The organism is Pedobacter insulae (assembly GCF_900113525.1).
Lineage (GTDB): Bacteria > Bacteroidota > Bacteroidia > Sphingobacteriales > Sphingobacteriaceae > Pedobacter > Pedobacter insulae.
Genome location: NZ_FOPP01000002.1, coordinates 346,029 through 461,371, shown reverse-complemented (window position 1 = coordinate 461,371; position 115,343 = coordinate 346,029). Strand labels below are relative to the sequence as shown.

The window sequence follows — 115,343 nt, the reverse complement described above, 5'->3', positions numbered from 1 at the left end:
ATACTCTTCTACATCCGGATTTCTGATGTATCGTGGATCTTGTGCGCCACTTTGATTTAGGGCAAAATACGGGCCTTCTAAGTGCATACCAATGAATTGGGCACCGCGGGTATTTTTAACAGTTGCGCTTTTATAAAGCGCTATTGCTGTTAACAAATCTTCTTTCGAACAGGTAAGTGTGGTCGGTGCCATTGCAGTTGTACCATATTTGGCGTGGATTTCTGCAATCTTAAGGTATGCTTCCCCTGTTCCATCCATAAAATCATGGCCACCACCTCCATGAATATGTATGTCAATAAATCCGGGGGAAACATAGTTTCCCTTAACATCGATCACTTCATAACCTGCTACTTCAATATCGCCTTCACTTATCGCTTCTATTTTTTTGTCCTTAATTAATACGGTAGCATTTTTAACAATCCGATAGGGCGTTATGACTTGACCGTTCACTATTTTAATCTTCTTCATCTCTTTTTTATTGAACAATTTAATCAAACATTAATGCTCCAAAAAACTCTGGTAAATGGAAATCGGGGTCTTTTGCTTCAATTTTATTCCAACTATAGAAATGCGGCTGCGGTAGATCATCACCACATTTGAAGAAATTGCCTTGTGCAGTTAATTGATGAAAGCTAAGCAAGTTTGCCTCTTCAAAAATTTCGATCGGCAGTAGGGCCGTAATTTCCCATGTGTACTTAGTGCTGCTATTTACTGGCGTAGAAATGATCTTAATTTGCGTTTGAACCTGAGCGATGAGTTTTTCATCAAGTAAGATTCTGTTTAATCTTTTCTCACCAAAACCAACTAAACAGATGCCCGTACAATTGAACTCGATATTGTAGTATTTTTTTTGTGTACCAAAGGCAACAAAAAACTCGACACAATTATCTTTATGAACACGTCCATTTGTTTGGTAGGTACTTACTTTGATGACGTCTTCTTTTACGTAAAATTTCAAGCATATTGCATCACCCGCGTGTGCAATCACAAAGTTTGCTTCACAATTACTTGGATAGCCTTCCCATGATTGGTGTTTGATTGGAAATTGGGGAAGTGCGTCTAGCAATTGAGAGACTTTTTCGATCTCCGTATTATAACTAATAGACTCTATTAAGGGTATTCGCATTTTTATGGTAAACAGTGATTAAAGTCTTTTAGGAATGCAAGAAACATGTACTTTTCGGTTACATATTTCTTGCATCTTTTAGCATGATTATCTGATATAACCTGGGTTCTGAGTTAGAACAGCATCTTTATTCAAATCAATTTCACTTTGTGGTAAAGGCCAAAGTTGGTGGAAAAGCTGAACCGATGAAGTTTGGATGGGATTCAACCTCTTAGCTCTGGCTACAAGTGTTCCAGTACGTACTAAAGTCATTCTTCGGTTTTCTTCGCCAATTAACTCTCTAACACGCTCATCCAAAATAAAATCTAAGGTTATATCTGATGCCGAAACTTGAGCTGCATTGGCTCTTGTTCTTAAAACATTAATAGAAATAGCTGCCTCAGCTAGTTTAGATTGTTTAAACTGTGCTTCTGCTAATAAAAGGTAAGTTTCTCCAAAACGCATCATGGTAAGATCTTTGTAAGAGCTATTTCCAACTGGGTCTGCAGCAACAAAATGGTTCCATTTAGTAGTGTAAGGAACTATTTTAAATAAGGTATCTGCTGGTGCTGGAACTACTCTTTTTCCTACAGAAGCAGGAAAAGCAGGGTCATTATAGAAAAAATCGCGACGTATATTATACTTAGAGTTACGCATATCGTTAGTTGAGTATAAATTATTGATTACCCAATAGCTTAAGCGAAGACGTCCAATTCCACGCCCTCCTAAAGAATCAGTAATCAATAGGTTTCCAACTCTAGGTGAACCTACACTAGCAGAATAATGAGGTACCCAAACTCTTCTATGTTGATCAAAATTAGGAGTTCCTCCCCCAGGTGTAAGATATTCCATTTCTTCAACCCAAATAGATTCTGTATTACCTGATGAGCGACGTTGATTACCTGTTATAAACATATCCGAAAATGGATCACCAGGTAAATTTTTGTTCACACCAAACCTTGTTTTAACCAAAGTTAATTTCTGACTATTAATTACAGCCATACATTGTGCCTCAGCAAGGTCATTCTTACCTTGTCTTAAATAAGCTTCTGCTAATAATTGGTTTGCTGCTTGTTTATTTATTCTACTTGACTGTGATACTGCATCAATGTTAGGAAGGTTAGCTGCAGCAAAAATTAGGTCATCATTGATTAAAGTATTTAAACTTTCCAATGTAGCCCTTGTGTAGTCTGTTTTTGCTGAATTTACAGGTTTCTCTACCAAGGGAACTGCACCATACAAAGTAACTAAGAAATTATAAGCATACGCTCTATAAAATTTAGCCTCGGCTGTATACAAGTTTCTTTCAGCAGTAGTTAATACAGCACTTTCATCAGCTGCTCCTACTATAATTGCATTAGCATTTGCGATTACTTTATAAGCCCATGTCCAATAGTAAGAAACTGCCAGAGCTTCAGGATTAAGTAAAGAGTAATTTTCAAAAGGAACTGATTCTGGTCCATTTTGTCCATTTATGGCTACATCTGTACCTACTTGCATAACATTCAATAACGATTGACCGGGGTTCTGCGTTGTATACTGCTCACGAACAGATAACATTAGTCCAGCAATTCCTGCCTCTAAACCCGCTTTATTTTTATAAGTATTAAGAGGCGAAAAAGCAGAATCAGAATTTTCGTCCAAGAAAGCTTTCTTACATGAAAGAAAACCAAGTAAAACTGGAGAAATTAATAATAATAAAATTAATTTTTTCATAATATTTTATTTTAGATTTTAACGTAGTGTAACATTTAAACCAAATACAAAAGTTGAAACCAAAGGATATATACCATAGCTAAGCGGTGCATTTGCCAAACCTGATTGATTGTTATTTACACTTAATTCAGGATCAAGACCAACCCAATCAGTAAAAGTTGCGATGTTTCTACCACTTACAAAAGCAGTTACACTACCTAATTTTAATTTATCTAATGCTTTTTGAGTTAAAGTATAGCTCAGCGTAATATCCTTTATTCTAGTATAATTCTGATCAACAGGATAAGCATATTGCTTAGGATTAGTATAAGTTAAAGATGGCTGCGTATTGTTCTTATTAGCTGCGGTCCAATAACCTACTTCTTGCGGAAAACTAACACGACCTCCGTAATTTTGCAAGTTCAATAGCGGGTTGTTTATTTTTGCTCCCTGCGCGGTTTGTATGAAAATACTTAACCCAAATTCTTTGTACTTGAAGTTATTGATGATACCACCGGTCCATTTTGGCAAGCTAGTACCTTGAAAAACTCTATCAGCTTCGGTGATTTTTTTATCACCATTTATATCCACAAACTTTAAACTTCCTGGTGTAGCACTTGGATCTACTTGTGATGCGTCTTCGCCAACTTGCCAAACTCCAGCTAGCTGATAATCGTAAATAGCATAGAGTGGTTTACCAATAAACCATTTGTTACCAATATCATCTTTGCCATCTCCGTAAAGCGAAACGATCTCATTACGGTTAGTTGAGAAGTTGATATTAGATGACCAAGTAAAGTCTTTTTTCTTTATGTTAACTGTATTTAAAGTAAATTCAATACCTCTATTTTTAACACTACCTAAATTATCAAAAATGCTTCCGAAACCTGTAATTGTGGGTAATTGACGTCTCAACAACACATCATTGGTTTTTGTAAAGTAAGCTTCAACTGTACCACTTATTCTATTGTTTAAAATAGAGAAGTCGACAGCAAAATTACTTCCAGTTGTACTTTCCCAATTTAGCTCTGCATTACCTAATACACCACTTGTTAGTAAAGAACTTGAAACTAAACCAGTTGCAGTAATTCCATTAAAAATATATTTTGTAACACCTTGGGTACTAATTGTTTGATATACACCTACTGCTTGGTTACCAGAAGTGCCATAAGAAGCTCTTAACTTGATGTTATCAATTTGTTGTACATCCTTTAAAAAGTTCTCCTTAGAAATATTCCAACCCAAAGCTACAGATGGAAAAGTTCCGTATTTATTAGTAGCAGAACCAAATGCAGAATAACCATCACGTCTTGCTGTTACAGTAAATAAGTATTTACTATCATAAGAGTAGTTAAAACGAGCCATTTGAGAAACTAAAGCTTCTCTGCTGTAAAAAGAACTTGCCGTTACAACAGCTGCTGCACCTATATTATTATATGATACTTCGTCATTAATGAAGGTTTTTCCAGTTGTGCTGCTGATGAAATACTTTTTTTCTTGACCACTATATAATGCAGTAACATCTAAATGGTGTTTTCCCCAGTTTTTATCATAGGTCAATATGTTTTCAATAATCCAACTATTGGTCTCAGTATTACTGATTGCAGCAGTACCTTGATCAGTATCACCTGTATTAGCACCTCTATAAGATGCAGCACGAGAAGGCAAGAATGCGTAATTGGCATTTACTCTATATTTTAAACCTGGTATAAATGTTGGTTTAACTTCTGCATAAAATATACCGTTAAGATTTTTTTGTCTATTTAAAACATCCGCATTTAAACCAAGAAGTGGGTTTCTGGTATATGTTTCAGAAAGCATTGGAAAAATTGTATAATTGCCATTTGGATCACGTAAACGGCCATAAGGACTCATTTGCATAGCAGATGAATAACTCACTGTTCCTCCATCTGTATTATTATCTGCAAAAAACAAAGATGTTCCTGCAGTTAACCAATCCGTTATGGTGGCATCTAGGTTTGATCTAAAAGATGCTCTGCCAAACTGGTAACCTTTTAATACACCTTTTTGCTTTTGATAAGCACCTGAAACAAAATATTTGATTTTATCACCACCACCTGAAATACTCAAGTTATGATCTTGAATAAATCCTTGTTGAGAAATTTCATCTAACCAATTTGTAGTTTTACCAGCAGTATAATTTTCTTGCTCATAGGCATTAGGAACTGGAATAGCACCAGGTTTTTGGTTCTTTTGCGCTAAAAAATCAGTATACTGCTGCACATATTGTTCTGGAGTTAAAGGCGTTAAAGTCTTATTCTGATACTCTGGACCAGCAAAAGTACTATATCTAATAGTTGGCTTACCTGTTTTACCTCTTTTAGTAGTAATTAAGATAACACCACTAGATCCTCTAGTACCATATACGGCAACTGCCGATGCATCCTTTAAAATTTCTATCGACTCGATATCATTTGGATTGAGATCGTTCATAGACCCGCCCAAGTTACTGAACGGAACACCGTCAATTACAGTTAATGGCGCAGTACCTGCGTTAATAGAGTTAACTCCTCTAACTTGGACACCAGCAGAACTACCGGGTACGGAAGAAGATTGACTAATTCTAATACCTGCAACAGCTCCTTCCATTGCATGAAGTACGTTAGTTACTGGCAATTGCGATAATCTTTCTTTAGGTACAGAAGTTACCGATCCTGTAATATCTGAACGTTTTTGCGTACCGTACCCCACAATTACCACTTGGTTCATTTGAAATTGTTGAGAATCAACCAGCAACGTCACATTGATCAGTGATTTATTGCCGACATTGATTTCTTGCGAAACATAGCCTAAATAGGTAATAACCAAGGTGCCACCTTCGGGACTGTTAATCTGAAACTCGCCTTCTGCATTAGTTGCTACCCGGATATTGGTACCCTTCACAGTTACAGTAGCACCGGCTAACGCTTCTCCAGCATCGTTTTTTACCGTACCTTTTACGACTACATCTTTAATATAAAGAGTTTCTGTTGTTTTACTAACTTTTGTTTCCTTAACAAGATTCTCTACAGCTGCATGCAAGCTCGTAGAAAGCATTAGAACAGCAGCAAATAAAATTGTTTGCTTTGCCTTGAAAACCCGGTAAAAGTTAAGAAAAGAAGAATTGCTTAATAATAGTTGTTTTTTCATTCTTTTGAGTTAATTTTTTTGATGATTGCAGGAATTCGAATTCCTGATGTAACATTTAGTGATTAAATAGATTTGCCCTGGGCGAAATCATCTACGACTAATTTTAATTTGTTTCTGCATTCATTTCATGTTTTGATTATAGTTGGTTTATATTGGATTTGGTTAGTATGTTTTGTTTAATTTGAGATAGTTTTCTTTTTAAAGTTTGGCAACCAGCTTTTGATTAAGTGTCCGTAAAAAGCATAAAAAACTAGGTAGATGTAGCAGGGAAATAAAATCCAGTAAGCAGTTCTTACGTCTGAATGATCTGCTACGTACCCGTAGATGAGCGGAAATATTGCACTTCCACAAAGTGCCATAATGAGTGTAGAGGCGCCTACCTTTGTGAAGCGTCCAAGGTTTGTTAAGGCTAGTGGCCAGATACCTGCCCAAACCAATGAATTAGCCAAACCAAGCAAAACGATAAACCAAATGGATACATCGGTGGTATGGCCCAAGATGGTGGCGTTTCCACTAACATAAATAATCAACAGTGTTAATACAGTTCCCAAAAGCGTGCAAATTCGCAATATGTTTACTTGTGAGAGGTATTTTGGAATGAGAATGATTCCTAGTCCGTAGCCAATAATCGTTGTAAACAAGGTGTAGGAAGGAAATACTTTAGCTTCCATAATTGGCATTCCCATTGAATTTGCGTAGGGAATGATAGTGTCGATCGCTATCACTTGTGTACCTACGTGAAAGAATATGGCCAACACGCCTAATATTAAATAAGGGAAATCGAAAAGATTTTTTTTATCCGCATTTAAGGTTGACAATGTTTCATCTTCTTGCTCCGTATCAATTTCTGGAAGTGGCGAGAAACGTATCAATATACCAAGGGCGGCAAGTACTGTCCCTAAAACACTATAAGGAAGAATAACGCGCCGAATTAACTCGTCTAATGCCTCGTTTCTTTCGAAAACGCTCATCAAAGGGAGTTGCTTAAGCATTTCGTTGTCCGCAACCTTGAATATAACGGAAGCAAATATTAAGGGAGCCAGAATTCCAGCTGCCTTATTACATATCCCCATAAAGCTAATCCGCTTCGCAGCTTTTTCGCGGGGACCTAAAATGGTAATATAGGGATTTGCTGCAGTTTGTAGTACCGCCAAACCACAACCTATAGTAAATAAACCAAGTAGAAATATTTCGTAAGTTCTGCTCAACGCGGCAGGTATAAAAATAAAAACCCCTATCGCCATTACCCATAACCCATACATAATACCTTTTTTAAATCCTACCCTTTTTAAAAGGTATGACGAAGGGAGTGACATGATAAAATAGGAAATATAAAAAGCGAAAGCTACGAGATAGGATTGAAAATTACTTAGTTCGCAAGCTATTTTGAAATAAGGAATTAAGATGGCATTAATCCACGTAATAAAGCCGAACACGAAAAACAAACCTCCCAAAATAAACATAGAGATTAATGTTTCTCTTGAATTAAGGGAATTTACCTGAACTGCTCCAGTCACTGCATTTTGTTTTATATTTGGCATATTTTAAGTCCTTAATAAACAGTGTTTTTACAATACCGTTTACGTACCCGTAAATCAATTAAAAAAAATCGCCTTATGTATGCAATTAGCAAACCAACTGGCAAATTCCGTATAAAGGAGTTAAACTTTCTTAACGTTAACGTACACGAATATATAAACTTTTTAATTAAACAAAAATTTTTATTCAATTTTTATTTATTGCTATGAAAGGAAGAAAGCTAAAGGTTGATAGCGAAACCAACCTTTAGCAAAGCTACATGGGTTACTTTAGGGTTACATCCAAGTAAACAGAATGGCGTCCGTAAGTTTCATAAAAGGGCTTGTAAGTTACTCCATCAATCGTAAATTGCAGGCTTTTCGGATCGCCTTGTATCGATTTACCGATATCTTCTAGGTTCAATGTTACTTTACGCCAGTCGTTCCGTGGCGCTGGTTCTTGGGCGGCTAGTAGCACGGGACCATAAAATAGGCTAGCAATGTTCTGTTGATCCATTACAGGATCTAAATGAAACTGAAAAGGCATGCGTAAGTCAATCACATCTCCATCTTTCCATTTGCGGCTCAAAGTAAGGTAACTTCCGGGTTCTGCTTTTGTTTTTTCATCTTTACCGTTTATGGTGACGAAGAATCCTTTGGTTGCCCAGTGCGGCACGCGTACTTTAAGATCGAATTTACCATTGCCCTTAATGGTTAATTTAGTATGGTCTTCTGTTGGGAAGGCAGTTGTTTGTACTACAGTTATTTTCTTTTCGGTCCAATTCAATGTAGAAGGCACATAAAGATTAACATATAACGCATCATTTTCTGCACTTTTAAAATAAATTGAACTCTGCAATTTCGTGCTACTTTCTATTGCAGTACCATTACAGCAAGTAAAACCTGTCATGTTAGGGTTTCCAAACTGCTTAGTAGATCCTGGTCTTAATGGCACATGGTACGTGTTAGCAGGACTATTCTCGGCAACAGAGGCCAAGATATGATTATAAAGTGCTTGCTCATAATAATCCATTAACTCCGCGCGCTGATCATATAAAAACAGATTACCTGTTAATTTAAGCATGTTATAGGTTGCACAGGTTTCATTCTGTCCGCCTGAAGATAGGCCGTTTTCATAGATTGTTGCAGGCTGTCCGATAAAACACTCGGCATTGTTTGGCGTACGCGCTCCGGCTACCCCTCCTATACTATACATGTAATCATTTCTGGTTTTATGCCAAAAATTATCAGCTATTCGATAATAATCTGGAGTATCAGAGTCACGATACATTTCGAGCGCTCCCAAAATCTGAGGAATATGTTGATTGGCATGCAATCCACGGAAAGTATCTACATTTCTAGCTAAGCCGTGTGAATGTTCTGCATCACCATAAAACACTTTAATGTTATCGAACAACTGCGCAACTTTCAAATAACGAGGTTCTTTGGTAAGTCTGTATAGGCGAGCCATTACTTCATTCATACCCCCAAATTCACCTGCAATGTACCTGTTCCACATGCTGATTAATGTTTCGGTTGGTAAAAGACTTACCCGGGCATGCACCCAGCTTCCCATGCCTTTGGCAACTTCAAGTGCCTTTTTGTTACCTGTAACTTCATAAACATCTAACAATCCGGCAAGTATTTTATGTAAGGTATAATAAGGTGCCCAAATTTGGGTTTTCTGTCCCCCGTAATTTGCACCCTTTTCTAACATAATAAACTGATCGGGCGGATAGGCACTAATGAACCCTTTGCCCCAATTCCAATAATCTGTGCGAATCCCTTCTGGGCTAAGATCGGAATCAAAAGTTGATTTGCCGGGCCCCGGTGGTACTGCAGCAGGATCTGATACAAATGCGGTACCCGCAGTTTTAGGCTGACCAGACAGTTGAGACAATTGGTATAATGTATTAACCATATATTCCATTTTTTCTTTAAAGGTAGCCTGCAGTGCTTTGTCATAGCCAGTACTTGTGTATGCCTGGGCAATTGCGGTTAAATAGTGCCCTGTGGCGTGCCCTCGCAATTTGGTTTCTTGCGTGTCCCATACACCTAAAGCCTTGGCTCCTTCTGGTTGAGCCAGACCAAAGGCATTGCGGAACATATAGAGGAATGCATCGGGATTGGTTTTAGCAAGCCCATTGATAAACTTATCCCTATTCTCAATGAACTTTGTTTGATGACCGTGAAGGTCAGCGTTTAATGACACCTGATCTAAATCGAAAGCTTCCAACTTGCGATCTGGAGTACCTGCTTCCTTAGCGTCTTTTACCATTACGATCGCTTTTGGCTGCAAATCTGTGCCAGGAACTGTTCCTGTTATAGTATATTTACCTGCTTTAAGTACTTCACTATTATTGATTGGTGCTGGCCAAATCACCCGTACCTGCGGCCCTTTAATTCCATTGCGATAAACTCCGTTTACGTATACTGGTAACCGCGGAAGATAGCCAATCACCGTTTGCACTTCCACATCTGAAACACTACTTAGATATTCATTGTAAAGCTGGGGGGTTGTCTTGGAGAACACTGGTAAATTATCTTCTTTCTTTGGAGACTCACGCACAACAGCTGTATTACCTTTCCCTGAATTAGTATAAACTGTGGCAAGCTGGCCTTCAGTAAGGGGAATTCTATACAATCTGAAATCGTGTAATTTGGCATCCAAATAAGGATTTTCTGATAAGAATGATTTGCCTATATAGAGTTTATTTTCTTTGTTTGATTCATTGTCGAACAATTGTTTGAGTTCGAGTGTAATGTTTTTTGCTTCCCCAGCGAGTTTTCCATTCACATATGTACGCATGGATTTAGCTGGCACATTAATTACCACAGCTAAATGATACCACTTATTTGTTTCCACAGCTGGTGATCCCAAATTGTAGGCATTTGTTCCATTGATGAGCTCGGCCCGATATCCTGTAAAATCCTTTGTACCTACTGGAGCTACAAAAAAATGTGATTTATCACTTTTTCCAAAATCAAAGAATCGTTGACCGACTGCTGAGGAACGCAAGTAAATCCATCCCATAATCGTTAACGACTCCTCTCCCGCTACCGCCTCGCCTGTGATAGAAAGATAGGCCTTGTTGGCTGCATCTAAAGAGAGTACAGCCCCAAATTTATCGTCGGTTACGAAGGTAGCTTTAGCATTTTGTATGGTTGCTTCTAAATTATTACGGGACCAATCCTTAAGATTACCATTAAAAACATACCGGGCAATCAACCCAGTTTCACCAATTCCATCTAAAATCTGATTTCCGCTTTGCGCCTTCAGCGTATTTGTGCCCATAACCAAGAAACTTAGTATTGCACATGAGAGACAAGTATACAATTTCATGTTATAAAATTATCAATAATCTATAAACGCTAATCTGCTAATTTTAGCCAACAATCATATTATATTATCCATAATAATTGCTATCTTAAGGCATTATTTAGTTTAATATGTCTGATTATAACAATTCAAGAAGAAAATTTTTAACACAAGCTATTTTAGCTTCTGCAGCTGTTGCTACGCCCAACTTGCTGATGGCTAGTGGCAAACATTTTGCTAGTTTTGGTGCGAATGAAAAAGTAAATCTTGCCTGCGTAGGCATTGGAAATCGCGGTGGTGAAATTATTCGTGCATTACATGCCACAGGTTTAGCGAATATAGTTGCGTTATGCGATGTTGACATGGAAGCACCACATACACTTCCTATTTTAAAACTCTTCCCAGATGTGCCCCGCTTTAAAGATTTCAGGCAGATGTTCGATAAAATGGGAAACCAGATTGAAGCCGTTTCAATAGGTACACCTGATTTTTCGCACTTCCCTATTACCATGATGGCCATAGGGTTGGGTAAGCATGTATACGTAGAAAAACCAATGGCACGCACATTCAATGAAGTTGAACTTATGATGAAAGCGGCTGCGAAGCACAAAAAAGTAGTTACGCAAATGGGTAACCAGGGGCATTCGGAAGCTAACTATTTTCAGTTCAAAAAATTAGTTGAAACCGGTGTTATGAAAGACGTAACAGCCATTACAGCCCACATGAATGCTCCAAGACGATGGCATACATGGGATCCCAAAATAACTTCTTTTCCACCTGCCGAGCCAGTTCCCGCCACACTTGATTGGGATCTGTGGCAAATGCATACACAAGGTCATTCTTTTAACAAAGATTTTGTAAATGGACAGTGGCGTTGCTGGTTTGATTTCGGAATGGGCGCATTAGGCGATTGGGGTGCACACATTTTAGATACAGCCCATGAATTTCTAGACCTAGGGCTTCCCTACGAAGTAGATCCCTTGAAATTAGCTGGACATAATAACTTTTTCTACCCAATGTCTACTACATTATCCTTTAAGTTTCCAAAACGTGGTAGTAGGCCCCCAGTAGAGATAAAATGGTTTGATGGGGTTGATAATCTTCCACCCCTGCCAGCAAATTATGGTGTACAAGCGTTAGATCCAAATATCCCACCACCAAGTACCGGGGCGATTAAGCCTGCTGCCTTAAACCCAGGTAAAATTATCTATAGTAAAGAGCATACATTTAAAGGCGGCTCTCACGGTAGTATTTTATCGGTTATTCCTGATGGAAAGACAAACGTTTCCTTGCCAACATTTGAGCAAAGCCCTTCAAATCACTTTGCCAATTTCTTAAAAGCCTGTAAAGGTGAGGAAAAGACACGTTCACCATTTCACCTAGCAGGTCCTTTAAGTCAGGTATTTTGTTTAGGTGTAATGGCACAATGGACTGGCGAGAAAATTGTATTCGATAGAAAGAAGAAAGTCATTACTAGCAGTAAACTTGCAAATGATTTGTTAATTGGCCCACCACCGCGTAAAGGTTGGGAACAATATTATAAAGTATAATAAGTTAAGCTACCAGCCTACATAGGTTGGTGGCTTAATCCCTTTTAACCGTAGATAAACAATAAGCTGGCCCAAGTGATGTGTTTTGTGGTCATGCATTAGTAACAAAATCTGCCTACGCGTCATCGGGCCTGCGAAGAATTTAACCTTTTCATCTAACTGCTCGGCATTCATCTTGGTATGTGCTTTAAGTGCAAGATCGTAAGCATTTTCTACTATATTCAATACTTCGCTCTTTGATAATTTCTTTTTTTCGTCTCTCTTTACGGGAGCATCGACAAGAAGATAAGACGAGGACAACCATGTCATGTTATCTGTTATATGAAGCAATTGCTCACGGAAACTCATTTCGTCTGGAGAGGCTTTAAAGTCATAAAATTCTTCTGGCATTAGAGCTGCAAGTTTTAAGCTATATGTTTTGCTATTTGCCCATTTACGAGCCAGTTGCACCTGCAAGCTATCGGTAGATTGGGCTATAGCGGTTAATACGGCACCCACTAAGACCATTGTTAGTAAAAATCGTTTCATTTTGAAATGTGTGATTAGTTAATGGTTAATTCTTCTGTAAAGCTAAACAATTATTGAATTATTCCATTTAATACGGCGAAGCGTATGAGTGCAGCACTATTTTTTACTCCTGTTTTTTCAATTAAACTTTGCCTATGCCCCTCAATTGTTCTTTTACTAATAAACAACTTCTCGGCCATTTCACTATTTGTTAAGCCCTCTCCTAGTAAATTAAGAATTTCGATCTCTCTTAAAGAAAAATCGATATTATTTTGTGAAATGTTAATAGATTGGTTACTGATGATTACTTTATCAAGCATCATTAAGGAAAGTTCTGAGCATATGTATTTAGCCCCCATACTGATATGTTTTAAGGCGAACAGCAATTCGTCAGCATTTACATTTTTTAGTAAATAGCCTTTCGCTCCTGCAAGAAAAGCTTGTGCAATATACTTTTCGTTATCATGCATCGATAAGATCACCACATCAATCTGGGGATGAGCCTGCTTCAGTTCTTTTATAAGCGTAATACCGTCCATCTCTGGCATATTAATATCCGCTAATACGATATCCACTGCGTTTTCATTTGCTATAAAATCCAAAACTTCCTTGCCGTTTTCTAATTCGCCGGCAATCTTAATCTCCGCATCTTGTTCCAGCAGTAATTTAATTCCGTTTCTAACAATATTATGGTCCTCCGCTAATAAAACTTGTAGCATCTCAATTTGGATTAATGATAAAATTATTCGTCGCCCTTATTTAAATCTATTAATTCTTGCTTCAGTCGCTCGATGTGAAGGGTCATCCTATCTACCTTTTCATATTTAATGAGCAGGTCATGTGTTTTCATGGTCGACAGTAGATTTTTTCGTTCTTCCATCAGCCTGATGGCTACCCATATAGATTCTTCTACAGCCTTTACTTGTTCATTCTCTAAAATTTTTTCTGTAAAGGTATGTCCTGTATAACATCGGTACCGGGACACATCATCATTGGTTACTTGCACAAGCGTTCCACCACAATCTGGACACGTAAACGGTGTTAAGGGACCAAGCTCCAACAATTCGTTTACATTACTACTCATTCGCTTGGAGATACTTGCTTCCAGCTTAATATCGGCGGGCGCCTCTATCGGTTCGCACAATGTTCTAGAAAATAAGTCTGACAATATATAACCCATTTCGTTGACAGAAACGGTATAATCTACTTTCATATTTTGTAAAACATTTCTAGGCATATCCGGAAACTCAGCTTCCTTAGGATCTTGAACCATACAGAGTCCGCCACTTCTTTTAATAGCTGACATTCCCGAGGTACCATCATCTAAAAGGCCAGTTAAAATAATTCCAGTTACGCAGGAAGTATAGATAGCAGCGGCCGATCTAAAAAGTACATCTATTGATGGTCGCCAGTGATTTTCAAGGGCACCTTTTCTAACCATCACTATACCCTTTTCTAGCAAAGTATGATGATCTGCGGGCGCTAAATACACATTTCCATTCACAATTCCCTCTCCATCTACTGGAATACAGCAGGGAAGTGAAGTCTTTCTCTGAAGTTGTTTTAAGATGATTTCACTGGTTGAATTACGCGCCAGGTGCAGTACAATGAAAATAGCTGCATCAAATCCTCTTTTAAAACCTTCTAACAGCTTTGATACCGCAGCAATGCCCCCTGCAGATGCACCTATTGTGATGATATTTTTTACCACTTCTTTTCCCATTATGCTAGCTATCAGCAATGATCATCTCTTTATTAAATTGAACCCTAATCTCTGTCCCTCCCCGATCTGTATTTACCTCCATGGTGCCATTTAATAAAAATACCCTGTTTTTTATGCCTCTTAGTCCAGACCCTTTTTTTAGCGACTGCTCAAACGATTGATTAAACCCCTTGCCATTATCAGCAACAACTAGTGTGATGAAATCTCCTGCTGTAGTTACCTCAATTACTACTTCAGTAGCACAAGCATGTTTGATGCAATTGTTTATTAATTCCTGCATTATTCTAAAAACAAATAATTGCAAGTTTGGTTCAATATCATCTACTGAATTTTTTAATTTAGTCCTAATTTTAAAATTTACTGATGAAAATTTCTGAGCTATCTCCTTAACACCTGCAGTAAATCCAAAATCTCGTAAAACTGATGGAGTTAAATCATATGACAGCGAACGGGTTTCCGCAATAGCCTGATCTAATAGTTGGTTTACATTTTTAAGTTCCTCTTTAAAGTCAGCTGCAATTTGTATCCGTTGTAGATTTAAGCGCACCCCATATAAGAGTTGGCAAACACTATCATGTAAAGATGCACTAATTTTATGACGCTCTTTTTCTTGCGCATTAAATGCGGTGGATAAAATGAGCTTTTGCCGCTCTTCAAATTGGGTTTGTTTTTTCTTAGCTATTCTTTCTCTTTCGGTTATATCTCTTAATATACCTGCATAATATTTATCGTTTGCAGAATTTGCAACCTGATGACCTTGGGCGGCCATCACTTTTACGCGGCCATCCTTGGTAATAACCCTGAATTCTAAGATTAAATTTTTAAAATTACTGGCTGCTGTAATCAATTCCTGCTTTACCTTTTGCCTATCTTCTGGGTGAATCAATGCAATTAAACCCTTAACTGTACCATCATATTCCCAAAGATTGATTTCGAACAGCGAATAACAATATTCATCTATAAAAACTTTGTTAGTACTTAGGTCGATTGTCCATGTACCCGTTCCGGACGAACTTAAAGTCAATTTCAGACGCTGAGTAGTCTCTAATAACTTTTGTTGTGCCTGTCTACTTTCAGAAATATCGATGACGGTAATATAGTACTGCGGCGTATTTGTAAAAGCATTCGTAACCGCAATACCTTCCATACGGGTGTAAAAGCCCCCTCCATTGCTAAGCGCAATTCTGATTTCTTTAGTTTGTTTACCATCATTCAGTTGCATTTTGTGCAAGAAGGAATAGAAATTTTCCCAATCTTCTGGGCTCACAAAACTTTGAAATCTTTTACCAATAGAATCAAATTGGTTGATGGCCAGTAAATTCGCGCCTACTCTATTCGATTCTTCAATTATCCCTAAGCGATCTAAAATAAAATATCCCACTGGAGCAAGTTCAAAAAAGCCTTCAAATTTTGCGCGTTCTGACTCCAAAAGTTGTGAAGAAGCTAGTAGCTCATCACTTTGCATTTCGAGCTCTAGCTGTGCAATTTGAAGTTCACCTACTAAAACAGCGATTTTCTCATCTGTTATATTTTCCAGATTACTGTGCTCATCCAATAATCTATGATCAATTCTGTTTCGAATTGTCTCGATTAACGATGTTTTGTTTGAATTCTGTTTTTCCTTCACCTTTTTGGTCTTTAAAAGTGACAATCATGCCGCATGCTTTTCTGACAATTTATCTGTCGCATAACGAAAATTAACTGTTAGTTTAAGCAGCCCAGCATCCTGAAACTCATGTTCTATATAGGTTTCCGCATTCTTTAAACTATTAAATACGTGGTCCAGTTTCGTATTCTTCCACCTGTTGACAACAATCTCCATAAAGAATTGTTCTCTCACTTCTGCTTCGGTCAGCTTAAATAAAGCTAAAAAGGAGTCATTTACCACTAAAACCTTTTTATCTTTATCTAACAATACCGCTGCCGAATCTATTGCCTGATTAAGCTACCTCTTAAACTTGGTTAAATTATCCGTTTTTAAAGCATGGCACCACCGCTTCTCTCATCTCGATCAAAATCACTCTCTTTATCAGGATCCTTATCGAGATTTTCCCTATCTGAATTATAATTAGGTTCGTCTGCGTTAGCCGACGGATTGTCCTTATTTTCTGGACTTGAATTTTGTGTCCCCACTGCTGCATTAGCATGATCGGCATCACTTCCTTGACTCAAGGGGCCGTTACTAGGATTCGAATCTGAACCCAGTGGCATCTCACTATTGTTTGCCGGCTCATCTTTTTGACTCCACTCATTTTTACTTTGTGGTTGGTTGAAGTCGCTGTTTTGTTCATTTTGATTTTCCATGATATTTGTATTTAGGTTAATAATGATTAAGGTTTGTAATGGATGACCCTACCTCTTCTACGATCCCCATAATAACGTAGCGGATAGTTATAAAAAGTGAACCCGTTTTTCCAGATAAGGTTTCAGAAAATTTCAAAAAACAATGAGTATTTGCTTAAACCAATTTTAAATTGGGTTGTTACTTTAGAAAAAAGCAACATGGTTAATCAAGAAAAAAAGTTAAGAGATGGCGCATGCATTAGTCCTTGGCAGTTAGCAGGAAAAGACCTAGTTAGCCACTCAACAGATCAGAAAAAACATGAAACATTTGATACAATAATCATTGGCGGAGGTATAACAGGTTTAACCACCGCATTATTACTTCAACAATGTGGAAAAAAATGTATTGTAGTAGAAACAAAAACAATAGGGTTTGGTACAACCGGAGGAACAAGCGCACATTTGAACACTTTCTTTGATGCCACCTATGCTGATATTGAATCTGATTTCGGTAAAGAGGAGTCTAAACTCGTGGCGAAAGCGGGTAAAGAGGCCATGGCGATGATAAAAAAGCTGGCAACAGACCTGGCCATCGATTGCGATTTAGCAGTTAAAGATGGCTATCTTTTTGCGCAAGACGAAAAACAGGTTGAGGAGCTTTCAAAAATTTTAGCAGCCTCAAAAAGAGCAGGGATTGAGGTTACGGAAACAGCTGAGATTTGTGTGCCAATTCCCTTTCAATCGGCCATTATCTTTACAGGACAAGGCCAATTTCATCCTATTGAGTACATTCAAAAATTAGCCGTTGCATTTATTGACTTAGGCGGCGTTATTAGCGAAAATACATTTGTAAATGAGGTTGAGAAAAAAGGAGATCTTTATCATGCTACTACGCCTAATCAGGTGTTTACGGGGAGTAAATTAGTTTATGCCACCCATGCCGTACCGGGAGTTAATGCATTTAGCTTTAAGTGTGCGCCGTATCGAAGCTATGTCTTGGGTGTAACCTTAAAAGATGATCATTACCCTGAAGATTTGGCCTATGATATGATGGAACCCTATCACTATTTCAGGAGCCACGAAATTGATGGGCAGTCCTATTTAATTGTAGGGGGAGAAGACCACAAAACAGGTCAGGGCGATCCCACACAGGCATTTGAATCCTTAGAAACATATATAAAGCAATATTTCAACGTCAAAGAGGTAGCCTTTAAATGGTCATCTCAATATTATATACCGACAGACGGCCTGCCCTATATTGGTCCATCACCAGCCTTGGCCGATGCCTATGTTGCTACCGGCTTCAATGGGAATGGGATGATGTTTGGTACTTTATCTGCCATGATTATCAGTGATGACATCTTAAATAAGAAAAATGATTATGCTGCACTTTTTTCTCCGAGCAGGATAAAGCCTCTTGCGGGGCTGGGTGAGTTTATTCAAGAAAACGCAAATGTAGCATGGCATTTTATTTCCGACCGTTTTAAAACCGAAGAAATAGCGAAATTGAAAGATATTCCCAATGATACTGGACAAGTTGTGGAGTTTGAAGGCGAAAAACTAGCTGTTTATAAAGGACCTCGAGGAAAGGTTACCGCACTCAGCCCAGTTTGTACACATGCAGGATGCATTGTCAATTTTAATCCTGAAGAGAAAACCTGGGACTGTCCCTGCCACGGCGGCCGTTATGATATTGAGGGAAATGTAATTAGTGGTCCTCCTTTAAGAAAGTTAGCACGTTATAAATGATAAATTATGGATAATACTCCTTATATCCCAATTCAAAAAGAGGGACACTTTACCGATGCGATAGCATCGCAACTGCTTGACGACTTACCAGCAGCTCAATACCATTTCAAAATAGCCACAACACGTTTACTCGACATTAATAATTGGCATCAAATCTGTCCGATAAAGGCTAGTGTGTTTCGGCAAACTGATAGCCAAGGCAATCCCAAAGAGGGCCAGGCTAAAATAGGGAACCTCATTCGAATAGATATTCCTGGTCCCGGTAGCAACGTGGGAGATGGTTTTGACTGGGTAATGATTCAAAACATTGAAGAAATTACGGCGACAGGTATTGATAAGGAAGTACTCGTCATGAAGGTTAAGCCTTGTGCCAATCCACATGCGGAAAGCGTTGATACTGCTCATTTTTTAAACGATGCAGCGACTTCGACTTTTATTGTAGCCAGACAGGGTCGGCTCATTCAGGCTGAAGTACATGGCAGAAATGAGGTACCCAATTTAAAGATTGACGGAATTGCAGACAAAGCTCGCAATGCGATCATCGGGCTTGGAGCCATTTTAGGTATTTCTGTTCTTCAATGGAAATTATTGACAGAGGGTATAGTGAGTTTAAACAATGATCGTGGAATTTAAATCATATATCGGACTTGCAGCTGGTATATTAACGGCAATTTCCTCTCTTCCACAGATCATTAAAGTCGTAAAAGATAAAAAAGCCCAGGATGTGTCGCCCATCATGTTTATGATCTTATTAGCGGGTAATGGCGCTTGGTTGTACTATGGAATATTAATCAAAGATTTACCAATTCTAATTACCAATGCGTTTTCCTGCATACTGGATTTGCTGATGATTTACCTCAATTACCGCTTTAAAAATAAAAAATAGTCACTTATCCTTCAGTTAACTTTTCTATTTTATCAATCATCTCATTAAGATCAAAAGGTTTAGTAATAAAAGCATCACATCCATAATCCGACAATGATGTCATTGTGAGCGGATAAGCTGAATAAATAATAACAGGAATTTTTGAATATAGCCTATTCTCCTTTATGTGTTTACAAAGGGCACCTCCATTTATTGATGGAAGAAGGTAATCTAATACGATTAAATCTGGGCTTTCTTTTTTAATAAGTTCGTCTATATCCGAAACACCATGAGAAACAGCAACCACATAACCTAGAGAAACCAAGAGCTCCTGCAAAATATCACAAATACTATGGTCGTCATCTATAATTAAGATTCTTTGTGATTTAGCAGGAATTGGTTTTAACATAAGATGGAATATGCACAAACATACCAAGTTATATTTTGCAAAAAAGCGCGTGTTTATACGGTATTTAAATTGTATAAATACGGGCCCGGAGCTTGTAAAGATTGTAGCCAAAATTTGTAACCTAGCAAAGCCAGACCTGTGTAGATCTGGCTTTTAGGGATAGCTAATTCACACTCACAACTAGCGACGAAACACTGTCATTAAAACCAATATCAGTTAAGCAGTCTTCATCTGCAGTAAGTGTTATGACACTCCCTGTAAAATTATTGCTCTTATATAACGTTACTTTCAAGCCAGCTGGCACTTTCACTGCTGATGCCTCATCGTTAATTACCCCTAAAGCCTGCAATTGGGACATGGTATAAGAACCAACCCCAAGGCTACTATTCCAACCCCCATAACTACAATTCTGATAAAGCGTTACTTTCGGAGCCGGGGGTGGAGTTGCTGCAGCTTCTGCATAAGTACTTGCTATCCTAATGCGCTTCACAAAATGTGTTGCCTGAGACTCATCTCCACCATACACTCCCCATTTTGGATCGCAATAATCGCTATCTAAAGTTCGGCAATAATAACGTTGGCCACCCCCAATAAGTGTCTGTTTAACACCATTATACCACAATTCAACATAGCCAGTTGTTGCACTATAAGACGCATTGATACGCATGGTAAAATCAGTCCAAGCGTTGGTAACCAGTGGTGTCGACCATAATACAAAAGCGGTGTGATTAGCATCGAAATATTGCAATTCTATATTACCATTTTTGGTTCTCAGCATCAAAGGGTGGTTTGCTAATGAGCCAGCTGTCGGATAAGATTTCCATTGCCAAATTGCATCGGTCTGTAGCGATATAGGCATGTAGATTTTACTCCGCCAACCTACATAAAAGTTAGTCCCTTCGGGCGCAGCAAAGCCAACAGAGCCGTGCCCTTCAGCACGGTGACTCCCAGCGGGCTTAAGAAACTTCCATACAGGTGTACCTGTTTCATCATTTACAACGGTAACCGTTCCACTTTGCTCTACGTTAATCGCCTTCCAAACTGCCGCAATTCCAAGTGAAGCGTCACCATTATGGTAAATAGATTGGATAGTAGAACCGCCTGAACCCTTTTTCCACGAAGGATTATTGTTGGTGAATTCCGATTCTACGTTTTCTGCATTGGTGTTGCCTTTCTTGCAACTGCTTTGGAACAAAGCCAGTGCGATGCCTAACATTAGGATGTTGATTTTTTTCATGATACTTGGTTTTAATATTTGGTTAATAATTAATTGATATGTAGTCTGCCACTTCTCTATTATTGTGGTTCTGAGAAGCAATGAAACATGCAAGTTTATTCCCAATTATCTGTCCTAAAAGGTGAAGCAGGCAAATTGGCAAAGTTAAAAAGATTGGGCCTCGAAAAATTTTTCCAAGCAAAACGTACGGCAACTGGTTTGGTAATCGAGTTACATTGAATAACAACTGTATTACCTTCGATGATAGCCTTTGCCGGTACGAACTGCTTATCTGCACCTGCAATTTCGAATTCCCTTAAATCACCATCTTTTGCCAAAAGGCCTTCTCCAAAGTCAAACCAGATCCTGATTTTATTCCCTTCAACTTTTTTTGATTTGTACAATGGGCCAGAAAACGCTTTTTGCCGATGATACAATTTAGCCATTGGCCATAAGGCTAATCGCTTCCCAACCGTCTCTTTATTTCTTGGATGGATATCTAACGAATCCCCAACATCTGTAATCACCACCATACCAGTATTTCGTAGTTGCCGGTAGGTTATCAACTGCGCTTCTCTTATTTCTGGTTTCTTCTGATAATGCATTGCAATCTGCACAAAGTAAAAAGGCAGATCCTGCCCAAAATCTTTTCGCCAATGATTAATCAGTGTAGGGAAGAGTTTTTGATATTGGCTAGCACGATCAGAATTCGATTCACCTTGATACCAGATTACGCCTTTTAAAGTGTAAGGTAATAGCGGACTAATCATCGCGTTGAAGAGTACAGTTGGAGCCTTATAATCTGTACCTGGATTTACTGGCGCTTTCGGTATGGGTTTAGTTGATCCTTCGTTCTTTAATTTGGCCAAGTCCATTTCATAAGCCTGTTTTATCAAAGGGTAATCCTTCACCCTCTTTTGATATTCCTCCAAAATCTTGATCAACTCCGCATCATTTTCTAAAACCTCTTTTTTTGTCCATGATTCTGCCGGAGTTCCACCCCAAGATGAATGGATAAGCCCTACCGGAAATCCAGTTCCCTTTAAAATCTCCCTTCCAAAATAATAGGCCACTGCAGAAAATTTACCCGCCGTTTGCGGTGTACAAGTTTCCCATTTTCCTTCCACATCATGTTTAGGTGTGGAAGCAATAGTTTGCTTCACAGTAAACATTCTAAGTCTAGGGTAATCAGCAGCTGCAATTTCTTGTTCATAATTAAAAACGCCTGTCTGCCAGCTGGTGGCTTGCTTTCCCAGCGGAAAGGTCATATTAGATTGACCGGAGCACAACCAAACCTCGCCTAACAATACGTTGTTGATTACGATTTTATTTTTCCCAGTAATGGTCAAGGTGTAGGGTCCTCCAGCTTTTGGTGTATGAAGAGGAATAGTCCAGTTTCCATTTATATCGGCAATAGTTCGCAATATTTGGTGATCCCAACTTGCCAAAATAGATACACTTTCACCCGCAATTGCCCAACCCCATAAATTAACCTTCGTTTTTTGCTGCAACACCATCTCATCAGCGATAATAGCGGGGAGCTTAATTTGAGCCCATGAAAGGTTAACTAAAGCAAGTAAAAAGACAGTTAAGACCATCTCTTTTACAAAAATTTTAAAGTTTATCATAGCATTAGTTAATTATTGTAAAAATGCTGCAGCTGTCCATAATAAGGGTGCCTGACCATGCAAATCACCAGTTAAGCGTTTACGATCCAAATAATATTGGAAATCATTTTTCTTATTTGTCCCTTCACAAACGTCACTCACATCAGCATTGCTATCAATTTTGGATACCAAAGCCAGCCATGCTTTCCTAACGGCTGGAGCATACTCTTTTTGCGCTAGCCAACCTTTTTTTACACCAGTTACCAGGGCATACGTAAACATAGCTGTACCCGAACTCTCTTCCCAAGATGCCGGTACATCTACCAATTGACGCCACATCCCAGATTCGGCTTGGTATTTCAGCAAAGAGCGCATCATGATTTGATATCCATCCATAATCCTTGGTCTATTTGGATGAGTTACCGGAAGAGAAGTTAGAATTTCGGCCATCCCCGCTGCCATCCAACCGTTGCCCCTCCCCCAAAAGAAAGGCACATCTGGTGCATGGTAAAAAAGTCCATTTGGTTTTTGTAGTGAATCAAGGTAAACAACCATTTCCCTGGCGGCACGATCAAGATAAACCCGATTACCTGTTGCACGAAAAGCTTGCGCTTGCAAAGCATTGATCATAAACATATCGTCAATCCACATTCTAGTTTGCCAAGTAAGGCCTTTACTATAAAAAATATGTGATTCTGGTACTACCCTCTTCCCTTCAGGTGGCCCCCATTGCTTGTCTGCAATATTTTGTCCCATTACCAAGTACTTTTGCACTTTAGTTTGCCTGTAAAGCTCTAAGGGTACAGCACCAAAAACCCCGTAATCTACATGGTCAGGGATTGGAATAAGCGATGCTTCTTCTCCAAAAAATGGCTCAAAGCGCTTAACCAACTGTGTTAACAGTCTAGTATCCTTGCTTTCCTTGGCAAATTTTAAGGCACCATACCATGCGCAAGATTCTGGATAGGTAATCACCTTTGGTGGTGTAGGGCGACCAAAATTAGTGTGTGGTGTAGCCACAAAACGATCTGCAACTCGTTTTCCAATTTCTGCAGGTGATGTACCTGAAGGCCAATTTTTAAATTCTTTAACCGATTGTTTGGGCTGAGCGATGACTGTTGCGCTACTAAGTAGCACAATCAGTAAACATATATTTGTTTTCATTTCTGGGGGTTAGCTGATTTAGATTATAGGTTGAAACAGACTGCTAATAGCTATTTAGTACACTTTAAAGTTTCTTACTGACGACGGGAACACTATTTCGATAAATGAAATCGGCAATTAAAGTTGGTTGTTCAATCGGAAAGTGGTGGCCCTCCAAACTCTGTTTCCCTTTGGTCATTGGGATAATGGTGGCCGGACCGCCTTTTAGCACATAATTTTGAACCAATAAGAGCGTATTTTCTGCAATGGGAACAATCTTGTCATCGAGCCCAATTATGTGTAAAATTGGTACTTTTAAAGCTGCGAGGTTATCCAGATTATCTTTCGGTTGGTCGGTATATCGAAGCGCTTCCTCTTCCGTTAACCCATACAGGTCCAATAGCTTCTTCCAATCTGCATCTGATCCTTTGCTCAATCCTTTTCCACCCGGCCAGCTATTAAAATCGCAAACAGGAGCTTCTGCATAAATACAACTCACTTTAGCCGGATGTCGCTTTGCCCAACCATAAACATATAAACCACCACGACTTACACCTTCCAAGGCTACTTTTGTAGCAAGGCCGTTTTTCGCTACAAGGTATTCGTAAAATTGATCCCAAATCATTAATGCTTTTGCGTGTCCAAACAAATCATTAGCATTGATATAAGCCACATGAAAACCTCTTTCCAACAAGATGCTATCTGGCTGTGTATGCCAGTCAGGAAAATATGCTTTCCAAACCCAAGGTTTCCCAGGTAAAGGTTTCTCAGGTGCTATCATCCACGCTACGTGACCATTGAACTTAAATTCCTTTTTTTCAAAACGATGCCATTTCACTGTTTTCTCATTGCTGATGGAAGGCTGTGCCATTACCTGAAAGCTTAACCAACAAAACAATAGTGATACAAAAAAACATCTTAGCTCTTTCATTTGACTATATTTTTTCCGGTTAAACGTAAAGTCAATTGCGCTTCAAATAATGATTTTGGCAAAATTGCCTTGCCCTGAGCTTGGTTTAGGCCAACATGCTCAAAAGTCACTTTACGGTCGGATTGAAAACCAACGATAATGGGTTGGGCAATTGTGTAATTCCGGCGCTTACTAAGATCCCAAAAATTGTAATACTGTTCTTTTGCAGATTGATGCTGAAAATTCCATAATACCAAATGTTTTCCATGATGCGGATGTCCAGGTTCTGGCCCACCGAGATTATAGAAAACACCACCTTGAATATCGTCATATAAAGTTGCAAAAGGCTGTCCAGAATGAATATCTATATTTTGATCTGTCCCTAAGGTACATTGTGTAATTACTGTACCAACAGCACTGTAACCTGTACCCGCGCCATGATGTTGTGCATTGTTAAAATTACAATGCTTAATCAGTACACCATAACCAGTACGCGCATGAACCGAGGCATGCCCCTTTTTTCCCTTAAAGTTTACGTTCAAGATACTTACTTGATACCCTGCGCGGACAAATAAGCCTTCATTCCAATCACGAAATTCGCAGTTTCTTACCCAGCTATTTTTAACATATTCCATCCCAACTGCCTCCCATGCATAATCGTGAATTGCATTTTTATGATGTATAAAATCCTCATCGTAATTTTTCCAATTGCTCGTAAATAAAATATCCTCTATGCCACATTCTTCTATAAAACTATACGACGTCAATTCAAATGCAGCGTTTTTTACAATCCTTAAATCAAAATGTAAGGGATTTTTAAATTTCACGTTGTTTCCGTCAATTTTTTCAATGGTATGAATTTCGTTAATCAGCATACCACCATTTGCACCAAATAATCTCGACCATTCCTGTTTTAAGGATAAGGGTGCAAAATAAATCTTTGTAAATTCTTCACTGCGATGGCGAATCACCACATCTTGTCCAACTTTTAATGCTGCAACATCAGCCACTTCAACCCAAAAGCTCTCACGATCTGCATCCTTGGTAATAGTCGTTAATTTTTTAACGTTGGTATTGGCAGGCTTAAATAAAATTTGCCGACCATTAACACGCATTTTATCTTGGTAAATTTCAGTTCCTCCTGCACCGCTCCCACTTCCTTTTAGTATAATATTACTTTTAGAAATAAGAATTTGCTTAGTACTGTCACCATCAGCAGCAATCAAATATTTTCCAGGCGGGAAAAATACTATTCCACCATCATCGCCTTTCTCAGCAGCACTTATGGTCTTTTGAATAGCATCGTCATCATAACCCTCATCATTTGGCTTCGCTCCATAATCAACTACGTTAAATATCTTTTTACCTGACGATGCAGGGATTTTCTTTTCAGAAAAATGATAGCCTGCATAAGAAAAATCTGGTAGCAAGGGGGGGGTCCCAGCTTGCTTAGCACTCACAAAATCTATCCAAGATTGAGCTACCTTTTGTGCAGACAAAGTAGTTACAAATGCTAGCAATAGTAAGATTACGATAATTTTTTTCATAAGAATTAACTATATACTTGTGGTGTACTTTAATCTATTGCTCCTGTTTTCATTTTGGCGGCTGGCTTAAGGTTCTTTCCAATTACCGCACCTTCAACTTCTAATTTAATAACGGTAGCAACTTGGTCTACAGCTCTTAATGGAACCTGAACGGTTACTACATCATTATCTGAACTTGCTTTCAATTTTGCACTCGTAGATAATAATGTTGCTCCTAATATTTTGTTTGGAAGGCCACTTACTTTTAATTTTCCATCTTTTGGCCACTCGAACACAGAAAGGTATAAAACAGTATTTGTTTTGACATTTTTCTTAGTAATTCGCCCCCAAGGCACGGCTGGCAAAGGATTAGCTGAAGTTGCGTATATAGCCTCATGGTTTACTTTCATCCAAGCCCCAACATCTTTTAATCTGTCAATGCTCTCTTTCGGAAAAGACCCGTCTGGTTTGGGCCCTACATTAAGCAAGTAATTACCCCCTTTTGAAGCAATATCTATCAAATTTTGTATTAATATAGCTGAAGATTTCCATTTTTGATCAGATTTCCGATACCCCCAAGTGCCGTTCATCGTCATACATGTTTCCCAAAACTGTCCATCCAATTCGCTCAGATCAGGTATTTTCTGTTCCGGAGTTTTGGTATCTCCTAAAAAATTTGGACGTTTTAATCTATCATTGGTAATAATTTTCGGTTGCAGTTTCAATACTTCCTGAAGCTTTAAAGCAGCCTCATCTGTCATATTAGTTGGCGTATCCCACCATAACACAGCAATCTCACCATAATTAGTCATCAGTTCTTTCAGTTGTGGTACGGCTACATCATTAATATATTGATCAAATGTTTTTGTCTCTTGGACGGGATCCCATTTACCTTTGCGCGCAGCAGTATAAGCATCTACGCCTGTACTATCAGGGTTAGGCCACCCTTCACGCATTACTTTACGCGCCACCGCACCCCCAGCATTACCCCAATCTTGTGCTTGTGAGTAATAAAACCCCAATTTGATACCATATTTCTTACAGGCTTCCGCTAAAGGTTTTAATAAATCCTTGCCATAGGGCGTTGCATCTGTAATATCCCAATCGCTTGCTTTTGAATTAAACAAGGCAAACCCATCGTGGTGTTTTGCAGTAATCACTATGTATTTCATACCAGCATCCTTCGCAGTTTTCACCCAAGCATCAGCATCATACTTAACAGGATTAAATTGTCTCGCAATGTCTTTATACTCTGCAACTGGCACCTTCATCCGGTTCATAATCCATTCAGCACCTCCTCTTGCTTGTTCATGTCCTTTGTATTGACCAGCCATTTGCGCATATATACCAAAATGGATAAACATTCCAAATCGTGCTTCACTCCACCATTTCATTCGTTCTTCTTTTGGAATTGCTTGTTGTGCACTTACGCAAGTTGCTGCAAATACCCATAAAAGCAATAAGCTACCTAATTTTTTTCCCATGATTTATTGAATTTTAATTTCTTACAATTATTTTTTTATGGTTAACAAGCCACCTAAGCTTAACCGCGCAGGGCCAATATCTACACATTTCAACAAAGCCTTATGCAGTTCATCTAAAGCATTTGAACCCACATTAACGGATTGGAAAAAGTTATAGGATCCCTTAAAGCCACCTAAAGCAACACTGCCAGCAACAGGGAAATAGGTATTCAAATCTACTACTTCCAACTTAGCGTCCTCTTGCAGAAACCCCGTTGGTAGCGCAAGTGTTTGTCCACCCCCCATACCAAATGCTAGATTCCCTTCATAAAAAAAGTTTTGTGGCTGATCTGTGTAGGCAATTGCTATTCCTCCTTTTGCCTGAATCAGGTTGTTCGCAATGGTACAATCGGCTGGAGGAACAGTCCTACCGTTTCCACCTTTCCCGGCCCCAATGTCAAACGCTTGGGCACAATTCACGATAGTATTACCTACAATTTTCACATTTTTTACTTGGAAATAACCACTTGGCTCAGAGTGGGGCACACCATCTAAAATAGCAATTGCACAGGTTTGCCCCGTTGTAGCAATACCTTGAAGATAATTGTTATAGACCAAATGGTTCTCTCCGATAATGCGAATACCTCCAGCATCTTTTACATCATTCCCCACAAAATAATTTCCATAAACTTCAGTACCATTACCATGACGGAGCGACAAAGTGCCTCTGCTTTCAAAAAAGAAGTTATTGCGAATTACATTCTTGCTCATCTTATTAGAGATAATCTCCGTTTCACCATTGCAATGCTCAAAGATATTTTGTTCTATCAGTACCAAAGCCTCGCTGAGATAGTATTCTGAAGTACCAACACGGATTGTTTCGCCGCCATTATTACCCAAATCAGGCCTAGCGCCAAAATAGTTATGATCTATCCGGTGGCTTATAGCTGTGCTTGCACCCCATAACACCACCGTTGGACCTTGATGGGCTTTCCCCTTCAGATAGCAGTGATCCATTCTATTGTTCTTTCCATTCATAGACACCCATCTATAATCGATAGTTTGATTAGCTGGACTGTAATCAACAATGGAGGTATTTGTAAGTCTGCAATTTCGGGAAGCTGAACTAAAATCGACCACATTTAACTTTGAAACACCCAAATTTCCATTATTAAAATTAAGGCCGTCTACCACGAGCCACTGTCCATCAATTGCTAAAGAAGATGCTCCTTTAAGGTTAACTTCTCCAGCTTTTTCAGCGATCAAAACAATAGCAGCTTGGGCAGTACCATTGCCTTTAAAAATTAAACGCTGGTTGTTCCAATCTCCTGATTTCATCATCACCGTATCGCCAGCATTTAGAGTAAGAGCCGCGAGTTCAGCGGCGGAAGAAATCATCTTACAGGAAGTACAGCTAGGTTTAGGTTTTACCACGATAGGTGGATCTATTACCTTAACACTCTTCTCACAACCGGATAATAAACTCACGCTTGCAAGTACAATCAAGAAATATTTGATGCTCTTCATTGCCTACTTATTTGATATTGTTATTTTATTGGTGTTCATCCAGTTAGGACCAACATTTTTAGACTGTAAGATCGACAATTGTCCTTCGCTTAAGCTTGCCCCGACATCTTTTTGGTGGATAAAATCAAAGTTTCCAGTAAATGCGCCTTTTACAACACTTGTGGGCTCCGGTTGCCAAATTCCTTCATGCTTTTTAAGTTTAGCATCAACAAGTTTAAATCCTGCAGGAAGTGTGGTGATAGTACCTTTATCATCCACCATGTTTCCATTGAAAGTAACATCAGCGGCCTGATCAACCATGGTAACGGCTGTCGAAGTATTCCCAATCAAATTATTCGCAATCAGTACTCTTTGTGGTGGTAAAATCCTTTCGGTATTTTTTCCTGCACCTACAGAAAAAGCTTCTTTGCAATCAACAATTGTATTCGCAACAACCGTTGCATTTTTAACTTGCCAATGACTTACTAAAATGGGATTTGGCAGGCCATCCATTACCGAAACCGCAGCCCTCAATCCTGTTCCTGCTAGCCCCTGTAAATAGTTATTGTAAACATTGTGGTGTTCACCTATAATCCTAATACCACCGGTATCTTTGATACCATTTCCAATAAAGATATTTCCAAAAACAGCATTGTAATTCCCATGTCTTAAGGTTAAAGTGCCTACACTTTCATAAAATAAGTTGTTGGAGACAGTATTGCGGCAAGACTTTACAGAAATGATTTCCGTTTCTCCGTTACATTGGGCGAAAATATTTGCATTTACTGTTGTAAAAGAATCATACATCGACCAGGTACTGGTTCCGATACGAATACTTTCACCGCCATTTCCATTAATATCGGGTCTTGGCCCAAAATAGTTGTGATCTATTTGGTGGTAATTGGCAATAGCTGATAGCCATACTACAAGTGTCGGTCCGATATTAGTTTTCCCTTCAAAATAGCAGTGGTCAACGCGATGGCGATTACCATAAAGTGAAACATAGGTATACTCTTTGGCTTTATCGTTAGGATTAAAATTTACCACGCTAGAATTGGTCAAACGACAATTGGAGGAGTTTTCTGCAAACAATATAACGTCTTCCCCGCTCGTCGCACCTTCCTTAAAATTCAAACCATCTACAACTAACCAGGTTCCCGCTATTTTAAGGGATGAGTTACCTTTAAAATTTACCAGTAGTGCGTTTTCAGCTTTCAGTATAATGGGTTTCTGACTGGTACCATTTCCTTTAAAAAGCAAATTTTGATCTTCCCAATCGCCGTTTCTTAGAATTACTTGATCACCAGGTAGCAGTTTTAACGCAATCAGTTCGGAAGCTGAGCCTATTTTATATTCTTTTGTAAATCCAGAAAGGGTACAAGCTAATAGCAAGCTTGTGAAGTAGATTTTTAGGTTCATTGTATTGCGTTTTTAAATTCTTTATCTCTTTTTATTTGTTATGGGCGTCATTGCCAGGTACGAAGCTATTTTTATATCTTAATAAAGCTTCTAAATAATAATAATCGGCATAACTCAAGGGAACATCAATTTCTGAATTACCTGGTTTCGATCCAGTGCTATGCAATAAGATAAAACCAAAGGCAGATCCAACTGGAGCAATATATTTCGTAGCTAATGATTGGAGAATTTGTCCTGCTTTTTTATGGTAGGTTTTTCCTTCATTACTGTACTGTGCCAATTCATAAAGTGCAGAAGATATCACTGCAGCCGCTGATGCATCTCTCGGCTCATTAGGAATTCCAGGTGCATTAAAATCATAATAGGGTACCATATCTTTCGGTAAATTTGGATGGTTAAGGATAAACTTAGCCACGTTTTCTGCTTGCTTGAGATAAACCGGATCTTTTGTGTAACGATAAGCCATTGTATAACCATACAGCGCCCAAGCTTGTCCACGTGCCCAGGCAGATTCATGACTATAGCCTTGATGTGTATTCTTTTTTAAAACTACCCCAGTATTTGGATCATAGTCTATTACATGGTAAGAACTATAATCTGCACGGAAGTGATTTTTGATGGTGGTATTGGCATGACTTACGGCAATTTTATATAAAGAAGAATCACCAGTAAGCTTAGTGGTTTCAAATAAAAGCTCAAGGTTCATCATGTTATCAATAATAACCGGATTTACCCACTTGTCTCTACTATGATCCCAAGATAAAATCACCCCTGTTTTTGGGTTGAAACGTGTAGCTAATGTTTTTGCCGCTGTAATTAATATATCACGGTAATGCGAATCATTGGTCAAACGATAACCGTTTCCAATGCTACAATAAACTTTGAAGCCCATATCATGGGTTACTCCATTGTTTTTTTCAGCCTCAATAGCTGCCGAATACTCCCTTGCTTCTGGCAGCCATCCTTTATCTTGGCTAAATTCATATAGGTACCACAACACTCCAGGAAAAAAGCCACTGGTCCAATCTTTAGAGGCAACTAGCTTCAGCTTACCATTCTCTATTGTTCTTGGTGAAACGAGTTCTGGCTTGGCAGTGGTTTTATTCTTCTCAATTTCTTCCAAAAGAATCTTTGTTTGCTTAATAGCATGATCAAAAGCCTGATTCACCCTTACTTGTTGAGCAACACAACTCGTATGTAAAATGGTTAACAGTGTGGCAATATATATCGGTGTTTTGAGTTTCATTATTTCTTTCTGTATGCTAAAAATTGAAGGATAGTGTGCATGTAATATTAATTTAGCCAGATAAACGGATGGCGAATAGGTAAGTTCCTAATCACCTCTTCTACAGCTGGTTGGTGTTCTAGTTTTTTCCAAGTGACAAGCCACTCATTATTTTGGTAAGCATGAGCACCCATTACTAAAAAAGGTTGTGCGACCGGCCAATTCTCCCAGTGCATTACATCCTTTTTAAAAGGCCATTTATCTTTGTCAGCCACAAAAGGATAGAGGAATTCAATCCCTTTTTTAATCGATCTGCCGTCTTCCGTTTGGTAAGTCCATAAATTGTTCCCATCTACAGATAATATTTGGCAAATCATGGTCATTGCATCAAGGTTAAAAATTGAGTAACCGTAAGGCTTAGTACGAGCTAATTCCAATGGAAAACTTCCGTCCTTTGCCATTTGATCTGGCAAAAGCACATTTTTAAAGCGCTCTCGGCAAAAATCAAGCATTTTTTGATCTCCTGTCAAAGTAGCAAATGAGGCCACTTGCATCACCCAACAAGTACCATGGTTATTTTTAGCATTTAGTTCATCCTTACCATATTGATGGGTAGTAAGCCAGGTCAGATAGTCAGTGAACCACTGCTTAATAAGCTTTAAATCAGCAGGCTCAATAGCTTTTTCCATAACCAATATACCTTGCGCCACTTCCATCAATTGGATGGTGTCAATAATACCTATACCGCGTCCTGTAAATCTCCCTTGTATAGCTTGAGCAAATAAGAGGTTAGGATTCATCAGGGTGGCGGGATCACTGAACCAAGCTTTTAAATGAAGCAAGGCCGCAGACACGTATTTTGCCTCACCGGTTAGCTTGTATGCTGAAGCAAGTGCGCCAACAATTCGGCTAAATCTAATCATCGCCAAGCGGTGCGCTACAAAAATCTCGGGATTGGTAAGACCGTCCTTTTGGATATATGGCCCAGAGGGGTTCTGCGGATCAGGCCACCAATAATCGCCCTCAGAAAAAAAATCATGCTTATCTCCTGCACTTCTGCTCGAACTTTGCGCAGTAACCGTAATAGGTTGCTGCTTAATAGCCCATGCAGCTTCACTAAGAATTTGGCGACGTAATGTTCTTGCAACATCATCTCGATACGATTGCCCCAGAGCTTTATTGGAAGCATTAATTACAAGGAAAAATAAAATAAAAGTAAACCAGCGTCTCATCATTATTTAGTCATTAAAGTCCATGTAATTTTACCAATTGTATTTGGCTTATTTTTCTCCGGCGCTGAAATTGTTCCTTTTATTCCAGTTGCCGTGCGTTGAACCTTAATTTCACGCCAACTATACTGACCCTTCTCATAATTAAATGTCTCCCCATCATCATCATATAACCGATAGGTACCCATCTTTTCGCCGTAATAGCGAAACTCAAGGTCAGCCTTTTCACCAACTTTTGGGGCATGAAGCATAGGTGGCATCATTGGTATAATACCTCCATCTTTCACGTACACTGGAATTTTGTCCAAACCCGGGTTGACAATTAAGACCTCCCCATCACCTACAAATGCACCATTATAAAAATCATACCATCGGCCTTTAGGCAGCACCACTTTTCTTGTCAACTGTCCAGCAAACATAGGTGCTACTAAAAGATATTCTCCTGCCATATATTGATCCTTTATTTCTTTTGAAATTGCTTCCGCATAAGGGTTTTCTTCGAGGTTAATGGTGCCACTCATTTCTTTTTTCGGTTCCTGATTAAATCCAGCCTCTAAATTCATGGCTCTAAATGGAGGCGTACCTTCAAAATGGTATTTTGCAAATTCGGTATACCAGTATGGCATCATCTGCATCCGTAACAGCGCAAATGTTTTTACTTGCTTTTCTACTTCTGGATAACTCCAAGGCTTGGTACCACTAGACCATGCGTTAATCATAGCCATAGGCGAGAAAACGTTCGACTGAAATCGTCTTAACCATTCTTCGCCAGTTTTTGAAGCACGCACTTCGGGTGTCCACAATACACCTGCAAAGCCACTATTAATTAAAGCCGTAATAAAGTCTTCGTGATTATAGTAATCATTATATAATACATATGGGAAAGAGGTACCACCCCCATTGGACGCCCTTACTAAACCAAAAGTTCTTTGATTACGTTTTTTGAATAAATCTGCGCTATACCTTTGCATCAACAGCCCATAAGTTTGCCGCATTTGCTCAGCGCTCAATCCAGATGGAAAGGTGGCTACATCAGGCCAAAGGTAATGGTCATAGCCATCTACCTCATCTATTTTATAACCACTTATGCCTATTGCAACCTGATCTTGTTGAAGCTGAGAAAAAAATATTCCCCTTGCCTTTGCCAATGTTAAATCGGGTATTGCACCTAACCAAACAGTATGGGAGCTCGTAAGCGGGAGAATTTCTTTGTAAAACGGAGCATCAGGAGACACATATGGATTGAGCCACAAATTAAGTCTAATTCCTTTATTTAACATGTCGCTTACAAACCTTTGAGGGTTTGGAAAACGGTTATTGTCCCAGGTAAAAGTTCCAGGGTAGGCTTTGCTCTGCCATCCAGGTTCTAAGCCGACAAAATCAAGTGGGTAACCCTTTTCGGCAAATGTAGCTACTTCCTTCTCCACATCGGCCACTGTAGAACGGGTCATTACACGCTGCGTAAACCCAAGTCCCCATCTGGGAGGCAAATAACCACCCCCATTAAATAGGTTATACCTCTTAATAGCATCTAATGGCTTCGGACCAGCAAATACATAGATTTCTACACCAGCGGCTGGCACAAGAATTTCTACAGCATCAGCATACGGTCTTGAAGACCAAGTTTTATCCGTATTTCTATCTTTGGGCACAGGAAAATTTTCGCTATCTTTTCTCACACCCGTTCCCGCCCATACTTTAATGTACCTGGCACTGTTAATAAACACCCCATAACCGTTCGAAGAAATATAGAATGGAGTTGGCGCATGTGTCCGTCCATTATCTTTTCCGCCATAATGGTCTACATGGAGTTCAAGTATTTTACCGCGCTGATGAACCGTTTGAAAATTTAAACCAAAACCATAAAGTTGTTCGCCTTTCAACAGCGGGATACGTAGCTGAGTTTTACCATCATTTAAACTTGCGGCAATCAGTTGTTGTGGTAAAGGAAATTCAGCTTTTCCGAGTTTAGCTAAGCCATCCAAATTTGGGATAGCTCCAGCAGCTTTTAAAAGGTCGTAGGTTTCAGGTGTTCCCACTAAACCCTTCCATACACCAGGAGCAACTTCATACCAGCTGATGTTTTGAGAGTGAGCGCTCAAAAATGGGAAAAGCAATAGCATAATACACACTAGTATTCGAACAACCTTCATGATTTACTATATTTGGTTAGTAGTAGGAGTTAATCCTAATCTATGCAAATAAGGGATAAATACCGGGGTTTTATTCTGTCTTTTTACCTCATCATTCAGCAATATTTGCATCAACCATGTCAACTGAATTGGCATTTATTTATTGAATTTAAGCTACCCCTATTTTATGGGAACAATGGTATAAGATTTCCCTTTCTGTGTTTTGAAATTAATGGTATAACCGCTACTTGCTTTAACTTCTAGAAGCTTCGCTTTCGTTTTATTTTGATAAGTCACCACATCAAAGCTTGGCATAGGTGGGTTGGTAATGTACGGCACCTCTATCACCCTTACCGGAATAGGTGTTCTCAATCGGCAATTACCCCCAATCACGGCCGTAATAGTTGCTTTGGTTAATTTCCCATTTCCCCAGTCAATGGCTACTTCAAAATTGCCCCTTGCTTTAATTCCTTTGATTGAGCCGTTTGGCCAAGCATCGGGTAAAGCTGGTAACAGGCTAATTTCACCTTCATGGCTTTGCAATAGCATTTCTGTCATGCCAGCAGTCCCCCCAAAATTGCCATCAATTTGAAATGGAGGGTGTGCATCAAATAGATTCGGATAAGTACCCCCTCCACTCATTTGCGCACGGCTCTGAGTAGGGTCAATATAGTTGAAGGCTGTATTCAATATTTCATAAGCATGATTACCATCCTTCATTCTTGCCCACCAGTTTATTTTCCAGGCCATAGACCATCCTGTGCTAATATCACCTCGGTGAATAAGCGTTTGTTTGGCTGCGGCAGCTAATTCAGGTGTCTTGTGCACCGAAATCTGATTCCCAGGAAAAAGACCAAACAAATGTGAAATATGTCGATGGATGTCTTTGGGATCATCCCAATCATTATACCATTCTTGCAATTGTCCATATTGACCTATGTGGTAAGGATAGAGTTTACTTTTAGCAACTTGCAATTTTACACGGAAATCTGCATCAATATTTAGCACCTTTGATGCACTAATACAATCGGTAAATAGCTCTCTAATAATGGCCATGTCCATCGTACTAGCCATGCTCAACTGATATTCCCTCCCTTTAATTTTGACAGTATTTTCTGGAGAGGTAGATGGATTGGTGACTAAGTATCCTGTTTTAGAATCTATGATAAGCCATTTCAATAAAAATTGTGCAGCTCCTTTCATTAAGGGATAGCCATCTCTTACCAAAAATCCTTTGTCGCCAGTAAATAAATAATGTTCCCATAGGTGTGTACTAAGCCATCCACCGGCCATCGGCCATGCCGACCATCTAGGTAAACCTTTAGGATCCCAATCGTATCCCCCGGGAGGAGAGGTTTTAGCCCATAAGTCGGAATTGTGATGGGCGGTCCAACCCTCTTTAATATTGTAGTTTACCTTCGCAGTTTTTGCACCATTCACTGCCAGCTCTTTCATAAAATCAAACAAAGGCTGGTGGCACTCAGAAAGGTTAGTGTTTTCTGCCAGCCAATAATTCATTTCCGTATTAATATTGGTAGTGTAGTTGCTACCCCATGGCGGAATAACCTTATCATTCCAAATTCCTTGCAAATTGGTAGGTCTAGATCCTGGTCGCGAACTGGCAATCATCAGATAGCGACCAAATTGATAATAAAGGACTTGTAGCTGACGATCATTCTTATTTTCTTTAAACTTAAATAGGCGTTCGTTTGTTGGCTGTCTCAAAAACTCATTATTGCCTTTTAAATTAAAAGCGACACGATTAAATAGTTTTTGATAATCGCCAATGTGTGCCGCTTTAATTTCAGTATATGACTTTACAAGCGCATTTTGCAACTTGCTTTTGGCCTCAACAGCCGGATCTTTCCCTTCAAATCCTGGAGATTTATCAAAACCATTGAAACTCGTGGCTTCTGAAAGATATAACGTAACCGAATTTGCATTTTCCACCTTTAATTGCTCTCCACTGGCTTTTACGCTTCCACCATCTAGTTTCACCTTTACATGAATTTCAAAATTCATTCCCTCTCCTTTTGGGTCTTCATCATATACGATCTGAAAAGGTTCATAGTCACGATTTGCAACGTGTTTAGGTGCTTTCCCTTTTAATAGCAGATAATCATCTGCGGTTGCTGTACTTTTGTAACGTAGCTGACTAGAGAGACCTACATTGAAATTAAGCGCACCTTTTTGATCGGCCGTTAAATGCACAACCATCATCTTTTCAGGAAAACTAATCAATGTTTCGCGTGTATAAATAATCGCTCCAATTTTATAGCGTACTGTTGAAACAGCATTATGAAGATTTAAATCACGATAGTAAGTTGCTGCTATCGAATCTTTAAGATCATAATTAATCAGCAAATCTCCCAGTGGTAAATATCTAGCAGAGTACGGTCCTTGCATTTTGCGCCAAAGTGTTGTCGCCTTGGTATAATCACCTTCAAATATTGCTTTCCGCACCTGCGGAAGTATAGCCGGACCGTCTGGGTTATTCCCTGAAATTGGGTAGCCAGACCATAAGGTATTATCATTGAGCTGATATCTTTCTGTTTTAATTCCACCGAACACCATCGCCCCTGTTTTGCCATTCCCCAATGGCAAAGCCTCTTCCCAAACGCTAGCGGGACGGTTATACCAAAGTTTTAAATCATCGTTTTCTTGTGCACTCGCTTGAAGTGCGGTTAAAAATAAAAATAGCAGGAGTAAACGGTTCATGGTAGAGATAAAATGTAATTAATATGAGATTGCCTTGCGAAAAACTCGTGAAGACAAGCAGAATTCAAAAATCCTATTGATTGGCTAATGCCCGATCTAAATGTACATAACCACCGTCTACATAAATTAACTGACCTGTGGTGTGGCTTGACTTTTCGCTCAGTAAAAAAGCGGTCATATTTCCGATCTCTTCTGCGGTAGTCATTCTATTTTCGAATGGAATTTTACGCGTAATTTCTTTTAACATCGCATCAGGGTTATTCAAGGTGGTAATCCACTTAGCATATTGCGGCGTCCAACACTCTGCTACCACAACGGCATTTACCCGAATGCCATATTTTAAAAGTTCTACCGCCCACTCTCTTGTCAACGCATTCCTACCACCGTTTGCTGCTGCGTAAGCTGAGGTATTACCTTGACCAGTATCGGCAGTTTTTGAGGTAATATTAACAATAGCACCCTTACTTTTTTTCAGTTCCGGGAGTGCATAATGAACCATTAAATAGTAGTGCACCAAATTGCTATGAAGGCTTTGCATAAACCGTTCATAATTCCCATGTTCCAGTCCAACGCCATCATTTAAACCTGCATTATTTACAATACCATCTATTCTTCCATATTTGGAAATGACACTTTTTACAGCTATCTCAACAGCTGCAGGTTCACTTAGTTCTGCTTGAATAGCGAATGCATCAACCCCATAAGCGCAGAGTTGCGTTATTGCAATTTCGTTATCTTGTTTATTCCTACCAATGACAACTGGAATAGCACCTTCCCCCGCCAATACTTTGGCAATTCCTAGTCCAATACCTTTTGCCCCACCTGTTATTATAATTACTTTATCTTTTAATACTAAATTCATGTTCGTTGTTTTAAATCAAAAACCTTACTACAAGCTTACTCCTCTTTTCCAAGGAATAAAATCATCTTGTTCTAATTGTACCGCCTTAGGAATTTCTTCTCCACTAGCTACCGCAATAATGTAGTTTAAAATCCTTTCACCAGCCTCCTCGATGGTCTCTTTTCCTATAATAATGGTGCCACAATCAATATCAATGATATCTGGCATTCTTTGTGCTAAGGCTGAATTTGTTGCTATTTTAATCACCGGTGTAATTGGATTACCTGTTGGGGTTCCTAAACCAGTGGTAAATAACACAATACTGGCACCTGCAGCAACTTCTGCCGTGGTACTTTCTACGTCACTTCCAGGTGTACAAAGTAAGTTTAGACCGGAACTGGTTACTTTTTCTGGGTAATCTAGTACTGCAACAATTGGTGAATTGCCCCCTTTCTTGGCAGCACCAGCAGATTTTATTGCGTCAGTAATTAAGCCATCTCTAATATTACCTGGTGATGGGTTAGCATGAAAACCAGAACCATCTTGTAGAGCCTTCGCATTATAAGTGGTCATTAGATCCATAAACCGTTGCGCAACATCTTCATCGATACATCTATCGCTCAGTTCTTGCTCAACACCACACAGTTCCGGAAATTCAGCTAAAATTACAGAGCCGCCAAGTGATACTAAAAGATCAGAAACGTAGCCAAGCGCTGGATTTGCAGAAATCCCAGAAAAACCATCAGAGCCCCCACACTCCATTCCTATACAGAGTTTATGAAGTGGCGCGGGTGTACGATGTTGTTCATTAGCCTTAATCAGTCCCGCAAAGGTCTGCTTTAACGCATCTTTGAGCATTTGCTGCTCGGTACCAGAAACTTGTTGCTCCAGCACCACTAATGGTTTATCGAATTTTGCATCCCTTTTAAAAATCTCATTCATAAGAATGCTAGTTTGAGCATGTTGGCAGCCCAAGGAAAGGACTGTTGCACCCGCCACATTTGGATGTGTTATATAGCCCGCTAACAAACCGCATAATGCCTCAGAATCTAGTCGAATTCCGCCACAGCCTAAATCATGGGTTAAAAATTTAATTCCATCTACATTAGCGAATACTCTATCCGTGACTTTCGTCGAACTGTTTTGTTCAAACTCTGTTTCCAAAATATCACTCACAGATAGACCAGTTTTGTACAAGCCAATTAATTGATCTACTTCGGGTGCCCAACCCTTTGCTTTTTTATAACCTAATTTTTCAACTAATGCATCCTTTAATACTCCTACATTTCTATTCTCACAAAAAACCATAGGAATAACTAACCAATAGTTAGCAGTACCTACACTACCATCAGCACGCGCAAATCCATTAAAAGATAAAGCTTCAAACTTAGAAATATCGGGTTTTTGCCAGGTGAGTTTTCTTTCGCCCATACTAAAAGGAGCAGTTGCATGATGAATGTTTGCTGTAGTAAGAGCCGATCCAGCTGGAATAGCTTTAGTAGCTTCCCCTACTAACACTCCGTACATATAAAGCTCATCTCCTTCCTTTAAATCAGTAGTACTAAATTTGTGCTTACACTGAACGTGGTCTTTTAAGTATGTAATTTCATTCTGAAAATCTACTGCAAAACCTTTTTCAAGATCTTTCAGTGCCACTAATATGTTATCTTTTGGATGAATTTGCAGATAACTTACTTCCGTTTCGATCGTAAACATATTATAACTCAAATATTTTTTTCATTAAAACCCATTTTTCATCAGGTGCCGAGCCTGGTATTTTTTGCTGATAATTCCACATCAGCTCTTCCCATTCCTGAACCCTGTCATTGTTCTTGTCCATTGCTGATTTTTTATCGAAAGAAAAATCAGCATCTGCTGTGATAGTCATAAAAAGTCTTGTACCAAGTCTATAAATCTCCATTTCCCGAATCCCTGAATCCAAGATACTTTTTAAAACCTCAGGCCAAACATTCTTGTGAAATCTCTCATATTCCCCAATTAATTCAGGGTCGTCTTTAAGCGCTAGCGTTAATGCAAATTTTTTCATCTTTAAAATGGTTTCACTTTATAGGTTTTTACCGAATAATATAAAATAACCACAAAGCAACATAATGGAACAACATATGCCTTTTGAATACTTTCTGTCGCATCAGAGATTAAGCCCATTACTACAGGCGCCAATGCCCCGCCAATAATAGACATTACAATAAACGATGCAGCTATCTTGGTTTCCTCTCCAAGATCTTTAATACCTAGTGCAAAAATAGTAGGAAACATAATCGACATGAAAAATGGTACAGCTACTACGCAATATAAGGAAAGTTCTCCACTGGTGAACATTGCCAAAACCAATAATAATATATTAATTACAGCATAAAGTGCCAATAACTTTGGAGCTTTGATATAACGCATCATGAAGGTACCCATAAATCTGCCAGCCATAAAACCAACCATGGCAACAGATCCCCAAATTAATGCTGCATCTTTCTCATTAACATCATTTACAAATTTAGCATACCTGATGAAGAAACTACCAATACCTACTTGCGCACCAACGTAAAAAAATTGTGCAATAATTGCCCAACGAGTATGGGAATGTCTTAAAACTTTAGCCGAAAACTTTGTTGGACCATGAATATGGTCATCCTCACCTTTAATTTCTGGAATTTTGATAAACGCAAAAAGAATAATCAAAAGAATTACAACTACTGCTATAATTAGATATGGTACTTTAATTGAGTCTGCCTCGGTTTGCAAGTAGGCATTTAACTGACTTGCACTCATATTGTCTAGGGTATCTTTGCTGTATTCAATTCCTGAAAGAATAAACTGACCACCTAAAATCGGAGCTAAAAATGATCCCACCCCATTAAATGACTGTGCAAAATTTAAACGCTGTTCTGAGTTTTCTTTTGGCCCCAATACCGCGATGTACGGATTAGCTACGGTTTCTAAAAAGGTAGCTCCACTGGCAATGACAAAAAATGCACACAAGAAAAATAGGTAACTTCTTTCGGTAGCCGCCGCAATTACGAGCAATGCCCCCATTGCATAAAGGCAAAGTCCAAATATGATACCCTTTTTGTAACCATACTTATGCATGAACAACCCAGCTGGTAAAGCCACTAGGAAATAAGCTAAATATACAAAAAGGTCAATTAAGGAAGATTCTGTGTCTGTTAACCTACAGGCTTTTTTTAAATGCGGAATTAAAATTGGATTAATATTATGCAGCAATGCCCAAAGGAAAAATAAAGAGGTAACAAGGATAAATGCAAACAAGTATTTGTTTTTCGACATATAAATTTGGTTCTAGGTTTGCCCAAATTTTATGTTATAGGAATTGTCTATGCTTATTTAGCAAAAGGCGATTTGTTCCGTACAGATGATATCATTTGGTTAATACAAAGAAAGAAGTATTCCAATTTAAATATTTACCAAGATTACCCAAATAATAAACAATATTGGCATTGTAATGAAACATTATAATATTTTCCAGTATATTTATTTGACCATTTATAAAACTATATTGACATGAAACCGCAACTATTAAAAGTTTCAACTGGACCCGCCCACTCTTTCAGTGTAAGGCGAGATTTGGTTCCTTACATGAACAACAAGTGGCATTACCATCCTGAAGTTGAGCTTATACATCTAAAAAAAGGAGTGGGCACACAGTTTATCGGCGACAGCATCAGAAGTTTTAGATCGGGAGATATTATATTGGTAGGTGCGCATCTGGCACATTATTGGAGATTCGACGACGTATATTTCAATGAGCAATCTAAAGCTACGGCTGATGTACGTGTAGCCCACTTCAGCGAAAATTTCTGGGGTGAGCAATTCCTTGGTCTTCCAGAAAATAAAGCCATTAAAACACTACTCGAAAATAGTAGAAGAGGGCTACAGGTTAACGGAAAAATTAAACCTAAAGTTGCTGAGCTATTAGAACAAATGGTACCTGCTGATGGCACAAATCGAATTATCTTATTGTTGGAAGCACTAACACTAATTGCTAATTGCAACCAAATCGTAAAACTATCTTCCATCGGCTTTAAACAAGATTATGACGAATCAGAAAATATCAGAATTAACGCCATCTATGATTATACATTGAAAAATTTCAGGAGGAAAATACACTTAGAGGAAATTGCAGGTGTGGCTGTAATCAGTCCAAATTCATTCTGCAGATATTTTAAATCTAAAACCCGGAAAACATATTCAAGGTTTCTTACCGAGATTAAAGTCGGCCATGCCTGTAAGTTATTAATGGAAAATAAACTTAATATGAAACAGCTCTGTTACGAGAGCGGCTTTAATAATCTGGCAAGTTTTCACAAATATTTTAAGATTACTACTGGAAAAAGTCCGCTGAACTACCAGAAGGAGTTCATTTCAGGACATACCAATTAGTCTTAACTCTTTCATCACTGAGCAGTATTCCGCTTTAGTTAAATGGAAATTAAACGAACTTAGCGCAAAAAAAATGGCCTCCTGGCTAATGAGCTGAGAGACCATTTTTTAACTATTAAGAAACATTGTCTACATTATGGTGTTACGGATAATGCCGGCGCTAAAGATGCGCCAAAAACATGGATAATACCATTGGTAGCTACATACCCGGCACTTCTATCATTAGTTCTATTGTTGTGCACAATTGGCGCCAAATCGCTATTATTCAATAGTCTTAAATAGAAATTGCCACCCTCATCAAATCCTTTACCTTCATTAGCATAGCCCAGCATTGATGATTTTGACAAGATTGCACCGGTAGGTAAAAATGATTTCACTGTTTTATTAGTTGCATTTAAATTATCAAAATTATGTTTACCCTGCCCAATCAAGTATAAAAAATAGTTTCTTACATCTTCCTTAGGGTAATCGCTCCATTGGGTTGCAGGTTTGGTTATTGGCAGCCCGGTTGTAGGGTTAATACCTGTAACAATCGGAAAATCGAACCATAGTCCTGCTGTTGGGATATTAGGGTTTTTATTAGGTAATACTCTAATTGCGTCGTTGTGTAAAAAAAGAAAGGTACGATCTCCTTTTTCATACTCCGATAAATCAATACCTGCGTACTCAAGGCCTAATTTCATGTACTTAAAAACGGTGTCGTTTACGCCATTGGCCATTCCGGTACCTGTTGCTCTATCTTCCAGAAATTTTCTTGCAGAAACACCAATGTTCGGATCAAGCGTTTTCTTTTCATAATCGTAATCTTTTTGACGGTTTAAGCCAAACATCTTTTCGCAACCACTTTGGGTTATTGCAACCAGCAAGAGGATAATTGCTGGCAACATATTATTTTTAAAAATCTTCATTTTTCTTTTCTTTAAATTATTACTCACCATAACCTGGATTTTGCACCAATTTTTTATTGGCATTTAATACAGCTCTACTTATTGGCCAATATGCACGACGCACATCTACAAAACCATTTATATCATTGTTTCCTGCTCTAGTTTGGCGGTCTTTAAGTACAGGATCCATTACTTCTTTCACTTTATTGGTTCTTACCAAATCGAACCAGCGTTTACCTTCACCAATCAGCTCATACTGGCGCTCTTCGAGAATTGCATTTTCCATGGCTGCTTGCGTACTTACTTTAGGATCAGTCACTAAATATTCTTGCAGTGTTGCTCTTTTTCTGATATAGTTTAAATATCTCAGGGCATTTGACAAATCACCACTTCCGTTCAAAGCTTCTGCATAAAGCAGATACATATCAGACAACCGATACATGGTAAGGTAAACCGGTACCTGTTGGTTGTAAAATAGCGCAAGTGCTGCGGTTGAAGTCGTCGCCGTTGGATTGGTAGGACTTGCATAATATTTCAAGAAGCGATCTCTGTTGTTATTTGCAGGATTGGCAACCGTATATAAATCAAGCGTTTGCTTTGGTCTAATATCAGTATTGGGACGAACCGTTTGACTATGCGGGAAGAAATAATTAGTGTACAAAATTGGATCAACCTGAAACGTTTTATTGTTAGATGTCCACGAAGTTACGTTGCACGCACATCCATTCGCTACAAAGTCCCAGTGAAGCGACCAAATTGTTTCTGGGCTAGTACTAGGTGAAGTAAAGATGTTTTTCCAAGTTGCAGTAGGTTCTAAATTTACATCAGATACACCAGCATAAGCAGCGCCTTTCGGAGATCTGGCTTTAAAAAGATTTTTGATCCAGATAATGGCATTAGGATAATCCTTTTTCCACATATAAGCATCCGCCAATGCAGCACATATTGCACCCTCATTGATATTATATACTGCGGCAGTTTGGTTTTTTACAATCATCCCATAAGCCTTGGTTAAATCTTTAATGACTACTTCATCTAAAATTTTAGCCGCCGATTCTCGAGGACGTTGCGCATCCATGTTAACATCGTCATAGGGTTCTAACCAAATAGGCGCATCGCCCCAAACCCTTACAATGTAAAAATAACACATAGCACGCATGGCATAAGATTGTGCCAAATTCGCATCTACAACCACTGGCGTTACACTTAGATCTAAAGCCATTACCGGTGGTATATATTTAATATTGTTATTTGCCCTTGCAATAACCGTATAAAGCATACTCCAATCGGTATAGATATTATCTGGTGTGATGGCATTCAAGGCAATTTCTGAAACATGTGTTGTCGTGTAGTTTAAAAATCTATCGAAATTATCAGACCTATAGTCTCCCCAATAATGATAGCGATCTAAGTATTGTCCCTCGCCAACCATTGTTTGCTGAAATGCAGAATACATCCCTGCCATTGCTGCGTCTATATCATATTTCGATTTGTAAAATTTCTCTGCAGCCAACTGTGCAACTGGAGTTTCGGTAAGAAATTTTTTACAGCTGCCCATGGTTAAGAGCAACATCATCATGCAAGTATATTTTAATAATTTTATCATAACTCAATCTATAAACTAATGTTTAAACCTAAACCTAACTCTCTTCTCCTGGGATACTTTCCGGTATCATCTCCAGGTGTCAGCGGATTCGAAGTGCTAAATTCCGGATCATAGCCCCTATAGTTTGTCCATGTTAACAAATTAGTGCCATAAATAAATGCACTAACACCCCTTAGGTGAAGCTTTTTAGCAATCTCTCGATCCAAACCATAGGCTAGTCTCGTGCTTGCAAGTCTTATAAAAGTAGCATCTTCTAGGTACGCACTATTACCGTGTTGTTTTAAGCTACCTCGACTGTTACGAGTTGCATAATATGGATATTTAGCAATGTCACCTTGATTTTGCCAAGAGTTGTACAACACATCTGGGTGACCAGGACCTGTTGCTGATGGGTAGTTGGCATTGTACTGTAAGGTATTGTAGATTTGCCCACCTACAGAAGCATTAAATAAAATATTGAATGCAAATCTTTTATACGTAAAATTATTACCAAAGCCTACATTAAATTTGGGTTGTGCATTACCAATCACATGGCGATCACCATCATCAATTAAACTATCACGTTGTATATTTGCCCATTCTGTATCGCCCCCAATTAATTTACCTCCTGGATCATACATGTTGTGAACATTGCCACTATATGGCTGTCCATTAAAAGTGTACTGAGGTTTTCCGCCAACATACAATGGTTTGTTATCTGCACCCAAAACAACAGTTAGTTTATCCCAATTATCATTATAGGCATTTGATTCGTTCCATTGGTAAACACCTAAGTTCTTCCACCCGTAAAAATCTCCAATTCTACCGCCTTGTTGTACATACCATTTATTGCCGGCAATAAATGGTGCACCACCTGCAAGGTCTTTTATTTTCCCCCTTTCGAAATAAATGTTTGCATCTATACCCCATGAGAAATTCTTTTTAGCAATTGGAGTTCCTGAAACAGAAAGTTCAAGTCCTTTGTTTGCGATGGTACCAACGTTTACAATAACGTTAGTAAAACCAGTTTCTCTAACCAATTGTTGTGGATACAACAAATCTTTCGATTCTTTTTCATAAACCTCAGCAGTAAATGATAATCTTCCTTTAAGGAAAGTAAGGTCTATTCCCAAATTCTTTTGAACTCCGGTTTCCCATTTAATCAGATTATTACCTAATGTAGTACTATAAGCAGCTCCTCCAACACCATTATAACTCTCCCCAAAAAGTACCTTTGTAATTGAGCCATAATCGTCAATCTGGTCATTACCTACTCTACCATAGCTTGCCCGAAGTTTTGCGTCATCCAAAAACTTGTTAGACCAGGTCATGAAACTTTCAGCTGAAAAACGCCAAGCTAATGATCCCGAATAAAAAGACCCCCGTTTATTATCAACACCAAATCTTGATGACCCATCATTGCGATACACAGCACTTGCAATATATCTGCTCTTGTAATCGTAATTTACCCTAGCAAAAATTGCTTGATTTGTATTGGCCGTACCATTAGTAAACGTATTAGCTGCAATAATGTAAGCTGGTAGGGTTACTAAAAGCTCTTCGCTTACCGTATTCTGATACTCTGACCTAAATGTGTTTAATGTTCTACGAATAGCATTTGCTCCTAATGTTGCACTCACCGTATGATCTTTAAAGATTTGATTATAGTTGAAATAAGTTTGTGCCTCATACCTAAAACTTTTACGCATCTCATTTCTACCATTATTGACATTGCGAGCAGGGCCCCCTAAATATCTTGGTGAAAAGACAGTAATTTGTGGATTTTCAAAAGCTAAATTAAAAAGCGTAGTCCATTTGATATGTTTAGTAATATCATAGTCCACTTGATTATTAACCTGAGCCGAATGGGTTTCTGTTTTATTAATCTCATAAAGCGCATTAGCTAAAGGATTTCTTTTAGAGCCGATATAGCTCGTTAAGGTACCATCAGGATAATAAATTAATGAAAATGCAGGTCTGTCGAAAATAACGTTAATCGTTCTAGCAACCGGAACTTCATTTTTCATTTGATAATACAACGAAAGATTCGCAGTATACTTTAATTTAGGCATTGCCTGATAAGAGATATTTAATCTAGACTGCAATGATTTTGCATAACTATTCACAATAATAGATTTATCGTCGATATAATTTACGCTAGCATAAAAATTGAACGTTTTAGAAGCGCCTGATAAACTGGTATTTACCTGCTGCCTTTGTCCTGTATTACCCATCAATATATCTTGCAAATCATTATCGGCGTTAAAGGCTACATTTAGCGAATCTGTATTACCTCCGGCATTCGCATTGGCAGGGGTCTGCATTCTACGGAAAGCCCTTACTTCTGCAGAATTACTTTGTGGCAATTTATGAGCCAGCCTACCGAAAAGGCTCGTATATTGTACATCTAACTTTGCCTTACCCTCAGTACCCTTTTTGGTGGTAATTAAAATAACACCATTGGCTGCCTGTGCTCCGTAAATTGAAGCCGATGCTGCATCCTTTAAAACCTCGATGCTTGCCATATCTAAGGGGTTAATGTTTCTTCCATTGTCGGTAATTACCCCATCCACAACGTAAAGCGGTCCTGCCCCCCCATTTAGTGTAGTAACACCCCTAATTTGAATGGTACCTTCGGCCCCCGGAGCACCGTCAGTAGTAACTAATACTCCCGAAGCTTTTCCTTGCAACGCAGTAAGTAAATCCACTGGTTGCCTATCTTCAATGTCTTTTGCCGAAATTGAAGATACGGCTGATGCGAGGTCGCTTCTTTTCACTCTTCCGCCGAACCCTGTTACAACAACTTCATTTAAACTGCTTAAAGATTCAGTCATTACCACATTAATTATTGCAGTACTTACTGGCTTTTCTATGGTGGTAAAACCTATCAAACTAAACACCAAAATGGCACCTTTCGGCGCAGAAATGGTATATTTCCCTTCTCCATCAGTCACTACACCTCCAGTTTGGTTTTTTATTCGGATTGCAACGCCGGGTATAGCAACGTCGTTGGCATCTTTTACAGTTCCCGTAACCTTAGTTTGTGTTTGGCCCTGTGCAGACACATGAAGGTTGAGCACCGCGCATAGGATAGTGATTAATGCAAATCTGAACGCCATCACCTTCATAGGGAAAATCTTGGTAATTTTTCTTTTCATATTGGGTTAGCTTAAATTAATGGAAACTAAATCTGGATAGACAAGCTGAGTTGTAGGACGCCACACAAATAACAAGTTACCTGTTAACCGTCGATGACCATTTGGCCATGGATGAATTTCTGATTTCATACGCTGTAGTTTTATATTTGGTAGATGCAAGTAAATGATAAACCTAAAATTAATACGTATTAGAATTGGCGAATTATTCAACGATTTTGGCATCAGCGTTTTTAAAGTTCTGCTAGCAATACCAAAGGAAGTTTATACGACGATAGAAAACATTAAAGGGTGCCATAGCGGATATAGGCAAAAAACACACTTATCAAGCATGTTTTACCAATTTTAAGAGAAATAAATAATTAAACTTTTGGAGGGTCTATCAGAAAATTTCCCTGGAGCAAGTAATCGACTAATCTCTTGAGTGTCAAAATAGTTGAATTAATTGCATAATTTGATAGTGCAATATCTTAGTGTAAACAAGTACGGGTATGAATTTGCCAATGACAAAATTTCAAGAAATTCACGCTTCCAAATATTAAGGAGGGCTCGATTATAGAATTTAAGATTACCACCTCAATACAAGTTTATTTTATAAAAAACCATAGCAATTAATTATTGCTATGGTTTACTAACCAAATTCCTTATCCTAAACGCTTTTAATAATTAGGATTTTGAACAAGTTTTTTATTTGTTTGCACTTCTATAGCTGGGAAAGGCCATAAATAATCTCGATTTTTATTAAATACCTTTGTCTCAATGATACGCATATCGGCACGGTTGGTAACATTACTGTAATTCGGTGATCCGTTTGCATCAATTATTGGCGCATTTGCCAATAGACCTTTCGGTATTCTACCATAAGCTGGTCCTACTAAAACCTGTTCTGCAATTTTCCAACGGCGAATATCTGCCAAACGTAAGCCTTCCATGGCAAATTCATATTTACGCTCTTTGCGAACAATTGATCTTAATTGTGCCTGTGTTTTATTTGCGGTAATAGCTGGCATATTAACCGTGGCTCTTCTGCGTACTAAATTTATAGCATCATATACAGATTGATCGATCTGATCAAGTTCTATTTTAGCCTCGGCGTAAGTTAAAAGCACTTCCGCATAACGCATAAGAATAATGTTTATTTCAGAGTTCTGTAAATCAGTTCTATCAGTTTCATCACAATATTTCCTGAATACATATCCGGTAAATGTGGCAAATGCATGTGTTGCCTCCGTATTGGCTATTCTTACAGCTGGAGTAACATTGTAATTCCAAATCTGTAAACTATCTTTATGAGTTTCAAACTGATATCCAAATAATCGATCGCCTGGTACACCACAAGTATATGATAATCTGGGATCTCGGTTTGCAAACGGCTTTTGCGGATTGTACAAAGGAGAAGAATCGATTGACAATCCGTCTGTACACTCGTAAGAATCTATAAAACTCTGAAAAGGTACTTTATCACAAACCCCGCCCGGAAGCCTTGGAAGGAAGTACCTTGGCGTGGTATGCGTATTTACATTTTTGGCATATTGAAGTGAAAAGATAATTTCTTTCGACGTTTCACCTGAATACTTAAATAATTCGCCATAATTGGCATGAAGCGCATATTTGTTTAAATCCATTACTTGCTTAGCAGCTTGAGCAGCAACATCCCATTTTTCGTTATACAAAGCTGTCCTTGCTTTAATGGCGAGCGCTGCCCCTTTTGTTGCACGCCCATCATTTATTATGGCCTGATTAAGTGGTAAATCCTTTGCTGCTGCATCCATTTCATTGATTACAAAATCCGCAATTTCTGCTTTGGTACTTTTAGCAATCTGCGAATCATTGATTGTTAGTGTTGTAGTTACTAAAGGAACTCCGCCATACAAAGTGAGCAAATAACTATAATTCAGTGCTCTAATAAAGCGAGCTTCGGCAATAGACTGGTTGTAAACGGTTGATGGAATTTTATCCTTTAACTTAACAACATTATCCAAAAGAAAATTACATCGAGCTATTCCTTTGTAAGCTTCTCTAAATTTTACCAAAACAACTCCATTATTTGCATCTATAGTCCCTTTCCCAATGTCTTGAAGAGCGCCATTGGTTCGGTCCCAACAAATATCTGTGGTAGCGTCTATAAAAATATGCCATGGCACACGTAAATTCCCGAGGCCATAGTTCTGCTCCTGATAATTTAATTGGGAGTAACATCCCAACAAACCAATCTGTAATTCTTCTTGATTGGAATAAAATGATACAGACGATGGATTAAATGGTATTTTTTCTAGGTATTCGTCTTTACAGCCTCCAAATAGGGCCAAAAATAAACATCCAGCAACAGCTGAAATTAAATTTTTATTTATCATGATCTTAAAAATTAACATCTAAACCAAAATTATATACTTTAACTTGCGGATATATATTTCCTGTTCCTACAGGTGCCTCTACATCATATCCATCCCAAAATTTGTCGAACGTAAAAAGATTGCTTGCGTTTGCATAAATCCTAACACTTTTCAGTCCCATCTTTTTAATAACTTCGGGAGAAAATTTATAGCCAAGCTGAATATTTTTTAAACGCAGATAAGAAGCATCCTTAATCCAAAAGCTTGATGTCTTTTCATTATTAGATTCGCCAAAAGCTAAACGTGGAAATGCTGCATTTGTATTTTGAGGATTCCAATTGTCTTTATGCATCTCTTGAACAGTACCACCATTAAAGAACGGCATAACAGACTGCGCGTATAAATAACCATTGGCTTTGCCCACACCTTGCAAAAATATACCAAGATCTAGATTTTTGTAAGCTAAATTAATGTTTGCACTGTAGGTATATCTTGGTATGGTATTGCCAATAATAACATTATCTAAGTCGGTAATTTTATTATCGCCGTTTTGGTCTTTATATTTGATATCGCCAGCCTTTACTGCACCAAACTGAACCGGGCTTGCAGCAACTTCCGCATCAGAGGCAAAATAGCCTATCGCTTCAAAACCGTATAAAGAATTAATGGCATACCCCTCATTGCTTACCGTAATACCGGTACGGTTAACTCCTTTTAAGTCAGTAACTTTATTCTTCACATCAGAAAAGTTAATACCGATAGAGTATTTAAACTCCTTAACATTTCCCGCATAATTTAAACCTAGTTCCCATCCTTTGTTTTTTACAGTTCCTGCGTTTTGGAAAGGCGGTGCCTGGCCAGTAATAATTGGCACATCTAGTTTCAAAAGAATGTCTGTTGTGATACGCTCATAGTAATCAAATGTTATATTCAACTTCTTAAAAATTACCGCATCAAAACCAATATCTTTCATTTCTGTACTTTCCCAAGTTATATTACTGTTAGATGCATCATTAAGCGCCCCTACGGTATAAGTTTGGTTTCCAATAGAATAAGCTCCCAGCTGTATCAGTGAAATAGCTGGATAAGTCCCAATGTTTTGATTACCTAATTTACCCCACGATGCTCTAATCTTAAATTCTGGAATTCCAGATGATAAGGATTGAAAAAATTTCTCTTGAGACACTCGCCAACCTGCAGAAACAGACGGAAAGAATCCGTAACGTTTTCCTTGAGCAAATCTTGAAGAACCATCATATCTACCGTTAACTTCAAGAAGATAGCGTTCATCAAAATTATAATTAAACCTTCCAAAAACAGACTGAAGCGCCCATTCAGATTTAGATCCATTATTTAATTGTGTTGCAGAAGAACCTGTTCCTAATACCGGGTAATCTGGAAAGATAAAGGTTGTTCTAGATGCTGTAAGATTATTATTGGTATAATCTTCTCTAGAAGCTCCAGCTAATAGTTTAAAATTATGTTTACTAAGCGCTTTTGTTGCAGTTAAAGTTCCGCGAAAATTATTATAAAGGCTCCTGCTGTTTGTCACATCTAGAGATGCTAGTGCAGGAGAAGTGAAGGCAACTGTGCCGTCTGCCTTGTAAGTTTTGATGGCTGTTACAAAGACATCCTCATCTGCTTGGTCATAGCGTGGAGCAACTGTTATGTCTGCTTGCAACCAGTTAAACGGCTTGTAACTTAATGTAGCATTCAGCAACAGACCAGGATTACTTATTTTAGATAATCCACCATTTGGTCCGCTATAGGCTATTGGATTATTTCCATTTGAGCCCTCGCCGTAATTTCCATTTGAAAATACGCCAGCAAAAATAGGCGCAATTCTGTTCATCTGGTTAAAAACCGAATTGCTTCCACGACCAGGCTCTTTGGTAATTCTATTATTAATCTGCACATCAATGCTCATGTTCAGTTTATCAGAGAATTTCATATCTGCATTATTGCGGATTGTAAATCTTCTAAAATTAGAAGTTTCTAATAACCCCGCTTGATCGAAATATCCAAATGAAGTTAAAAATCTTACTTTTTCACCGCCCCCATTAATTGTTACAAAGTGGTTTTGCATAAAGCCAGAACCCGTAAGCACTTCCTTTTGCCAATCCGTATCAGGATACAAATCAGGATTAGTTCTGTTTCGGGTATTTTCTATTACAGCGTTACTAAACAGTGGTGCTCGATCTGTATTGGTATAAGCAAGGTTGGTCAAATTCATATGATCAACTGCATTAACAAGATCAGGCAAATTGGTTAGCTTCTGAACACCTGCATATGAATTGTAACTTACTGTTAGCTGTTTAGATTTTGCTCTTTTTGTTGTCACTAAAATCACCCCATTAGCAGCTCTAGAGCCATAAATAGACGCTGAGGCAGCATCTTTCAAAATTGATACTGATTCAATAATATTTGGATCGATATTATTTAATGAGCCTTCAACATTGTCGATAAGTACAAGTGGATTTGCATCATTTAGCGTGCCTATTCCACGTATTCTAATTGTTCCAGCATCACCACCAGGACGGCCTGAGTTTTGTGTAACCGTAACTCCAGGTGCTAAGCCCTGTAATGCTGCAGACGTTTGTCCCACAGGTCGCATGGTTAAATCCTTTGATGAAACAACTGATACTGCACCAGTTAAATTAACTTTCTTTTGTGTGCCATAACCTACAACAACAACTTCACCTAACACCTGATTATCGGCAACCAAAGATACATTTAGGTTAGTTCTGCCTTCCAATGGCACTTCCAATTGTTTATAGCCAATGTAGCTGAAAATTAGGGTGTCGGTTGGTTTACTAACCTGTATTTTATATTTTCCGTCGATATCCGACACAGTTGTGATAGTACTAGCTTTTAGCTTTACGCCAACACGGGGTAAAATTTCGCCTTTTTCATCTTTTACAGTTCCCGTAACAACCGTTTGGGCATAGCTAAAGCTACTGGTAAAAAGCAGGAGGAAGCACAAATAATGCCATTTGCCTTTTAAGAATTTTGGTAAAAATAGGTTCATAATAAGTGGTTTGATTTTAATCTTATTTATTCAGGATGGTAAATTCACAAATGAGGGGTGTGTATGGAGGCATTTTAAACTTGTCTCCAGTGGCGTTATAAGCTAAATGAGATGGAATGATGACTTTCGTCTTAATCCCTTTGGGAGCAAGAGTGAGCGCTTCTTTAAGTCCGATGAAGCGAGACTGGTCTGGCCTAATCTTCTCATATCGTGTAAGGTACGCTAAACCATCTAATGAGGTTACTGTATAACTTATGTACAATTCTTTTCCTGTATTATTTACAGTTTTTAAATCAGCTGGGTACAACAACCCTGTCGATGTAGCTTTATAATTCATCTTGTTAAAAGCTAAATACCTTTTGATTTTCTCAGGCTCATCTTTTTTCCGTTTTAGTTTTGCTTCATTTTCATAGGCTTGTACCCTCTGGAGATAACCGCTATCAGTTTTTCCATTTTGATTGATTACTTTATGGATACGCAATGTATACAGCATGTATTTTGAGGTATCTTTTGCAAGTAGTGGAGAGTTGTTAAATTTTTTAATAGAATCGAGGCTAACTTTAACTAGAGCACTATCACCTTCGCTTAGATACTTAAAAGCATCCTGAAGATCGCCTTGAAATTTGATATTTGTTGCGTAAACTGTTGTAAGTTGCGGATCGAATTTCCCAGTACCTGCAAGTAATTTACCATTCCCTGTAGCCTCACTGTAGGTAATATACACTGTTGCCAATTTCCCAATTACCGGACCACTAATGTCTTCCACAATTTGGTATTCCAATGCCCCATTGCCTTTTTTAAAACCAGGCTTTGAACACCCGGTTAAGCTCAAAACAATCAATACCAAAAAACAAGTAGGTATATTTTTCATACAAATAAGTTTGATGGCTGATTCAGAAACTAGTGAACCAGCCATTAAGTAATATTAGTTATACATGCTAACAGTAAACTTACTGTCTTTGTCAGTTTCTTCCACATTAGGACCTGGTAAAGGCTGGATGGTACGAACCTCTATTGTACCTGCTGTTTTGTTAAATTTCATGATGCGCATAAAACCATCACCGCCTTTTGTGGCAGTATTATTAGGCACATCAACACCATTGACATCAGCTACCTCTCTACCTTGGTAATCAGCTAAGAAAGTTTTCACAACATGACCAGAATATACATCTCTGCGATAGCCTTCTCCCGTTCTGTGACCAGAAAGCATCATAAATACTGTAGGATGTGCTTGGGCAAATGCTGAAATAATATTTCCCTGAGCAGTATATGGTGCCTGAGGGTTGTCTGTTGCCAAGCCAGCCTTTGCGCCATGCGTTCCATTTATCCCACCCGAAGGAGCTACTATGCTGTGACTAACAATAATCACTTTTGCATCTAGATTAGCTTGAATTACATTGTCTGCCCAAGCAAAAACATTACTTTCTATGGTTGAACTGTATGGCGATTGACCGGCGATCTCTATACATCCACCACTACCATTGGGCATAAAACCATTGTTTGGTTCATTAAACTCTATGTAAATGACTACATATTTTTGTCCAAACACAGTAAATTTATCCCAATGGTTATCGTTATTGTCTGACCCTACAGTAGTAAAGTTACCACCGTACCATGTTTTTCCGGTAAAACGGGTTTTACTATAATAGTAACCATAACCATTATTTGTAGCCCCAGACCCAGGATCACCATTACACCATTGATCATGGTTGCCAACAGCAAGGCCGTAAGGCAAGTCTGCATTATGCAATCTCTTAATTTGGCTATCTGCATTTTGCCATTCATAAAAATGACCAGGCTTGTCGCCATTATCGGTAATATCTCCTACATGAGCAACATACTGGATATTCAAACTTGCTCTATTAGCTAATATCCAATCTATTTGATTTGTAAACATGTTCATGGTACCGTTGTGTGAACCCCCAGGATCAGTATAATACTGCGTATCGGGAATAACAGCGATATAAAATGTTTCATCTACCGCTGTTGTTTCGTTTGCAGCTGTTGCAGCTAATAGATTGCTTTCAGAATCAGTTTTAATGAGGCCTTGACTATTTTTTTTACAGCTGAATGCGATTAGCAGCAACATTACAAATAACCCCTTTCTCGAAAGATGTGTATGGGATCCGTACCAAAACATGTTTTGGTCAATTCGTTCAAAAATTTTCATTTTAATTGGTTTAGTTTAATATTTATATTGATTATGGATTTAACCTCTATCCTTTAGTATTACACGAAACCAACCTTTTTACCCAAACTATTGCATCCTTAAGGTCGCTTTCATATTTTATTTTTAATCTTATAGAATCTCTATAGATTAATTTTTAATAAAGTAAAATAAATAAATAATAACTTTTTTACTTCATATCAAAACTAAATAAAATATTTTTAAAAGCAAATAAAATTAAAATAAACATTTTTTAAGTGGAGAAACATCACAAAAAGAAGCCAAAATGAACAAAAACAGCTTACAAAAGACTTTTGCAACCATATTTTCATATTAACACAATGTTAAACTTATGTAACGAAATTAAAGCTTTAAAAAAACAACGGAATAAAACTCAATATCAGTAATCTCTTAAGAGCTCAACATCTTGGCTTCATAGGTTCGAATTTATAACCCCACCTGTTTTAGGAGAAACCTCTAACGTAGTTAGAATAGATAATTCAAATCATGAAATTTTAAATTAAAACTAACCCAAATACATTTAAAAATATTTTATTTATTTTTTATTTGATTTAATTTTGTTTTAAAACATTTATTTTGTTGATTTGATAATACATATAATACATTAAGTTAATATGATATCCCTAGTTTAACCAAATATAAAACTCAATGACAAAAACACTAGCTCCAGAAAAAAGAAGATGGCTCATTATTGCAGTTATTTTTCTGGCAATCGTTTTTAATTATTTCGACAGGCAAATTGTATCCATTCTAAAACCAATCATTAAAAAAGAATACAACCTTGGTGATGACGGATACGCATTCATTCTAAACATTTTTACCATTTGTTATGCCCTTATGTATCCGGTAACCGGATGGCTAGTTGATAGATTTGGATCAAGATTGACCATGTTTTTTGGTATCATCGGCTGGTCATTAGCCTCTATAGGCGGAGGAATTTCGAAAACAGTAGGTCAATTTTCATTCTTCAGAGGCATGTTAGGCGCAGCCGAGCCTACTAATTTTCCAGCTCAATTAAGAGTTGTTACTATCTGGTTTCCTGGAAAATTAAGAGCAACCGCAAACAGTCTTTGTGTAGCAGGAAGTTCTATTGGTGCCATTATTGCACCGCCATTGGTGGCTTGGCTTGCCATCAAATATGATTGGCATACGGTATTTATTGTTGCTGGTGTTGTTGGCTTAATTATAGCCTTAATGTGGATTTTAATTTATATCGATCCGCCAGCAAATATTTTAGAAGAAGCAACCGGCAGATCTGCAGCTGTGGAAAGAGAAGGTTTTAGCTGGGGCCAGTTATGGAAAACCAAAAGTTTATGGGGTATCCTATTGATCCGATTTGTAACAGATCCAGTTTGGTACTTCTGCCTATTTTGGCTTCCAGGGTATTTGCAAGAACAATCTGGTTTATCATTAAAAGAAATGGGGCTATATGGATGGATACCGTTTTTAGTGGCAGATTTAGGCGCAATAGGCACTTCGGCATGGTCTGATTATATGGTAAGAAAAGGAAGACAACCCTTGAATGCCAGAAAAATAATGCTTAGTGCCGTTGCTGTACTTTCTCCTCTATGCATTTTAACCCCATATCTGCCTTCAGCATTTTCTACTTTATTGATTTTTAGTGTAGTTGCTATCGCATGTTTAAGCTGGCTATTTACAATTAGCGTGGTAGTTGCTGAAGCATTTCCGAGCAGAAACGTTGCCAGTGTATTAGGCATAGCAGGTGGTTTTGGAGCTGTTGGAGCTGTATGCTTCAATTATTTTGTAGGTCAATTTATGGGTAAGGTTGGTGCCGAACAAATTTTTACCGCCATGGCATTTTTACACCCAATAGGAGTTATCATTTTATGGACGATGATTAAACCGGAAAAACCTAAAACAACAAGTAATTAAAAATAAAAAAGACGTTATATCATTATAGTTATGAAACCATCATGATTTTGCTAAATAAATCATGAAAGCTTCATCACAATTAAAAACAAATCAATACAGATGAAAATTGAAATGCAAAAAATAACAGAAGCAGCTAAAGAATTACCAGTACGCGCCAATGTAGATGTACTGGTGGTAGGCGGAGGCCCTGCAGGCTTAATTGCAGCACAAGCGGCAGTGGAAGATGGATTAAGAGTGATGTTAATTGACAGCCGTAGTTTTGTGGGCGGCAACATGACTATCGGCTTGCCTATTTTAGGCTTTTTAGGGCAAAAAGGAAATCAGATTATTAAAGGTATTCCGCAGAAATTTATTGATAGACTTAAAGCAAAAAACGCAGCAAGTGAGCATCGCCCCTGCCCTTTACATATGAGCCTAACTTTGGTAGAACCTGAGGCCGTAAAAAATGTAGGATTAGAGATGCTGATTGAAAGCGGTGTTGAAGTAATGCTATATGTATTTTTTGCCGGTGTAATCAAAGAAGGCAATGCCGTTAAGGGGGTAATTATAGAAAGTAAATCTGGCAGAGAAGTTATATTAGCCAAAACAGTTATAGATTGTACAGGTGATGCAGATGTAGCTTATCGTGCAGGAGTAACTTGCGAACAAGGCAATGATATTGGCGGTGTACAGCCCCCAACTTTGATGTTTGCATTGGGTGGAGTTGATACCGAAAAATTACGCTTAAGCATTGCTGAAGAACCACGTACCTATTTGACAGATTTTATCCCTAACGAATATTTTGGACAAAACAATCAATTTATTGTAGTTGGCCTACGTTCATTGATTCAAAAAGCTACTGAAGATGGATTAAAACTACCTACAGAGCGAACCATTGTAATTACAGGATTAAGAGAGGGAGAAGTTTGGGTAAATATGACTAGGGTAAATGGATTAGACGGAACAGACCCTGCAGGTTTAACTTGGGGCGAGGCCGAAGGCAGAAGACAGATACATGATATACAAAAATATTTAATTGATTATGTGCCTGGTTTTGAAAATGCTTATTTTACCAAGATGGCACCTTTTATTGGCATCAGAGAAACTCGTAGAATTGTAGGTAAATATATAATGACTGCCGCCGATATTTTAGGTTGCCAAAGATTTGACGATGCAATTGCAGTTGCTAGTTACCCTTTAGATCTTCACCATCCTCAGGGTGGCGGTTGTACTTTAGAGTGGTGTGGAGATTGCTACGACATCCCGTATCGCTCATTAATCCCTGAAAACATAGAAAATTTAATTGTTGCTGGAAGATGTATTTCTACCACACACGAGGCCATGTCGGCAATACGTGTAATGGCGCCTTGTATGGCCATGGGGGAAGCCGCCGGTAGAGCAGCAAAATTAGCTATTCGTACTGGTGTAGCTCCTTCTCAGTTAGATATATCTAAACTTCGGGAAGAGCTGATAGAAAAAGGAGCCTTTTTAAATCCGGTTGCATTAGTAGAATCTTAAGTCAATTAAAATGTCTTTATCTAGAAGAAATTTTATTAAGGGATCAAGTTTAGCAATATCGGCTTCTTACCTCCCTAATTCGGGATTTACCGCTGTGGTTCCGAAAACTCCAACCCCTGTTAATCTAAACATCCATAAAGTGCTTAGTTGCAATATTAGGGTAGCATTACCAGAAGATGATGCTATTGGAAAAGGATGGGCAGCAAGAAAAACAGCTTGCATTAAACTCATTAAAGTTCAAAAAGCAGATCTAATAGGCTTTCAAGAGGTATTGAAGGTACAGGCAGAAGACCTTAAAAAAGAAATGCCAGCATATGGATGTTTTGGTTTTGAAGGCCCAGAAATGGATCTTAATCCAGAAACCTATAATGGCATTGCGAAAAACTTAATTATGTATGCTAAAAACAGGTATGAAATGATTTCTGCTGGCTGCTATTGGCTATCGGAAACACCAGAAATTGGAGGTAGCAAATCATGGAATACTGCCAGAGCAAGACATGTGAATTGGCTCAGATTAGCAGATAAAAACACAGGGAAGCAGTTTAGAATAATGGCTGTTCATTTAGACCATAAAGATCAGGAAGCTAGAAATAAACAGGGGCAACTGATTGTGAAGGAAAGCAACCAATATGCACCAGATTTTCCGCAATTATTAATAGGTGATTTTAATGTTGATTCTGCAAACCCAGTTTATAGCATTATAACCAACGGCGGCTGGAGAGATACTTACCGCACTATACATGGGGATTCGGAACCGGGAGCAACCTTCCATAATTTTCTAGGCAAAGCATATTCAAAATCTACCCAAAAGAATACCGGAAAAATCGATTTTATCTTTTCCAAAGGAAACATCAAAACTACCAATGCTAAAATTATTGATGAAATGGCAGATGGGATTTATCCAAGCGATCATTATTTTGTAAGCGCCGAGATTGCTTTTGTCTAGGTATAATTTAAAGATTTAAAAAACCACCTGCATCATACAGATGGTTTTTTATGCTTTAGTTAATTTAGTAACCTGGATTTTGAACTAGGTTTTTATTGATCAAGATTTCTTTAGAAGGGATAGGAAACAAATATTGTTTCGATTTATCAAAAGCTCTGTTCACTAATAACTTAACCGTTCCTTCCGCTTGCAAAGCGCTAAAGTCGGCAATTCCATCATCGTCTATTTGTGGGGTCTGAGAGAAGAAATATAAACCCTTATCTACCACCTTGGTTTTAAAAACAGCAGGATCAAGCACACCAAATATTGGCTTTTTCAATGCTTTTTCCGCTAAGCGCCATCTCAATAAATCATCAAATCTTCTATTTTCCCATACAAACTCTACGCGGCGCTCATTTCTTAATATTTTTCTTAACTGCGTTTGATCGGTTATGGTAACTGCAGGATACAAGGTAGTTGAAGTAACTGGAACGTCATAAGCCCTTGCCCTTACCATATTGATTGCCGTTAAGGTAGCAGCATCAATCTCATTCAATTCTATTTTGGCCTCGGCATACATCAACAGCACATCTGCATATCTCATTATCCTAATATCAAAATCTGTCTGTTTATCATCCGACCAATCTGCATCAACCCCTTTTTTTAAAGCTAAACCGTTATAGGCAGCAAAAGTATCTATTGCCCTATTGTCTTTATTAGCCACTTTATTACCTGTAGCTACATTTAGCACCGTTAACGCAGTTGGATTTGGATCGTAAATAAAGCCTAAATGCTCTTTACCAAACTCTGCAATGGTCGCTTTTAACCTTGGGTCACGGTTATTAAAAGGTAACCTTGGGTTAAACAATGGCGATTCATCAATAGGTAATCCATCAGTACAGGTATAAGCACAAAAAACTTCCCATGATGGTTGAGCAACGGCACTACCTCCCGCTGTTCGGGTATAAAAATTTGTAGCTGTCCACGAAACACCCAAAGTAAAAGACCGTGGGATTGCAAAAATGGTTTCTGTCGAATTTCTGGTTTTAGACAAAAAATAGTCGCCATAGTTTGCATGAAGCGTGTAGGTTTTTAAATCCATACAAGCCTTTGCAGCATCTCTGGCAAGAGCAAAATCGCCCATATACAAGGCAGTTCTTGCCTTAAAGGCCAAAGCCGCCCCTTTGGTAGCACGTTTAAGTTCAGAAGATGAGTATGTAACAGGTAAGCTTGCTATTGCTTTATCATAATCTTCGTAAACACTTGCTAAAATAGTAGCCTTATTGGTACGCCCAAGCTTAAATGCATCTTCAATACTAATGGTTTCTTTATAAAAAGGAACATCCCCATAGTAAAAAATTAGGCGCGAATAAAAAGCGGCACGCATAAAATAAGCCTCACCTGCAAATTGCTTAATTTTTGCCTCAGACACTTTACCCACAGCATTACCTAAACTACTTAAAATGGTATTTGCTCTGGTAATTCCTTTATAGGTATTTAACCATAGATCCGTACCTCTGCCCCATGTACTGGTAACCGATCCGGCCGGAAAAGCGTCAATAGCCTGTCGCTGTGTCCAGTTATCACTCATTCGCTCTGCGTTAAAATCACTCTCTAATTCCCATAAATAGGTTCTATACAAGTCGTTTAAAGATAATCCGATTTCTGTTTCATCTGAATACCAATTTTCAGAAGATCCCTCAGATAATGGATTGAGATCTAATTTTGCGCATCCCACAAATAGATTGATACACACTAATATTATTAATATTTTTTTCATCCTGTTTAAAATTTAACTGATAGTCCGAAATTGAATGTTTTGCTGATATAAGTGTTGTAGGCAACTTCTGGATCCCATCCTTTTGGGTAATTATCTATTGAAAATAAATCGGTAGCCGAAGCAAAAAGCCTAACACGATCTATTTTTATTTTCGATGTCCATGCCGTTGGAAAAGTATATCCTAACACTACGTTTTTAAGACGAAAATATGCACCATTGATCATCCAATAATCAGACATCACATAATTATTATTTTCTCCTGAGGTGTAGGATAATCGTGGATATTGAGCATTTAAATTTTGCTCCGGTGTGTTGTAAACACTCCAATATTTACCATCTATAATTGCTGGCGGATTAGTCCATGAAGAATTAAATGGCTTAACCACTTGCTCTGCTAACCTTGCATTTTGCTTACCCACACCTTGAAAAGCCAATGACAGATCCAAACCACTATAATCCATGTTGATAACACCACCAAAAACGTAACGCGGTAAAGAGCCACCCAACTGAACGCGGTCGTAATCTGGACTAATAATACCATCAGGTACTCCGTTAGGACCACTAATATCTACATACCTGATATCGCCAGGTTTTACACTATTGTATAATTTTGGAGACCCTGTAATTTCTGCTGTCGTTTGGTAAATACCATTTGATCGATAACCGTACCATTCCTTAAACTCACTTCCTTCTCTGGTAATTTGAGATCCTGTAAATACAGTACCGCCTAAATTACCCATTTTTGATTTAGAATCTGATAGGTTGACAGTTGCAGAATAGCCAAATTTTCCGATTTTATCTTTCCATGATAACTGAGCATCCCAGCCTTTGGTAGTCATTACACCGGTATTTTGATTAGGATTTTCGAAACCCATGTAATCAGGAATTTCTAATTCTAGCAGCATATCTTTGGTTTTCTTTTGAAAATAATCTGTTGTAAGCGATAAACGGTTATTTAAAAAAGTAGCATCGAAACCAATGTTAGCAGTTTCGGTGGTTTCCCAAGAAATATCTTTGATAGCATAAGCAAACTGAGCTGCTGTAGTAGCTGAAACTACTGTATTCCCTTGGTAAAACAAAGCATTAGAATAACCGATTGATGATTGGTATGGATAATTACCGATTCTTTCGTTACCCAATTGGCCCCAAGACCCCCTAAACTTTAAATAAGATAAGCCTTTAATTTTGGGCATAAATGCTTCTTCCGTTAACACCCAACCAACAGATGCTGAGCTAAATGCTCCCCAACGGTAATCTGGATGAAAACGAGATGAGCCATCATACCTGATATTAGCCTGAAGCAAATAACGCTTTTTATAATCGTAATTCACCCGGCCGAAATAAGAACGGTAAGCAGTTTCTACTGCATTACCTGTATTAGAGGTATAGTCTAACGGACCTAAATCCAGATAAGGGAAATTAATTAAAGTATAGTTATCTGCACGGGCACCTAGCGATTCGGCAAAAAAGGTATAATCTTCATAACCTGCCAATACACTAAAGCTATGACCTCCAATTTGCTTGTCGTAGTTAGCTAATAACTGCTTGGTAAACGTTTTACTGTCATCACGAGTTTCTGCTAAGAAAGTTGTAGCATAACCAGCAATATAGCCCAAACGCACAGCAGGGTCTTCATCAGAATAATAGGGGATTTGCTTGGTGAACTGTTTTCCTTTGGTGTTTGATAGATAAGGTGAAACTACCGCTGTAAAACTAAGGTCCTTAATAGGTTTATATTGTAATGAAATTCTGCCATTTAACCTACTAACAGTACTATTATTAAAACCACCATGTTCTAATGCGGCATAACCATTGCTCCCGTTTTGTCCACTTGCAATTCTTCCATCGGCCCAGGTGGCTGCAAATACCGCAGGGTATCGTTGTGCATCCCAGATAGGGTTCACAGAAGGATTTTTCCTTACTACGTAATTGTAAGAGAAATCTATATTTGCCGTAAACTTATCCGAAATATCAATGCTGTTGTTAACCCTGGCCATTGTTCTTTCGTAATTTCTATGTGCATACAATGCATCTACATTTTCATAATTTAAGGATGCAAAAGTTTTGATCTTACCAGAGCTTCCGGAAAATGAGATGTTCTGACTGAAACGTGGTGCTCTATCTCTTACAATTAAATCTAACCAATTTGTATTGGGATAACGGTTTGGGTTAGTTTGGTTTAATGTTAACCAATTTTCGACATCATTTTTAGGATACAAACTGTATTCCCCTCCGGCTACATTACCTGCATCATTCCATGAAAACTCATTAATCATTTGCATGTATCTTTGCACACCCACAGTTTCTGGAAAAGCTGTAGGAGAATCGAAACCAAAATTGGAGGTAAAATCGATATGCACCTGATTAGATTTGGCTCTTTTAGTGGTAATGATCACAACTCCAGCTGCCGCCCTTGCCCCATAAATAGAAGCAGAAGCAGCGTCTTTTAGAACCGAAATATCTTCAATATCATCCGGATTAACATCATCCATACTACTAACCGGCACACCATCAACAATTACCAAAGGGCTACTATCACCAATAGTAGTTACGCCCCTTACCCTAACCGTGGCAGTAGCACCCGGCTCGGTGTTTGATCGGGTTACGGTTACACCTGGCATGGCACCTTGCAATGCTTGAGAAACTTGTGTAGTGGCTCTTTTAGCTAAAGTTTCACCACTAACTGTAGCCACAGAGCCCGTAAGGTCTTTTTTCTTAGACACACCATAACCAATAGCTACAACTTCGTTTAAGCTAAAAGCTTCGCCATGTAAAGAGACATCAATTGTGTTGCGGTTGTCCACTGTAACTTCTTGTGGTTTCATTCCTAGCATAGAAAACACCAAGATTGCGTTACCTGAAACTTTTGGCAATACATATACCCCTCTTTCATTAGTAACAACAGCATTAGTTGTGCCTTTAATCATTATGGTAACTCCCGGAAGAACTCCTCCAAGATCATCAGTAACCTTTCCAGTTACCTGTATTTGTTGTGCTAACGCCGTTACAAACGACATTAGCAATAAAAGCAATACGTAAAAGTTTTTTTTTGTCATAAGGGTTATCTTCTGTTCGATAAAAAATTGGTAAAAGTAACTAGTTAAGAAATTGATTGAAAAATCTAAACACTCAAATTAGCAGAAGTTAAGTTTAATTTCATTTCAAGTTATTAACATAATTTTATGTAAATAAATAAAATAAAATTAAATAAAACAAAATATAAGTAAATAGTAAAGATATATTAACAATTAATTAACCTATCGCGTAGTAAAAAAATTGTTAAAAAAGTGGAAAATGGAAGAGCTCACACGAGTTTTAATCAAACGTAAGCTACAAATGATTGTAAATATTTAAGAGTTGACAATACCACTAGAATTAGACTATACTTACATTCAGGCAGACTTTACCAAACTTTTTAACCATCTTCACTGTTACAGCTAGTTAGATTTCTCTATGGAAAACCCATAAGGCAACGCCGATTTACCTTAAAATTAAAATGTAATACCCAATATTTTTAATTTCAAAAGCATTCCTGATAAATCAACTGAAAAAAATATATTTTAAGTAAAAGAAGATTAAATTAAAAACATCGGCATGACGACCTTAATTTTTTTAAGACAAAAATTTGATTATTTCGTTTAAAAATTGACGATTCAGCTAATCAGAGTTAATCAGCTTAAATGGAAAGATGAACATAAGCTTAAGAAACCTCAAACTACAATAACTTTTACACTTCTATCTTCCAATTGTCTAATATTCTTTTCAGAAACTTTATCATCAGTAATCACATACTGAACCTGATCGAAGCTACAGATTTTACCTAAACCTCTTTTGTTAAATTTAGTGCTATCCGCCATAATCACTACAGTTTGGGCAGTTTCAATCATTTTTTGGTTAAGTGTTGCTTCGGCGATGTTTGTGATAGAAAAACCAAAATCAAAATCAATACCATCCACCCCGAGGAATATAATTTCACAGGATAATTCTTGAAGTGTTCTTTCTGCGTAGGTACCCGCCACCGAAGATGAATTGGATCTTATCAGGCCACCAAGTTGCAAGACTTCAACATTTGGACGGTTACTTAATTCTAACCCAACCTTTAAAGCAGGAGTAATTACCGTTAAATGATTAGCAGGAAATAAGCACCTTGCAAGTTCGAAAACCGTAGTACCAGAACCAATGCTAATCGAATCGCTACTACCTATTAACGCCATAGCCGCCTTCGCGATCCTCTTTTTCTGATCAGAATTGATAAATTCCTTTTCGTTAATCGTTCTTTCAGAAGCATAGGGATTACTTACAGAAGCTCCACCCTTGGTACGGAATAGGAGATTTTTGTCTTCCAGGATTTTCAAATCCTTTCTAATTGTCACCCCAGTTACATTCATTAGCTCAGCAAGTTCTGCAATACTAACTTTTCCATTTTCTTTAAGTCTTTGCAGAATAAGCTCGTGTCTATCGGTAATGTTTTTCATAAGCGTTGCTTGGCTAAGAGGATTTAATTTTTGATTTCTAAAATACAAACTTAATTAAAATGTGATTAATTAAAGCTATAATTTACTTTTAAACGCAAAATTGTAATAAAAAACTAAAATTTTGTTTAAATTAATTTTAATTTTGTTTTTTTAAGTTTAATTATGTTAATTTGTTCATCAGCTAGCCATACCACCAATTAATCACAACTCCGTTCACAGTTAAATTGACGTGAATCACATTATTAAATAATTAACCAATACAAACAACAAAAATGAGGATATTAGTTACAGCACCTTATCATGCAAAAGGACAAGCAGAACTTTCAGCTGTGCTCGGAGAAGTTATATATAAGCCATGGAAAACTAATGGTAGGGCATTTAGCGAGGATGAGCTTATTAACCTACTGGATACATCGAAAGCAGATGCATTAATAACCGAACATGACCATGTAACTGCTAAAGTGATTAATTCTTTTCCACATTTAGAATTTATTGGCGTTTGCAGAGGCACACCTTCTAATGTTTGCTTAAAAACTGCAAAAGAGAAAAATATCCCTGTTTTCCATACCCCTGCCAGAAATTCTCAAGCGGTTGCTGAGTTATTTTTAGCTACTGTTATAGATATATTACGCAACACTGCAGCCAGTACCAAATGGTTAAAAGAAAAAAATTGGGATAATGGTGCCCACACCTCCTATCTTCAATTTAAGGGAAATGAATTGGCAAATAAAACAATAGGCATGGTTGGTTTTGGGGCAGTACCGCAACGCATTGCTAACATGGTAGAAAATTTTCCATGCACCATTCAATTTTATGATCCTTTTGTGGAACAAGCCAGTTCTAAATATAAGAAAACAAGTTTAGCAGAAGTGTTTAAAACTTCAGATATTGTATCTATTCATTTACCAGTTAATGAAACCACAATTGAAATGATTAACAATGATCTAATATCTACGATGCAAACTGGTGCCATATTTGTTAACACCGCAAGGGCTGCAGTAGTAAAACGTGATGATCTTTTATATGCCATAGAAAACAATTTAATTAGAGGTGCTGTATTGGATGTATTTGATCACGAACCACCAGATGAGAAAGATTATAGATTAATTCATCACCCAAATGTATTGGCAACTCCACATATTGCAGGCGCCACACATGAGGTTGAAGATCATCATGTGGCAATTATGAATGATAGAATTATCAAATGGTTTGCAAAGCAAATGAGCAAAATATAGATGGTATGAATAACCAGCAAGGATATTTAATTATAGATGTAGGTACAGGCAATGTACGTGTAGCCGTAGCAACAATTGATGGCGAAATTTTAGGAATAGCAAGAGCAGATTTACAAAATGTAAAGGATAGTGATTATCCTGATAGTTTGTATTTTGACCCTGGTGATTTATGGATTCAGATTCAACAATTAGCCAGACTAAGTCTAGCTCAGGCTCCAGAAATTCATATTGAAGGAATAACAGCTACTAGTCAAAGAGAAGGCATAGTGCTGATCGACAAAGAAGGAAAATCGCTCATAGGCCTACCTAATATTGACCATCGCGGAAGACAATGGGAAAATTTACTAGCGGATAAAAAAGAGGTCTATCAATTGACCGGACGTTTTCCTAATTCATTATTTTCTGCCTATAAATTAATCGGGATTGAGAAAAAAAAAACAGAAATATGGAATAAGGTTGCTACTTTTTTGAGCATTAGTGATTGGGTTGAATATAAAATGAGTGGTGTAATACATTATGAACATTCCCAAGCATCAGAAACTTTGCTTTACGATGTAGCTCAAAAAAACTGGTCAGATCGGCTTTGCAATTTATTTAATATTAACCCCAAACTTCTCCCAAAATTAACACCATCTGGAACTATACTTGGAAAGGTACTCAAAAGCGAGGCTGAAGCAATTCAGATTTCAGCTGATGCTAAAGTAGTAGTAGGTGGAGCAGATACACAATTAGCAGTAATTAGCACACAACCCTGTGCAAATGATATTGTAATAGTTTCTGGCACGACAACTCCTATTATAAAATTAACCGATAGTTATATTACAGATCATCTACAGCGCACCTGGACAAACAGACATACAGATGAAAACAGTTTTATTTTAGAAACAAATGCTGGTGTAACCGGATTAAACTATCAACGGTTAAAAGAAATTTTTTATCCAACTGAAGATTATGATATAATTGAGAAGGAACTGGCCGAACTTAAAGATTTTCAGTGTGTAGCTTCTTTAGGTTCGCTACTTGCAGACGAAGAAACTCCGCTAACTAAAGGGGGCTTTATATTCAATGTACCTGTATCGCATCAATTAACTAGAGCAAGTTTTGTTTGGGCTACTCTTTGGGACATAGCCTGTAGTATTAATGAAAACTACAAAAGTTTATGTGAAGTGACCACGCATGAAGCTGATTATATTTGGGCTTGCGGAGGGGGGGTGCAAAGCCCACTGTTACGACAGTTTTTAGCTAATCTAATAGGTAAAAAAATCAAAATCAATACCGATTATCGTCAAGCATCGGTAATTGGTGGAGTTTATATTTGCAATAAAGCATTAGGTTTTGCAGCATTAAATTCATCAATCTTAGCAGAAACCGTCCCCAAAAATATCGAACAATACCAGCAACGCTATGCCGAATGGAAGCAGACTAGAGCTGTATTTAAACAAACTTTTTGTTAATGGAAGCATATTTTTTAGGAATTGATATTGGAACACAAGGTGCACGTATGGTTATATTAGATTCTAATGGAGAAGTTGCCGCAAGCACTGAAAAAAACTTCGGCTTAGACGATCAATCAAGAGAAGAACAATCGCCAGTAATGTGGTGGAAAGCGTGTGAAGAATGTTTATTGAAATTAAGTGCTGCAAAATCAAATCAAAAAATAATCTCCAAAATCATCGCCATTGCAGTTACTTCTACCTCCGGAACAGTTATCCCCTTAGATCAATTCCATAATCCACTTCATAATGCGATTATGTACAGCGACAAGCGTTCTACACCCCAAGGCGAAAAATGCATCTCAATAGCCACTAAAAACAATGTACAAGGATTTACTGGTTTCAACTCTTCAAGTGGTTTAGCAAAGATGATTTGGTTTCAAGAAACATATCCCGAAAAAGTAAATCAAATAGCCAAATGGGTACACGCTGCAGATTACATTACCGGATTGTTAAGCGGAGTTTGGGGAGTGACAGATTATACCAATGCCTTTAAATCTGGTTACGACGTGAACAAACTAGAATGGCCAGCTTATCTCACAACTGATTTATTGATTAAGAAAAATTGGCTACCAAATGTATTGCCCTCTGGAAGTGTAATTGGAACAATTGAACCACAGTTAGCAAAAAAAATCAGTCTCCCAAAAAATATTAAAATCATTAATGGCATTACTGATGGATGCGCTTCGCAAATTGCATCAGGTGCTATCAGACTTGGAGATTGGAATACAACAATAGGCACAACAATGGTAATTAAGGGTGTAACTACCAAGCAATTACTTGATGATGAAGGAAGAATTTACAGTCACAGACACCCAGCAGGTTATTGGATGCCAGGTGGCGCAAGTAACACCGGAGCAGATTGGGTAACAAATGAATTTGGCAATAACATTGAATACCTTAGCGAAGCAGCAGCAAAACTAATTCCTTCAAACAATTTCTCTTATCCATTAAGACAAAAAGGTGAAAGATTTCCAATGCTGGCACCTCATGCTGTTGGTTTTGAGCCTGCCGGATTAAGTATGGAAGAAAAATTTACAGCCAACATGGAAGGTGTGGCTTATTTAGAACGATATGCTTTTGAGCTTATTAAACAGTTTACACAAGAAGATATTAACGCGGTTTACACTGCTGGGGGTGGCAGCAATAACGAGACGTGGTTAAAAATTAGAAGTAATGTGCTAAATCTTCCCATCTTTAAAATGAAACATATAAGCGGAGCTGTTGGTGCTGCAATTTTAGCCGCCTCTAACACCTATTTTAAATCACTAATTGAAGCTGTTGCGCAAATGACTTGCATAGAAAAAGAAGTTTACCCGGAAGCTATACTTTCAAATAATTACAACAATAACTATCATAAATTCATCGCTTTGTTAACCAGCAAAGGCTATATCAAAAATAAAATTCATGCTTAAAGTTTATTTATTGCGTCATGGAGAAACAGCTTATAACGCTAGCGGAAATAGGTATTGTGGCAGAACTGATATCGAGTTAACAGATAAAGGGATAGCTCAAGCAAACCTTGTTCATCAGCTATTAAAAGAGATTAAATTTGACGCTGTTTATTCCTCGCCCCTACAGCGTGCAAAAATTACTGCAGAAATTGCTTCCGGAACCGCTATTAATACCGACAACAGATTAACTGAAGTAGACTTTGGGATCTGGGAAGGGAAAACTCGGGTGGAATTTATTGCTGAGAATGAAATACTATGGAAAAACTGGAGTAATGATCCGCTATTGACGAAAGCTGGAGGCAATGGGGAGAGCGGCGAGCAGGTTGTTAAACGTGTTGATGAATTTTTCAGTGAAATGCTACACAAACACCTCAACGGAACAATCTTGGTTGTAGCCCATAATGGCATCAACAGACTGTATTTAGCTCATAAACTTGGTATGCCATTAAAAAACTATCGACAATTGGCTCAGGAAAATTCATCAATAACAACATTTGAAATTGATGAAGATAACATACTAACACTAACAAAGCTAAATGCAATAATTTCTTAACGATAGGTTTAATTAGAGTAGTTATGTTATCCATCCTTATAGAATTTTTATTTTAAACTCAATTTAATGGCAAGAAATATTCTCTTAGGGCTTTTGTTGATAGTAGCGTCTGCTAATCTAAACGCCCAAAATAACAAGAACGAAATGAAGTTCATCAGCTACAATGTTCTTCATGGATTTAACAACGATGTTTTGTTACAAAAACGCTATATCGATTGGATAACCAAGGAAAATCCGGATGTGATTGCCTATCAGGAACTCAACGGATTTACACAAGACAGCCTTGAAAATCTAGGAAAAAAGTATGGTCATCCATATGCTCTGCTAAATACTGGTGTAACTCATCCGATTGGTATTACCTCTCGATACCCCATTGTTATGGCACAACAGGTTACCACAAACATGTGGCACTCCTATCTTTACGGCAACATCAAGGGCATCCATTTCTTTATCATACACCTTTCGCCTTTTGAAGTGCAAATTAGACGGAATGATATTGATCGCATTTTAGCCCATGCAAAATTGATCCCTTCAAATGAAAAAATAATAATTGCTGGGGATTTTAATGCACTAGCAGCTGCAGATTCGGCTCAATACGGACAGCCGTTGCTTGATGCATTCCTGAAAACAGACGGCAAATTACAGCCCAAGAGCGGTACCGCAATTGTTAAATTTAAAACCATTTACTACAATAACCTTAACCAAGGGCGTTTAGATTATACAGTTACCAATCGAATGATACAAGCTGGTTTTAAAGATTCCTATTATTTAACCAATACTCAATTTAAATATAGTGCACCTACCAAGGCGCATGCGGCTGAACATGGCAAAAAGATCCGTATAGATTATATTTGGGTAAATAAACCGATCGCTGCTAAGGTTAAAGCTGCTGATGTGATCCAAGATGAACAAACCAATCAATTGTCTGACCATTACCCAGTATATATCATCTGGAAATAAATTTACAAAATGAAAAAGAACTTTCTTTATGTATTGCTTTTGGCTGGAAGTGTTTTATTCCATACTTCTATGGCACATGCACAATCTACCTACCAGAAGCCCACTCTTGAAAACAAAAAATCTTTTACGGTAATTATGCTACCTGACATACAGAACTATGTAAAATGGGGCGCTAACCAGCCAATCCTCGAGCTAATGTCGGCATGGATTGATAGCAATATCGATTCGCTGAATATCAAAATGGTGCTTTGTATGGGCGACTTGGTAAATAATAACGAGAAAATTACCAACGATTATGATGGAGATCAGACTACCTTACAACAATGGAAAGCAGCCGCCCATGCATTCGACCGTTTCAATGGAAAAATACCTTACATTGCCGCCACAGGAAATCATGATTACAGCATAGATAGAGAGGGCAACAGAACATCACTTTACAATCAATTTTTTAATATTGAAAAAAATTACCTGAACCAAAAATACCTGGTACAAAACTCAAGAGATGAGCAGGGACAGCAAACGCTAGCAAATTCGGCCTATGAACTTAAAAACTTGAACGGCAAAGATTATCTTTTCATGACCGTAGAATATGCTCCAAGAGATACCGTTTTAAACTGGGCAAAAAAAGTGGCTGCTATGCAAGAGTACAAAAACCATCGTATCGTAATGTCTACACACAGCTATGTTACAACTAAAGATAGCCTTGGAGGAGGAGATATAAGTTGGCTCTACTGGGAGCCCTATCGTGTGAACAACATGATTCAGAAATCAAAACGAATAACACTCCCATTTGCCAATAATGGTAAACAAATCTGGGAAAAATTTGTAAAACCTTCTTCTAATATTGAATTAGTGCTCAGCGGACACTATTCTGGAGAAGGATATTTAAAAAACAAGAACGACAAAGGTAAATCTGTCCACCAGATCATGTTTGATGCACAATCAATGGGCGGCGGCGGACGTACTGGAAATGGTGGAGATGGCTGGTTGAGAATTTTGGAATTTTTTCCAGATAACAAAACAGTTAAAGTACGTACATTTTCACCATTATTTGGCATTTCGCCCACCTCTCAGCCAAATGCATGGAAAAAGGACGGAAGAAATGAATATATCATCCGGTTCGAATAAAAAAATGGTTTAATATCTTTTTAATCAAATTATAATTTCATAAAATATAGACTTTTTCATTATTTGAAAAAATAGAATTTGCACGCTATTTCGTCGGGGTGGAAGGATTACCTTCGCCACGCTCGGTGATCCTGGGGAGGGAATTTGGCGCAAAATCAAGCCCCCGCTTCTCCTTCGTCGAAGCTTGCTTTGTTGCTTACAGTTCGTGCTTCAAGCGAGCTTGGCACTTCCTGAAAACAATAAAGCCCCGATAAATCGGGGCTTTCGTTTGTCGGGGTGGCAGGATTCGAACCTACGACCTCCTGCTCCCAAAGCAGGCGCGATACCGGGCTACGCTACACCCCGAACTGGTATCGATCTTTATAAATAATATAAATCAATTATTTATCCCTTCTAACTATCCGTGTTATTGGGGATTGCAAAGATATAAAAACAGAACTTATTTCGCAATATTATTTAACTTATTTTTCAACCAATTTACTAAGTCCCTGGCACCCTTATCGTTCTCAAATTCTACTTGCAAATTTCCATTCACATATTCATTATATAACCAGGGATCTCCGATTGCTATTACGAAACCCTTGCCGTAATCGTTACCTGCAATAATGATATCGTTCCGCTGTTTTAACAGAGGATAAGCCTTACCCTTTACGGAAATTGAACAAGCATCTTTCATATAAACCATTTTAGCAGTAGGAAACATTTTATTATTTCTTGTGTCAACACCTCCGCCCTCTCGTGTAACATCGTTGGTTACATGATTAATCATCTGATCGTTAAAGTTAATGCCGAATACATTAGCCAGTTTATTAAAATGTTTAAGCTCGGTGTTTGAACTATCATTTGCAAACAATACCAATGCTCCACCAGCTTTTACCCATTTAGTAATAGCCGAAATAGATTGAGCATCAACATAGTTTGGGGTCGGATTATCTTTGATGTGATCCGGGTCAACAATAATATAAACAGTATGATTCTTAAGATTCGCTGTAGTTGGAGCTTCCCTTAAAGTTGCCAGCGCAAATCCTTCTTTTTTAAAAGCATCTCCTAAAATAGAAAATCCTGTAGCCGCGGTTTCATCCCATTTGTAATGAAATGAAATTTTCTCACCATTCGCGCCCTTTTTAAATTCGTTGTTAAAGTACGAATCCAAAAGAACAGATTTCTGTGCAAAACCGGTACTGAAAATCAAACAGCCAATTATAAGCGATAGTATATTTTTCATAGAACTCGTAATTTAGCAATTTCTCTCCAATTTTCACGCATTTACTAAATACTCTGTCCAAATGAACATAATCCATATAAATTAACTGACCGGTTGTATGGTTCGATCACCAGGTGGGCTAAAGTCGTAATTTATTTTTCACATTGTGGTGTAAAACACTCCACTACTACTGCATTAACTGGTATTCTTCGCATAAGCCGATGTATTTCCCTGTCCTGTATTAGTAGTTTTAGAAATAATATTCACAATTGACCCTTTACTTTTAATCAACTCCGGTAAAGCATGATGAACTGATAAATAGTAATGCACCTGCATTATTTACAATCCCATTTATAAGACCAAATTTGGCTACCACTTCTTTGACTACCTTTTCTGAAGCCTTAGGAATATTTAATTCAGCCGTTACAGCCTAGCTATTAGCACCCAAAATCTTTTAACTGTTCTACGACCAAGTCATTGTCTGCAGTGCTTTTCCAACGATTACGGTAATTGCTTCTAATAATACCGCTTTGGGAGTCTTCACCCCACCTTAATCATTCCGCGGTAAATATCAATAGCATTACAAATGCTATGCTCGAATTGTCCAAATAATCAACAATTTTGGCATTAATATTAAAGATAAATGATTTTTACAGTATCTTTATTTGACTAGTACACCAAATTAAAATTTGTATGAAACCCCAATTATTAAAAGTCTCTACAGGCCCCACACAGTCTTTTAATGTGAGGAGAGATCTCGTCCCTTATATGAATAATAAGTGGCATTACCATCCCGAGGTGGAACTGATACATTTCAAAAAGGGCTATGGCACACAATTTATTGGGGATAGCATTAAAGGCTTTCGATCTGGCGATGTTATTTTAATCGGAGCTCATTTGCCACACTACTGGCGATTTGACGATAGTTATTTTGAGGAGGGTGCTAAAGTTTCGGCCGACCTTAGCGTTGCCCATTTTAATGAAAACTTCTGGGGCGATCAATTTCTAAATCTTCCTGAAAACAAGGCCATTAAAACCTTGCTTGAAAATAGTAAAAGAGGTTTGCAGATTAACGGTAAAGTAAAAATAAAAGTAGCTGATTTATTAGCACAAATGATTACAGCAGAAGGTACACTTAGAATTATGCTACTGCTAGAGGCACTTACGCTGATTGCAAACTGCAACAAAACCGTGAAGCTATCGTCAATTGGCTTTAAACAAGATTATGCAGAATCCGAAAACATCCGCATCAATGCCATTTATGATTATACCTTAAATAATTTCAGAAGAAAAATACATTTAGAAGAAATTGCGAGTGTAGCAGTAATTAGTCCCAACTCGTTTTGCCGGTATTTTAAATCGAAAACCCGCAAAACCTATTCTAAATTTTTAATGGAAATTAAAGTCGGACACGCTTGTAAACTATTAATAGAAAATAAATTAAACATCAAGCAATTATGTTATGAGAGTGGGTTTAACAACTTAGCGAGTTTTCACAAATATTTCAAGATCACCACCGGAAAAAGCCCGCTAAATTATCAAAAGGAATACATATCCCATCTCGATAACTAGCAAACAGTACAGTATGCATATTCATTTAATTATTTATAATTTCCCCGCTAGTTAATTTTACTTTTATGAAGGTAGCCCTCTTTATACCATGTTACATAGATCAGTTTTATCCCCAAGTAGCGATTGCATGCTTAGAACTGCTAGAACGCTTAGGCATTGACGTTAGTTACCCCCTCGGCCAAACTTGTTGTGGACAGCCTATGGCAAATTCTGGATTTGAACATTTGGCTGATGGTTGTAATACACTATTCGTTAAAAACTTTATCGGCTTCGACTATATCGTGGCACCTTCCGGAAGCTGCGTATTACATATTAAGGAACATCTTAAAAACGACAGTCAGTTAGATTTGGTTAAACATATTAAAGCCACCACTTATGAGCTAACTTCCTTTCTAGTGGATATTTTAAAAGTAGAGCATTTAACTAGTAGTTTCCCTTATCGGGTGGGTATGCATCAGAGTTGCCACGGACAAAGAGGATTAAAACTTTCGCAAATGAGCGAGTTAAATGCTCCCGAATTTTCTAAACCTGGCAAGCTTTTAAGTTTAGTGAAAGACATAGAATTAGTAGAATTAGATAGAAAAGATGAATGTTGTGGATTCGGAGGCACTTTTTGTGTAGCTGAGGAAGCTGTTTCAGTTAAGATGGGAAAAGATAGGATCAATGATCATACTAAACAAGATGTGGAGTATATTACGGGTGTTGATATGTCATGTTTAATGCATTTAGAAGGTATTTTAAACCGACAAAATAGCTCAATTAGCGTTAAACACATTGCAGAAATTTTAAATGGTGTAAAAGCATGAAGACATTAAACCATGCGCAGAACGCCGCAAATTTTAACAAAGATGAAAAACGCGTAGACTGGCACGATGAAACACTGTGGTGGATAAGGCAAAAAAGAGATAAATCTGCTTTTCAAATTCCCGAATGGGAAAGTTTAAGAGATGCTGCATCGGCAATTAAAGCAAATACTCTTTCTAATTTACATCAATATTTAATAGAATTTGAAAAAAACGCTCTTGCAAACGGCGTTAAGATCCATTGGGCCAGAGACGCAAAAGAACACAATGACATTGTTTATGGCTTGCTCAAAGAAAAAGGGATCGACAAAATGGTTAAAAGCAAATCGATGTTAACCGAGGAATGCCATTTAAATGAGTATTTGGAAAGAAAGGGAATTGAAGTCATCGACTCAGACCTAGGTGAACGAATTGTTCAACTGGCAAAAGAGCCACCTAGTCATATTGTTTTACCTTGTATTCACAAGAAAAAGGAGGAAATTGGAGAGTTATTTCACGAACATTTGGGCACTCCAGCAGGAAACGCCGATCCTCAGGTGTTAACTGAAGCTGCTCGTATTCACTTAAGAGAGACTTTTTTAACCCGAAAGGCTGCACTTACAGGGGTTAATTTCGCAGTTGCCGAAACCGGAGAAATAGTAATCTGTACAAATGAGGGCAATGCAGACATGGGAGCGCATTTGGCCGACCTCCATATTGCCTGTATGGGAATCGAAAAACTAGTTCCTAGCAGGGCGCACTTGGCGGTATTTCTTCGTTTATTGGCCAGAAGTGCAACCGGACAACCAATTACTACTTATTCAAGTCATTTTGCCAAACCCAGAGCGGGGAAAGAGTTGCACATCGTTTTAGTTGACAATGGCCGCACTCGTCAGTTAGGAAGAGCGGAATTTAGGAATTCACTTAAATGTATCCGCTGTGGCGCCTGTATGAACACCTGTCCGGTTTATCGTCGCAGTGGCGGTCACAGTTACCATAATGCTATTGCCGGACCGATTGGCGCTATTTTAGCGCCAAACCTAGCGATGAAAGAATATGCGGACTTGCCTTTTGCATCCACTTTATGTGGCTCATGTTCAAATGTTTGTCCGGTTAAAATTGATATTCACGATCAGCTTTATAAATGGCGGCAAGTACTGGTAAAAGAAGGACATACAACTACCGCAAAGCAACTTGCTATGCAAACCATGGCAACAACCCTCTCGTCGCCCACCCTATTTAAAATTGCTGGGAAGACAGCAAGGGTGACATTAAAATATGCGCCATTTATGGTAAACAATAAATTTAATGCATGGTACTTACAAAGGGATATGCCCAAAGTACCGAAAAGTTCCTTCAGTGAGTGGTATCAAACTAACAGAAAACAAAATGAGCAGTAGAGATCAGATTTTAACAGCGGTAAAAGCAAACCAGCCTCCATTAATGACTTTGCCAGCATTAGATTCCTTTTTTGAGTCGCCAAAAAACGAGTTGATTATAAAATTTACGCAGGTTTTATCATCCATAGGTGGTAGCGTGATCGAGGTGGAGGACGAAACGGAGATCGGCGCATTCATTAGAGAACACTATCCTTTGGCCAATATAAGAGCTATTTCTCCCCTTGCAAATATGCAAGGGATTGCAGACCGTTACGAAGCTGAAAATAACCCTCATAAGCTTGAAAATGTGGAGCTTGCTATCTTACCAGCACATTTTGCAGTTGCTGAAAATGGCGCATGCTGGTTAAGTGAAACTTTGTTGGCAGAACGAGTGCTACCTTTTATTACCCAGCATTTAATTTTAGTCGTTAACAAAAATGATATTTTACCGACTATGCACGAGGCTTATCAAAAGATAAGCGATGAAACATACGGCTATGGGACATTCATTGCCGGTCCGTCAAAAACTGCCGATATAGAACAGAGCTTGGTACTAGGCGCACACGGCGCAAGATCGTTGTTGGTATTCTTAGTTTAACTTAATGATCCTTCATGGAGGGGTTCCCGTCATTGCGAGGTAAGTTCCGTCATTGCGAGGTACATTCCGTCATTGCGAGGTACGAAGCAATCTCACGAATAGATTGCTTCGTACCTCGCAATGACGGGAAGGTGCTGCTTCGCTCCGCTCGCAATGACGCTTACTTTGCCGGGGTAATAACAATTTTTCTAAATTCAATCGGCATATGATCACCCTGTAGGTAAATTGGGCCGGATTCACCTTCGTTACTATCTAAAGCTCCGCCAGTAATACCAGGAATTTCCTGATTGCTGATAATAGTTATACCATTTGCCACCACCGTCACTAACCGGCCAACAAGTGTAATGTCGTATGTTTGCCATGTATCTGGTCCAAGTGTTACCATTTTATTGGCCGCTATAAAACCATAAATACCGCCAAATATTACGCTATTTGGATGCGCATCCTGCTGGCTGTCCTCAATCTGCGTTTCATAACGACCCCTTAAATATACGCCACTATTACCGCCCTTTGGATACTTAAATTCTACGTGTAACTTAAAATCATTGAATTTCTGAGTGGTAATTAAGTTCGAACCTGCTTTTGGACTTGTCAAAATTCCATTTTTAACCACCCATTGATTTTCGCCGCTTGCCTTCCATCCCGTCAAATCTTTCCCATTAAATAGATTGACTGGCTTACCCCACACCGGTGGCGTTGTTCTGGTTAAATAAGGTGCTTTTACACCTGTCCATTTATACTTTTTGCCCTCACAATCGGTCATTACACCTTGCATACCGGCAGCCGTTAACTCCCCCTCAATAACCATATTTTGCGTACCGCTCTCCCATTGTGGTGGAATTTCAAACCTGAATTTTCCATTATCAAATTTTACCTCTGCGATTGGGCGTGCACTGCCTGAAGTTGCTACGAAATGCCCTACCAGTGTTCTATAACCAGATAGTTTAACCTCCAACCAAGATGGCGCCGCTTTGCCGTTTATGTCAACAGTAATGTCCCAACGACCAATCAGTTCTTTAGGGTCAGCAAGCTGTCTTGTAACCACAGGTGAGCTATTTGTTGCCGCGAATATATTTTCCGCAGAGCCAGCAATTAATAAGCAGCTCATACCAACTAAAAGGAATCTTTTACGCATAAGTATGTTTTTCTAAAATCAACAGCTCCCAAGATAAGGCTTATTTATGTTGGTTACAAAATTTTTAATTAGCTAGCTTCTGCATCAGAATGGGCAAAATCTCTTTGAACCAAAATGTGTATTTATTTGGGCTAAGGATAATATCTCGCTGTAGTTCCGTAGGATTAATCCACTGATAATCCATTACTTCATTAAGATTGATGGTTGGATTTTTGTTTGTGGTACCTAAAAATACATGATCAAATTCGTGTTCAATCAGTTCATTCTCAACAGGAATTTTATAGGAGAATGAAAATTTATAGGATAAATCACAGGCGATCCCCATCTCATAGAATAACCTTTCTTGGGCTCCTCCCTTAACATCTTCATCCCACTGCGGATGAGAGCAGCAGGCATTCGTCCAAAGTCCAGAACCATGGTATTTATCTCTTGCCCGCTGATGAATTAACATCTCACCTTTTTCATTAAATATAAAAACTGAAAAAGCCCTATGCAGCATTCCCTTTTCATGGGCTTCCAATTTATTCATTACTCCAATAGCTTGGTCATTTTCATCAACTAAAACAACCTTACTCCTATCAATAACCATATTTCATCGCTTAAATAGTTTAAAAAAGTACATCACCAATAAGAATTGCGTATATCCATAAACAGCGTCCTCAATGGGAATAGTAAGAACCCGAATTCCCAAAAACTCTTTTGGGTTATAATTTACGATGGGTGATGCAAGCCCAGTTCCGGTGAGTATGCCGTTAACCGGAAGAAATCCCAACATTAATACAATAAATATCAAGGTGGCCCTTCCAATCCAATTTACACGGGCAATAAAATGCAGGTAAATTAATGTGATGGTTGTAGCAACGGCGGTAACAAGGGTATACATTTTGTCATAATGTAAAAGAGCAATAAGAATGCTGACAATTACCATTGCAAATACAATCATGTTACTGAAGGCATCGGCCCACTCCAATTTAAAAAACCTATCAAAACAGTAATAGGTAAATACACAAGAAAAAGGAATGCAGATAAAAAACAGGCATTCCTCGAGTGGCAGCCCCACAATGGTAATTCCAACAGTATAAGTTAAATCAAACCACCAAACTCCTTTAGCAGTAAACCACATATCCCAGGCAATAAATGGAATGGCCACAAGAATAGCCGCTTTTAAAAAAGCCCCAAAATGCTTATTAAATTGTAATCTTTTATCAAATGATGCAATAAAACAGATAACAACCGTAAAAAAAAGAATTAAGCAATAGGTGAATTCTTTCATAGCCTTTGGCTATTAAAATACATTTTAAAATACTTAAGAGGCACATAAAGAAAGCCAAAACATTCTCCTTCCTCTTTTCCAATGTGTTTATGATGCTGTTTATGAGCTCGACGCAACGCAAGAAAGTAAGGGTTTTTAGTTTTGCTAAAGAACTTCACTCTCTGATGAATAAAAATATCATGGACGAAAAAATAGGCCATCCCATATAGCATGATCCCCAACCCTATATAAAACAAATAATTAAAGTCACGGAGAGAACCAAAGTACATCAACACAATAGTTGGCAAAGCAAATATCACGAAGAAGTAATCATTCCGTTCAAAAAAACTGTCATTATTGTGATCGTGATGATCTTTATGTAGTATCCACAAAAAACCGTGCATTACATATTTATGAATTAACCAGGTTGCTAATTCCATCAATACAAAAACAGTGATCACAATCAGTACTTTCATTTTGGTTAACTTATTACTTTTTTAAAATGCTTTTAATCATATTTTTCAAATCCCTATCACTTACGCCGTCTACATGTTTCCTTAAATACGCCTCGTCTTCGCGTATATTTTTATAGTAACCCAAAAATCTTGGGCAGTTTTTTTGAATCGATAACCTTATAAAGCGGGTTTCAATGTTATTTTTATCGGTCAAAATGGCTTTATTAATATTTGCTTTTCCGCGGTTGAATGTGCTTAATTTAGTTATTGGATTGAAAGTATGATGTGCCCAAATAGCTTGAAAGCCTCCTAAATAGGCTAATCCGACATTGTTTAAATTATCTTTTTTCAGCTCCGTAATCATTCCTTCGCAGGCATCCTTATCTGATACAGCCACCTTGTAATTGCTTCGGATATAAGCGAGGTCGAGACTCGGATGATAAAACATAAGTAACCACACTAAAAGTGTAAATTTTATCATAACATAGCAACTTTATAACGGATATAGCTACGAACCATCACCGAAAATTTTTGCGTATTAGGTATTCGGATGCGGTTGTTCAATATTTTCTCCGCAGAGGTTGATTTAATTTTTTTAAATAAGGATAAGTAATATTTATAAGCCAAATATACACCGAATTTAGATGAACTAGGAAGCAGCTTTATTCCTTTCAGCGCTTCTTTAAATTCGTCTTCAATTTCGTCTTCAATCTCTCTTTTAGTAACACTATCAAACAAATGCATCTGAATATTGGGAAAATAAGTTCGTCCTAAAAGCTGATAATCATCTTTTAAATCCCGTAAAAAATTTACCTTTTGAAACGCTGAACCTAAGATCATAGCATAAGGTTTCAATATCTCGTATTCTTTTTTATCACCTGCAGTAAAAACCTGTAAACACATTAAGCCTACTACTTCTGCCGAGCCATTGATATACTCATTATAGAGATCGGAATTATAATCTATCTTATTCAAGTCCATTTCCATACTATGGATAAATTGCGCTATCAACGAACCATCAATGTCATATTGATGAACAGTTTCCTGAAAAGATTGTAAGATTGGATTAAGTGATATTCTTTCAGTTAATGCAGCGTGGGTTTCCTCTTTAAAGCGATTCAATAGTGTTTTCTTGTCATAATCGTGGAAACTGTCAACAATCTCATCAGCTAATCTTACGTAGCCATAGATTGCATAAATCGCATTCCGAATATGAGGACTTAAAGCCAATATCCCTAAAGAAAAACTAGTACTGTATTTCTTCGTCGTGCTTTTACTTACTTCATAAGACAATTCATCAAACAGTTTTTTCATAGGTATTATGTTTAATTTTGCTCAATTCATTTGCGGCAATTTTTCCGGAGATGATAGATGGTGGAACCCCCGGACCCGGTACAGTTAGTTGTCCTGTATATAATAAATTACTGATTTTCTTATTACTGATCTTCGGCTTTAATACCGCAGTTTGGGAAAGGGTATTTGCGAGTCCGTAAGCATTTCCCCCATAGGCATTATAATCTTGCCTAAAATCCGACACACAGTAACTTCGTTTGTACTCGATTTTTGAGAGCAGATTAGCGGTCTTTGTCAATTTTTCAATTCGGCCAATCATTTCCTTTAAATAGCGCTCGCGTAATTCCTCCTCATCATTAATTCCTATTGCTAAAGGCATTAAAAGAAACATATTCTCACAATTGGGAGGGGCTACGCTTTCATCCGTTTTAGATGGACAACACACATAAAACAAGGGATTTTCAGGCCATTTTTTATTTCCATAAATTGCCTCAATATGGATATCTAAATCATTCTCAAAAAATAATGTATGGTGTTTAAGGCCTGGAATTTTTTCATTTAGTCCCAGGTAATAAATCAGGCAAGAAGGGGCAAAAGTTTTGTCCTGCCAATATTTTTCTTGGTAATTTCTTAAATTTTCATCCAGCAAAGTCTCAGTATGGTGATAGTCGGACGAAGCGATAACGGCATCGAAATGATGTTGCGCCCCATTAACGGTTAGCGAAGTGATTCTGCCATCCTCTGTATTTATTTTCTCCACTGTTTTGTTGAAATGAAAAGTAGCTCCCTGCGATTCAGCTACTTTTTGCATAGCTAAAACCAGTTGGTAAAACCCGCCCATAGGATAATGAGTGCCCAGGGCATATCCTCCATAGTTCATCAGACTATACAATGCGGGAATATTTTTAGGGGAAGCGCCCAGAAAGATAACAGGAAACTCCATTAATGTTCTCAATTTGGGATGTGTAAAATACTTGGCAACGTAACTCCTAAAATCGGTCAATAAATCAAGTCTTAACGCACTAATTCCTATTTTCGGCGACAAAAACTCTACCCAACTGTGGCAAGGCTTGTTCACAAAATCTTGCATACCCACTTCATACTTAAATTGAGCAGCTTTCATAAACTCCTCTAATTTTGCTCCTGCTCCAGCTTCTAAAGATTCAAAAAGTGCTACTAAGTCCTTATACGACTGCGGCACACTAATATTACCATCTTCAAATATCATTTCAAATTGAGGATCAAGAGAAACCAAGTTGAAGAAATGCGAGGTTTTACAATCAAAATCTGCAAAAAAATTCTCTATGATATCGGGCATCCAATACCAACTTGGTCCCATATCGAATACATAGCCCGCTTGGGTTGTAAATTGCCTAGCTCTTCCACCTGGCTGATGATGCCTCTCGAAAACCTGTACCTCATAGCCTTGCTTAGCAGCATAAGCAGCGGCCGATAACCCTGAAAACCCTGAACCTATTATAGCAACCTTCTTTTTATAAGACATCATCATTAGGTTAATTTTGCAAATGCCAAATCTAATAAATTGGCGGAATCCATACTTTCATGATAAATAGGCTTGTGAAAATCATCCAGCTTCTGCAATAATTTTATCAGCTGCATTTTTTCAAAATGGTTTAGATTTCCGGTCACAATTGTACTGGCTTGTCGAATTTTCCCCATTTGTTCTTCAAGTTTTTGGAGTCCCTTTTCGGTGATGGACAAAATCTTACTTCTTTTGTCCGATTCGGAGACATGCTGGGCTACCCAGTCCTTTTCTAGTAAACGGTCAATTATTTTTATACCAGAAGGTTTATCGTGTACATTTTTTTTTATTAAAGCTGTTTTGGTCATTTCGCCAAAAGACTTTAATGTAATCAAATAGATAAAATCTTCCTGTCCGGAGAACTCAGAACCGTGGATAGCCGATTTTGAATAGGATTTTGCGTACCGGTTCATTTGAACGATCAGCGTATTGATTACACTCTCTGCTGTTCTGCCATTTTCCTTCCCTTCCCAGTTAAGTTCGCTTAAAGATGAATTATGATCAAAAGCAGTTCCAATCCATTCCTTAAAGCCCACTATATCATTGGTATAACTCTTAGAAAGGTTATTGAAGCTTTCAAAATCATCGGTTAAATCAATGACGTCTTTGATGAGGCTATACTTCATTTGCTATTTAATTTGTGTAAATATATACCAAAATATTAATTTATAAAACAAATTAATATAATTTTACACTAAACAGCTGGTCGCTACGGATGCACTACTACCCATCCATCAGCACTTCGGATAACAATTTCCCCGTTTCCACTTGGTACAAAATTGATGAAAGGAAATAATGTATTCTTATCGATTTTCCTTTCCCTTAAGGTATTTTCGCATTGTGCCAGGATAACCCCCTGCTTTTGCAGGTCAAGTAGTTGTGCTTCAAAGAGTCCGGTTTTATCAAACACTTTAAAGCCATCACCAAAAACAACCAATTCTAAAGTAAGTTTTCCTTTTAACCGAGGATCAGTAAGTACATTGCGCATGTTCCTTAGCGTACTATTCATGTGCTTTTCATCGCCGTTATTTAACACATAAAGGGCTTTATAGCTTTTTAAGTTAGCTTTTGCACCAGTAAACACATCTTTCTGTTGTTGCGCAAATAAGGGATGAACGCCGAATGCCAAGAATAAGCATAAAATAGGAATAAGTAATCTTTTCATTAATATATGTTTTAATAGCCTTTGCAATATAGCCGATTAATTTATCTCAGCATAAAAATTCATTCTTTTCACCGCTTCATTGTGGGTTAATTTTTGTGAGCCCTTGCAATTCCCTCAAAAGGACCGTATTTATGTTGTTCTTCTGAAAAATTATCTGCGTAGGGACCAAATGGAAAGTCGATAGGTTTTGTAGATAAATCTTTCCAATCCTCAGCTTGATCTTTATGAGGGCGAGGTTGTGAGTTTACAAACGCAGCTACATCCCAAGCTTCTTCGTCACTTAATACAATGTGCTGATAGCTTGCCCCAAAAGGCATATTGTTTTTCACGAAACCTGCAAAATTGCTAATCCTGTATAAACCTGCCCCATCATTATAGCTGTTTTCCCCCCACAAAGGAGGATAATTTTTTGTGTTACCGTGACAAGTTTTACATTTACCCAAATACACCACTTTACCTTTTAAAGGATCAGCAGCTCTGTCTAAAAAAGCCAATTTCATAATTCCCGCGTTTTTTGGTCTTATTCTATCTGGCACATCTTTTCCAAGCCATTTCATGTAGGCTATCATGGCAAGCATTTCTTTAGAATTAGTGTCTAATCCGCTTCCATTTAAACTTCTTTCTAAACAACCATTGATGCGATCGGCAATAGAAACTAAGGTACCAGATCTGGCTTTAAACTGTGGATAAGTAGATTTTACAGCCGCGTAATTCAATGCAAAATCTTTAGTGCCAGCTTCATGATGGCAGTTCTGACAATTCATTACATTAGCAATTTGGGCAACGCTGCCTTTTGGACCCAAATATTTAGCCGTGTTCGAAATCAGCTCTTTCCCATAACGAATTTCCTCGCCTACTTCTCCCATTGGAATCGTACTTTCATCTGGAGCTTTCCAAGTATAATCATCCGTAACAGGTAATGATTCGGAAACGTTTTGTTTTACTAAAACTGTGGTAAGAGCTGGGCGTTCGGAGCCCATCAACACACTAATTATCATAGCGGCTATTACTACAAAAAATATAGCTATTAACACCATAGAACGAGAAAAAATAACAGCTGCCTGTTCCCTTTCGCTTAAATTCTTCATTCTCTAATTAGCTGTGATATCAATTATTCCTCCTAGTCGGCTTTTCATACTATTTTTTAGCGGGGTTGACGATGAGCACCTCACTAATCGCTTTTCCAATGTTTCCATTAGGAGGTTGAATTCTTAATAAAGACGATACTGTCGGGGCTATATCGACCATATGCCGCTGTTCAAGTGACCGGCCCTTTTTGATACCCCACCCCATCCAAAGGAGGGGTATTTTCGCATCATCCGGGAGCCATTCACTATGTGAAGATCCTTTTGCGTTTAAAGAGCCAGTATTCCCAGTTAGAATGTAAAAAATGCCCCCAGATCTATCTGGATGATGTCCGTTTACAATTCTTTCTTTAATTTCTTGTGGCACGGCAGCCTCACCAACCTTGTTAAGATCGACCACAAAAAGGACATTTGGTTCTTTTCTTAAAAAATTAACACATACATCCCTAATTGCCTCCTCATTTAATTGATGCTCATTTAGAGCTTTGTAATTAAATCGTATCTGAGAATAACTAGTACCAGAAACTAAATTCTTCACAGTAAATTTTTTTTCTAAAAGCGTATTCAGTCTATTTTGTAAACCTGGCTGACTAGCAAAAACAGGAATCTTATGCTCTTCCAAAAACTTGGGATTATGTGTAGCACCATGATCAGCAGTAAGGAATACAGTATATTCTCCTTTTCCGACCTCAGCATCAAGATATTTAAAGAATTCGGCTAAATCACGGTCAAGACGTAAATAAGTATCTTCAATTTCAACCGAGTTCATCCCAATTAAATGACCGATCGCATCAGGTGAGGAAAGACTTACGGCTAAAAGATCGGTTTCCTTCCCTTTTCCCATTTTTTCATTGGCAATAACTGTTTTAGCAAAATCCAGCGTAATAGAATTTCCAAAGGGAGTGGTATAAATTACCTCATAACTATCTTTCGTAAAAAGCTTCGATGTCTCTATCGGGAAAACCGCTTCCTGCTGTCCTTTCATCAATCCCTCATGAACAGCCTTATCTGGCGAACTTTGAATATAGGTATCTATTGGATATAAAGTGTTCCAATTGCCAAGGAGGTATTTTTCTGCAAGGTTTTGATTGTTGAAGCCGTCTACCCATTGTGGTAATTTATCCATATAGTACGTGCTTGTAATCCATTTTCCACTTTTAGTGTCGAACCAATAGGCGGCATCTGCAGCATGGCCGGCAGGTAAAATTGCCCCTCGATCTTTGACAGCAAGCCCAATCACTTTTGACCTAAAGTTTGTAGCTAGTTTTAGCTCATCACCAATGGTAGTGACTAACAAATTCACGGGAGATTTTTTTCCACTTGAGGTGGCAATACCTACACTCTCAACATTGTCATCTGCTACGCAATTAACTGATTTGCCGGTGGCATTAAAAGTGATACTATTGCCCGTAATTCCATGTATGGCTGGAACTGATCCAGTATAAACAGTGCTATGGCCAATACCGGTCACGGTAGGGAGATGGTTGATATAAGTGTTCTCACAGTTGAACCCCTCATTTAACATCCTTTTAAAACCTTTATCACTGTAACGGTCGTAAAACCGATATAGATAGTCCCAACGCATTTGATCTACCATAATTCCTACAACTAATTTAGGTCTGGGAATAGTACTCGGATTCTTTTTTTGGGCCCAAGAAAGTTGACTTAATAACAATAATACCAGCAGTGGCAACGTTTTATTAATTCTCATTTATGTGTGTGTTTGAACCATAATAGTAAGTAATTTTAAACTTTCAGCCAAACTTAATTCTTAATTGGTGGAATTTAGAAATCACAATAACTTCTCCATCTCGATAAGCTTGATCGTCGGAACTTTCGGTTCGCCAAAGCGTCCTTCAATTTCTTCGAAGGCAATAGAACCGCCTGTAGCCATGTATCCATGTCTTTTGTACCAATCGATCAGTTCTGTACGGCTACTGATCACCGTTAAGATAATCCGATTGCAATTATTAGCTAAGGCATAGACTTCGGCTGCCGCTAGAAAGGCCTTACCAATGCCCTTTCCTTGCGAAATTGGTGAAACCGCAAACATGCCGAGATATAGTTGTTCAGGCTTTAGTTCTAAATATACCGTACCCACGATTTTTCCGTCTTCATTGGTATACTTCAATATGCTAACAGCTGCATTACTAAGCAAATCCGCCAGTGTTACCTCATTAATCCTGATCCCGTCAAGAATTTCCGCTTCGGTTGTCCATCCTTTTTTTGATTCATCACCACGATAGGCCGCGTTGATTAAGCTATTTAATTCCTTTATATCTTGCTGTACTGCTTTAGTTATGGCCATCTTATCTATTAAAGATGCGAAAATAACGAAGTAAATCTCTTTAAGAAATATTTCTTCCTAAAGCAAACAACCCCGTGGCGGCATCATTTCTTAACTAAAGTTAAGAAATTAGTTAAGGGTAATTTATAATTTTACTAAGTTATAATTTAAGATATGCTAAAAGTCAACCATTTTTTGTTTGAGAAAATACTGCCGATAGTTGTACTGATAGCACTTGGCGCTTCTGTGCTAACGTGTAAAAGAAACAGTCGCATTAAGCCAGATACCGGAATTAAAATCCCAAAAATTGAAGAGGTATTAAATAGTAACGACCCAAATTTAATTCAGTTGTTAAAGAATGTGAGAGGTAGCGTTGGGCGAAGAGGTGCTGGATCTAAAACAATCTGGAGTAGGAAAAACGATTATGAATTAGGGCTATATGTTAGTGCTAATCATGTTTACGGGCTATCCGGTTGGATTTCTAGAACTGCTCAGTTTTTTGACCCGAGTGTTGAAAATTTAGGTATTTTTGAAACCTCCCAGATACCACCTTCCACCGGAAGCATAAGCTTAGGAAATACACTTACGGCCGATTTCCCCCTTATGCATTTTGATATTTCAGCAAATGCAACAAATACATCTTTACTACCAGCAGAAGATTTTTATTTAGGTGTCCTTGATAATCAAAGAACTGAGCAAGGACCCTTGGTTAAGCATCCTAATCATGTTCAGATCTCAGATCCCTTACAAATGTACGATCCCAATTACCGCACAAAATCTGCCCGAACCTGGAACATTCCGATGGTAGGCGAGTATGCTATAGCGATTGGATATCCTCAAGATAGGGCTAACTATCCCAATGGTGCAGTGGCCTATGGCAAAATATTATCTGATACAGAATCAGTTAATAGGGTGCTTGCATTGAAAGCCGTTGGCGATACCGAAGGAGATATTCCTTATAACGCTAACGTCGAATTTTTTGTAGATGCGCAAGCAATACCCGGGATGAGTGGAGGTGGAGTTTTTAATGCTGATGGACAGTTATTAGGAATTATGGTGAGGGCAAGCGATAAAAAAGAAGCTCCAAAAATCATCAGGGTAGTGAAAATGTCTCACATCCTGCATACCATGTTAACCTTTTATAGCGGCTTATCTGAAGCAAATAAGCACAAAATCGTCCCATTTATTCGTGGCGAGCTGAATCCATAATAAATGTCGATATCCCTAAATTGAAAAAAGTGATTCTTGCATATTTTAAATATAGGGATCAAATTAAATTCGCCCTTAGGAAATTACCTTATCAAATAATCTATTCATGAAAACCATAAGCACTTTTAGCCTTTTACTTTTAACAACTACTTTCTTATTCGCACAACAAAATGGAAGCTATACCAAAAATGACAAATTATTAAATATAGGTATAGGTGTAAATTCCTTCTATGACGGTGGCATACCTTTTGGAGCCTCTTACGAGCAAGGTATTACCTCTACCATTAGTGTTGGAGTAAATGCAGACTATCTTTCAAACGACTACTTGTCTTTTAAATTTACCGCAATCTATTTAGGTGTAAGGGCTTCTTATCATTTTAATGATTTATTAAAAATAGAAAATAACAAGATTGATTTATATGGTGGTCCAACATTAGGCTACCGAAATTTTTCGTGGAAAGACACTAAGCAAAACTTAGGTGACGACTACGGAAGCGGACTATTTTTGGGTGCATACGTGGGTGGCAAGTACTACCTAAGCCAAAAGATAAGTCTTTTCACTGAGCTAGGTGCTATCGGTAGTACCAATGCTAGAATTGGCGTAGCATTTAAATTTTAATATACATCCTTATCAATAAACATCCTTATGAAAAAGTTAATTCTTACCATTCTTACCGGACTTCTTATCTGTACATCTTGTAAAAAAGATTCAGACAAAAAGCCAAATACATCGTCACGAGTAGTTCGTTATGAACTTACTGGGAATTTTACGGGAACGCTTTTCGTGGCCTACACCACCGCAAATGGGGGTACAAGTAATGACGAAGTTACTTCACTTCCTTGGACTAAGGAAGTCACCTATTCCAACACACTTACTGCGAGTAATTTCGTCATCGTTGGAAATGGCGGGGTACCGGGGCAAAAAGTTACCGTTTTAATAAAAAGAGGGGGTAATCAAGTTGGACCACCATTGGTGGTAACTGCGAATAGTTCTGGTGCATTTTCGGAAGGTGCGCCGCCCATCGTATTTTAATTCATATGAAGACTATCGCAAGCATACTGCTCATTTTCTGTAGTTCATTAACTGCAGTGGCCCAAATTTTACCAGAGTTTAACGAAAAGCCTGCGTATTTTGATTCTAAAACAAAGCAGTTAAGAGAGCTGGAAAAATCGCAATACAACACTATAGCAAAAGCTAAAGGCTTATTTAAAGCCGAAGGCGGTTTTATGTTAAATGGTATTTCATCCCCCATCAAACTAACTAAACAGGATGAACTAAAATTCGTTGTAAAGTTAACACCTGGAATGGATCCAACGTCTGTTTTCGATTTAGTGCAATTTGAAGTTCGGAAAGATCAACGGGTTTTTATAACTACACAAGCAAAAACCACGAGTACCACGACCTCATTTGAAAAAATAGTCTATGAGGTTAAAAAAATCAAAGATGGCTACTATTATTTAATTGTTAAGAATCTTGATCAAGGAGAATACTTTTTTGGCGCTAAAGACTTTATGTTTGCATTTGCTGTTGTTCTCTAAAACTAAAACTTTATTCAAATTAACAAGATGATAAAAAACTTACCCATATTACGCACTGGCCTAATCGTCATTTTTTTGGCGCATAGTCTCTCAGGAATGTTCAACAATGGCGTTAACGATTTTGGAAATCTATACCTAAATCAAATAGGTTTTGCTCCATTTGGTGTCATATTAGCATGGCTAATAAAGCTTTCGCATGTTGGGTTTGTATTTTCACTTGTGACAGATAGGTATCTGAAATTTACTTCCATCGTTACAATATTGGTGTTAGTTGCAGGTATTATGATGGTTCACTTAAAAGAAGGGTGGTTTGTTGTAGGTGGCGGTAGAAATGGTGTAGAATTCAATTTTTTACTCATCATTTGTATACTCACGATCCTTTATCCAAAAATTAGAAACAAGGCAATAGCCGACGTAACTAATCAATAAGTTGTTTTCTATTTTTAGCGGGGGTGCAATTATAGTAAGATCTGTACAACCTGATAAAGGAACTCGGGCATTCAAAACCCACTGTATTTACAATTTCATTAATAGAATAAGTTGATTTTTTGATCAGGTGATGCGCTCTTTTTAATCTAATCTTAGTTAGAAATTGATGAGGCGTTTCACCAAATGCTTGTTTGAAGGTTCTTAGCAAATGATTAACTGATAAGCAACTGTTTTCTGCAATTGATTTTAATTCAATCTGTTTATTGTAATTGCAATAGATAAAATCTCTGGCTAAGTTCAGTCTTTTAACAACTTCTGCTTTAGTATGCTGTTTTATGCAGTTTAAACGCTCTTCAGCTTGCAAGATATCCTGGTTAAAAATCTCTAAATAGTTTATAAAGGTATGATGTAAGTATTCCTCCAGTAAATGATCATCGTTCATGTTATTTTTAACAAAGTTTTTAATATGATGAAGATTGAAAAGCAAATTACTTTTTAATGGCAACAAGGTTTCTGGGAAATGAAAACTAGATGGATCTTCCTCCTTAAGATTTTCTAAAAGATAAGCAGCAGGTCTTTTCAAAGTTCTCTCCATATCCTGTAAAAATTTTGAATCGAAAGAAATGGACAAAGACTGTACATAATCATTAGACTCAATCTTACTTTCAAAATCAGTATTCTTATTGATAATGAGGAAACAATCTGGATGAACCACCAGCTCCTTTCTACTAAATTTATAGGTTCTCGTACCTGAAAAGACAAATTTTAGGGTTAAATCATTATTTTGATAATCTCCATGACTATACCTTTTAGTTTCTTGATATAGACTGTTATTATTTTTAAGGCGTTTGAAATAAGTTTCCATTTAAGTTTAAATTTCTAAGTCGTTGTATTTTCGCTCTTCTAATAGCATGATTTTATTGCCATTAGGGTCGTAGAAACTGAAACTTAACCCTAACGAAGAATATAATGGCGTAGAAAGTTCAGTAGCTCCTGCCTCCCTAAGCCTACAATATGCTAAAATGCAATCGTGCGTGTGTAGGATTAAAGTACTTTTAGAAAGAGCCTTCGTACTCAATTTGATTAAAATTATTCCTGTTTCTGCTCTTTCATCTTTTCTTAATATCCACCATTCTTCATCAACACCCAACTTAACATTTTCGCAAAAAGTAAATTTTAAATATTGAGTGTAAAATGAAATCGATTCCGTTTCATTCTGAATATAAACAGACGCATACCTAATCACATTGCTCATTTTAACAAAGTTAGCAACAGGTACTTTAGCGAAATAGTAAAAAACCGACAGGTCTACTTAACTTGTTCTTAATGCAATAAGAAAGTTAGGATGAAGATTTTTTTGAAATGAATGCAGAACTTTCTGATAAAAGAAAATTATTCCTTCGGAATTGAGCAGGAGTAATATTTGTAAACTGCTTAAAATCTTTAATAAAATGAGATTGGTCTGTATAATCGAGAAGATATCCTACATTCGCAGAATTGTTATAGTCGTGACTTTTAAGCAACGCTAATGTTTTTTCGAACCGAGCTAAGCGTTGGAACGTTTTTGGAGATACGCCTATCGCGCTTTTGAACAATCGCTCCATCGTTCGTTCCGTTACCTTATATTTTTTCTGTAGGTTAAAAAGATCGCGTTGCTCAACGAGTTCGTTATTTAATACAATTTGAATAACATCAGGATTTACAATTCTTTTATAAGTAGTTTGATCTTCTACAAACCTACACATTATCTCAATCCTGCGAGCGTGACACTTCGCATCAGCCAGTTTTGAGAGAAGATTTGTATAACCAAGATCATTTAAATCTACATTTTGATTAACCACCAGATTTGGAGCTACTTTAAATATTTCTGTTAGCGCAAAAGGATTAAAACTTACTCCAAAATGAGAAAAATTTGCCTGAACAGAGGTGAAAGATGGATAAGTCTCAATCCCACATATATAAGTTTTAGGGATATCCTTATTTTCATCACTTTTTAATTGAGGCCTGTCGTCTACCTGAAAAACCAAACGTGGATATTTATCTGCGTAATTATCAAAATAGATAATTTCTTCAGATCGGTAATCTGCCAGGTCACAACTCCAAAAATAACGGATATATTTTTTCAAATATATCGGTGGTTCATAGAAAATTATATTCATCCGGTAGCATTTCAGTTCTGCAATTTACAAAAAGTGAGCTTATAAATACACCTTTATTTAAAAGTGATTTTCGCACATTTCTGTAAAAGGGTACAGCCTAAATTTATTTTTTTATTAAAAACTGTAATCATTATGGAAAGAGCCCCGCCTCGCAATTTTAGTTTTTGAATCAATATCCATTTATCCATTTAATCTAAATTTCATGAAAATAAAAATACTAACTATACTCCTGTTTTTGATTACTGCCACATGCTTGGTTTCAAATGCACAAGAACGTACGGTAACAGGAACCGTAATATCAAGTGAAGATGGGTTGCCCATTCCAGGGGCAAACGTAACAGTAAAAGAAGTTCCCAGCGCTACTGTGGGAACAAGTGCCGACGGCAAATTCTCATTCAGAGTGGCTGCCGAAGGCAAAACATTATCAATTTCATACCTGGGTTTTAAAACGCAAGAAATTGCCATTCCTGCAAATGGAAACGTTGGGGTTATAAAATTAGGAATTGATCCTCAAAGCTTAAATGAAGTAGTGGTAACGGCTGGGGGTGTGAGCATTCAACGTCGCGAGCAAGGAAACCAATCTACTACCGTAAAGGCCCGGGATCTAACGCAAGGTAAGGCCATTAACGTCGCCGCTGCCCTTTCTGGTAAAGTGGCAGGATTACAGGTTAATGCCGTGAGTTCTGGCGTTAATCCAAGCGTACGTTTGGTTTTACGTGGCAATCGCTCTTTATTGGGTAATAATCAGGCCCTGGTAGTGGTAGACAATGTAATTGTACCCAGCAACATTCTGGGAAATCTAAATCCTGAGGACATTGAAGATATTCAGGTACTAAACGGTGCAGGTGCAGCGGCATTATATGGTTCTGACGCATCAAATGGAGCTTTGATCATTACTACTAAGACCGGGAAAAAAGGTGTAACCACATTAAAGGTGGGTCAGACTTCAACTATGGAGACCATCTCCTTTTTACCGCAATTACAAAAGCGATATGGTTCTGGTACCAGCCCTGATGATGTACCTACCTATACTCCTTATGAAAATCAACAATATGGTCCTGAGTTTGACGGTTCAATGAGAGTGATCGGCAAACCTCTCATCGATGGATCCATTCAAATGGTTCCCTATGCTTATAACGCTAAAGAAGGTAAACAACAGTTTTGGGACACAGGAATAAATAACCAAACGGATTTTAGCCTGTCTTCTGGAGATGATAATGGCTCCTACTATTTGTCATCCCAATATTTAGATCAAAAAGGCACTGTACCGGGTGATAAATATAATCGCTTTACAATCCGTTTAAATGGCGCGAAAAAATTGGGTGACAAATTTGAATTTAACTTTAACGCCAATTATGTTCAAAATAGATTTGACACTGGTGATGCCGGTACGGCGTATGTTAACGTCTTAATGTCTCCGGGACAAATTCCATTAACACGGTACAAAGATTGGAGAAATGATAAGTACTCAACACCTGATGGGTATTACAATGAGTATTTTGATAACCCTTATTTCACGCTTGGGAACGGCAGAACTTTAACCAGAAATGATTATTTAACAGGTAATGTTCAGTTAAAATTTAATCCCATTAAAGAATTAACCTTATTATTCCGCACCAGCATAGCCACTAGAAACGTTTCTACAAAATCTTGGTCAGATAAATATACTTTCTCTGCTTATAGATTAGGTATTACGTCAAACTTTTCTAACCGAGCGGGCAGTGTATCTGATGGATCCAATTATACTACTCAGTTAAACCCAGAATTTCAAGCGCAATACATTAAAAAACTAGGCAACGATTTTTCGTTAAACATAATCGCAGGTTCAAGTTTGCGCGATAACATTGCAAAAAATGTAAATGCATCTTCGTCCGCTATGGTAACACCGGGTTTATACAATGTATCAAACACCACAGGTAATACATCCGGTAGCGAATCTAACTCTCGCGAGCGCCAACTTGGCGTTTATTTAGATGGCCGTATTGGTTTTAAAGGGTTTTTATATTTTCATGTTACCGGAAGAAATGACTGGCGTTCTATTTTGGCAGTTAATAATAGATCATTATTCTACCCGGCCGCAGATATTTCATTCATAGCTTCAGATGCTTTATCTTTCTTGAAAGAATCTAAAACCATTTCTAGCTTAAAAATCAGAGCTGGTGTGTCTAAGGTAGGGCAAGTTTCTATTGGTGCGTATGCGTTGGATCCAACGTTTAGTCAAGCTTCTGGATACCCATACGCATCGGTACCTGGTTTTACCGTGGGTAACACTCAAGTATCCCAAAAAATTAATCCGGAGGTAACTACTTCTATGGAGGGCGGCTTTGACTTGGAAATGCTCAAATCAAGGCTCAATATGTCATTGACAGTTTATAAGTCAAACACCATTGATCAAACCGTTCCTGTGGGGATTCCTAGTTCAACAGGTTATACTCAATTTTTAACCAATACCGGCGAAGTTGAGAACACAGGCATTGAAACTTCTATGCGCTTAGTTCCTGTTCGTACGGAATCTGGCTTAGAAATAACTTTGGGAGGTAATTTTTCGTTTAACCAGAATAAAGTATTATCTATCAGCGCCGACCAAGATTTTATCAACTTAGGTACTTTTGGCTTTGCGAACATCGTAGCTGAAAAAGGTAAGGCTTTTCCGTTGCTGAAGGGAACAACTTATAACAAAGATGACCAAGGGCGTATTATTGTCGACCGGATTACGGGTTTTCCTAGTGCCACTACACTCACCTCCAATTTAGGCAGCACGGAACCAAAACATCGCTTAGGATTAGATATGACAGTTTCTTTTAAAGGAATTCGTCTTGCCACGGTATTTGAATATCGCGCTGGAAATGTAATATATAACGGTGCTAATACCGGTTTCGACTTTTCTGGAGCAGGTATTCGGACGACCTATTTCAATAGAGAACGCTTTGTTGTACCTAACTCTTCCTACTTAGATCCTGTTACCAATCAATATGTAGCAAATACAAGTATTACTACAAGAACTGGTGGTGTAGACTTTTGGACAAATGGACCAACCAATACCGGGGTTAATGCAAATTATACTCATTCAGCTGCATTTTGGAAAATGCGTGAGCTCTCTATCTCCTATTCACTACCTAAATCTTTGCTTGCAAATCTGAGGTTTATTAAAGGTGCAGAGATAAGCGCACAAGGACGGAATTTGTTTTTATGGACACCAAAAACCAACATCTATACCGATCCGGAATATAGCGCATTAGGAGCAAATAGCAACGCTATTGGTTTTGCCTCGTTAAATCAAACTCCTCCTGGTAGACTTTATGGTCTGAGTTTATCATTAACCTTATAAGAAATAAATAAAATGAAAAAATATTTTAAATATATCATGATTAGCTTGGCAGTTGTTTCACTTAGTTCTTGTGAAAAGTTTTTAGATATTAATAAAAACCCAAATAGCTTAACATCCGCTACTCCCGCTTTAATTTTACCTCAGGCAATTACTAATTCCGCTTTAATTGGCAATAACTCCAGTCAGAGCATGTCAGATTTTGGTGGATACCAAGCCAATGCAGGTGGTTTCGGGGGCTTCGGCTCTGTTGTTACCTATGATTTTGGTACGGGTAACTTCAACGGTCTCTGGGTAGGAACCTATGACAATGCGAACGATTTTGAGTACATTTTAACCAATACGTCAAGTAACCCGGTTTTAGCCTATTCTACGGCAATTGCACGTATCATGAAATCTATGGATTTTGAACGTCTGGTTAACCAATACAATGATGCTCCTTATTCTGATGCGTTAAAAGGCTCCGCTAGTTTACAACCAAAATACGATAAGGCGGAAGACATTTACAAGGCCTGTATTGCGGAATTAAACAAGGCAATTGCAGATATTACTACTGCGCAGGGAAATATTGCTACTGAAAAGATAACAGCCAGTTCAGATCCTTTATTTAGTGGAGATATGGACCTATGGAAAAAATATGCAAACACCATCAAGCTGCGTATGCTAATTAAAATGGCCGGTGTTCCAGCTCAGCAGGCTTATGCAACAGCAGGCTTTTCCGCAATTGATAGAACTTTAGGGTTCTTAACTACTGACGCCATTAATCAACCAACCTATGAAAAAACAACAAGGCCGAGCCCTGTTTACAGCTCATTAGGATTTACAGCGACAGGTACAAATGTTAATACAAGCAGAATTCCTACTAAATGGATTTTTAGCTTTTATAATGGAATTAAAATATCTGACCCTGCAAGAGGAGCAGCAATTTACAGAAACTTTCCAAGTACACCTACCAATCAATTAGGCGACGAGTCGGCAGGCGTTCCAGCAGCGCTAGCTGCAGGTTCTGCATGGTTTACAGGCACTAATACTACCACAAGTACCATTGGGGTGGTTAAAGGTCCGGGCCAAGGTGTACCTGTCATGCTAGCTGCAGAGAGTTATTTTTTACAGGCTGAAGCTTTTGCACGTAACTATCTAACAGGTGATGCGGCAGCCGCCTTTCAAAATGGTGTGTTACAATCTTTTACCTATTTGTATAAAAATGCCTCCAATGTGGTTGATCCTAGTAAAAATCCAGCAGCTGATGTTGCTACTTATATGACGGAAAATGCTGCAAGTCCATTAGTTAATTTCAATTTGGCAGTATCATTAGATCAGAAAATAGAAGCTATTATTACACAAAAATATATTGCTTTTAACATGATAAATAATGATGAGGGCTTTAATGAATTTCGACGTACCAGCTTCCCAAAAATTGAAAATGGATCGTTAAATCCGACTGCAACCTTCGCTTCTAGGCAATCCATTTCAACTCGAAGCGACAAATTACCCTCAAGAATACTTTACCCTCAACAAGAGTACAACTTGAATCCAAATAACGCGCCATCGGGTATCAATAAGTTTACTTCACGAATTTTTTGGGACTTAAACTAATCTAAACCATCTTAAATTTAAGAAAATGAAAAGAAATATAAATAAAGTTCTACTCTTGCTTCTTGCTACGGTTGTACTTACTTCGTGTTTAAAAGACGACACAACTGTGTTAGATCCTAATAAGGCTGGCCCTAACATCATAGAATTCAAAGATCCAACAGATATCGTAGTTCACGGCAGTACAACTCCTCTCTATAACTACAGTTTCCCCATTGTTACTACACCAACACCGATTACACTTACGGTAAGCTATTCTGGTGCAGAGATGGAAGCGCCTAATGATATCACTGTTAATATTGCGCTAGCTTCTCAGGCGGTAATAGACCAATACAATACAGAACAGTCCAAATCACTCGTAATGATGCCCAGTTCTTATTATACCTTGTCTACCACCTCTGTGATAATACCGAAAGGTAAAAAAACTGCCTCATTTACTGCGAATTTTAATACCACTGCGATAGATCTTACCAAATCTTACGTTTTGCCATTGAAATTATCATCGCCAAATGCAACGGTAAGCACGAACTTTGGCACTGCCCTATTTCAGGTAGGCGTTAAAAATAAATATGATGGCTTATATACAGTTACTGCAACGGCACCGATGGTTGACGTAACGGCAGGTACTTTGACTGGGTTTTATCCAATGAAACAAATGTCGTTGATTACTACCGGGGCTAATTCAGTCGCTATGTATGATGGACAATATGCCGCAAACAACTATGCTCATCCCATACTCAGCGGAACTTCTCTTTCGAGCTACGGTCAATTCAGTCCCGTTTTTACAATGGATCCAACCACCGGAGTGGTTTTAAGTGTGGTTAATTATTTTGGGCAGCCTTCTGGCAACGGTCGATCGGGACAATTAAATCCTGCCGGTGTTAACAAGTTTACTGTAAATAGCGATGGTAGTAAGACTCTAGAAGTTAGTTATCATATGCTTCAGCCAGGTTCTACCGTTAGAACATCCTTCCACGAAAAATGGACTTTTACCGGCACTAGGCCTTAAGTAAAAATTCATACCAAAAAAAGGGGGCCTGCTATTAAAAGCAGGCCCCCTTTTTTATATTTTATACATTTTAAAGCACATCGAAAATTAAAAAAGTAGCCGGTTAACTACTCCGGCTACCAATATTCGTAATAACTAATAACTAATTAAATTAGAATTTATCCAAATTCATTTTATTAATTAATCAAATTTAGCTTGCCCCCCCTTTATAAAATATGCAAAAATCACTTATTTAAAAGGTTGGCAGGGCTTTTTATTAAACCGTATTCATAGGCTCTGAAAACTCTTCCTTAATCTGTACCACATAATCTTTTACGTTGTCGATATATGCTGGTGTTCTGTCCATTAACTCATCCAGGAGAGATCTCCCTGTTAACACATCTTTTTTTGTAAGGTGTTGAACCACTGCATATGCCGCTATGCCAAACACCACTCCTCTTATAAATCCCATAATATTTCTTATTAGTTTATTTGCTAACAAATTGCCAATAAAAATGTTTTTAGCGAATGAATAATTTAATAATTGAGAGATAACCCTAAACCCAAGCCCATATCACTGTCATAGTGTGTACGAATACCCAAATTTTTATTGACAACATACTTTAGTTCTGTCATATATTCCTTGTCCGTATTGATCATAAAACCTGCTCGTAATCTTTTTGAAATTGGAATATCTTCACGCATTAAAGAAAGGCGCACTATACCATCATGATATACTTCAGCCTGAAAATTAACCAACATTGGCAAGGTGTACATAAAACCTAAACTGAAGGCATTTCGGGTATCCTTTTCATTTTTTTGCCCAAACAAATTTGTTCCATGCTCATCTATTCCCATTTTACGGTAACGCCAATCAAAGCCAACAAAGGGCATAAACCATTGCATCTTACCAAGGTATCTTCCGAAATGTGTTTCCACTTCATAACCATGCATATCACTATAGCCTAAACGCCACTCTGTACCTAATGACCATCTTGCATTTTGAAACATAGCTTCTCCATCGTTACCATTGGTCGCAAAGTCATTTTGGGCCATAAAGTGAGGCATATTGCTTTCCCTTTGCAGTGCTTTATAAGCTTGTTTTTTGTTGGGCAAGTTGGGATTATGGTAGTCACCAACAGCAAAAACCCTATTCATACCCGACATCATATGATAAAGTATATGGCAGTGGAAAAACCAATCTCCTTCTTCGTTTGCTAAAAACTCGATGGTATCCGTTTCCATTGGCATGATATCCAAAACATTTTTTAATGGAGATTTTTCACCTTTACCGTTAATTACCCTGAAATCGAAGCCATGTAAGTGCATCGGGTGACGCATCATAGAGTTATTATAGATGGTTATACGTAAGATTTCGCCCTTCTTAACAGGGATTTTATCCGTTTCAGCAAGCACCTTATTATCCATGCTCCAAACGTAGCGGTTCATATTTCCGGTAAGGGTAAATTTTAATTCTTTTACCGGAGCATCTTTGGGAAGTGAGGTGTTATATGGCGACTTCAGCATCGCATAGTTTAACGTAATAATATTGCCCAAAGCTTTTGTATTGTCCATATTCATGCTATGATCAGCATGGTTTGACTGTGGCTTATCTTCTCCGGTTATTTCAGGATACATCACTGCGTTCATATCCATTTTATTTAAGCTCATTTTCATACCCATATCGTCCAGGTCCCCATTCATCTTCATCATATCATTCATCATCTTCATTCCTTCAAAATATTTGAGGCGTGGAAGTGGAGAAATGAGTTGTTTGATGCCATTCCCAACGAAATAACTGGCAGATTGTGTCCTATCTTCTGTTGTCGCTAAAAACTCATAGGCTACCCCCTCATCGGGAATGGTTACAACAATATCATATGTTTCCGAAACTGCGATAATTAATCGATCTACCTCTACAGGCTCCACATCATTGCCATCATTCGCTACCACAGTAATCTTTCCACCTGCATACCGCAACCAAAAATAGGAAGAGGCACCACCATTTGAAATACGAAGTCTCACTTTATCGCCGGCCTTTAGTTTGCGCCCATCAACCTCCTTTAAATCTGTACTGTTACTTCCATTAATTAAAATCTTGTCATAATATACATCGCTTACGTCCATTGCCAACATCCGTTTCCACTCATTGGTTAATTTGGTTTTAAAATGTCCCTCTTTAATAGCCTCTACGTAAGACTGCGTTGCATTTTTTTTGATTGCTGCCCAATCATTTGCATTATGCAACATCCTGTGTATGTTATTTGGATTAAGGTTGGTCCATTCGCTTAAAATAATTGGTACAGTAGGTAAATCATCTATCCCTTTCCGAAAGGTTTTATCGCTATTTCTTTTGTTCATCACAAAATTGCCATACATACCAATCTGCTCCTGCAAGCCCGAATGGGAATGATACCAGTGCGTTCCATGTTGGATAATAGGAAAGCGATAAGTAAACGTAGTACCTGCTGCAATAGGCTTTTGGGTAAGCCAGGGCACCCCGTCTTCCTTATTTGGTAAAAACACTCCGTGCCAATGCAATGATGTGCTCTCTTTTAATTGATTATGTACCACAATCTCAGCAGTATCACCTTCTGTAAAAGTAAGCGTAGGCATTGGTATTTGCCCATTAACAGCAATGGCTCTTTTTTCTTTACCTCCATAGTGCACAAGTGTATCTTTTACATATAATTCGTAACGCACTATCTTTTGTGCGAAAATGGTTTGCGAACAAAATAGCACGAATACTGTTTGTAGCAATCTTATCGAAATATTTTTGGGTATAATCATTTTTATTGTTTTATGAAAATATTGATACTCTTTTAACCGACTGGCTCCTTTTCTTACTAGCTGTTTATCGGCTCAATTTTAAAACCCGCTTTCCTTACTTTGTCCATAACTTCCAGTTGCGTAATGCCATCAGATTTAACTGTAAGTATTTTGTCCTTATTGGCAGTATCCACTTCCCAATGGCAGATGCCTTCAGCATCATCTAAATGGGGTTTCACTGAGGCTATGCAACCTCCACAGTTAATATTTGTTTTGAACTGTAAACTTTGATTGTTATTTTTCATTTTGATTGCTTTTTATTAATTTTTATTATTTACTGTTTTACTTCTTCCATTTCAAAAGCAGGCTATTACTCACAACGCTTACACTACTTAATGCCATTGCCGCTCCGGCGATCATTGGGTTTAATAAGAAGCCGTTTACAGGGTAAAGAATCCCAGCTGCAATAGGAATACCGATAAGATTGTAGATAAACGCCCAGAAGAGATTCTGTTTAATGGTAGCTACAGTTTGCTTTGAGAGTTTTATCGCCTGGGGAATTTTAGTAAGGCCAGATGAAATAATGGTCATCTTCGCTACATCCATGGCAATATCGCTACCTTTACCCATGGCAATGCTAACATCAGCAGTGGCGAGCGCTGTACTGTCGTTAATTCCATCTCCAACCATAGCCACTACCTTACCTTTGCGCTGCAGCTCTTTTATAAAATCAGCTTTATGCTGTGGCAATACTTCAGCTTTATAGTGCGCTATTCCTGTTAGTTGAGCGATGGATTTGGCTGAGGCTTCATTATCTCCGGTAAGCATATATAGCTCAATTCCCATTTCGTGTAATTGCTTAATGGCTTCTACCGATGTTTCTTTTATTTTATCGGCAATAGCTAATACTGCCAAGGCTTTTTTTCCATCTGCAAACCAGATAACGGTTTTTGCCTGTTGAGTCCACTCATCGGCTTGTTTTACTAATTCATCTTCGATCGCAATTTGGTTTTCAACTAATAGCTTTTTGTTGCCCACAAAATAGTTTTCATTATGATAAGTAGCTTTTGCTCCCTGACCCGTAATACTTTCAAAAGAAGTAATAGCTATGCTTTCTACTTGATCTAAGTATTTTACTACCGCTTCCGCTAAAGGATGTTCGGATTGCTTTTCTATACTAAAGAGAATTTGTTTAAATTCATTATTTTCAAAGAGCCACTTTACGGTTAGAACTTCCGGCCTACCCTGTGTAATTGTTCCTGTTTTGTCTAATACAACGGCATCAACTTTTTTTGCCAATTCCAGGCTCTCAGCATCCTTAATGAGAATACCATTTTCTGCACCTTTGCCTACACCGACCATAATTGCCGTAGGGGTTGCTAAGCCTAATGCACAGGGACAAGCGATCACCAGTACGGTAACAGCGGCCAACAGTCCTTGAACCGTTCCATTTTCCCCTCCAAGAATAACCCATAAAATAAAGGCGAGCAAGGCAATACCCATTACAACGGGCACAAAAATCCCTGCAATCTTATCTACCAATTTTTGAACCGGGGCCTTACTACCTTGAGCATCCTGAACCATTTTAATGATTTGGGCAAGCATGGTATCTTTTCCTACTTTAACGGCTTTAAAGTGAAAGCTTCCTTTTTGATTGATGGTACCGGAAAAAACCTTATCATCTTCTTTTTTCAGTACAGGAACCGGTTCACCACTTAACATACTTTCATCCACATAAGAATTGCCCGAAAGTACTAGTCCGTCTACCGCAATTTTTTCTCCTGGCTTTACGATGATTATGTCATCAATCTTTACTTCTTCAATGGCTGTTTGCTTTTCGGTTCCATCTGGTTGTAGTACCAAAACTGTTTTTGGCTGTAATCCCATCAGTTTTTTAATAGCTGAGGAGGTATTTCCTTTGGCTTTTTCTTCTAATAACTTACCTAATAAAATGAAGGCTATTACTACTGCAGCGGCCTCGAAATATACATGTGCATGTAATCCCCTTTCATGCCAGAAATCGGAGAAAACCATATTAAAAACGCTAAATATATAAGCAATCCCCGTGCTTAAAGCTACCAATGTATCCATATTGGCGGAACGATGCTTTGCCTGCTTGAACGCATTCACGAAAAAGTCTTTACCAATCCATAGCACTACAGGAGTTGTAAACAGCCACATGATTTCGTTTGCATAGGGTATATCCATAAAGAACATTCCGATTACAACCACGGGAAGTGACAATACAATTGCCCAAATAGTTTTGTTCTTTAATGCGCTCCATTTCTTTTCGTGGAGAGCTTCAAGCGTTTCTTGTTGTGAAGCTTCATTTTCGATCAACAAATCGTAACCCACACCTTGTATCGCTTTTTGTAAAACAGAAGCGCTCGTTATATTGGGCAGGTATTCTACTGAAAGCGTAGCCGTGGCAAAATTCACGTTCGCACTTATAACACCTTGAACAGATTGCGCAGTGCTTTCGACACTTACGGCACAGGAGGCGCATGTCATATTCAAAACAGGGAATGACTGATTTACCGTTGTAACGCCATAACCTAATTCCTTAATTTTCCGAATAGCTTCAATCAGTGCTTTTTTATCATATACTGTTATAGCTGCTCTTTGGTTGTTCAGCTCAACTTTGTGGGTTTCAACCCCATTAACCTGTGCTAATCCTTTATCTACAATCATTGCACAGTGTTCGCTTTCAACATCTTCCAAAGGAAGATAAATGACTTCTTTATTTTCTGTTGCCATACTAGTTAATTTTATTAATCAAAGGTGGCAACTAAATAGAACTCGCTTATTGTAATTTTATGGAATTGATTTGTAATTTTTACACTTCATCCAATGGTTTCCTTTTATCATCCTTAATTTGCTTGAAGTGACTTGGTGTAAGTCCGGTGACTTTTTTAAACTGGTTACTTAAATAAGCAACGCTTGAGTAGTTAAGTTGAAAAGCAATTTCACTCAAAGAGAGTTCATCATAGACTAATAGTTCTTTTACTTTTTCTATTTTTTGCGCTATAAAATATTTTTCAATCGTAGTACCTTCGACTTCCGAAAATAAATTAGACAAATAATTGTAATCATGATGAAGGTTGCTAATTAATACCTCAGATAAGTTGACTTTTGCATCATCGTCGTGATAATGAACCTGCTCGATTATTACATTTTTAATTTGCTCTATAATCCTGCTCTTTTTATCGTCTATTATTTCGAAGCCCAATAGCGTTAATGACTTATCAATTGCCTTTTTCTTTTCAACAGACAATTCGTTTTCTAAAGTGACCTCCCCCAGCTTTATATCTTTTATTTGGATTCCGTTTTTATCCATTTCATGCTGTACCACCATAATACAGCGATTGCAGACCATGTTCTTTATAAATAAAGTTGCCATATAACTCATTAACTATTTTAACCCACTTAAAGACAAGTTTAACAAAACTACATTTTTATTTATCTGGAATAACATTTCGGCCAGAATTGTTTCGATATGAGTAGGCCGGAGAAGGACTCGAAATGATATTTTATTCTTTTAACTATTAGTTATATTTAGCTTGTTCATTTTGCTATGGGATTGCTTCGGGATTACTACTGGATTGCCATATCATTTCTATACCCATCCTATACCTATCCTATAGTTCCGCTATACCTTTTCTATAGTGATTGTATAGCTGTAGGTATAGAAAAGCTATGCAAAAAGTATAGAAACACTATGCCGGGTATTTCGCAATTTCGAAGAGAGTCAGTAGCGGTGTCATGCTCCAGCTGACATTTAGTGACAATCGATGACATTCGGTGCCAAAATGCTAATAATTCTCTTGATCTCGATAGATTTGTTAACAGGTACCCATCGATTGTTCTTTGAAAGTTGATTTAAAAATTTAAGGTTTACTGGCGTTGTAAGATTTAATAAATGCGATTAGATTAAGATCCGTAAACTCTTCGCTAGCTTTTATGCGTTCGGCAAGGTCTTTATTTCGTCCAAAAAATGGATCGACGCAAAACACCCACCAAAAAAAAGCTTTAAATATTTCTTTAAAGTTAATAATCACTAAAAAAGGTTTGATTCGGATCAAGTTCAAAAGTTGTGGAATCAGGAATATAATTAATTTATCGCTGTCGAAGGGAATTGGATGCATTATGTATTATCTTAGTAATATTTAATTAGCTTCATCATAATAAAAAGCAAAATATATACAGATGAAAAAAGCACTTTATACACTGTTAACACTATCAACAATCTTTTTTGTAGCCAATGCCCAGGAAGATTATATTGATGTTTCAAAAACGCAAACATTAAGGTTAGATCCAAGACAGACCAGGGGGCTAACAGTTTCACAACTTTTTGATGAGGTAAAATTTGTTCCCCTCCAAACTACCCCCGAAAGTCTTTTTGGTAGAATATCTCGATTGGAAGTTGCAAATAACTACTATATTATATCCGATCAGGATACCCATTGCATATTACTGTTCAACCTGGATGGAAGTTTTAAAACAAAAATCAAGCTGGAAAAGAAGCCCTATAACTTTGAATATAGATTGATAGACGAACCTTTTGAGACTAAACTTTTTGTACAGAACGGCCTTACGGAGCTAACCTATGATCTAACTGGAAAATTGTTAAAAAAAGAAGACATAAAGCAGAATGAGTTTGAAAAAATTTTATATTACTTCAAACCAGAGGAGATAGAAGTGAAATACGAATATATTTCTGATGACAGAATCTACGAAATTGCAGCGTTAAAAGATGATAAGGTACTCTATAAGGTATTTCCGCACGAAAAGGATTTTATTTCTAAGCAATTTGATTTGCGAACAATCTTAAAGTATGCCAACACGCCAAATGAACTGCTTTATACGAGACCTTATGAATACAATATCTACACAATTTCCCCAAAGGGAGTTAAATTGGATTACAAGCTTATCTTCCCCAGCGAATTTTCTTTACCGGAAGGTTTTACGACCAATTATGATAATTATATTAAACGGTCAGATTTTACGAATAAGAACAGGAAGATTTTTCAAGGGCTAAGCAGCCCTTTCAAATCGGGGAATTATTTATTTTTTGGTGCAAAAGGCTTGGTTTCAACAAGGGGTGAAAAGAGGGATTTTGCATACAATCTTAAGACGAACAGTTTAGTTGCATTGGTAGATATAGAGCCTGATGCGCTTTCCTATTACCTACCAGTAACATCGATTGCGCTAAATCCTGAGTTCAGCATGTCTGGCGGTTTCCATTTATTCAAGAATAACTATCTGTATACAAGCATATCTACCCTAGACATGAAAGCGCTAAAAGACCAAAACCCTAATAAAAATGTGAAATACGACAGCGCACTGGCCAAGTATTTCGAAAACTATAAAAGTACAAATAATCGAGTACTTGTGGTGCTTAAACCTAAAAAGGATTGATCGATGAGGGCTTGCGCATGCCTTCTATTTTTAACATTATTTGCTACGCAGGTTGCTCTTTCACAGCAAAAAACGGAAGCATTGGGCTCGGTAAAGGGAATAGTGCGCGATACAGCCAATAATTATGTACTTAAGTCGGCCACGGCATCTGTTTACAAGGTTAGTCCACAAGATAGTGTGCTGTTAAGCTATCAGATCACTAATACTTACGGTGAATTCAATTTTACCAATCTACCTTTAAATAGTCCGTTAAAACTGATCGTTAACAATGTGGGCTACCATGTGCTAATTAAAGAATTTTCAATTCCAGCAGACACAAAGGCAATAAATTTAAAAACATTAGTGATGATAGAAAGAACCACTTCCTTAAAAGAAGTTGTAATTTCTATTCCGCCCATTAGCATGAATGGAGATACATTGGAATTTAATGCGGCGGCATTTAAATTGGATAGTAATGCGGTAGTGGAGGACCTTTTGAGGAAAATACCCAATATTGTAGTATGGGGCGATAACACCATTACCGTAAACGGACGAGAAATAAAAAAGTTAACGGTTAATGGAAAAGATTTTTTTGGTGGCAACTTTAAGGTAGCCACGCAGAACCTTTCTAAGAATGTGGTTGATAAGGTGCAGGTTTTTAGGACCGCTATTTCGAATACGCTTGATTCGACTCTTAATATGAATATTAAGTTAAAAAAGGGACAGGAATTTGGGTACTTCGGCAAAATAGGGGCGGGAAGAGGTACGGATGGCCGGTACGAAACAGATATGAGCATAAACGCTTTTAGCCCCAAAATGCAATTAGGGATTGTAGCCGCTATAAATAACATCAATAAATTGGCAAATAATGTAAATACCATACTTACCAATAGTACCTTTAAGGGGGTTGGTACTGCTATCGAATATCGGCCTGATTTTAGCATGGGCGGAATTACCCGGTCAAAGGCGATAGGCACCACCTTTACCTATAATTTTGTTGAAAAGCCCACATATTATGAGCGGAATACGCTAAATGTTAATTACTTTTTTCGCGATAGGGATACAGAAAATGCTTCTACTGCCAAAACCATTACGGCTAGGGGAAATTTGGACAAGATTATTGACGACAATATAAACAACAATTTCTCCAATACCTTGGGGCATAAGGTCGATTCGAAATATGAATGGACTGAAAATAATCATGCATTAACTGTAAACCAGTCTTTTATTAACGATAAAAGCCAAAATAATATCCAGACACTAAGCCGCTCACGTAACGAGCAAGACCTGGCAATAAGCGAATACTCAGGCATCAATGCTATAGATGAAAATAGGAACAGCTATAATCTTTCGATCAACTACCTGATGGGCCAAAAGCAGGGGAAGAAATTTAAAGGATTATCGACCACTTACACCTTGGGTGTCGACAATAAGGAGGAAAAGCGATTAAACCAAACAGACTTCTTGTCGTTCATCAACCCCCTATCCACTCAACGTTTTAACAGAAAGTATAATACCGACTTAAAAGATGTAGATCAGGTATTGAATTTTGCGCTTAACGATTTGAAAACGGTATTTTTTGACTGGACCAAATTTTATGGCTTCGATTTTTCATTAAGTAATGATTTAAAATTAAACCATAAAAGGGAGGGAAATGTAATTGAAGACTTTAATCCTGCTACTTCCATGTATGAGCATAATCAATACTTGACGAATAACGTAAGGACCAACACTACGGAAGATGCACCGGCATTAATAGTAAGCAAATCGATTAAGTCTAGTTTGTCAGATCGGTTCAACAAAGATTGGACATTCAGGCTAGGGGCTAAGCATTTATTTATTTATCAGGAGAACAGATCGGATAAAGCCTTTCAAAATATCAATAGATCGTACAGCCAGTTTGCTCCTGAAGCATCAATTAATTATACAAACAGGCAGTGGGGCAAATATTTTAAATATTATCAACTGAGTTTTAACACCAGCATAAAGACCCCAACTTTGCAGCAGCTTGCGCCATTGATAGACAGTACATCAATAACTAATATTCAACAAGGAAATTTGGCGCTGCTCGCTTCTATAAATAGAAATATTCAAATTAGCTACAGGCACGAAGATCAGACTGGAAAAAACACCCTTAACTATAATTTTGCTTTCAATCTTAATTATCTACATAACAATATTATTGATAGTGTTTTAATAAGTGACGACAATAGGAGGAACATTTATCCGGTAAATGATTCGCATGCCAATAATTATCTTAGTTTTAATGCGAATATTCGCAAGGCATTGAAGTTAAAAACGTCCGAATTCCAGATTGGTTTAACCACAATGTTTGGTAAATCTAAAAACGGTGCCTACCTGAACGGAGCATACACTTTTTCAGATAACCTGAATGCCACCATCAAGCTAAATGCAAATTTTACGTATAAAGATAAGATTGCTCTTGAAGGTGCTCAATCGTATTCGATGTACAGCCTGAAACAGGCGGCATTTAACACAAAGTTTAACGGTGTCCTTTCAGCAACGACCCTCAGTTCTAGTTATAGGGTTACTAAGAAAATAACCCTGAATAGTGATATTACTTTTAACCGCAATACGTCTACAAATACAGATGCCATTAATTTTACATTATGGAATGCAAGTGCGAACTTTAGGTTTTTAAAAGGAAATAACCTTGAGCTAAAGTTTTCTGCTTTGGATCTTCTGCGTCAGAATAGCAGCATCATCAATGATGGAAGCTCGACCAATTTTACCGTTGGCACAAGAAATGTGCTGACACAATATTTTATGACTACGGTTTCCTATTACCCAAGGCACTTTGGAAAAAAAACGAAGCGTTAAAGCTGCGTTTTTCATGATTTTCTCTTTTTTGCGAATCCTTTTGAGGCCTTTTAATGTGTAGTTGAAACGGAGTTAAAATAGGCTAAAATGATTGTAAACAAATGAATACAACAATTTTATTACTTCGACAGCCCGTGTGTAGCCTCGTAATAAATGGCACAACATATTAGGGCGTAATTTGTGGAGAACCTGACCCATCGGACCCTTGTAATAAAGGAGGACGATGTTAGTTATACCTAACAGGCTTGGCATAGATTTATGCCGTGTGCCAAATTGAGTAGTTTATGTATATATTACCCAAGCGTTTCATGAGTTTTAATTTATGAAACGCTTTTTAATTAAGTTATGTTAAAAATAAGTTTTGTTAAAATATTTTTAGTCCTATTTTTCCAGTTGTGGCTCGAACAATAATTATGTTGAGTTACAAGCCAAAGTTAAAGATGTTTCCATTTCAATCGACTCATCCTTCTCTCATATTAAACTTAACGATAGACAGCTTAGAAGTTACAAGGTGGATCTTTTCTATCTAAACACTATATTTACCTTGTAATTCATCAACGCTGTCTACTTTTACACTATAGGCTTTTCCTAGAGGTTGACTTGAGGAAAGAGCCCAGCCAGTTGGAGCTTTAGTTAAAGTATTAATTTGTTCAAAGTCCCCGTTTATGTTGATTTGGGCATGAGCATTTTGAAATAGAAAAATAGCGATTGTTAAAATGTATTTACTCATGAAAGTCATAATCTATTTTAATCAAAACTAATATACAATTATTGACATTCAATAAGGAAGTCAACAAATGGTTGTTTCTCCCAACGAAAAATCTACCTGTATGGTTGAAGGCCTTCATTCTCTTATAGACAATACGCACGAGTAATAAAATCCATCAGTATTAAAAAAATAGATCTCTTTTCGGGTCTTTACGGTGGGCTTAGCTAACTCTAGTTCAGCTAAGGAAACTGCTTTTTATAATTTCAAACTTCCTGGCTGGTTAAATTCGAAAACCAGATAATGAAAATTACTGCAGTAAACTTAGATATACTCTTTGGCAATGTTGGACAATACCTAGTTTCAAATCCCTGTACACAGAACTTAGCAATTTTGCTACCAGATTATTCTCTACCAAAATGATTTTATAGATTTATCACTAAAATCCGCGAATATGTTTAAAAACTCATGGTTGATCCTATCCCTCTTGATTGCGGTTTGCTCTTGCAAACAAAAAGACATCAAATCATATGTCACAGAAAATCTTGTACCTATCCAAACCATCTCGCCAGATTCCACTGATTTTTCGGAGCTTGAAGAAATCGGTAAAGCTATTGGAGATTCTAGAATTGTCATGTTAGGTGAACAGGACCATGGAGATGCCCCAACTTTTATGGCAAAAACGAGATTGATCAAATACCTACATGAAAAAATGGGGTTCAATGTCTTGGCATTTGAAAGTGATTTCTTTGCTTTAAACCAAGGCTGGGATCAACTGGAAAAAAACAAGAATAAAATGGATCCATTCGTCTCAGAAAATATTTTTAATATTTGGACAAAATGCATAGAATGCGAACATCTTCTTTTCAATTATATTCCCAGTACTTTTTCAAGCAAAAAGCCTCTTGTCCTTTCAGGGTTTGACAATCAGGTCCATGGAAGTTATAGTTCCAAGAACTTGAGGCCTTTTCTGGATGATTATCTAAAAAGAAAAGAAATAAACTTCACAAAAACTGAGAAATATATAATAGATTTCCTTTCCTTCCTCGATTCCATTAGCTTTAATAGAAACATTGAAAAACAACGAAATTTCAAAAAAGCACTAGCACAAATTCACGTGGAATTGCCCCCCGGGGATTCTACAGCGTTCGAAAGTATTTTACTAAAAAGCTTAATGACTCTTACCGAAAAGGAAATTTCATTTTTAAGTAATGGCCCTGATCAACTGGAGATTAGAGACAGGCAGATGGCTGAAAATTTAAAATGGCTAGTAAAATTTAAATTTCCAAATGAGAAGGTTATTGTCTGGGCGCACAATTCCCACATCCTTAAACAACCGGGACTTGTTAAGATTAGAGGATTGCAAAGGAGTTGGAAAAATATGGGCGACTTTTTCACAGCTGATAAACAGTTCGACAAACAGTCTTATATCCTTGGTTTTACTTCTAGATCAGGCACTGCAGGTAGAGTACTCATTGAAAAAAAGTATACAGTACCGGCGCCAGAAGTTAATAGTTTTGAGTCTTGGATCCCTGTGACAGTTCCTTATGCCTTTGTAGATTTCAAAAGGTACCGGAAAGAGAATCCTGATATGAAAACTCCTTTTCTTATGAAAGGAAGGGGCCATGTCGCAGACCCTGCCCCTTGGTCAGACATTTTTGATGGCATTTTCTACATTCGGGATATGTATTTTTGTTCTTTAGGAACAGGCCGAAGGGAATCCAATTAAAATTCCAGGAAAGGCTCGCTGGCTATAATAAATGTTTATAAAACATAGCCCAGTGGATTAGGTTGAAAAAACTAGGCCTTTATCGTAATCGACGAACCAACACGAACGCTATTGTTTAAAATAATCGCCTAACCTTCTTCATCAAACAAAAATATAAAATCGGTGAAAACCTCCATGCTATCCTAATTGGATATAGGTTCGTCAGAGAGATCTGGTTCCCCACTTTTCTTACCTTAGATCGCAAAACGTAGCCGTCCTTGATCGACGCATCGGACCGAATGACGATGGCCGCATCACCCTTGTTGTTGTAGACTCTTATCCTGAACTTTGCGCATCAATGGTACAGATGGAATCCATCATCTCTGATTCCGAAAAATCATAACGCTTCTGCGGTAATCACCAAAAAAAGCGATTACCAATTATAGTGCGAGCGGATAGGTTTTGGAATGTCAAATCGCAATAAGCGCCAATCCACTTTTCAAGCTTAGCCTGCAATCCAGCTCTAGGCCAATCCCTCACGCCTTAACCAAGCTGAAAAGTATGGTATCCTGTTGGATTAAAAAATGAGATATTTAAAGCGGATATCCACTGTTACCCCACCATTTTAACTCTTGGATGCATTTTACTCTGCAACGCCAACATTTCGTTCGCCACCTTTTTCATTCTCACCTTCGCATAAATCTGCGTCGTACGAATACTCGCATGCCCCAGCATATGCGCTACGCTCTCTATAGAAATCCCATTCTCCAAAGTAATGGTCGTCGCAAACGTATGCCTAGCCGTATGAAAACTTACTTTCTTCTCAATCTTAGCGGCTTGCACAATTAACTTAATATAGCGATTAGTCACCTGATTGGAATAAAACGGAAATACCACGCCCCCTTGAAGAGACACTGGATGGTTCTGATACTTTTCAATCAACTCCAACGCCTCTGGCAAAAGCAGCACCTGAAACTTCTGCTCGGTGGTACTGAACGTTTTTTTCCTGGTCATTTCCAGCCACATATTCCCGTCTTTATCCCTTGACAAATGCGACAAGTTAAAACGGCAGACCTCCGCATAACCTAAGCCCGTATAACAACTAAAAAGAAACATATCCTGTACGATAAGATGCCCAGGG

91 protein-coding genes and 1 tRNA gene (2 of these 92 cut by a window edge) are annotated in these 115,343 nt (G+C 37.9%); 29 read left to right on the top strand and 63 right to left on the bottom strand.

Annotation, left to right across the window (positions count from 1 at the left end):
• The 6 genes from nagA to BM207_RS04915 all read right to left on the bottom strand — a co-directional run.
• Window positions 1-468, bottom strand: partial view of an N-acetylglucosamine-6-phosphate deacetylase gene (nagA, locus tag BM207_RS04940; protein WP_090992526.1) — the start only. Its footprint begins 732 nt before the window's first position; 468 of the gene's 1,200 nt are visible here — the first part of the coding sequence; it begins with the start codon at window positions 466-468; its stop codon lies beyond the left edge, outside the window.
• Between the two features lie 19 nt (window positions 469-487).
• On the bottom strand, window positions 488-1,126 hold the full coding sequence (locus BM207_RS04935) for a carbohydrate-binding family 9-like protein (protein ID WP_090992445.1): 639 nt from the start codon (window positions 1,124-1,126) through the stop codon (window positions 488-490).
• A gap of 87 nt (window positions 1,127-1,213) precedes the next feature.
• Window positions 1,214-2,821 carry a RagB/SusD family nutrient uptake outer membrane protein gene (locus BM207_RS04930; RefSeq protein WP_090992444.1) on the bottom strand — a complete coding sequence of 536 codons (1,608 nt, stop codon included), beginning with the start codon at window positions 2,819-2,821 and terminating at the stop codon, window positions 1,214-1,216.
• An 18-nt stretch (window positions 2,822-2,839) separates the two neighbouring features.
• The gene (locus tag BM207_RS04925) at window positions 2,840-5,950 is read right to left on the bottom strand and encodes a SusC/RagA family TonB-linked outer membrane protein (protein WP_218155020.1); all 3,111 of its coding nucleotides are present in this window, start codon (window positions 5,948-5,950) and stop codon (window positions 2,840-2,842) included.
• 176 nt (window positions 5,951-6,126) lie between these two features.
• Window positions 6,127-7,491 (bottom strand): sugar MFS transporter, encoded by a 1,365-nt coding sequence (locus BM207_RS04920; RefSeq protein ID WP_090992443.1) that lies wholly within the window; start codon window positions 7,489-7,491, stop codon window positions 6,127-6,129.
• Window positions 7,492-7,753: 262 nt separating this feature from the next.
• Window positions 7,754-10,762 (bottom strand): beta-L-arabinofuranosidase domain-containing protein, encoded by a 3,009-nt coding sequence (locus tag BM207_RS04915; RefSeq protein ID WP_245768025.1) that lies wholly within the window; start codon window positions 10,760-10,762, stop codon window positions 7,754-7,756.
• Window positions 10,763-10,917: 155 nt separating this feature from the next.
• Here BM207_RS04915 and BM207_RS04910 point away from each other — a divergent pair, with 155 nt between their 5' ends.
• On the top strand, window positions 10,918-12,336 hold the full coding sequence (locus BM207_RS04910; protein WP_090992441.1) for a Gfo/Idh/MocA family protein: 1,419 nt from the start codon (window positions 10,918-10,920) through the stop codon (window positions 12,334-12,336).
• A gap of 9 nt (window positions 12,337-12,345) precedes the next feature.
• Here the strand turns inward: BM207_RS04910 and BM207_RS04905 are convergent, their stop codons facing one another.
• From BM207_RS04905 to BM207_RS04880, 6 genes are all read right to left on the bottom strand, one after another.
• On the bottom strand, window positions 12,346-12,864 hold the full coding sequence (locus tag BM207_RS04905; RefSeq protein WP_090992440.1) for a DinB family protein: 519 nt from the start codon (window positions 12,862-12,864) through the stop codon (window positions 12,346-12,348).
• A 50-nt stretch (window positions 12,865-12,914) separates the two neighbouring features.
• Window positions 12,915-13,562, bottom strand: coding sequence for a response regulator transcription factor (locus BM207_RS04900; RefSeq protein ID WP_090992439.1), 648 nt, complete (start codon window positions 13,560-13,562; stop codon window positions 12,915-12,917).
• Window positions 13,563-13,585: 23 nt separating this feature from the next.
• Entirely contained in the window at window positions 13,586-14,566 is a 981-nt protein-coding gene (locus BM207_RS04895) for a chemotaxis protein CheB (RefSeq protein ID WP_090992438.1), read from the bottom strand.
• A gap of 4 nt (window positions 14,567-14,570) precedes the next feature.
• A complete protein-coding gene (locus tag BM207_RS04890; RefSeq protein WP_143095917.1) occupies window positions 14,571-16,193 on the bottom strand; it encodes a PAS domain-containing sensor histidine kinase in 1,623 nt (540 codons plus the stop codon).
• Between the two features lie 24 nt (window positions 16,194-16,217).
• Window positions 16,218-16,481, bottom strand: coding sequence for a hypothetical protein (locus tag BM207_RS04885; protein ID WP_090992436.1), 264 nt, complete (start codon window positions 16,479-16,481; stop codon window positions 16,218-16,220).
• A 62-nt stretch (window positions 16,482-16,543) separates the two neighbouring features.
• Window positions 16,544-16,870 carry a hypothetical protein gene (locus BM207_RS04880; protein WP_090992435.1) on the bottom strand — a complete coding sequence of 109 codons (327 nt, stop codon included), beginning with the start codon at window positions 16,868-16,870 and terminating at the stop codon, window positions 16,544-16,546.
• A gap of 198 nt (window positions 16,871-17,068) precedes the next feature.
• Between BM207_RS04880 and BM207_RS04875 the strand changes: the two genes are divergently transcribed.
• From BM207_RS04875 to BM207_RS04865, 3 genes are read left to right on the top strand one after another with little or no spacing between them, the layout of a single operon-like run.
• Window positions 17,069-18,598 (top strand): FAD-dependent oxidoreductase, encoded by a 1,530-nt coding sequence (locus tag BM207_RS04875; RefSeq protein ID WP_090992524.1) that lies wholly within the window; start codon window positions 17,069-17,071, stop codon window positions 18,596-18,598.
• A 6-nt stretch (window positions 18,599-18,604) separates the two neighbouring features.
• Complete coding sequence (locus BM207_RS04870; protein ID WP_090992434.1) at window positions 18,605-19,231, top strand: hypothetical protein; 627 nt, start codon at window positions 18,605-18,607, stop codon at window positions 19,229-19,231.
• The gene (locus tag BM207_RS04865) at window positions 19,221-19,484 is read left to right on the top strand and encodes a SemiSWEET family sugar transporter (protein ID WP_090992523.1); all 264 of its coding nucleotides are present in this window, start codon (window positions 19,221-19,223) and stop codon (window positions 19,482-19,484) included. Before BM207_RS04870 ends, BM207_RS04865 begins: the two co-directional genes overlap by 11 nt.
• A 4-nt stretch (window positions 19,485-19,488) precedes the next feature.
• Here the strand turns inward: BM207_RS04865 and BM207_RS04860 are convergent, their stop codons facing one another.
• The 17 genes from BM207_RS04860 to fucP all read right to left on the bottom strand — a co-directional run bounded on the left by BM207_RS04860 (window position 19,489) and on the right by fucP (window position 42,107).
• Window positions 19,489-19,872, bottom strand: coding sequence for a response regulator (locus BM207_RS04860; protein ID WP_090992433.1), 384 nt, complete (start codon window positions 19,870-19,872; stop codon window positions 19,489-19,491).
• A gap of 163 nt (window positions 19,873-20,035) precedes the next feature.
• Window positions 20,036-21,109 (bottom strand): heparin lyase I family protein, encoded by a 1,074-nt coding sequence (locus BM207_RS04855; RefSeq protein ID WP_090992432.1) that lies wholly within the window; start codon window positions 21,107-21,109, stop codon window positions 20,036-20,038.
• A gap of 95 nt (window positions 21,110-21,204) precedes the next feature.
• Window positions 21,205-22,716: a sialate O-acetylesterase gene (locus tag BM207_RS04850; RefSeq protein WP_218155019.1), complete on the bottom strand. Its 1,512-nt coding sequence runs from the start codon at window positions 22,714-22,716 to the stop codon at window positions 21,205-21,207.
• A 12-nt stretch (window positions 22,717-22,728) separates the two neighbouring features.
• Window positions 22,729-23,859 (bottom strand): glycoside hydrolase family 88/105 protein, encoded by a 1,131-nt coding sequence (locus BM207_RS04845; RefSeq protein WP_090992431.1) that lies wholly within the window; start codon window positions 23,857-23,859, stop codon window positions 22,729-22,731.
• 64 nt (window positions 23,860-23,923) lie between these two features.
• Window positions 23,924-24,769, bottom strand: a complete 846-nt coding sequence (locus BM207_RS04840; RefSeq protein ID WP_090992430.1) for an alpha/beta hydrolase family protein — start codon at window positions 24,767-24,769, stop codon at window positions 23,924-23,926.
• On the bottom strand, window positions 24,766-26,295 hold the full coding sequence (locus tag BM207_RS04835) for a DUF4955 domain-containing protein (RefSeq protein ID WP_090992429.1): 1,530 nt from the start codon (window positions 26,293-26,295) through the stop codon (window positions 24,766-24,768). The genes BM207_RS04840 and BM207_RS04835 overlap by 4 nt, the downstream gene beginning before the upstream one ends.
• A 29-nt stretch (window positions 26,296-26,324) precedes the next feature.
• A complete protein-coding gene (locus BM207_RS04830) occupies window positions 26,325-27,758 on the bottom strand; it encodes an alpha-L-fucosidase (RefSeq protein WP_090992428.1) in 1,434 nt (477 codons plus the stop codon).
• A 27-nt stretch (window positions 27,759-27,785) separates the two neighbouring features.
• Window positions 27,786-29,264: a polysaccharide lyase 6 family protein gene (locus BM207_RS04825; RefSeq protein WP_090992427.1), complete on the bottom strand. Its 1,479-nt coding sequence runs from the start codon at window positions 29,262-29,264 to the stop codon at window positions 27,786-27,788.
• A 3-nt stretch (window positions 29,265-29,267) separates the two neighbouring features.
• A complete protein-coding gene (locus BM207_RS04820; protein WP_090992426.1) occupies window positions 29,268-30,662 on the bottom strand; it encodes a polysaccharide lyase 6 family protein in 1,395 nt (464 codons plus the stop codon).
• A gap of 31 nt (window positions 30,663-30,693) precedes the next feature.
• Complete coding sequence (locus BM207_RS04815) at window positions 30,694-31,908, bottom strand: glycoside hydrolase family 88 protein (RefSeq protein ID WP_090992425.1); 1,215 nt, start codon at window positions 31,906-31,908, stop codon at window positions 30,694-30,696.
• Between the two features lie 47 nt (window positions 31,909-31,955).
• The gene (locus tag BM207_RS04810) at window positions 31,956-33,122 is read right to left on the bottom strand and encodes an alginate lyase family protein (protein WP_317040274.1); all 1,167 of its coding nucleotides are present in this window, start codon (window positions 33,120-33,122) and stop codon (window positions 31,956-31,958) included.
• Complete coding sequence (locus BM207_RS04805) at window positions 33,122-35,269, bottom strand: glycoside hydrolase family 31 protein (RefSeq protein WP_090992424.1); 2,148 nt, start codon at window positions 35,267-35,269, stop codon at window positions 33,122-33,124. Before BM207_RS04805 ends, BM207_RS04810 begins: the two co-directional genes overlap by 1 nt.
• Window positions 35,270-35,428: 159 nt before the next feature.
• Complete coding sequence (locus BM207_RS04800; protein WP_090992423.1) at window positions 35,429-37,966, bottom strand: glycoside hydrolase family 95 protein; 2,538 nt, start codon at window positions 37,964-37,966, stop codon at window positions 35,429-35,431.
• A 73-nt stretch (window positions 37,967-38,039) separates the two neighbouring features.
• Window positions 38,040-38,828, bottom strand: coding sequence for an SDR family oxidoreductase (locus BM207_RS04795; protein WP_090992422.1), 789 nt, complete (start codon window positions 38,826-38,828; stop codon window positions 38,040-38,042).
• Between the two features lie 27 nt (window positions 38,829-38,855).
• Entirely contained in the window at window positions 38,856-40,523 is a 1,668-nt protein-coding gene (locus tag BM207_RS04790; RefSeq protein ID WP_177217053.1) for a UxaA family hydrolase, read from the bottom strand.
• 1 nt (window position 40,524) lies between these two features.
• Window positions 40,525-40,854: an L-rhamnose mutarotase gene (locus BM207_RS04785; protein ID WP_090992421.1), complete on the bottom strand. Its 330-nt coding sequence runs from the start codon at window positions 40,852-40,854 to the stop codon at window positions 40,525-40,527.
• 2 nt (window positions 40,855-40,856) lie between these two features.
• Window positions 40,857-42,107, bottom strand: a complete 1,251-nt coding sequence (fucP, locus tag BM207_RS04780; protein WP_090992420.1) for an L-fucose:H+ symporter permease — start codon at window positions 42,105-42,107, stop codon at window positions 40,857-40,859.
• Between the two features lie 234 nt (window positions 42,108-42,341).
• On the opposite strand from fucP, the gene BM207_RS04770 reads away from it, so the two are divergent.
• Window positions 42,342-43,220, top strand: a complete 879-nt coding sequence (locus tag BM207_RS04770) for an AraC family transcriptional regulator (RefSeq protein ID WP_090992418.1) — start codon at window positions 42,342-42,344, stop codon at window positions 43,218-43,220.
• A 134-nt stretch (window positions 43,221-43,354) separates the two neighbouring features.
• Here the strand turns inward: BM207_RS04770 and BM207_RS04765 are convergent, their stop codons facing one another.
• The 7 genes from BM207_RS04765 to BM207_RS04735 all read right to left on the bottom strand — a co-directional run bounded on the left by BM207_RS04765 (window position 43,355) and on the right by BM207_RS04735 (window position 56,378).
• Entirely contained in the window at window positions 43,355-44,128 is a 774-nt protein-coding gene (locus tag BM207_RS04765; protein WP_143095916.1) for a hypothetical protein, read from the bottom strand.
• Between the two features lie 19 nt (window positions 44,129-44,147).
• Window positions 44,148-45,713: a RagB/SusD family nutrient uptake outer membrane protein gene (locus tag BM207_RS04760; protein WP_090992416.1), complete on the bottom strand. Its 1,566-nt coding sequence runs from the start codon at window positions 45,711-45,713 to the stop codon at window positions 44,148-44,150.
• 8 nt (window positions 45,714-45,721) lie between these two features.
• Entirely contained in the window at window positions 45,722-48,850 is a 3,129-nt protein-coding gene (locus BM207_RS04755) for a SusC/RagA family TonB-linked outer membrane protein (protein ID WP_090992415.1), read from the bottom strand.
• Window positions 48,851-49,506: 656 nt separating this feature from the next.
• The gene (locus tag BM207_RS04750) at window positions 49,507-51,201 is read right to left on the bottom strand and encodes a RagB/SusD family nutrient uptake outer membrane protein (protein WP_177217052.1); all 1,695 of its coding nucleotides are present in this window, start codon (window positions 51,199-51,201) and stop codon (window positions 49,507-49,509) included.
• Between the two features lie 4 nt (window positions 51,202-51,205).
• Window positions 51,206-54,208, bottom strand: coding sequence for a SusC/RagA family TonB-linked outer membrane protein (locus tag BM207_RS04745; RefSeq protein WP_090992413.1), 3,003 nt, complete (start codon window positions 54,206-54,208; stop codon window positions 51,206-51,208).
• Between the two features lie 22 nt (window positions 54,209-54,230).
• Window positions 54,231-55,079: an FKBP-type peptidyl-prolyl cis-trans isomerase gene (locus tag BM207_RS04740; protein WP_143095915.1), complete on the bottom strand. Its 849-nt coding sequence runs from the start codon at window positions 55,077-55,079 to the stop codon at window positions 54,231-54,233.
• Window positions 55,080-55,133: 54 nt separating this feature from the next.
• Window positions 55,134-56,378, bottom strand: a complete 1,245-nt coding sequence (locus BM207_RS04735) for a metallophosphoesterase (protein WP_090992411.1) — start codon at window positions 56,376-56,378, stop codon at window positions 55,134-55,136.
• A 666-nt stretch (window positions 56,379-57,044) separates the two neighbouring features.
• On the opposite strand from BM207_RS04735, the gene BM207_RS04730 reads away from it, so the two are divergent.
• The 3 genes from BM207_RS04730 (at window position 57,045) to BM207_RS04720 (ending at window position 60,732) form a co-directional block, all read left to right on the top strand.
• The gene (locus BM207_RS04730) at window positions 57,045-58,289 is read left to right on the top strand and encodes an MFS transporter (protein WP_090992410.1); all 1,245 of its coding nucleotides are present in this window, start codon (window positions 57,045-57,047) and stop codon (window positions 58,287-58,289) included.
• Between the two features lie 99 nt (window positions 58,290-58,388).
• Window positions 58,389-59,786: an FAD-dependent oxidoreductase gene (locus tag BM207_RS04725; RefSeq protein WP_245768024.1), complete on the top strand. Its 1,398-nt coding sequence runs from the start codon at window positions 58,389-58,391 to the stop codon at window positions 59,784-59,786.
• Between the two features lie 10 nt (window positions 59,787-59,796).
• A complete protein-coding gene (locus BM207_RS04720; RefSeq protein WP_090992409.1) occupies window positions 59,797-60,732 on the top strand; it encodes an endonuclease/exonuclease/phosphatase family protein in 936 nt (311 codons plus the stop codon).
• 64 nt (window positions 60,733-60,796) lie between these two features.
• On the opposite strand, the gene BM207_RS04715 is transcribed toward BM207_RS04720, so the two are convergent.
• From BM207_RS04715 to BM207_RS04705, 3 genes are all read right to left on the bottom strand, one after another.
• The gene (locus tag BM207_RS04715; protein ID WP_090992408.1) at window positions 60,797-62,491 is read right to left on the bottom strand and encodes a RagB/SusD family nutrient uptake outer membrane protein; all 1,695 of its coding nucleotides are present in this window, start codon (window positions 62,489-62,491) and stop codon (window positions 60,797-60,799) included.
• Window positions 62,492-62,496: 5 nt separating this feature from the next.
• Window positions 62,497-65,547: a SusC/RagA family TonB-linked outer membrane protein gene (locus BM207_RS04710; RefSeq protein ID WP_090992407.1), complete on the bottom strand. Its 3,051-nt coding sequence runs from the start codon at window positions 65,545-65,547 to the stop codon at window positions 62,497-62,499.
• A gap of 654 nt (window positions 65,548-66,201) precedes the next feature.
• Window positions 66,202-66,966 (bottom strand): DeoR/GlpR family DNA-binding transcription regulator, encoded by a 765-nt coding sequence (locus BM207_RS04705; protein ID WP_090992406.1) that lies wholly within the window; start codon window positions 66,964-66,966, stop codon window positions 66,202-66,204.
• A gap of 272 nt (window positions 66,967-67,238) precedes the next feature.
• Between BM207_RS04705 and BM207_RS04700 the strand changes: the two genes are divergently transcribed.
• The 6 genes from BM207_RS04700 to BM207_RS04675 all read left to right on the top strand — a co-directional run bounded on the left by BM207_RS04700 (window position 67,239) and on the right by BM207_RS04675 (window position 73,789).
• Entirely contained in the window at window positions 67,239-68,201 is a 963-nt protein-coding gene (locus tag BM207_RS04700; protein ID WP_090992405.1) for an NAD(P)-dependent oxidoreductase, read from the top strand.
• 5 nt (window positions 68,202-68,206) lie between these two features.
• Window positions 68,207-69,655 carry an FGGY-family carbohydrate kinase gene (locus tag BM207_RS04695; protein WP_090992518.1) on the top strand — a complete coding sequence of 483 codons (1,449 nt, stop codon included), beginning with the start codon at window positions 68,207-68,209 and terminating at the stop codon, window positions 69,653-69,655.
• Window positions 69,655-71,109 (top strand): FGGY-family carbohydrate kinase, encoded by a 1,455-nt coding sequence (locus BM207_RS04690; protein ID WP_090992404.1) that lies wholly within the window; start codon window positions 69,655-69,657, stop codon window positions 71,107-71,109. The genes BM207_RS04695 and BM207_RS04690 overlap by 1 nt, the downstream gene beginning before the upstream one ends.
• Entirely contained in the window at window positions 71,102-71,701 is a 600-nt protein-coding gene (locus BM207_RS04685) for a histidine phosphatase family protein (RefSeq protein ID WP_090992403.1), read from the top strand. Before BM207_RS04690 ends, BM207_RS04685 begins: the two co-directional genes overlap by 8 nt.
• Before the next feature lie 66 nt (window positions 71,702-71,767).
• On the top strand, window positions 71,768-72,661 hold the full coding sequence (locus tag BM207_RS04680) for an endonuclease/exonuclease/phosphatase family protein (RefSeq protein ID WP_090992402.1): 894 nt from the start codon (window positions 71,768-71,770) through the stop codon (window positions 72,659-72,661).
• Window positions 72,662-72,670: 9 nt separating this feature from the next.
• Window positions 72,671-73,789, top strand: coding sequence for a metallophosphoesterase (locus BM207_RS04675; RefSeq protein WP_090992401.1), 1,119 nt, complete (start codon window positions 72,671-72,673; stop codon window positions 73,787-73,789).
• 271 nt (window positions 73,790-74,060) lie between these two features.
• On the opposite strand, the gene BM207_RS04670 is transcribed toward BM207_RS04675, so the two are convergent.
• Window positions 74,061-74,134, bottom strand: a tRNA-Pro gene (locus BM207_RS04670).
• Between the two features lie 94 nt (window positions 74,135-74,228).
• On the bottom strand, window positions 74,229-75,014 hold the full coding sequence (locus BM207_RS04665; protein WP_090992400.1) for a DUF4350 domain-containing protein: 786 nt from the start codon (window positions 75,012-75,014) through the stop codon (window positions 74,229-74,231).
• Window positions 75,015-75,686: 672 nt separating this feature from the next.
• Here BM207_RS04665 and BM207_RS04655 point away from each other — a divergent pair.
• The 4 genes from BM207_RS04655 to BM207_RS04640 all read left to right on the top strand — a co-directional run bounded on the left by BM207_RS04655 (window position 75,687) and on the right by BM207_RS04640 (window position 79,324).
• Window positions 75,687-76,565, top strand: coding sequence for an AraC family transcriptional regulator (locus BM207_RS04655; protein ID WP_090992399.1), 879 nt, complete (start codon window positions 75,687-75,689; stop codon window positions 76,563-76,565).
• Window positions 76,566-76,630: 65 nt separating this feature from the next.
• Window positions 76,631-77,371 carry a (Fe-S)-binding protein gene (locus BM207_RS04650; RefSeq protein WP_090992398.1) on the top strand — a complete coding sequence of 247 codons (741 nt, stop codon included), beginning with the start codon at window positions 76,631-76,633 and terminating at the stop codon, window positions 77,369-77,371.
• Window positions 77,368-78,747, top strand: coding sequence for a lactate utilization protein B (locus BM207_RS04645; protein ID WP_090992397.1), 1,380 nt, complete (start codon window positions 77,368-77,370; stop codon window positions 78,745-78,747). The genes BM207_RS04650 and BM207_RS04645 overlap by 4 nt, the downstream gene beginning before the upstream one ends.
• Window positions 78,737-79,324, top strand: a complete 588-nt coding sequence (locus BM207_RS04640; protein ID WP_090992396.1) for a LutC/YkgG family protein — start codon at window positions 78,737-78,739, stop codon at window positions 79,322-79,324. The genes BM207_RS04645 and BM207_RS04640 overlap by 11 nt, the downstream gene beginning before the upstream one ends.
• Before the next feature lie 160 nt (window positions 79,325-79,484).
• Here the strand turns inward: BM207_RS04640 and BM207_RS04635 are convergent, their stop codons facing one another.
• The 12 genes from BM207_RS04635 to BM207_RS04580 form a co-directional block, all read right to left on the bottom strand.
• Complete coding sequence (locus BM207_RS04635; protein WP_090992395.1) at window positions 79,485-80,459, bottom strand: 3-keto-disaccharide hydrolase; 975 nt, start codon at window positions 80,457-80,459, stop codon at window positions 79,485-79,487.
• Between the two features lie 64 nt (window positions 80,460-80,523).
• Window positions 80,524-81,048, bottom strand: a complete 525-nt coding sequence (gene idi, locus BM207_RS04630; protein WP_090992394.1) for an isopentenyl-diphosphate Delta-isomerase — start codon at window positions 81,046-81,048, stop codon at window positions 80,524-80,526.
• 3 nt (window positions 81,049-81,051) lie between these two features.
• Window positions 81,052-81,732 carry a lycopene cyclase domain-containing protein gene (locus tag BM207_RS04625; protein WP_090992393.1) on the bottom strand — a complete coding sequence of 227 codons (681 nt, stop codon included), beginning with the start codon at window positions 81,730-81,732 and terminating at the stop codon, window positions 81,052-81,054.
• On the bottom strand, window positions 81,729-82,187 hold the full coding sequence (locus BM207_RS04620; RefSeq protein WP_090992392.1) for a sterol desaturase family protein: 459 nt from the start codon (window positions 82,185-82,187) through the stop codon (window positions 81,729-81,731). Before BM207_RS04620 ends, BM207_RS04625 begins: the two co-directional genes overlap by 4 nt.
• Before the next feature lie 13 nt (window positions 82,188-82,200).
• A complete protein-coding gene (locus BM207_RS04615) occupies window positions 82,201-82,647 on the bottom strand; it encodes a hypothetical protein (protein ID WP_143095914.1) in 447 nt (148 codons plus the stop codon).
• Window positions 82,644-83,480, bottom strand: a complete 837-nt coding sequence (locus BM207_RS04610; protein ID WP_090992390.1) for a phytoene/squalene synthase family protein — start codon at window positions 83,478-83,480, stop codon at window positions 82,644-82,646. The genes BM207_RS04615 and BM207_RS04610 overlap by 4 nt, the downstream gene beginning before the upstream one ends.
• Complete coding sequence (locus BM207_RS04605) at window positions 83,464-84,969, bottom strand: phytoene desaturase family protein (protein WP_317040272.1); 1,506 nt, start codon at window positions 84,967-84,969, stop codon at window positions 83,464-83,466. Before BM207_RS04605 ends, BM207_RS04610 begins: the two co-directional genes overlap by 17 nt.
• Window positions 84,969-85,628, bottom strand: a complete 660-nt coding sequence (locus tag BM207_RS04600) for a MarR family winged helix-turn-helix transcriptional regulator (protein WP_090992389.1) — start codon at window positions 85,626-85,628, stop codon at window positions 84,969-84,971. The genes BM207_RS04605 and BM207_RS04600 overlap by 1 nt, the downstream gene beginning before the upstream one ends.
• Before the next feature lie 83 nt (window positions 85,629-85,711).
• A complete protein-coding gene (locus BM207_RS04595; protein WP_090992388.1) occupies window positions 85,712-86,167 on the bottom strand; it encodes a DsrE family protein in 456 nt (151 codons plus the stop codon).
• Between the two features lie 86 nt (window positions 86,168-86,253).
• On the bottom strand, window positions 86,254-87,255 hold the full coding sequence (locus BM207_RS04590) for a c-type cytochrome (RefSeq protein ID WP_218155018.1): 1,002 nt from the start codon (window positions 87,253-87,255) through the stop codon (window positions 86,254-86,256).
• A 49-nt stretch (window positions 87,256-87,304) separates the two neighbouring features.
• Window positions 87,305-88,963, bottom strand: a complete 1,659-nt coding sequence (gene pafA / locus BM207_RS04585; protein WP_090992387.1) for an alkaline phosphatase PafA — start codon at window positions 88,961-88,963, stop codon at window positions 87,305-87,307.
• A gap of 81 nt (window positions 88,964-89,044) precedes the next feature.
• Window positions 89,045-89,560 carry a GNAT family N-acetyltransferase gene (locus tag BM207_RS04580; protein WP_090992386.1) on the bottom strand — a complete coding sequence of 172 codons (516 nt, stop codon included), beginning with the start codon at window positions 89,558-89,560 and terminating at the stop codon, window positions 89,045-89,047.
• A gap of 153 nt (window positions 89,561-89,713) precedes the next feature.
• On the opposite strand from BM207_RS04580, the gene BM207_RS04575 reads away from it, so the two are divergent.
• The 5 genes from BM207_RS04575 to BM207_RS04555 all read left to right on the top strand — a co-directional run bounded on the left by BM207_RS04575 (window position 89,714) and on the right by BM207_RS04555 (window position 92,716).
• Window positions 89,714-90,748, top strand: coding sequence for a S1 family peptidase (locus BM207_RS04575; protein ID WP_090992385.1), 1,035 nt, complete (start codon window positions 89,714-89,716; stop codon window positions 90,746-90,748).
• A 106-nt stretch (window positions 90,749-90,854) separates the two neighbouring features.
• Window positions 90,855-91,367 carry a hypothetical protein gene (locus tag BM207_RS04570; RefSeq protein WP_090992384.1) on the top strand — a complete coding sequence of 171 codons (513 nt, stop codon included), beginning with the start codon at window positions 90,855-90,857 and terminating at the stop codon, window positions 91,365-91,367.
• 27 nt (window positions 91,368-91,394) lie between these two features.
• On the top strand, window positions 91,395-91,781 hold the full coding sequence (locus BM207_RS04565; RefSeq protein ID WP_090992383.1) for an MmpS family transport accessory protein: 387 nt from the start codon (window positions 91,395-91,397) through the stop codon (window positions 91,779-91,781).
• 5 nt (window positions 91,782-91,786) lie between these two features.
• Window positions 91,787-92,287, top strand: a complete 501-nt coding sequence (locus tag BM207_RS04560; RefSeq protein WP_090992382.1) for a hypothetical protein — start codon at window positions 91,787-91,789, stop codon at window positions 92,285-92,287.
• 27 nt (window positions 92,288-92,314) lie between these two features.
• Complete coding sequence (locus tag BM207_RS04555) at window positions 92,315-92,716, top strand: DoxX family protein (protein ID WP_177217051.1); 402 nt, start codon at window positions 92,315-92,317, stop codon at window positions 92,714-92,716.
• On the opposite strand, the gene BM207_RS04550 is transcribed toward BM207_RS04555, so the two are convergent.
• The 3 genes from BM207_RS04550 to BM207_RS04540 form a co-directional block, all read right to left on the bottom strand.
• Window positions 92,706-93,581 carry a helix-turn-helix transcriptional regulator gene (locus tag BM207_RS04550; protein WP_090992381.1) on the bottom strand — a complete coding sequence of 292 codons (876 nt, stop codon included), beginning with the start codon at window positions 93,579-93,581 and terminating at the stop codon, window positions 92,706-92,708. The genes BM207_RS04555 and BM207_RS04550 overlap by 11 nt on opposite strands.
• Before the next feature lie 6 nt (window positions 93,582-93,587).
• On the bottom strand, window positions 93,588-93,971 hold the full coding sequence (locus BM207_RS04545) for a VOC family protein (RefSeq protein ID WP_090992380.1): 384 nt from the start codon (window positions 93,969-93,971) through the stop codon (window positions 93,588-93,590).
• Between the two features lie 85 nt (window positions 93,972-94,056).
• Window positions 94,057-94,875: a helix-turn-helix domain-containing protein gene (locus tag BM207_RS04540; RefSeq protein WP_090992379.1), complete on the bottom strand. Its 819-nt coding sequence runs from the start codon at window positions 94,873-94,875 to the stop codon at window positions 94,057-94,059.
• 202 nt (window positions 94,876-95,077) lie between these two features.
• Here BM207_RS04540 and BM207_RS04535 point away from each other — a divergent pair, with 202 nt between their 5' ends.
• From BM207_RS04535 to BM207_RS04525, 3 genes are read left to right on the top strand one after another with little or no spacing between them, the layout of a single operon-like run.
• On the top strand, window positions 95,078-98,203 hold the full coding sequence (locus BM207_RS04535; protein WP_090992378.1) for a SusC/RagA family TonB-linked outer membrane protein: 3,126 nt from the start codon (window positions 95,078-95,080) through the stop codon (window positions 98,201-98,203).
• Window positions 98,204-98,215: 12 nt separating this feature from the next.
• Complete coding sequence (locus BM207_RS04530; protein ID WP_090992377.1) at window positions 98,216-99,796, top strand: SusD/RagB family nutrient-binding outer membrane lipoprotein; 1,581 nt, start codon at window positions 98,216-98,218, stop codon at window positions 99,794-99,796.
• Window positions 99,797-99,821: 25 nt separating this feature from the next.
• A complete protein-coding gene (locus tag BM207_RS04525) occupies window positions 99,822-100,802 on the top strand; it encodes a DUF1735 domain-containing protein (RefSeq protein ID WP_090992376.1) in 981 nt (326 codons plus the stop codon).
• Window positions 100,803-101,058: 256 nt separating this feature from the next.
• Here BM207_RS04525 and BM207_RS04520 read toward each other — a convergent pair whose 3' ends face one another.
• From BM207_RS04520 to BM207_RS04500, 5 genes are all read right to left on the bottom strand, one after another.
• Window positions 101,059-101,253, bottom strand: coding sequence for a hypothetical protein (locus tag BM207_RS04520; RefSeq protein ID WP_090992375.1), 195 nt, complete (start codon window positions 101,251-101,253; stop codon window positions 101,059-101,061).
• A gap of 65 nt (window positions 101,254-101,318) precedes the next feature.
• Window positions 101,319-103,571 carry a multicopper oxidase family protein gene (locus BM207_RS04515; RefSeq protein ID WP_090992374.1) on the bottom strand — a complete coding sequence of 751 codons (2,253 nt, stop codon included), beginning with the start codon at window positions 103,569-103,571 and terminating at the stop codon, window positions 101,319-101,321.
• A 56-nt stretch (window positions 103,572-103,627) separates the two neighbouring features.
• Entirely contained in the window at window positions 103,628-103,855 is a 228-nt protein-coding gene (locus tag BM207_RS04510; protein ID WP_090992373.1) for a heavy-metal-associated domain-containing protein, read from the bottom strand.
• Window positions 103,856-103,892: 37 nt separating this feature from the next.
• Window positions 103,893-106,307 (bottom strand): heavy metal translocating P-type ATPase, encoded by a 2,415-nt coding sequence (locus tag BM207_RS04505; RefSeq protein ID WP_090992372.1) that lies wholly within the window; start codon window positions 106,305-106,307, stop codon window positions 103,893-103,895.
• A gap of 79 nt (window positions 106,308-106,386) precedes the next feature.
• Complete coding sequence (locus BM207_RS04500) at window positions 106,387-106,950, bottom strand: helix-turn-helix domain-containing protein (protein ID WP_090992514.1); 564 nt, start codon at window positions 106,948-106,950, stop codon at window positions 106,387-106,389.
• Between the two features lie 806 nt (window positions 106,951-107,756).
• Between BM207_RS04500 and BM207_RS04490 the strand changes: the two genes are divergently transcribed.
• Both BM207_RS04490 and BM207_RS04485 read left to right on the top strand, forming a co-directional pair.
• On the top strand, window positions 107,757-108,968 hold the full coding sequence (locus BM207_RS04490) for a 6-bladed beta-propeller (RefSeq protein ID WP_090992370.1): 1,212 nt from the start codon (window positions 107,757-107,759) through the stop codon (window positions 108,966-108,968).
• A 3-nt stretch (window positions 108,969-108,971) separates the two neighbouring features.
• Complete coding sequence (locus BM207_RS04485) at window positions 108,972-111,788, top strand: porin family protein (RefSeq protein WP_090992369.1); 2,817 nt, start codon at window positions 108,972-108,974, stop codon at window positions 111,786-111,788.
• Between the two features lie 526 nt (window positions 111,789-112,314).
• Here the strand turns inward: BM207_RS04485 and BM207_RS04480 are convergent.
• Entirely contained in the window at window positions 112,315-112,518 is a 204-nt protein-coding gene (locus BM207_RS04480; protein ID WP_090992368.1) for a hypothetical protein, read from the bottom strand.
• A gap of 430 nt (window positions 112,519-112,948) precedes the next feature.
• Here BM207_RS04480 and BM207_RS04475 point away from each other — a divergent pair, with 430 nt between their 5' ends.
• On the top strand, window positions 112,949-114,223 hold the full coding sequence (locus tag BM207_RS04475) for an erythromycin esterase family protein (protein WP_090992367.1): 1,275 nt from the start codon (window positions 112,949-112,951) through the stop codon (window positions 114,221-114,223).
• A 591-nt stretch (window positions 114,224-114,814) separates the two neighbouring features.
• Here BM207_RS04475 and BM207_RS04470 read toward each other — a convergent pair.
• A protein-coding gene (locus BM207_RS04470; protein ID WP_090992513.1) for a site-specific integrase crosses the window boundary here: on the bottom strand, window positions 114,815-115,343 show its final stretch. Its footprint extends 725 nt past the window's final position; 529 of the gene's 1,254 nt are visible here — the last part of the coding sequence; its start codon lies beyond the right edge, outside the window; the stop codon is at window positions 114,815-114,817.

Excerpts from the sequence above, each read along its gene's own strand:
- BM207_RS04935 (WP_090992445.1), bottom strand. The coding sequence starts at position 1,126 with ATGCGAATACCCTTAATAGAGTCTATTAGTTATAATACGGAGATCGAA.
- BM207_RS04930 (WP_090992444.1), bottom strand. The coding sequence starts at position 2,821 with ATGAAAAAATTAATTTTATTATTATTAATTTCTCCAGTTTTACTTGGT.
- BM207_RS04925 (WP_218155020.1), bottom strand. The coding sequence starts at position 5,950 with ATGAAAAAACAACTATTATTAAGCAATTCTTCTTTTCTTAACTTTTAC.
- BM207_RS04920 (WP_090992443.1), bottom strand. The coding sequence starts at position 7,491 with ATGCCAAATATAAAACAAAATGCAGTGACTGGAGCAGTTCAGGTAAAT.
- BM207_RS04915 (WP_245768025.1), bottom strand. The coding sequence starts at position 10,762 with ATGGGCACAAATACGCTGAAGGCGCAAAGCGGAAATCAGATTTTAGAT.
- BM207_RS04910 (WP_090992441.1), top strand. The coding sequence starts at position 10,918 with ATGTCTGATTATAACAATTCAAGAAGAAAATTTTTAACACAAGCTATT.
- BM207_RS04905 (WP_090992440.1), bottom strand. The coding sequence starts at position 12,864 with ATGAAACGATTTTTACTAACAATGGTCTTAGTGGGTGCCGTATTAACC.
- BM207_RS04900 (WP_090992439.1), bottom strand. The coding sequence starts at position 13,562 with ATGCTACAAGTTTTATTAGCGGAGGACCATAATATTGTTAGAAACGGA.
- BM207_RS04895 (WP_090992438.1), bottom strand. The coding sequence starts at position 14,566 with ATGGGAAAAGAAGTGGTAAAAAATATCATCACAATAGGTGCATCTGCA.
- BM207_RS04880 (WP_090992435.1), bottom strand. The coding sequence starts at position 16,870 with ATGGAAAATCAAAATGAACAAAACAGCGACTTCAACCAACCACAAAGT.
- BM207_RS04875 (WP_090992524.1), top strand. The coding sequence starts at position 17,069 with ATGGTTAATCAAGAAAAAAAGTTAAGAGATGGCGCATGCATTAGTCCT.
- BM207_RS04870 (WP_090992434.1), top strand. The coding sequence starts at position 18,605 with ATGGATAATACTCCTTATATCCCAATTCAAAAAGAGGGACACTTTACC.
- BM207_RS04860 (WP_090992433.1), bottom strand. The coding sequence starts at position 19,872 with ATGTTAAAACCAATTCCTGCTAAATCACAAAGAATCTTAATTATAGAT.
- BM207_RS04855 (WP_090992432.1), bottom strand. The coding sequence starts at position 21,109 with ATGAAAAAAATCAACATCCTAATGTTAGGCATCGCACTGGCTTTGTTC.
- BM207_RS04850 (WP_218155019.1), bottom strand. The coding sequence starts at position 22,716 with ATGATAAACTTTAAAATTTTTGTAAAAGAGATGGTCTTAACTGTCTTT.
- BM207_RS04845 (WP_090992431.1), bottom strand. The coding sequence starts at position 23,859 with ATGAAAACAAATATATGTTTACTGATTGTGCTACTTAGTAGCGCAACA.
- BM207_RS04840 (WP_090992430.1), bottom strand. The coding sequence starts at position 24,769 with ATGAAAGAGCTAAGATGTTTTTTTGTATCACTATTGTTTTGTTGGTTA.
- BM207_RS04835 (WP_090992429.1), bottom strand. The coding sequence starts at position 26,295 with ATGAAAAAAATTATCGTAATCTTACTATTGCTAGCATTTGTAACTACT.
- BM207_RS04830 (WP_090992428.1), bottom strand. The coding sequence starts at position 27,758 with ATGGGAAAAAAATTAGGTAGCTTATTGCTTTTATGGGTATTTGCAGCA.
- BM207_RS04825 (WP_090992427.1), bottom strand. The coding sequence starts at position 29,264 with ATGAAGAGCATCAAATATTTCTTGATTGTACTTGCAAGCGTGAGTTTA.
- BM207_RS04820 (WP_090992426.1), bottom strand. The coding sequence starts at position 30,662 with ATGAACCTAAAAATCTACTTCACAAGCTTGCTATTAGCTTGTACCCTT.
- BM207_RS04815 (WP_090992425.1), bottom strand. The coding sequence starts at position 31,908 with ATGAAACTCAAAACACCGATATATATTGCCACACTGTTAACCATTTTA.
- BM207_RS04810 (WP_317040274.1), bottom strand. The coding sequence starts at position 33,122 with ATGATGAGACGCTGGTTTACTTTTATTTTATTTTTCCTTGTAATTAAT.
- BM207_RS04805 (WP_090992424.1), bottom strand. The coding sequence starts at position 35,269 with ATGAAGGTTGTTCGAATACTAGTGTGTATTATGCTATTGCTTTTCCCA.
- BM207_RS04800 (WP_090992423.1), bottom strand. The coding sequence starts at position 37,966 with ATGAACCGTTTACTCCTGCTATTTTTATTTTTAACCGCACTTCAAGCG.
- BM207_RS04795 (WP_090992422.1), bottom strand. The coding sequence starts at position 38,828 with ATGAATTTAGTATTAAAAGATAAAGTAATTATAATAACAGGTGGGGCA.
- BM207_RS04790 (WP_177217053.1), bottom strand. The coding sequence starts at position 40,523 with ATGTTTACGATCGAAACGGAAGTAAGTTATCTGCAAATTCATCCAAAA.
- BM207_RS04785 (WP_090992421.1), bottom strand. The coding sequence starts at position 40,854 with ATGAAAAAATTTGCATTAACGCTAGCGCTTAAAGACGACCCTGAATTA.
- fucP (WP_090992420.1), bottom strand. The coding sequence starts at position 42,107 with ATGTCGAAAAACAAATACTTGTTTGCATTTATCCTTGTTACCTCTTTA.
- BM207_RS04770 (WP_090992418.1), top strand. The coding sequence starts at position 42,342 with ATGAAACCGCAACTATTAAAAGTTTCAACTGGACCCGCCCACTCTTTC.
- BM207_RS04765 (WP_143095916.1), bottom strand. The coding sequence starts at position 44,128 with ATGAAGATTTTTAAAAATAATATGTTGCCAGCAATTATCCTCTTGCTG.
- BM207_RS04760 (WP_090992416.1), bottom strand. The coding sequence starts at position 45,713 with ATGATAAAATTATTAAAATATACTTGCATGATGATGTTGCTCTTAACC.
- BM207_RS04755 (WP_090992415.1), bottom strand. The coding sequence starts at position 48,850 with ATGAAAAGAAAAATTACCAAGATTTTCCCTATGAAGGTGATGGCGTTC.
- BM207_RS04750 (WP_177217052.1), bottom strand. The coding sequence starts at position 51,201 with ATGATAAATAAAAATTTAATTTCAGCTGTTGCTGGATGTTTATTTTTG.
- BM207_RS04745 (WP_090992413.1), bottom strand. The coding sequence starts at position 54,208 with ATGAACCTATTTTTACCAAAATTCTTAAAAGGCAAATGGCATTATTTG.
- BM207_RS04740 (WP_143095915.1), bottom strand. The coding sequence starts at position 55,079 with ATGAAAAATATACCTACTTGTTTTTTGGTATTGATTGTTTTGAGCTTA.
- BM207_RS04735 (WP_090992411.1), bottom strand. The coding sequence starts at position 56,378 with ATGAAAATTTTTGAACGAATTGACCAAAACATGTTTTGGTACGGATCC.
- BM207_RS04730 (WP_090992410.1), top strand. The coding sequence starts at position 57,045 with ATGACAAAAACACTAGCTCCAGAAAAAAGAAGATGGCTCATTATTGCA.
- BM207_RS04725 (WP_245768024.1), top strand. The coding sequence starts at position 58,389 with ATGAAAATTGAAATGCAAAAAATAACAGAAGCAGCTAAAGAATTACCA.
- BM207_RS04720 (WP_090992409.1), top strand. The coding sequence starts at position 59,797 with ATGTCTTTATCTAGAAGAAATTTTATTAAGGGATCAAGTTTAGCAATA.
- BM207_RS04715 (WP_090992408.1), bottom strand. The coding sequence starts at position 62,491 with ATGAAAAAAATATTAATAATATTAGTGTGTATCAATCTATTTGTGGGA.
- BM207_RS04710 (WP_090992407.1), bottom strand. The coding sequence starts at position 65,547 with ATGACAAAAAAAAACTTTTACGTATTGCTTTTATTGCTAATGTCGTTT.
- BM207_RS04705 (WP_090992406.1), bottom strand. The coding sequence starts at position 66,966 with ATGAAAAACATTACCGATAGACACGAGCTTATTCTGCAAAGACTTAAA.
- BM207_RS04700 (WP_090992405.1), top strand. The coding sequence starts at position 67,239 with ATGAGGATATTAGTTACAGCACCTTATCATGCAAAAGGACAAGCAGAA.
- BM207_RS04695 (WP_090992518.1), top strand. The coding sequence starts at position 68,207 with ATGAATAACCAGCAAGGATATTTAATTATAGATGTAGGTACAGGCAAT.
- BM207_RS04690 (WP_090992404.1), top strand. The coding sequence starts at position 69,655 with ATGGAAGCATATTTTTTAGGAATTGATATTGGAACACAAGGTGCACGT.
- BM207_RS04685 (WP_090992403.1), top strand. The coding sequence starts at position 71,102 with ATGCTTAAAGTTTATTTATTGCGTCATGGAGAAACAGCTTATAACGCT.
- BM207_RS04680 (WP_090992402.1), top strand. The coding sequence starts at position 71,768 with ATGGCAAGAAATATTCTCTTAGGGCTTTTGTTGATAGTAGCGTCTGCT.
- BM207_RS04675 (WP_090992401.1), top strand. The coding sequence starts at position 72,671 with ATGAAAAAGAACTTTCTTTATGTATTGCTTTTGGCTGGAAGTGTTTTA.
- BM207_RS04665 (WP_090992400.1), bottom strand. The coding sequence starts at position 75,014 with ATGAAAAATATACTATCGCTTATAATTGGCTGTTTGATTTTCAGTACC.
- BM207_RS04655 (WP_090992399.1), top strand. The coding sequence starts at position 75,687 with ATGAAACCCCAATTATTAAAAGTCTCTACAGGCCCCACACAGTCTTTT.
- BM207_RS04650 (WP_090992398.1), top strand. The coding sequence starts at position 76,631 with ATGAAGGTAGCCCTCTTTATACCATGTTACATAGATCAGTTTTATCCC.
- BM207_RS04645 (WP_090992397.1), top strand. The coding sequence starts at position 77,368 with ATGAAGACATTAAACCATGCGCAGAACGCCGCAAATTTTAACAAAGAT.
- BM207_RS04640 (WP_090992396.1), top strand. The coding sequence starts at position 78,737 with ATGAGCAGTAGAGATCAGATTTTAACAGCGGTAAAAGCAAACCAGCCT.
- BM207_RS04635 (WP_090992395.1), bottom strand. The coding sequence starts at position 80,459 with ATGCGTAAAAGATTCCTTTTAGTTGGTATGAGCTGCTTATTAATTGCT.
- idi (WP_090992394.1), bottom strand. The coding sequence starts at position 81,048 with ATGGTTATTGATAGGAGTAAGGTTGTTTTAGTTGATGAAAATGACCAA.
- BM207_RS04625 (WP_090992393.1), bottom strand. The coding sequence starts at position 81,732 with ATGAAAGAATTCACCTATTGCTTAATTCTTTTTTTTACGGTTGTTATC.
- BM207_RS04620 (WP_090992392.1), bottom strand. The coding sequence starts at position 82,187 with ATGAAAGTACTGATTGTGATCACTGTTTTTGTATTGATGGAATTAGCA.
- BM207_RS04615 (WP_143095914.1), bottom strand. The coding sequence starts at position 82,647 with ATGATAAAATTTACACTTTTAGTGTGGTTACTTATGTTTTATCATCCG.
- BM207_RS04610 (WP_090992390.1), bottom strand. The coding sequence starts at position 83,480 with ATGAAAAAACTGTTTGATGAATTGTCTTATGAAGTAAGTAAAAGCACG.
- BM207_RS04605 (WP_317040272.1), bottom strand. The coding sequence starts at position 84,969 with ATGATGATGTCTTATAAAAAGAAGGTTGCTATAATAGGTTCAGGGTTT.
- BM207_RS04600 (WP_090992389.1), bottom strand. The coding sequence starts at position 85,628 with ATGAAGTATAGCCTCATCAAAGACGTCATTGATTTAACCGATGATTTT.
- BM207_RS04595 (WP_090992388.1), bottom strand. The coding sequence starts at position 86,167 with ATGAAAAGATTACTTATTCCTATTTTATGCTTATTCTTGGCATTCGGC.
- BM207_RS04590 (WP_218155018.1), bottom strand. The coding sequence starts at position 87,255 with ATGAAGAATTTAAGCGAAAGGGAACAGGCAGCTGTTATTTTTTCTCGT.
- pafA (WP_090992387.1), bottom strand. The coding sequence starts at position 88,963 with ATGAGAATTAATAAAACGTTGCCACTGCTGGTATTATTGTTATTAAGT.
- BM207_RS04580 (WP_090992386.1), bottom strand. The coding sequence starts at position 89,560 with ATGGCCATAACTAAAGCAGTACAGCAAGATATAAAGGAATTAAATAGC.
- BM207_RS04575 (WP_090992385.1), top strand. The coding sequence starts at position 89,714 with ATGCTAAAAGTCAACCATTTTTTGTTTGAGAAAATACTGCCGATAGTT.
- BM207_RS04570 (WP_090992384.1), top strand. The coding sequence starts at position 90,855 with ATGAAAACCATAAGCACTTTTAGCCTTTTACTTTTAACAACTACTTTC.
- BM207_RS04565 (WP_090992383.1), top strand. The coding sequence starts at position 91,395 with ATGAAAAAGTTAATTCTTACCATTCTTACCGGACTTCTTATCTGTACA.
- BM207_RS04560 (WP_090992382.1), top strand. The coding sequence starts at position 91,787 with ATGAAGACTATCGCAAGCATACTGCTCATTTTCTGTAGTTCATTAACT.
- BM207_RS04555 (WP_177217051.1), top strand. The coding sequence starts at position 92,315 with ATGATAAAAAACTTACCCATATTACGCACTGGCCTAATCGTCATTTTT.
- BM207_RS04550 (WP_090992381.1), bottom strand. The coding sequence starts at position 93,581 with ATGGAAACTTATTTCAAACGCCTTAAAAATAATAACAGTCTATATCAA.
- BM207_RS04545 (WP_090992380.1), bottom strand. The coding sequence starts at position 93,971 with ATGAGCAATGTGATTAGGTATGCGTCTGTTTATATTCAGAATGAAACG.
- BM207_RS04540 (WP_090992379.1), bottom strand. The coding sequence starts at position 94,875 with ATGAATATAATTTTCTATGAACCACCGATATATTTGAAAAAATATATC.
- BM207_RS04535 (WP_090992378.1), top strand. The coding sequence starts at position 95,078 with ATGAAAATAAAAATACTAACTATACTCCTGTTTTTGATTACTGCCACA.
- BM207_RS04530 (WP_090992377.1), top strand. The coding sequence starts at position 98,216 with ATGAAAAAATATTTTAAATATATCATGATTAGCTTGGCAGTTGTTTCA.
- BM207_RS04525 (WP_090992376.1), top strand. The coding sequence starts at position 99,822 with ATGAAAAGAAATATAAATAAAGTTCTACTCTTGCTTCTTGCTACGGTT.
- BM207_RS04520 (WP_090992375.1), bottom strand. The coding sequence starts at position 101,253 with ATGGGATTTATAAGAGGAGTGGTGTTTGGCATAGCGGCATATGCAGTG.
- BM207_RS04515 (WP_090992374.1), bottom strand. The coding sequence starts at position 103,571 with ATGATTATACCCAAAAATATTTCGATAAGATTGCTACAAACAGTATTC.
- BM207_RS04510 (WP_090992373.1), bottom strand. The coding sequence starts at position 103,855 with ATGAAAAATAACAATCAAAGTTTACAGTTCAAAACAAATATTAACTGT.
- BM207_RS04505 (WP_090992372.1), bottom strand. The coding sequence starts at position 106,307 with ATGGCAACAGAAAATAAAGAAGTCATTTATCTTCCTTTGGAAGATGTT.
- BM207_RS04500 (WP_090992514.1), bottom strand. The coding sequence starts at position 106,950 with ATGGCAACTTTATTTATAAAGAACATGGTCTGCAATCGCTGTATTATG.
- BM207_RS04490 (WP_090992370.1), top strand. The coding sequence starts at position 107,757 with ATGAAAAAAGCACTTTATACACTGTTAACACTATCAACAATCTTTTTT.
- BM207_RS04485 (WP_090992369.1), top strand. The coding sequence starts at position 108,972 with ATGAGGGCTTGCGCATGCCTTCTATTTTTAACATTATTTGCTACGCAG.
- BM207_RS04480 (WP_090992368.1), bottom strand. The coding sequence starts at position 112,518 with ATGAGTAAATACATTTTAACAATCGCTATTTTTCTATTTCAAAATGCT.
- BM207_RS04475 (WP_090992367.1), top strand. The coding sequence starts at position 112,949 with ATGTTTAAAAACTCATGGTTGATCCTATCCCTCTTGATTGCGGTTTGC.